This is a genomic window from Pseudovibrio sp. Ad46 (assembly GCF_001623065.1).
Lineage (GTDB): Bacteria > Pseudomonadota > Alphaproteobacteria > Rhizobiales > Stappiaceae > Pseudovibrio.
Window position 1 is genome coordinate 288357 of record NZ_LMCG01000040.1, and the last position, 115343, is coordinate 403699.

General features: G+C 52.2%; 111 protein-coding genes (2 of these 111 cut by a window edge). 60 read left to right on the forward strand and 51 right to left on the reverse strand.

Features of this window, described 5'->3' with window-relative positions; genetic code table 11:
* On the forward strand, positions 1–996 hold the 3' portion of the coding sequence (locus tag PsAD46_RS08280) for an electron transfer flavoprotein-ubiquinone oxidoreductase (protein WP_063306575.1). Its footprint begins 684 nt before the window's first position; only the last 996 of its 1680 coding nucleotides appear in the window; its start codon lies off the left edge, out of view; its stop codon occupies positions 994–996.
* 77 nt (positions 997–1073) lie between these two features.
* Here PsAD46_RS08280 and nadC read toward each other — a convergent pair whose 3' ends face one another.
* The 4 genes from nadC to PsAD46_RS08300 all read right to left on the reverse strand — a co-directional run bounded on the left by nadC (position 1074) and on the right by PsAD46_RS08300 (position 5806).
* A complete protein-coding gene (nadC, locus tag PsAD46_RS08285) occupies positions 1074–1940 on the reverse strand; it encodes a carboxylating nicotinate-nucleotide diphosphorylase (RefSeq protein WP_063306576.1) in 867 nt (288 codons plus the stop codon).
* The gene (locus PsAD46_RS08290; RefSeq protein WP_063306577.1) at positions 1937–3571 is read right to left on the reverse strand and encodes an L-aspartate oxidase; all 1635 of its coding nucleotides are present in this window, start codon (positions 3569–3571) and stop codon (positions 1937–1939) included. The genes nadC and PsAD46_RS08290 overlap by 4 nt, the downstream gene beginning before the upstream one ends.
* Positions 3572–3678: 107 nt before the next feature.
* Complete coding sequence (gene nadA / locus PsAD46_RS08295) at positions 3679–4800, reverse strand: quinolinate synthase NadA (protein WP_063293772.1); 1122 nt, start codon at positions 4798–4800, stop codon at positions 3679–3681.
* Between the two features lie 313 nt (positions 4801–5113).
* Entirely contained in the window at positions 5114–5806 is a 693-nt protein-coding gene (locus PsAD46_RS08300) for a hypothetical protein (protein WP_063306578.1), read from the reverse strand.
* Positions 5807–6124: 318 nt separating this feature from the next.
* Between PsAD46_RS08300 and PsAD46_RS08305 the strand changes: the two genes are divergently transcribed.
* Both PsAD46_RS08305 and PsAD46_RS08310 read left to right on the forward strand, forming a co-directional pair.
* Complete coding sequence (locus tag PsAD46_RS08305; protein ID WP_063306579.1) at positions 6125–7387, forward strand: MFS transporter; 1263 nt, start codon at positions 6125–6127, stop codon at positions 7385–7387.
* A 107-nt stretch (positions 7388–7494) separates the two neighbouring features.
* On the forward strand, positions 7495–8514 hold the full coding sequence (locus tag PsAD46_RS08310; RefSeq protein WP_063306580.1) for an MDR family oxidoreductase: 1020 nt from the start codon (positions 7495–7497) through the stop codon (positions 8512–8514).
* A 114-nt stretch (positions 8515–8628) separates the two neighbouring features.
* Here PsAD46_RS08310 and PsAD46_RS08315 read toward each other — a convergent pair whose 3' ends face one another.
* From PsAD46_RS08315 to PsAD46_RS08335, 5 genes are all read right to left on the reverse strand, one after another.
* Positions 8629–9786: a cell wall hydrolase gene (locus PsAD46_RS08315; RefSeq protein WP_063298850.1), complete on the reverse strand. Its 1158-nt coding sequence runs from the start codon at positions 9784–9786 to the stop codon at positions 8629–8631.
* 508 nt (positions 9787–10294) lie between these two features.
* On the reverse strand, positions 10295–11320 hold the full coding sequence (locus PsAD46_RS08320; protein ID WP_193775917.1) for an NAD regulator: 1026 nt from the start codon (positions 11318–11320) through the stop codon (positions 10295–10297).
* Between the two features lie 20 nt (positions 11321–11340).
* A complete protein-coding gene (locus PsAD46_RS08325) occupies positions 11341–11865 on the reverse strand; it encodes a hypothetical protein (RefSeq protein ID WP_063306581.1) in 525 nt (174 codons plus the stop codon).
* On the reverse strand, positions 11865–12506 hold the full coding sequence (locus PsAD46_RS08330) for an HD family hydrolase (RefSeq protein ID WP_063293778.1): 642 nt from the start codon (positions 12504–12506) through the stop codon (positions 11865–11867). Before PsAD46_RS08330 ends, PsAD46_RS08325 begins: the two co-directional genes overlap by 1 nt.
* A 150-nt stretch (positions 12507–12656) precedes the next feature.
* The gene (locus tag PsAD46_RS08335) at positions 12657–13499 is read right to left on the reverse strand and encodes a folate-binding protein YgfZ (protein ID WP_063306582.1); all 843 of its coding nucleotides are present in this window, start codon (positions 13497–13499) and stop codon (positions 12657–12659) included.
* A 322-nt stretch (positions 13500–13821) separates the two neighbouring features.
* Here PsAD46_RS08335 and PsAD46_RS08340 point away from each other — a divergent pair, with 322 nt between their 5' ends.
* Together PsAD46_RS08340 and PsAD46_RS08345 are read left to right on the forward strand one after the other, a co-directional pair.
* A complete protein-coding gene (locus PsAD46_RS08340; protein WP_063287260.1) occupies positions 13822–15084 on the forward strand; it encodes a DUF3419 family protein in 1263 nt (420 codons plus the stop codon).
* A 28-nt stretch (positions 15085–15112) separates the two neighbouring features.
* The gene (locus tag PsAD46_RS08345) at positions 15113–15853 is read left to right on the forward strand and encodes a class I SAM-dependent methyltransferase (protein ID WP_057464874.1); all 741 of its coding nucleotides are present in this window, start codon (positions 15113–15115) and stop codon (positions 15851–15853) included.
* Between the two features lie 64 nt (positions 15854–15917).
* Here the strand turns inward: PsAD46_RS08345 and PsAD46_RS08350 are convergent, their stop codons facing one another.
* Positions 15918–16583, reverse strand: coding sequence for a hypothetical protein (locus tag PsAD46_RS08350; RefSeq protein ID WP_208981731.1), 666 nt, complete (start codon positions 16581–16583; stop codon positions 15918–15920).
* 170 nt (positions 16584–16753) lie between these two features.
* Between PsAD46_RS08350 and PsAD46_RS08355 the strand changes: the two genes are divergently transcribed.
* Entirely contained in the window at positions 16754–17386 is a 633-nt protein-coding gene (locus PsAD46_RS08355) for a LysE family transporter (protein WP_208981732.1), read from the forward strand.
* 106 nt (positions 17387–17492) lie between these two features.
* Here PsAD46_RS08355 and PsAD46_RS08360 read toward each other — a convergent pair whose 3' ends face one another.
* From PsAD46_RS08360 to PsAD46_RS08375, 4 genes are all read right to left on the reverse strand, one after another.
* Entirely contained in the window at positions 17493–17768 is a 276-nt protein-coding gene (locus PsAD46_RS08360) for a hypothetical protein (protein WP_014284380.1), read from the reverse strand.
* 263 nt (positions 17769–18031) lie between these two features.
* Positions 18032–18511: a TIGR02301 family protein gene (locus PsAD46_RS08365; protein ID WP_063293782.1), complete on the reverse strand. Its 480-nt coding sequence runs from the start codon at positions 18509–18511 to the stop codon at positions 18032–18034.
* Between the two features lie 232 nt (positions 18512–18743).
* Positions 18744–19157, reverse strand: coding sequence for an NUDIX domain-containing protein (locus tag PsAD46_RS08370; RefSeq protein ID WP_063293783.1), 414 nt, complete (start codon positions 19155–19157; stop codon positions 18744–18746).
* Positions 19154–19663, reverse strand: a complete 510-nt coding sequence (locus PsAD46_RS08375) for a hypothetical protein (protein ID WP_057464878.1) — start codon at positions 19661–19663, stop codon at positions 19154–19156. The genes PsAD46_RS08370 and PsAD46_RS08375 overlap by 4 nt, the downstream gene beginning before the upstream one ends.
* Positions 19664–19749: 86 nt before the next feature.
* On the opposite strand from PsAD46_RS08375, the gene PsAD46_RS08380 reads away from it, so the two are divergent.
* Both PsAD46_RS08380 and fabG read left to right on the forward strand, forming a co-directional pair.
* Entirely contained in the window at positions 19750–20517 is a 768-nt protein-coding gene (locus tag PsAD46_RS08380) for an SOS response-associated peptidase (RefSeq protein WP_063293784.1), read from the forward strand.
* A gap of 52 nt (positions 20518–20569) precedes the next feature.
* Positions 20570–21343 (forward strand): 3-oxoacyl-ACP reductase FabG, encoded by a 774-nt coding sequence (gene fabG, locus PsAD46_RS08385; RefSeq protein ID WP_063293785.1) that lies wholly within the window; start codon positions 20570–20572, stop codon positions 21341–21343.
* A 3-nt stretch (positions 21344–21346) separates the two neighbouring features.
* Here fabG and PsAD46_RS08390 read toward each other — a convergent pair whose 3' ends face one another.
* Entirely contained in the window at positions 21347–22759 is a 1413-nt protein-coding gene (locus tag PsAD46_RS08390; RefSeq protein ID WP_063293786.1) for an FAD-binding oxidoreductase, read from the reverse strand.
* A gap of 174 nt (positions 22760–22933) precedes the next feature.
* On the opposite strand from PsAD46_RS08390, the gene fabI reads away from it, so the two are divergent.
* The 8 genes from fabI (at position 22934) to PsAD46_RS08435 (ending at position 32653) form a co-directional block, all read left to right on the forward strand.
* On the forward strand, positions 22934–23746 hold the full coding sequence (gene fabI, locus PsAD46_RS08395; protein WP_063293787.1) for an enoyl-ACP reductase FabI: 813 nt from the start codon (positions 22934–22936) through the stop codon (positions 23744–23746).
* Between the two features lie 197 nt (positions 23747–23943).
* Positions 23944–24570, forward strand: a complete 627-nt coding sequence (locus tag PsAD46_RS08400) for a histidine phosphatase family protein (RefSeq protein ID WP_063293788.1) — start codon at positions 23944–23946, stop codon at positions 24568–24570.
* 350 nt (positions 24571–24920) lie between these two features.
* Positions 24921–26240, forward strand: a complete 1320-nt coding sequence (locus tag PsAD46_RS08405) for a hypothetical protein (protein ID WP_063306583.1) — start codon at positions 24921–24923, stop codon at positions 26238–26240.
* Positions 26241–26595: 355 nt separating this feature from the next.
* Entirely contained in the window at positions 26596–27687 is a 1092-nt protein-coding gene (gene aroC / locus PsAD46_RS08410; protein WP_057464885.1) for a chorismate synthase, read from the forward strand.
* Positions 27688–28212: 525 nt separating this feature from the next.
* Positions 28213–28902, forward strand: a complete 690-nt coding sequence (locus tag PsAD46_RS08420; RefSeq protein ID WP_063306652.1) for an HAD family phosphatase — start codon at positions 28213–28215, stop codon at positions 28900–28902.
* A 950-nt stretch (positions 28903–29852) separates the two neighbouring features.
* Positions 29853–31172, forward strand: a complete 1320-nt coding sequence (gene ribB / locus PsAD46_RS08425; RefSeq protein ID WP_063299126.1) for a 3,4-dihydroxy-2-butanone-4-phosphate synthase — start codon at positions 29853–29855, stop codon at positions 31170–31172.
* Positions 31173–31211: 39 nt separating this feature from the next.
* Entirely contained in the window at positions 31212–31760 is a 549-nt protein-coding gene (locus tag PsAD46_RS08430) for a hypothetical protein (protein WP_208980484.1), read from the forward strand.
* Between the two features lie 155 nt (positions 31761–31915).
* Positions 31916–32653: a class I SAM-dependent methyltransferase gene (locus tag PsAD46_RS08435; protein ID WP_063287270.1), complete on the forward strand. Its 738-nt coding sequence runs from the start codon at positions 31916–31918 to the stop codon at positions 32651–32653.
* A 12-nt stretch (positions 32654–32665) separates the two neighbouring features.
* Here the strand turns inward: PsAD46_RS08435 and PsAD46_RS08440 are convergent, their stop codons facing one another.
* The 3 genes from PsAD46_RS08440 to PsAD46_RS08450 all read right to left on the reverse strand — a co-directional run bounded on the left by PsAD46_RS08440 (position 32666) and on the right by PsAD46_RS08450 (position 34751).
* Complete coding sequence (locus tag PsAD46_RS08440) at positions 32666–32956, reverse strand: DUF1330 domain-containing protein (protein ID WP_063293792.1); 291 nt, start codon at positions 32954–32956, stop codon at positions 32666–32668.
* 53 nt (positions 32957–33009) lie between these two features.
* Positions 33010–33333 carry a hypothetical protein gene (locus PsAD46_RS08445; RefSeq protein ID WP_063287442.1) on the reverse strand — a complete coding sequence of 108 codons (324 nt, stop codon included), beginning with the start codon at positions 33331–33333 and terminating at the stop codon, positions 33010–33012.
* A gap of 152 nt (positions 33334–33485) precedes the next feature.
* A complete protein-coding gene (locus PsAD46_RS08450; RefSeq protein WP_063306585.1) occupies positions 33486–34751 on the reverse strand; it encodes a class I SAM-dependent RNA methyltransferase in 1266 nt (421 codons plus the stop codon).
* A gap of 356 nt (positions 34752–35107) precedes the next feature.
* Between PsAD46_RS08450 and PsAD46_RS08455 the strand changes: the two genes are divergently transcribed.
* Positions 35108–37174: a methyl-accepting chemotaxis protein gene (locus tag PsAD46_RS08455; protein WP_063306586.1), complete on the forward strand. Its 2067-nt coding sequence runs from the start codon at positions 35108–35110 to the stop codon at positions 37172–37174.
* Between the two features lie 69 nt (positions 37175–37243).
* On the opposite strand, the gene PsAD46_RS08460 is transcribed toward PsAD46_RS08455, so the two are convergent.
* From PsAD46_RS08460 to PsAD46_RS08500, 10 genes are all read right to left on the reverse strand, one after another.
* The gene (locus PsAD46_RS08460) at positions 37244–37978 is read right to left on the reverse strand and encodes a TlyA family RNA methyltransferase (protein WP_063293795.1); all 735 of its coding nucleotides are present in this window, start codon (positions 37976–37978) and stop codon (positions 37244–37246) included.
* Positions 37979–38011: 33 nt separating this feature from the next.
* Positions 38012–38158 carry a hypothetical protein gene (locus PsAD46_RS28100; RefSeq protein ID WP_164845264.1) on the reverse strand — a complete coding sequence of 49 codons (147 nt, stop codon included), beginning with the start codon at positions 38156–38158 and terminating at the stop codon, positions 38012–38014.
* Between the two features lie 47 nt (positions 38159–38205).
* Entirely contained in the window at positions 38206–38811 is a 606-nt protein-coding gene (locus PsAD46_RS08465; protein WP_063293796.1) for an SCO family protein, read from the reverse strand.
* A 29-nt stretch (positions 38812–38840) separates the two neighbouring features.
* Positions 38841–39314, reverse strand: a complete 474-nt coding sequence (locus PsAD46_RS08470) for a copper chaperone PCu(A)C (RefSeq protein ID WP_208981733.1) — start codon at positions 39312–39314, stop codon at positions 38841–38843.
* 85 nt (positions 39315–39399) lie between these two features.
* Positions 39400–39813: a hypothetical protein gene (locus tag PsAD46_RS08475; protein ID WP_063293798.1), complete on the reverse strand. Its 414-nt coding sequence runs from the start codon at positions 39811–39813 to the stop codon at positions 39400–39402.
* Between the two features lie 38 nt (positions 39814–39851).
* Positions 39852–41237: an MFS transporter gene (locus tag PsAD46_RS08480; protein WP_057465021.1), complete on the reverse strand. Its 1386-nt coding sequence runs from the start codon at positions 41235–41237 to the stop codon at positions 39852–39854.
* 128 nt (positions 41238–41365) lie between these two features.
* Positions 41366–43267: a 1-deoxy-D-xylulose-5-phosphate synthase gene (gene dxs / locus PsAD46_RS08485; RefSeq protein WP_063302376.1), complete on the reverse strand. Its 1902-nt coding sequence runs from the start codon at positions 43265–43267 to the stop codon at positions 41366–41368.
* Positions 43268–44046: 779 nt separating this feature from the next.
* Entirely contained in the window at positions 44047–44298 is a 252-nt protein-coding gene (locus PsAD46_RS08490) for an exodeoxyribonuclease VII small subunit (RefSeq protein WP_063299135.1), read from the reverse strand.
* 40 nt (positions 44299–44338) lie between these two features.
* Positions 44339–45259, reverse strand: a complete 921-nt coding sequence (locus tag PsAD46_RS08495) for a histone deacetylase family protein (protein WP_057465023.1) — start codon at positions 45257–45259, stop codon at positions 44339–44341.
* A gap of 643 nt (positions 45260–45902) precedes the next feature.
* Positions 45903–46892, reverse strand: a complete 990-nt coding sequence (locus PsAD46_RS08500) for an L-threonylcarbamoyladenylate synthase (protein ID WP_063306588.1) — start codon at positions 46890–46892, stop codon at positions 45903–45905.
* 321 nt (positions 46893–47213) lie between these two features.
* On the opposite strand from PsAD46_RS08500, the gene PsAD46_RS08505 reads away from it, so the two are divergent.
* From PsAD46_RS08505 to PsAD46_RS08515, 3 genes are all read left to right on the forward strand, one after another.
* Positions 47214–48992, forward strand: a complete 1779-nt coding sequence (locus PsAD46_RS08505; RefSeq protein WP_063306589.1) for an acyl-CoA dehydrogenase — start codon at positions 47214–47216, stop codon at positions 48990–48992.
* Positions 48993–49063: 71 nt separating this feature from the next.
* Positions 49064–49801, forward strand: coding sequence for a crotonase/enoyl-CoA hydratase family protein (locus PsAD46_RS08510; protein ID WP_063306590.1), 738 nt, complete (start codon positions 49064–49066; stop codon positions 49799–49801).
* 55 nt (positions 49802–49856) lie between these two features.
* Positions 49857–50723, forward strand: a complete 867-nt coding sequence (locus tag PsAD46_RS08515; protein ID WP_057464897.1) for an NAD(P)-dependent oxidoreductase — start codon at positions 49857–49859, stop codon at positions 50721–50723.
* Positions 50724–50811: 88 nt separating this feature from the next.
* On the opposite strand, the gene PsAD46_RS08520 is transcribed toward PsAD46_RS08515, so the two are convergent.
* Together PsAD46_RS08520 and PsAD46_RS08525 are read right to left on the reverse strand one after the other, a co-directional pair.
* Positions 50812–51801, reverse strand: coding sequence for a J domain-containing protein (locus PsAD46_RS08520; RefSeq protein WP_063302392.1), 990 nt, complete (start codon positions 51799–51801; stop codon positions 50812–50814).
* A gap of 170 nt (positions 51802–51971) precedes the next feature.
* Positions 51972–52370 (reverse strand): RT0821/Lpp0805 family surface protein, encoded by a 399-nt coding sequence (locus tag PsAD46_RS08525; protein ID WP_208981734.1) that lies wholly within the window; start codon positions 52368–52370, stop codon positions 51972–51974.
* 198 nt (positions 52371–52568) lie between these two features.
* Here PsAD46_RS08525 and pdxH point away from each other — a divergent pair, with 198 nt between their 5' ends.
* Complete coding sequence (gene pdxH, locus PsAD46_RS08530) at positions 52569–53186, forward strand: pyridoxamine 5'-phosphate oxidase (RefSeq protein WP_193776926.1); 618 nt, start codon at positions 52569–52571, stop codon at positions 53184–53186.
* Positions 53187–53333: 147 nt separating this feature from the next.
* Here pdxH and PsAD46_RS28725 read toward each other — a convergent pair whose 3' ends face one another.
* On the reverse strand, positions 53334–53462 hold the full coding sequence (locus PsAD46_RS28725; protein ID WP_275078543.1) for a hypothetical protein: 129 nt from the start codon (positions 53460–53462) through the stop codon (positions 53334–53336).
* Positions 53463–53553: 91 nt separating this feature from the next.
* Positions 53554–53724 (reverse strand): hypothetical protein, encoded by a 171-nt coding sequence (locus tag PsAD46_RS28105; RefSeq protein WP_167550269.1) that lies wholly within the window; start codon positions 53722–53724, stop codon positions 53554–53556.
* 568 nt (positions 53725–54292) lie between these two features.
* Between PsAD46_RS28105 and PsAD46_RS08535 the strand changes: the two genes are divergently transcribed.
* Positions 54293–55018 (forward strand): HAD family hydrolase, encoded by a 726-nt coding sequence (locus PsAD46_RS08535; protein WP_208981735.1) that lies wholly within the window; start codon positions 54293–54295, stop codon positions 55016–55018.
* A gap of 192 nt (positions 55019–55210) precedes the next feature.
* On the forward strand, positions 55211–56146 hold the full coding sequence (locus PsAD46_RS08540) for a DUF1499 domain-containing protein (protein WP_063293802.1): 936 nt from the start codon (positions 55211–55213) through the stop codon (positions 56144–56146).
* 305 nt (positions 56147–56451) lie between these two features.
* On the opposite strand, the gene PsAD46_RS08545 is transcribed toward PsAD46_RS08540, so the two are convergent.
* The gene (locus PsAD46_RS08545; RefSeq protein ID WP_063293803.1) at positions 56452–57645 is read right to left on the reverse strand and encodes a MalY/PatB family protein; all 1194 of its coding nucleotides are present in this window, start codon (positions 57643–57645) and stop codon (positions 56452–56454) included.
* A gap of 62 nt (positions 57646–57707) precedes the next feature.
* On the reverse strand, positions 57708–58625 hold the full coding sequence (locus PsAD46_RS08550; RefSeq protein WP_063293804.1) for an MBL fold metallo-hydrolase: 918 nt from the start codon (positions 58623–58625) through the stop codon (positions 57708–57710).
* Positions 58626–58965: 340 nt separating this feature from the next.
* Between PsAD46_RS08550 and PsAD46_RS08555 the strand changes: the two genes are divergently transcribed.
* The 10 genes from PsAD46_RS08555 to PsAD46_RS08605 all read left to right on the forward strand — a co-directional run bounded on the left by PsAD46_RS08555 (position 58966) and on the right by PsAD46_RS08605 (position 69038).
* Positions 58966–59934: a zinc ABC transporter substrate-binding protein gene (locus tag PsAD46_RS08555; RefSeq protein ID WP_057464903.1), complete on the forward strand. Its 969-nt coding sequence runs from the start codon at positions 58966–58968 to the stop codon at positions 59932–59934.
* A 1-nt stretch (position 59935) separates the two neighbouring features.
* Entirely contained in the window at positions 59936–60760 is an 825-nt protein-coding gene (locus PsAD46_RS08560) for a metal ABC transporter ATP-binding protein (protein WP_063293805.1), read from the forward strand.
* 9 nt (positions 60761–60769) lie between these two features.
* Entirely contained in the window at positions 60770–62005 is a 1236-nt protein-coding gene (locus tag PsAD46_RS08565) for a metal ABC transporter permease (RefSeq protein ID WP_063293806.1), read from the forward strand.
* Positions 62005–62946 (forward strand): metal ABC transporter permease, encoded by a 942-nt coding sequence (locus tag PsAD46_RS08570; protein WP_063306591.1) that lies wholly within the window; start codon positions 62005–62007, stop codon positions 62944–62946. The genes PsAD46_RS08565 and PsAD46_RS08570 overlap by 1 nt, the downstream gene beginning before the upstream one ends.
* 302 nt (positions 62947–63248) lie before the next feature.
* A complete protein-coding gene (locus PsAD46_RS08575; protein WP_063287289.1) occupies positions 63249–64376 on the forward strand; it encodes an extracellular solute-binding protein in 1128 nt (375 codons plus the stop codon).
* 177 nt (positions 64377–64553) lie between these two features.
* Entirely contained in the window at positions 64554–65639 is a 1086-nt protein-coding gene (locus PsAD46_RS08585; protein WP_057464909.1) for an ABC transporter ATP-binding protein, read from the forward strand.
* Positions 65632–66918 carry an ABC transporter permease subunit gene (locus PsAD46_RS28540; RefSeq protein WP_063306592.1) on the forward strand — a complete coding sequence of 429 codons (1287 nt, stop codon included), beginning with the start codon at positions 65632–65634 and terminating at the stop codon, positions 66916–66918. Before PsAD46_RS08585 ends, PsAD46_RS28540 begins: the two co-directional genes overlap by 8 nt.
* Entirely contained in the window at positions 66915–67754 is an 840-nt protein-coding gene (locus tag PsAD46_RS08595; RefSeq protein WP_063306593.1) for an ABC transporter permease, read from the forward strand. The genes PsAD46_RS28540 and PsAD46_RS08595 overlap by 4 nt, the downstream gene beginning before the upstream one ends.
* Positions 67755–67772: 18 nt before the next feature.
* Entirely contained in the window at positions 67773–68261 is a 489-nt protein-coding gene (locus tag PsAD46_RS08600) for an SRPBCC family protein (protein ID WP_063306594.1), read from the forward strand.
* A 60-nt stretch (positions 68262–68321) separates the two neighbouring features.
* Entirely contained in the window at positions 68322–69038 is a 717-nt protein-coding gene (locus PsAD46_RS08605) for a hypothetical protein (RefSeq protein WP_063306595.1), read from the forward strand.
* 20 nt (positions 69039–69058) lie between these two features.
* Here the strand turns inward: PsAD46_RS08605 and PsAD46_RS08610 are convergent, their stop codons facing one another.
* Complete coding sequence (locus PsAD46_RS08610) at positions 69059–69640, reverse strand: tetratricopeptide repeat protein (RefSeq protein ID WP_063306596.1); 582 nt, start codon at positions 69638–69640, stop codon at positions 69059–69061.
* 588 nt (positions 69641–70228) lie between these two features.
* Between PsAD46_RS08610 and PsAD46_RS08615 the strand changes: the two genes are divergently transcribed.
* The 8 genes from PsAD46_RS08615 (at position 70229) to PsAD46_RS08650 (ending at position 79004) form a co-directional block, all read left to right on the forward strand.
* On the forward strand, positions 70229–71596 hold the full coding sequence (locus tag PsAD46_RS08615; RefSeq protein WP_063306597.1) for an ATP-binding protein: 1368 nt from the start codon (positions 70229–70231) through the stop codon (positions 71594–71596).
* A gap of 165 nt (positions 71597–71761) precedes the next feature.
* Entirely contained in the window at positions 71762–72781 is a 1020-nt protein-coding gene (locus tag PsAD46_RS08620; protein ID WP_063295610.1) for a PstS family phosphate ABC transporter substrate-binding protein, read from the forward strand.
* Positions 72782–72870: 89 nt separating this feature from the next.
* Positions 72871–74259, forward strand: coding sequence for a phosphate ABC transporter permease subunit PstC (pstC, locus tag PsAD46_RS08625; RefSeq protein WP_063306598.1), 1389 nt, complete (start codon positions 72871–72873; stop codon positions 74257–74259).
* Entirely contained in the window at positions 74252–76099 is a 1848-nt protein-coding gene (gene pstA / locus PsAD46_RS08630) for a phosphate ABC transporter permease PstA (RefSeq protein ID WP_063306599.1), read from the forward strand. The genes pstC and pstA overlap by 8 nt, the downstream gene beginning before the upstream one ends.
* Positions 76100–76151: 52 nt before the next feature.
* Positions 76152–76955 carry a phosphate ABC transporter ATP-binding protein PstB gene (gene pstB, locus PsAD46_RS08635; RefSeq protein WP_057465026.1) on the forward strand — a complete coding sequence of 268 codons (804 nt, stop codon included), beginning with the start codon at positions 76152–76154 and terminating at the stop codon, positions 76953–76955.
* Between the two features lie 33 nt (positions 76956–76988).
* Positions 76989–77693 (forward strand): phosphate signaling complex protein PhoU, encoded by a 705-nt coding sequence (gene phoU / locus PsAD46_RS08640; protein WP_057464916.1) that lies wholly within the window; start codon positions 76989–76991, stop codon positions 77691–77693.
* 73 nt (positions 77694–77766) lie between these two features.
* The gene (phoB, locus tag PsAD46_RS08645; protein ID WP_063287300.1) at positions 77767–78462 is read left to right on the forward strand and encodes a phosphate regulon transcriptional regulator PhoB; all 696 of its coding nucleotides are present in this window, start codon (positions 77767–77769) and stop codon (positions 78460–78462) included.
* A gap of 77 nt (positions 78463–78539) precedes the next feature.
* Positions 78540–79004 (forward strand): GNAT family N-acetyltransferase, encoded by a 465-nt coding sequence (locus PsAD46_RS08650; RefSeq protein WP_063306600.1) that lies wholly within the window; start codon positions 78540–78542, stop codon positions 79002–79004.
* A gap of 99 nt (positions 79005–79103) precedes the next feature.
* Here the strand turns inward: PsAD46_RS08650 and PsAD46_RS08655 are convergent, their stop codons facing one another.
* Positions 79104–79664, reverse strand: coding sequence for a GcrA family cell cycle regulator (locus PsAD46_RS08655; RefSeq protein WP_057464919.1), 561 nt, complete (start codon positions 79662–79664; stop codon positions 79104–79106).
* An 803-nt stretch (positions 79665–80467) separates the two neighbouring features.
* On the opposite strand from PsAD46_RS08655, the gene PsAD46_RS08660 reads away from it, so the two are divergent.
* The 3 genes from PsAD46_RS08660 (at position 80468) to PsAD46_RS08670 (ending at position 83658) form a co-directional block, all read left to right on the forward strand.
* Positions 80468–81670, forward strand: coding sequence for an aspartate aminotransferase family protein (locus PsAD46_RS08660; RefSeq protein WP_063293817.1), 1203 nt, complete (start codon positions 80468–80470; stop codon positions 81668–81670).
* Positions 81667–82605, forward strand: a complete 939-nt coding sequence (argF, locus tag PsAD46_RS08665) for an ornithine carbamoyltransferase (RefSeq protein ID WP_057464921.1) — start codon at positions 81667–81669, stop codon at positions 82603–82605. The genes PsAD46_RS08660 and argF overlap by 4 nt, the downstream gene beginning before the upstream one ends.
* 66 nt (positions 82606–82671) lie before the next feature.
* The gene (locus tag PsAD46_RS08670) at positions 82672–83658 is read left to right on the forward strand and encodes an Hsp33 family molecular chaperone (protein WP_063293818.1); all 987 of its coding nucleotides are present in this window, start codon (positions 82672–82674) and stop codon (positions 83656–83658) included.
* Positions 83659–83867: 209 nt separating this feature from the next.
* Here the strand turns inward: PsAD46_RS08670 and PsAD46_RS08675 are convergent, their stop codons facing one another.
* Together PsAD46_RS08675 and PsAD46_RS08680 are read right to left on the reverse strand one after the other, a co-directional pair.
* Positions 83868–85217 carry an anti-phage deoxyguanosine triphosphatase gene (locus PsAD46_RS08675; protein ID WP_063306653.1) on the reverse strand — a complete coding sequence of 450 codons (1350 nt, stop codon included), beginning with the start codon at positions 85215–85217 and terminating at the stop codon, positions 83868–83870.
* A gap of 67 nt (positions 85218–85284) precedes the next feature.
* Positions 85285–85935, reverse strand: a complete 651-nt coding sequence (locus PsAD46_RS08680; protein WP_063306601.1) for an alpha/beta family hydrolase — start codon at positions 85933–85935, stop codon at positions 85285–85287.
* A gap of 132 nt (positions 85936–86067) precedes the next feature.
* Between PsAD46_RS08680 and PsAD46_RS08685 the strand changes: the two genes are divergently transcribed.
* A complete protein-coding gene (locus PsAD46_RS08685; protein WP_063306602.1) occupies positions 86068–86913 on the forward strand; it encodes a sterol desaturase family protein in 846 nt (281 codons plus the stop codon).
* On the opposite strand, the gene PsAD46_RS08690 is transcribed toward PsAD46_RS08685, so the two are convergent.
* Complete coding sequence (locus tag PsAD46_RS08690) at positions 86914–87786, reverse strand: transporter substrate-binding domain-containing protein (protein WP_063306603.1); 873 nt, start codon at positions 87784–87786, stop codon at positions 86914–86916.
* A gap of 361 nt (positions 87787–88147) precedes the next feature.
* On the opposite strand from PsAD46_RS08690, the gene PsAD46_RS08695 reads away from it, so the two are divergent.
* Complete coding sequence (locus tag PsAD46_RS08695; RefSeq protein ID WP_208981737.1) at positions 88148–90073, forward strand: glycosyltransferase; 1926 nt, start codon at positions 88148–88150, stop codon at positions 90071–90073.
* Between the two features lie 22 nt (positions 90074–90095).
* On the opposite strand, the gene PsAD46_RS08700 is transcribed toward PsAD46_RS08695, so the two are convergent.
* A complete protein-coding gene (locus PsAD46_RS08700; protein ID WP_063293823.1) occupies positions 90096–90539 on the reverse strand; it encodes a DUF1810 domain-containing protein in 444 nt (147 codons plus the stop codon).
* Between the two features lie 267 nt (positions 90540–90806).
* Between PsAD46_RS08700 and PsAD46_RS08705 the strand changes: the two genes are divergently transcribed.
* The 4 genes from PsAD46_RS08705 to apaG all read left to right on the forward strand — a co-directional run bounded on the left by PsAD46_RS08705 (position 90807) and on the right by apaG (position 94266).
* Positions 90807–91625, forward strand: a complete 819-nt coding sequence (locus PsAD46_RS08705) for an ion transporter (protein WP_063293855.1) — start codon at positions 90807–90809, stop codon at positions 91623–91625.
* Positions 91626–92184: 559 nt separating this feature from the next.
* Entirely contained in the window at positions 92185–92985 is an 801-nt protein-coding gene (locus tag PsAD46_RS08710; RefSeq protein ID WP_063287308.1) for an ion transporter, read from the forward strand.
* A 153-nt stretch (positions 92986–93138) separates the two neighbouring features.
* Positions 93139–93765 (forward strand): CDP-alcohol phosphatidyltransferase family protein, encoded by a 627-nt coding sequence (locus PsAD46_RS08715; RefSeq protein WP_057464930.1) that lies wholly within the window; start codon positions 93139–93141, stop codon positions 93763–93765.
* 108 nt (positions 93766–93873) lie between these two features.
* Entirely contained in the window at positions 93874–94266 is a 393-nt protein-coding gene (apaG, locus tag PsAD46_RS08720) for a Co2+/Mg2+ efflux protein ApaG (protein ID WP_057465027.1), read from the forward strand.
* A gap of 78 nt (positions 94267–94344) precedes the next feature.
* On the opposite strand, the gene PsAD46_RS08725 is transcribed toward apaG, so the two are convergent.
* Positions 94345–94758, reverse strand: a complete 414-nt coding sequence (locus PsAD46_RS08725) for a tellurite resistance TerB family protein (protein ID WP_057465028.1) — start codon at positions 94756–94758, stop codon at positions 94345–94347.
* A gap of 266 nt (positions 94759–95024) precedes the next feature.
* Between PsAD46_RS08725 and PsAD46_RS08730 the strand changes: the two genes are divergently transcribed.
* Positions 95025–96686, forward strand: coding sequence for a lysine--tRNA ligase (locus tag PsAD46_RS08730; protein ID WP_063293824.1), 1662 nt, complete (start codon positions 95025–95027; stop codon positions 96684–96686).
* Between the two features lie 34 nt (positions 96687–96720).
* Positions 96721–97497: an SGNH/GDSL hydrolase family protein gene (locus PsAD46_RS08735; RefSeq protein WP_063293825.1), complete on the forward strand. Its 777-nt coding sequence runs from the start codon at positions 96721–96723 to the stop codon at positions 97495–97497.
* Here the strand turns inward: PsAD46_RS08735 and PsAD46_RS08740 are convergent.
* The 3 genes from PsAD46_RS08740 to PsAD46_RS08750 are packed head-to-tail and all read right to left on the reverse strand — an operon-like array spanning position 97435 to position 100197.
* Positions 97435–98604, reverse strand: coding sequence for a calcium:proton antiporter (locus PsAD46_RS08740; RefSeq protein WP_063293826.1), 1170 nt, complete (start codon positions 98602–98604; stop codon positions 97435–97437). The two genes, PsAD46_RS08735 and PsAD46_RS08740, sit on opposite strands and share 63 nt — an antisense overlap.
* Positions 98605–98640: 36 nt before the next feature.
* On the reverse strand, positions 98641–99537 hold the full coding sequence (locus PsAD46_RS08745; protein ID WP_063306604.1) for a thermonuclease family protein: 897 nt from the start codon (positions 99535–99537) through the stop codon (positions 98641–98643).
* Positions 99538–99552: 15 nt separating this feature from the next.
* Positions 99553–100197 carry a helix-turn-helix transcriptional regulator gene (locus PsAD46_RS08750; RefSeq protein WP_063306605.1) on the reverse strand — a complete coding sequence of 215 codons (645 nt, stop codon included), beginning with the start codon at positions 100195–100197 and terminating at the stop codon, positions 99553–99555.
* A 212-nt stretch (positions 100198–100409) separates the two neighbouring features.
* On the opposite strand from PsAD46_RS08750, the gene PsAD46_RS08755 reads away from it, so the two are divergent.
* The 4 genes from PsAD46_RS08755 (at position 100410) to PsAD46_RS08770 (ending at position 103837) form a co-directional block, all read left to right on the forward strand.
* The gene (locus PsAD46_RS08755; RefSeq protein ID WP_063306606.1) at positions 100410–100751 is read left to right on the forward strand and encodes a DUF952 domain-containing protein; all 342 of its coding nucleotides are present in this window, start codon (positions 100410–100412) and stop codon (positions 100749–100751) included.
* Positions 100752–101858, forward strand: coding sequence for a quinone-dependent dihydroorotate dehydrogenase (locus PsAD46_RS08760; protein ID WP_063306607.1), 1107 nt, complete (start codon positions 100752–100754; stop codon positions 101856–101858).
* Between the two features lie 214 nt (positions 101859–102072).
* Positions 102073–102672, forward strand: a complete 600-nt coding sequence (gene wrbA, locus PsAD46_RS08765) for an NAD(P)H:quinone oxidoreductase (protein WP_063306608.1) — start codon at positions 102073–102075, stop codon at positions 102670–102672.
* A 127-nt stretch (positions 102673–102799) separates the two neighbouring features.
* Positions 102800–103837 carry an NAD(P)-dependent alcohol dehydrogenase gene (locus PsAD46_RS08770; protein ID WP_063306609.1) on the forward strand — a complete coding sequence of 346 codons (1038 nt, stop codon included), beginning with the start codon at positions 102800–102802 and terminating at the stop codon, positions 103835–103837.
* Positions 103838–103910: 73 nt separating this feature from the next.
* Here the strand turns inward: PsAD46_RS08770 and PsAD46_RS08775 are convergent, their stop codons facing one another.
* Positions 103911–105242, reverse strand: a complete 1332-nt coding sequence (locus PsAD46_RS08775) for an MATE family efflux transporter (protein ID WP_063306610.1) — start codon at positions 105240–105242, stop codon at positions 103911–103913.
* Positions 105243–105524: 282 nt separating this feature from the next.
* On the opposite strand from PsAD46_RS08775, the gene PsAD46_RS08780 reads away from it, so the two are divergent.
* Both PsAD46_RS08780 and PsAD46_RS08785 read left to right on the forward strand, forming a co-directional pair.
* Positions 105525–106364, forward strand: a complete 840-nt coding sequence (locus PsAD46_RS08780; RefSeq protein WP_063302390.1) for a histone deacetylase — start codon at positions 105525–105527, stop codon at positions 106362–106364.
* Between the two features lie 157 nt (positions 106365–106521).
* Positions 106522–107085, forward strand: a complete 564-nt coding sequence (locus PsAD46_RS08785) for a TetR/AcrR family transcriptional regulator (protein ID WP_057464941.1) — start codon at positions 106522–106524, stop codon at positions 107083–107085.
* A 26-nt stretch (positions 107086–107111) separates the two neighbouring features.
* Here the strand turns inward: PsAD46_RS08785 and PsAD46_RS08790 are convergent, their stop codons facing one another.
* Positions 107112–107384, reverse strand: coding sequence for a DUF6460 domain-containing protein (locus PsAD46_RS08790; protein WP_057464942.1), 273 nt, complete (start codon positions 107382–107384; stop codon positions 107112–107114).
* A 210-nt stretch (positions 107385–107594) separates the two neighbouring features.
* On the opposite strand from PsAD46_RS08790, the gene PsAD46_RS08795 reads away from it, so the two are divergent.
* Positions 107595–108944 (forward strand): GNAT family N-acetyltransferase, encoded by a 1350-nt coding sequence (locus PsAD46_RS08795; RefSeq protein ID WP_063306654.1) that lies wholly within the window; start codon positions 107595–107597, stop codon positions 108942–108944.
* Positions 108945–108953: 9 nt separating this feature from the next.
* On the opposite strand, the gene PsAD46_RS08800 is transcribed toward PsAD46_RS08795, so the two are convergent.
* Entirely contained in the window at positions 108954–109760 is an 807-nt protein-coding gene (locus PsAD46_RS08800) for a hypothetical protein (RefSeq protein WP_063306611.1), read from the reverse strand.
* 117 nt (positions 109761–109877) lie between these two features.
* Here PsAD46_RS08800 and PsAD46_RS28345 point away from each other — a divergent pair, with 117 nt between their 5' ends.
* Positions 109878–110846 (forward strand): GNAT family N-acetyltransferase, encoded by a 969-nt coding sequence (locus tag PsAD46_RS28345; RefSeq protein ID WP_208981738.1) that lies wholly within the window; start codon positions 109878–109880, stop codon positions 110844–110846.
* An 80-nt stretch (positions 110847–110926) separates the two neighbouring features.
* On the opposite strand, the gene PsAD46_RS08815 is transcribed toward PsAD46_RS28345, so the two are convergent.
* The 4 genes from PsAD46_RS08815 to PsAD46_RS08830 form a co-directional block, all read right to left on the reverse strand.
* On the reverse strand, positions 110927–113140 hold the full coding sequence (locus tag PsAD46_RS08815) for a 3-hydroxyacyl-CoA dehydrogenase NAD-binding domain-containing protein (protein ID WP_063306612.1): 2214 nt from the start codon (positions 113138–113140) through the stop codon (positions 110927–110929).
* A gap of 14 nt (positions 113141–113154) precedes the next feature.
* Positions 113155–114363, reverse strand: a complete 1209-nt coding sequence (locus PsAD46_RS08820) for an acetyl-CoA C-acetyltransferase (protein WP_063292170.1) — start codon at positions 114361–114363, stop codon at positions 113155–113157.
* A 21-nt stretch (positions 114364–114384) separates the two neighbouring features.
* Entirely contained in the window at positions 114385–115023 is a 639-nt protein-coding gene (locus tag PsAD46_RS08825; RefSeq protein ID WP_063306613.1) for a glutathione S-transferase, read from the reverse strand.
* A gap of 100 nt (positions 115024–115123) precedes the next feature.
* Positions 115124–115343, reverse strand: the 3' end of a protein-coding gene (locus PsAD46_RS08830; RefSeq protein WP_063306614.1) for an acyl-CoA dehydrogenase C-terminal domain-containing protein. It continues 1577 nt past the right edge of the window; the window shows 220 of its 1797 coding nt (coding positions 1578–1797); its start codon lies off the right edge, out of view; the stop codon is at positions 115124–115126.

Below are 115343 nucleotides of genomic sequence, written 5' to 3' on the forward strand. Positions count from 1 at the left end.
GTAGATCCATCCAAACATAAACCGGGTCTGGTTCAACACTCCATGGGTTGGCCGCTGGACGGTAAAACCCAGGGCGGGTCTTTCCTCTACCATCTGGAAGACAATCAGGTTGCGGTTGGGTTTGTAGTAAACCTCAACTACCAGAACCCGTATATCTCTCCATTCGATGAATTCCAGCGTTTCAAAACCCATGCGGGTGTAAAGGACGTGTTTGAAGGCGGTAAGCGCATTTCGTACGGTGCACGTGCTATCTCCGAAGGGGGATATCAGTCCGTACCGAAGCTCTCTTTCCCAGGTGGTCTTCTCATCGGGTGTTCCGCTGGCTTCGTCAACGTTCCACGCATCAAAGGCTCTCACAACGCTGTCCTCTCCGGCATTCTGGCTGCGGATATGGTCGTTGACTCGCTGGGCCGTGGTGAAGCACACGAAGAGCTGGATCAGTTCGATGGTGCATGGCGCAATTCTGAAATCGGTAAAGATCTCTGGAAGGTACGCAATGTAAAGCCGTTGCAGACCAAGTTTGGCAGCTTGCTGGGCATGGTCTTCGGTGGTCTCGACATGTGGACCAACGAGCTGATGGGCTTCTCCTTCTTCGGCACCATGAAGCACGGCAAAACCGATGCTGCGAGCCTGAAGCCGGCGAAGGACTGCAAGAAGATCAATTACCCGAAACCAGACGGGAAGATCTCCTTCGACAAGCTGTCCTCTGTCTTCCTCTCAAACACCAACCACGAGGAAGACCAGCCGATCCATCTGAAGCTGCGCGACGAGACTTTGCAGAAGCTTTCCGAGCACGATGTCTACGCTGGTCCGTCGAACCGTTATTGTCCCGCTGGTGTGTATGAGTGGGTGGAAGAAAACGGCGAACCACCACGCTTCCAGATCAACGCTCAAAACTGCGTTCACTGTAAGACCTGTGACATCAAAGACCCGAACGGCAACATAACCTGGACCGTTCCGGAAGGCACAGGCGGACCGAACTATCCAAACATGTAAGATGTTGGATAAGATCAGAACAAGAAAAAGGCCCGGTCATCAGATCGGGCCTTTTTCATTTCAATTTTCCAAACGCTCTAGTCGATCTCAATATCGAGCCCAAGATCCAGAATAGGAGCGGAGTGCGTGATCCAGCCGGAGGAGATGATATCAACGCCAGCTTCCGCAATCGCCTGAATGGTCGAAAGCGTAATCGTGCCAGAGGCTTCCAGTACGGCTTGATCCTTGTTGATCTCAACCGCCTGCCTCAAAAGATCAGGCCCCATATTGTCCAGCATTACCACATCAGGCTTGGCTGTGAGTGCTTCCTTCAGTTGGTCGAGTGTATCCACTTCAACCTCAATGCGCACAAGGTGGCCGGCAAAGGCGCGGGCACTCTCAATGGCGGGGACAACTCCACCGGCAACGGCGATGTGGTTGTCCTTAATCAGGATTGCATCATCCAGACCAAACCGGTGGTTCATACCGCCGCCACAGCGCACCGCATACTTCTCGAAACTACGCAGTCCCGGAGTGGTTTTTCGGGTGCAAACCACTTTTGCGTTGGTATGTGAAATTTTGCGTTGAAATGCGTTCGTAGCGCTCGCAATGCCCGAAAGATGGCTCAAAAAGTTCAGGGCCACACGCTCCGCCTCCAGCAGTGCACGAGCGGGACCGTGAATGCGGGCGATAATGGTACCCGGCTCCAACTTATCCCCGTCCTGCGCCAGCACGGTAACATCGAGAGTAGGATCAACCTGACGAAATGCGGATAGAGCCAGATCAATGCCAGCCAGCACGCCATCCTTACGAGCCGCAATGACACCCGTTGCAACAGCATCAGCCGGAATAGTCGCTTGCGAGGTGATGTCACCCGCGCGGCCAAAGTCCTCAAGCAAAGCAGCTTTGACGGCATCATCGACCATGATCAACGAAAGCTCGGGCAATGAAGACGGACGGCTCATAGCATATCTTCCTCTTCAACAGCCTGCTTGCCAACATCGCTGGCAGCAGCCTCGCTCGCCAGCTTCTCAATTTGTGCAAGCTTCACAAAGGAGCGCTTGGCAGCCTCCGCCTTCTGCGGGAAGTCAGAACGGAAATGACCGCCTCGGCTTTCTTCGCGAAGCAGAGCAGACCCTGTAATCAGCTTGGCTGCAATCACCATGTTGAGAATGGAGTCGCGGCGGCACAGCGTCTCAGCGTTCTGCAACCGTGCAAGCGTCCTTGTCAGCCCTTCTGCATCACGAACCACACCAACATGGCGGGACATGGCAGAACGAACCATGGAAACGACTGCGCGTTCCTGCGGATTGCGTGTGGAGGCCTGATCATCAACATCATCGATTTCAGCCCAATGATGCACCCGGTGATGCGGCATGAGGGCCTGAATGTCTTCTGCAATGCGACCTGCAAACACAACAGCTTCAAGCAAAGAGTTGGATGCCAGACGGTTGGCACCATGGGCGCCCGTCGCCGCAACTTCACCAGCTGCCCAAAGGTTGTCGACAGAGGTACGACCAGAGGCATCGGTCAGCACACCACCCATGTGGTAATGTGCTGCCGGAGCAACAGGGATCAAACCATTGATCGGATCAATACCAGCCTTCTCGCAGGCTGCATAAACGCGGGTAAAGTGCTCAGGGAAGCTTGCACCAATGGCCTCTCGGCAATCAAGGAAAGCACCACGGCCAGCCGCAAGTTCTGTATGGATCGCGCGCGCAACAATATCACGAGGGGCCAGCTCAAGATCAGGATGGATGCCATCCATAAAGCGATGACCGTCATTATTGATGAGGATCGCACCATCACCGCGGATTGCTTCACTTGCAAGCGGGGCAGGGTCCTGCTCAACATTGAGAGCTGTTGGGTGGAACTGAACAAACTCGGCATCAGAAACCAGCGCACCTGCACGGGCAGCCATCGCAAGGCCATGTCCGTTTGCTTCACCTGGATTGGTGGTTGTTGAGTAAAGATGCCCAACACCACCGGAGGCCAACACAACAGCTTTTGCAGGAATGGTAATGCGCTGCGTCCCACCACGGCGACGCGCAGTAATGCCGGTGACATACCGGCCTTCTGCGATCAGTTGACAACCAATGTATCCTTCGATGATGCGGATAGACGGTGTCTTGTAGGCCGCATCAACAAGCGCCTGCATAATGGCTTCACCAGCCATGTCACCACGCACACGCACAACACGGTGGCTGGAGTGGGCAGCCTCGCGGGAAAGAGCCAGCTTGCCAGCAAGGTCTTTGTCAAAGGGCACGCCATAACCCAGTAGATCGTGAATGCGGTCAGACGCTTCACGGGTCATGCCTTCAACAATGGCTTCTTCGCAAATGCCGTCACCTGCTGTCAGCGTATCCTTCGTATGGGCAGAGTGGTGATCACCCTCGGCCACAGCAGCAGCAATGCCACCTTGTGCCCATGCAGAAGAGGTGCCACCGCCAATGGGCGCGTTGGTCACAATGGTCACTGGCCGCGGCGCAAGCTTGAGCGCGCAAAACAGGCCAGCAAGGCCACCACCTAAGATAACAACATCATCCACGCCGTTCAGAGCAACAGCAGGGGCGAGAGAAGAACCGAACTGAGACATTTCAGAGATTATTCCAGACTATGGGGACCTGATCTAAAAGGCCCGCTGCCGTTAAAGGCAGCAGGGTGCACTGAAGACTTTTCAATATGCCAGCTACACGAAAGCCTCTAGTTCTTCAAGTTGATCATGCGTTCTACGGAGGCACGAGCGCGATCCGCCACACTTTCATCAACAATCACTTCACCAGACATATCGAGCAAACAGTCTAGAATTTTGGTGAGGGTGATGCGCTTCATGTGTGGGCACAGGTTGCAGGGGCGAATGTAGTTGACGCCAGGTGTAGAGGAGGCAACATTGTCTGCCATGGAGCACTCGGTGATCATCATCACCTTCTCAGGGCTGTTGTCCTTCACCCAGTCAATCATATGAGATGTTGAACCAGCAAAGTCAGCTTCTGCAACAACTTCCGGCGGGCACTCAGGGTGCGCAATGATCTTCACATCAGGGTCAATGGCACGGTAGTCGCGCAGCTCTTCCGCCGTAAAGCGCTCATGCACTTCGCATGAGCCGGCATAGGTCAACACATCAACATCAGTCTGGTTGTTCACGTTGGCTGCAAGGTACTGATCAGGGATCAGCAGCACCTTGTCAGTGCCCATGGCTTCAACAACCTGAACCGCGTTGGAAGAGGTGCAGCAAATATCGCACTCAGCCTTCACATCAGCGGAGGTGTTTACATATGTGATGATCGGAACGCCCGGATTGGCTTCACGCAGCTTTCGTACATCTGCACCTGTGATGGATTCTGCAAGGGAGCAACCTGCATCCATATCCGGGATCAAAACGGTCTTTTCCGGAGACAGGATCTTGGAAGTCTCAGCCATGAAGTGCACACCGCACTGAACGATAACCTGAGATTCAGTCTTCGCAGCTTCTTTCGCCAGCTGCAGGCTGTCGCCAACAATATCAGCCACACCGTGGAAGATATCCGGGGTCATATAATTGTGCGCCAGAATAACGGCGTCGCGCTCTTTCTTCACCTTGTTGATCGCAAAAATCAACGGAGCAAGAGCAGCCCATTCAATCGCAGGAATGAAGTCCTTTACCTTCTCATAGGCCTCTGCTGTCGCTTCTGCGACCTCGGGCGTGTAGGCAAGGTCTGGACGCTCCAAAGGGGCATACTGTTTTTGTGCTGGTGCGCCAGCTTGAACAGCAGCACCCTCAATGCCGGCAGTAATGTCATTGACAGCAAGGCTGTCTGCTTCAGCGAATGTAGTCGTGGCGGACATGCGCTATCCCTTATTCTGCCGGCCTGAAACCGGATTATACTCAATGTGAGTATAAGGGGTCTATAAAAAAACACGGCCATAATGCCGATGCCAACCCTTATGCTCATTTTGAGTTTTTATAGACCTCTTCCCTCGCGTCGACAACCTATTCTTTTGCCGGATGCATATGATTGCTGCGTTTAAGCTCGATTTAGCCTTACTGAGTAATCACTTAATTTCCTAAATTTGCAGGGTACAAATGAGAAAAGCCCGACATTTCCGCTTAATCAGAGGAAACGTCGGGCTCACATTACTTGAGAGCAGAAAAGGGCTCTTACTTGGCTGGGACGTAGCTGGATGGGTTACCATTAGCGCCCTGATTGACCATGTAGTACTGGTTCTCACCGCTGTCGAACACGAGGAAACCATCCTGATCAGCAGGCTTGGTCTGTGTGCCCCATGGAGATTGAATGATCACTTCAGCAGCTGGGGCATAACCGATGGCAGACATGCGCACCATCTCAACCGGAACGGTCTTCAGCGCGCCAGTCAGGCCAGCGTCTTTTGCGTTAAACAGCGCAAGAACTTCCGGAGCCATATCCAAACGCTTTACAAGGCGGGTGTTTTTGGCAGCGACTTCTTCCAGACCAACCATCTCGTATTTGGAGGTGAACGTCTCTTTGCCAATCACGTAAAAATCAGGGCCGGTCTTGCTCATCTGCAACGCAACCACAGAACCAATGTTCTTGGCGATGTAAGCATCATCGTAGCTGGTGGAATCTACAGAACCCAACGGGTCACGGATCGCTTCTGGCAGGTCTGCCAGTGTGTCGCCAGTAATCTTCCAGCCGAGGATTGGGCGGTCCTTGATGTAAAGCTCTTTGGCAGGTGCATGCTTTTCAACGCGTGCAGTCAGCTCAGCTTGGCTCTGCACATCGTCCTGCGCAGAAGCTGCCAAAGGTGCGCTTACAGCAAAGGCAAGCAGGCCTGCAGCGAGTGTTTTTCCGAAAGAAAATGAGTAGGTCATGGTCGGCCCCTAAATGTTGACGGGGGAATTAGGTCAGGACCCAAATCAAAGTCAAGCGACTCCGCCAGTTTCGCTAGCATTTTGAAATATATTAGTATTCTCACATATGCCTGCATTTGATCAGTGAAAGTTTTCCAGCAAAATGCCTTAGGGATAAAGACTCATTCCAATTGCTGATGGATGACCTAAGTAATTTCAATTATTGCAGAACGGAAAATTAGATTAAACCTGATTATTCCCCGCTGCTCAGCGAAAAACGGACACCATTGGTCCAGCGTCTGGCCGAAATTCTCTGCCGGATGCAGGAAAGGAAATTGCATGTCTCAAGCGACCCAGGTCGAGAACCAATCCTCTGTCCGGCGCGGCCCCAACGTCCCGCTTATAATCATCAGCGGATGTATCATCGGCATTCTCTCGTTTGGACCACGGGCAACCCTTGGATTGTTCCTGACACCCATGTCCTCAGAGTTTGGCTGGGGCAGGGATGTGTTTGCCTTTGCGTTGGCACTTCAAAACCTCGTTTGGGGTGCTGCGCAACCTTTCGCTGGGATGATGGCAGATAAATTCGGCACAGGAAGAACTCTGGTACTCGGTGCGATCATCTATGCCATTGGCCTCTATCTTATGAGCCTGTCAGACACACCACTCTTATTGCAGGTCTCCGCAGGTGTTTTGATCGGTCTGGGTGTCGCCTTCACATCCTTCTCGCTTGTTCTGGCTGCCTTCGCGCGGTCTGTTCAGCCCCAATACCACGGCATCGCCTTTGGCATGGGCACTGCTGCCAGCTCCTTCGGCCAGTTTCTCTTTGCACCGCTGGGCCTGGGCCTGATCGAAAACTATGGCTGGTCCAGTGCGCTGATCTATATGGCAGCTGTCGTCGCCATCGTACCCCTGTTCGCTTATATCCTGCGCGGTCGTTCCGCAGCTCCAGCTGCCGGCAACCCTGCCAACCCGCAGGACAGCATGACCCTTTCTCAAACATTGGGTCTGGCTTTCAAAACTAGAGACTACATCCTGCTGGTCTTCGGCTTCTTCGTCTGTGGTTTCCACGTGGCGTTCATCACCGTGCACATGCCGACCTTCATCGTGGATCAGGGTTTTGACGTTTCCGTCGGTGCATGGGCGCTGGCTTTGATCGGCCTGTTCAACATTGTTGGCTCCATGTCCTCCGGTGTGTTGGGGTCACGCGTTCCGAAACAATACTTGCTGTCATTTATCTATATTGCCCGTGCCATCGCCATTACGCTCTACATAACACTGCCAATCTCGGAGATGTCGACACTGATCTTCGCAGCCACCATGGGCATTCTGTGGCTCTCCACCGTGCCGCCAACTTCAGGGCTCGTCGCTGTCATGTTCGGCCCACGTTACATGGGAACGCTGTTCGGCATCGTGTTCTTCTCTCACCAGATCGGGTCCTTCCTTGGAGTATATCTGGGCGGTGTGCTCTATGAGCGCAGCGGCAACTACGATGCCATCTGGTGGCTCGGAATCGCACTCGGCATTTTTGCGGCCATCGTACACTGGCCAATCCGCGAACAGTCCGCCACCGCAGGGCGTCTGGTCGCCAAGCCTGCGTAAGACGCCTATTGGGTGAACTAGCTAGGTTTGTCAGTGTGTTACACCGGAATATTGCCTAGCGTTATTTTCTTGCCTTATGGCCCTCCTTCTGCCAGCTTTCATGCAACATGAATTGGCGAGAAGGATTGGCCATGAGCGAGTTTGATGCCCTCTGGATTGAAGCAGATGAAAGCGGCCGCAAGCCACTGCCTGCCAAGTGGAACAAAGTCAGTGTTGATCAGCTCTCTGCAGGAGACGTGACAGTCAAAGTCACGCACACCACCATCAACTACAAGGATGGGATGGCCCTTGCAGGCGCACCGGGCATCACCCGCAAGTTCCCGATGGTGCCGGGCATCGACGTCGTTGGCGAAGTGCTCACCAGCGAAAGCGACCGCTTCAAACCGGGCGATCAGGTCCTCCTCAACGGCTATGGTGTTGGTGAAGTCCACACCGGTGCCTACGCGCAAGTCGCCCGCTTGAAGTCCGAGTGCCTTCTGCATCGCCCAGAAGAAATCTCTGCCGCCCGCGCAGCTGCCATTGGCACCGCAGGTTACACCGCCATGCTCTGCGTTATGGCGCTGGAGAAATACGGCCTGACACCTGACCACGGACCAATCGCAGTCTCCGGCGCATCCGGTGGTGTTGGGTCCGTTGCCATCAGCCTGCTGTCCAAACTCGGCTTCGAGACCATCGCCTTCACAGGGCGCACCGAGGAAGCTGACTTCCTCAAGAGCCTCGGCGCAACAGAAGTGCTTGATCGGGCCGAGCTGGTCGAGAAAGGCAAACCATTCGGCAAGGAACGCTGGGCTGGTGCGGTTGATGTCGCGGGTAGCCATACACTTGCAAACCTGCTGGCACAGACCAACTACGGCGCCGCCGTCGCAGCGTGTGGTCTGGCGCAGGGCATGGACCTGCCAGCATCTGTCATGCCGTTCATTTTGCGCGGTGTAGCGTTGCTCGGTGTGGATTCCGTTATGGCGCCTATGGCCCTGCGCGAGCAGGCTTACCGCCGACTGGTGCAGGATCTCGATCTTGCCAAGCTGGACACTCTGTCTGAGACAATCAAACTGACAGATGTGGAAGAACGCGCTGCGAAGCTGCTGAAGGGCCAAGTACGCGGTCGTACCATCGTGGAAGTCGAGTAACGCTACAACAAGCAGGTTTAGACAAAAAGAAACCCCGCATCAGCCAATCGCTGGTGCGGGGTTAAAATTGGAGCGGTCAGGCCACCAAATTCTTCTCACATATGAGGCCGTGGATTAGCTCCAGCCACCTCGGTAAGTCTTGTAGAAGATGTGCTTACCAATGCGCTTTTTACGCTGCATGGTCGGTGCCCAGTTCGGGCGAACATAAGTTGCATGGTAATGAGTGGAGGCATCAACAGCCGGAATGCTCACTTCACCCTTTACAATCTGCTGCGCGATCTTCTTCGCTTTGGCCCAGGGACCAGCTTCAGTCACGCGCTCTGGAATGCCATCACAAGCAAACGAGAACTGGCAGGCGTTCTTCATGCCCTTGTTCTGATAAACCACACCGCACACTGTGTTCGGATAAGCTGGGTTCTTCAGACGGTTGAGAACAACCTGCGCAACAGCAATCTGCCCGTCACGCGGTTCACTGCGTGCTTCAAAATAGATCGCCTCAGCCAGACAGCGCATTTCCTTCTTGGATTTTCTCACAGAGCTCGGCAACTGGCGCATGTACCACCAGTGCGGATTGGTCTCTGAAGTAGAGGCCAGCTCTTTGTCTGAAAGTCTTGGCTTGCCGGAAGGCGTAATCGAAACTTTAGGCTTGCTCAGCAGCGCATCAAACGGTGCTTTGTTGGTTTGCGGTGTGGCTGGAGCATAAGCAGTTGCCAAAGCAATCTCGTTTTGCTTGGCAATAGAAAGGGTCGCTGGCTTAACTGTCTTCTGGGCAATTTGCTTGCGGGCAGCAAGTGCTGCACGGCGTGCCGCCTTGCCGAGTGGAGACGTGTCGGCCTGCCCATTGTTGTCGGCAAGACCGGCCAGTGCATCCCCACCATAATGGCCGTTGAACGCCATTTGCGGCAGCTGGGAAACAAATCGGTCGGAACTCTTCGGTTTGCCTGCATTTTGAATGAAAGCCACAACACGGCTCGGCAGTGTAGTGACGAGCATGTCACTCTTACCGGTGCGGTTCACCGCATGGCGCTGTGGAGTTTTTTTCTCAGGAGCGACGAAGTACTTTGCAAATTTCTGGCTATCCCGTGCGGAGACAGATTGCATCCATCGCGGCGTTTCCTCGTCGAGGTTTCCGGTCAGTGCCGGAATATCCTGCAACGCAACTGGAGATGCAGCAAAGGTTCCAACTGCAAGCCCTGCAGCTAGAATAGGGTACTTAAAGTACATGAGGACAGCACGGCGTCCTGCATTCTTCTTCATCCCATGGCCCGACATACGCAATCTACTCCAAATCAACGCCCAAAAACTCAGCGTCTCTCACTCCCTGAAAAGGGAACCCCAAACTCTGAGATCGACAGGATGAAGAAGCCCGATAAAACACTCCCGCCCGTCACTTTTCCGGATGAGTGCATTTTTCGCTTTTAACCTTGATATAAAGTTAAGCCCGCCAAAACCCCAGTTATTCTGCCACAGTTCACGCCGCTGACAGCCAGCATATGGTTAATATGCAGGGACGGTACTCACCAAAAAACTAGGGCTATTTCATGTCTGGGTGGATTTTTCAGTTGGCCAAAAATCATAGGAAACAAAAGGCTTCATGCAGGAAATGACACCTGTGATATCTTGGTGTGGCTGTAGGATATCAACACAATCAAAATCTTAACAAGATTAACCATAAGGCTCCCTGCTAAATCCACAACTCCGTTTTTCCTATGAATTTTTGCCGAGAAAAAACTCAAAAAAATTGTAGATAACCTTACGTCACTTAAGGCGAAAATGTGAATCAGAGCAAGCTAACGCGCAATCCCGGGGCCGGGCGCTCTTTCAAAATGTCTCTTCTGAACCGGTAAAGAGCTGCAGGACGCCCGCCCGTCGCGGTTGAAGTTCTGCCCGTCTGCTCAACCAGCTGCCCCGTTTCCACCAGACGGCGGAAGTTCTGTTTGTGAATATGCCGGCCAGAAATCGCCTCAACCGTCTGCTGCAGATCGGTAAGGGTAAACTCAGGTGGCATCAATTCGAAGACAACAGGCCGATACTTCAGTTTTGCCCGCAACCGGGAAAGTGCCGTTGCCAGAATACGGCGGTGATCATGGGCAAGGCCCTCGCCAAGGTCTGGCAAGGTGCTGCGTTCCAGCGCAGTTGGCTGCTTATCGCGCAAGGCCTCACGCATAAGACCGGAGCCATAAAGCAACTCGTAACGGTCCAGAACGCGTTCCTCATCCCATTTCAAAGAGCCCACACCAAAGGCGAGCTGGTAACGATCTTTCCGGCTCAGCTCATGGTAGGCCTTGGCATCATCATCCGGGGCCTTGCTGAAGGTCTCCATGCTGGGATGAATGATCTCTTCCAGCATCTTCGGCTGACCGCCACGCCAGTCTTCCCAGGGAAAAAAGTCATACCAGGGACGCCAGCGAGCACCTTGTCTGGCAAGCAGCCGTTCAGATTCTGGTGTCTGGCGTGTCAATGCCAGATAGCCGACAGAAACCATATGCGGCTCACCAATCCGCGCCAGAGAATATCTGTCGCGGTCACCAAAGGTGTAAAGCTGTTCCACATGGCCAATATGAAGGGCAGTCTGTTCTTCAACAAACGCACGCAAACCCAGCTCAAAGGTGCGGTGTACGCGTGGGTCAAACGGGCCGGAGGGCAGGCCAGACAACTCGTCAGGCACTTTTTGCGGCACAGTCAAAACAAAGGGCACTTTGTCTTTTACGGAAACAATGACAGCACTCAGACCAATGCCAAGCTGGACAGGCTCCATGTCAGCACCACGTTGGGCTGCATTTCCTGTTTCCACTGCATTGCTCATCAATGTTTGCTCCGTATCCGTCATGCCAGTTCAACAAGTGCGGCAGGATCAAGCGAGAACAGGTTGCCCTCAAAAGTCTCTGCACCACGACCAAGCTCGATGATTGATTGTATCATGCGCCCATTTCGCTGCAAAAGAGTGTCTGCCAAAGAGATAAGCAGCGGATTGGGTGTGGCGACAGGAGAAACCTTGCGCAAATGTTGGGCCAGCGCACGTTCATCTGTATCCGGCATAATCGCACAGGCAATGATGTAGGCAGCAGCTGTAGACCGGCTGACACCAGCCCAGCAATGCACCAGTAAAGAGCCGTTGCGTGCAGCATCACGGGAAAAATCCAGCAGTTGCTCCACATGCGTCGCATCGGGGGCAAGCAGACCTTCACGTGCTTCAGTAATGTCGTTGAACTCCAGCACCAGATGGTGAGCAGGCTTTGTCTCAGAAGGCAAGATCACCTCTGTTCCCGGAGAAACGAGAGAGAGCACATGGCTCGGCCTTGCTGAGGTCAACGTGTCTTCCAGCTTGGAAAGTGGACAGACATGCAGCATCAGCGGCCTCCAACTTTCTTGCGAGCGTCATCAAGCTCAGCAAACCGGGCCAGAAAGACCTCTTGCGCATCCTTGGTTGGCAGCGGCTCAATGCTTGCTGCCAAGGTGTCCAGTTGCTCCGCAGTAACCTTTGCAGGCTTTCCGAAAATCTTGTCAGCTTCTTCCTTGCTAAAGCCCGCCAGATGGATTGCTTCCAGATAGGCGCTGATAATGTCAGCCTTCTTGGCAAGCTTGGCAATGCTGACTGGCAAGTCGGGGGGCAGGTTGAACGCCCTGTGAATGGCATGGTGCAGCCGCTCTTCAACAGCCTTGTAGGTGCCACCCATCACGTTCTTGAAAGGGGAGATCATATCCCCGATCACATACTCAGGCGCGTCATGCAGCAAGACTGCCATACGCCATTGAATATCAAGATCAGGCTTGAGCATCAGCGCAATCTCTTCCACCACCACACAGTGCTGGGCAACAGAGAACGCATGATCGCCAATTGTCTGCCCATTCCACCGTGCAACACGCGCAAGGCCGTGCGCTATATCAGAGAGTTCCACATCCAACGGAGACGGATCAAGAAGATTAAGTCTTCTGCCAGAAAGCATCCGCTGCCAGGCACGGGGGGAAGATGAGGAAAGCTCTGCACACATTAGTCAATCAAGCCAGTCGTCAAGGTTAAGGTGATGTCTACAGTGTATCTCCGAAAAGTGGAAACTGGTTTTCGGATAAAGATACGCAAAACAAAGACTAAAGCAGTTCATGTGTTCCAGCTTAAATGCGAATTGCTTTAGCTGTATCTCTTAATCAGATGAAGGCCAGTTGAAACTTGCCCATCCTTGAATGGAAGGGGTGAGGGCAACACCATCACATGTCAGCGGCACACCTGCATCCATCGCAGTTTTCACACGGTCCAGTCTCAGCAGGGCGAGCCCATCGGTATTCTGCGAAGACCCCAATGTTCCAACGCTCTTTTCTCCAGCCAGAACAGCGCTACCAGCGGCGGGCAGCGCACTTTCAGCGGAAACTTTGATGATGCGCTTGCGGGCGGTTCCACGGTGCTTCATGCGGGAAACAACTTCCTGCCCAATAAAGCAGCCTTTGGAGAAAGCCACTCCATTGAGACTGTCCATGTCCGTATCATGCGGAAACACGTCTGCCAGCTGAAAGTCCAGCCCACTCTGCGGAATGCCAAGTTGGATGCGGTGCGCATGATAGTCAGCTTCTGAGGCTGCCTCTGCAACTTCGCCGGAGGAAACATAACGAACACCCATGTCAGCATGGCGAGGATCGTGCGGTTTATCCGCTGGCAAATCATCTCCCCATTCTGCGATCACATGCATGGTCTCATCAGCAGGTTCCACAGTCACCTTGGCGCGAAGCTTGTAAAAACCAAGACGCTTGGCAAACGCATCAAGTTCATCAGCGCTCACATCAATCAGGAAGCCACCCGTACTCTCATCTGCAAACACAATGAAGTCCCAGAGGATCTTTCCCTGAGGCGTAAGAAGAGCACCAAATGCGCTGGATGTTGCATTGATCTCGCTGATGTCACAGCTCACGAGATTTTGCAGAAACTCCTTGGCATCTTCGCCAAAAACCTTCACGAGCCGACGCGAAGTGAGAATGGTACGTTGTGATGCCATGGGTCCGTCCTTCCAATGAATAAAACAACAAGAGTGTTTCATAACCCATCAGCTATGCGCACACCACGGAAAAAGAATAGTTTCTGTGGGTGACGAGGGAACTCCGCTCCTGCGCCCTGACACCTGCATGTGGGAGGAAAAATGCAAAATATGAGGCAGGTAAATAGAAATATAAGCGCACTGAGTTGTTTACCAGAACATTCCAGTATTGCCGCGTTTTCAAGATCTTTCTGCAATTACAATCAATGTTTCGACGTCGCAAAACTGTCGTGTGCGTGAACTAACTCTTTCTCTCGATTGATTTCAGTTCTTGATTCTGGAGATGCACGTGACATCAACTATCAGGCAGTCAAAGAAACGTTTGGATCGTGCAGTACATCGTTCAAAACTGATCTCCATGGAAGGCGTGCTGGAACGTCTGTTCACCTTCGCATTTAAGGGGCTGGTTTATCCGCAGATCTGGGAGGATCCGGAGGTGGATATGCAGGCACTGCAACTCAAACCTCATTCGAAAATGGTGACAATCGCTTCTGGTGGCTGCAATGTCATGTCTTACCTCACAGCAGACCCGCAGGAGATTACGGCAGTCGACCTCAACCGCGCGCATGTGGCTTTGAACCGCCTGAAATTGACCGCGCTGGAAGAGTTCCCCGATTACGAGACGTTCTATCGGTTCTTCGGTGAGGCTGATGAAAAAGCCAATATTGCCGCCTATGAGAAGTATCTGAAGCCCGCCATCGATCCGGAAACCATGGCCTACTGGGAAGGGCGGGACATGACGGCGTGGGGCCGCAAGCGCATCACCCTGTTCTCACGAGACCTCTACCACCACGGAATGCTCGGCTACTTTATCGGTCTTGGTCACTTCCTTGCAAAAATCTACGGCGTTGACCTGCGCAAAATGGCAGACGCACGTGACCTGAACGAACAGCGATCATATTTCGACAAGGTTTTGGCGCCGCTCTTTGATAAACGCCTGATCCGCTGGGCGACCTCTAAAAAGATGTCGCTCTACGGCCTCGGCATCCCTCCTGCGCAATATGAGTGTCTTGCCGCAGAAGGCGGTGGCAATATGGCGGGCGTTCTCAAACAACGCTTGGAAAAGCTGGCCTGCGACTTTCCAATGGAAGATAACTACTTCGCCTGGCAAGCCTTCACCCGCGGATACGCGCCATCACAGATGCACAGTGGAACCGGTCTTTCCGGCCCTTTGCCGCCCTATCTGAAGCCGCAACACTTCCCGGAAATTCGGAAAAGAGCCTCTCATGTGCGCGTTGTTAATCGGTCTTTCACAGAGCATCTGGATAATCAGGATGCAAACAGCCTTGATGCCTACGTCCTGCTGGATGCGCAGGACTGGATGACAGACAGGCAGCTGAACGATCTATGGGCAGGAATATCCCGAACGGCACGACAAGGAGCGCGCGTCATCTTCAGAACGGCTGGCGAGCCAAGCATTCTGCCGGGGCGGGTCAATAACGAAATACTGGGGCAGTGGACCTATGAGGCGGCTGAAAGTGCACGCCTCAACAAGCTGGACCGCTCCTCTATCTACGGTGGTTTCCACCTCTACATCTATAACTGAACAAGAATAAGCATGTGAGGGAAGTGAAATGGCGAATGTAAAGTCCTCAGCCTCACTGATGGATAAAATCTATAAGAACCAACGGCATTTTTATGATCTGACCAGAAAGCATTACCTTCTTGGCCGGGATCATTTGATCAAGCATTTGGCAGCACCGCGTGGCAGCACAGTGCTGGAGCTCGGCTGCGGCACTGGTCGCAATCTTATTGAGGCAGCAAGGGCTTACCCAACCTGCCAGTTCTTTGGCGTCGATATCTCAGCAGAAATGCTGAAGACAGCAGAAGCCAACATCCACAAAGCGGACCTGTCTCACCGGATCCACCTGGCTCAGGGCGATGCAACGAGCTTTGATCCGTTCGAGAAATTCGGCATCGACACCTTCGACCGTGTCTTCCTGTCCTACTGCGTCTCAATGATCCCGCCATGGGAAGACGCTCTGCGCAACGGCACAAAGCTTCTGGCAAAAGGCGGTCAGTTGTCTGTTGTTGATTTTGGTCAGCAAGAAAAACTTCCCGGCCTGTTCAAGCTGATGCTCAAAAAGTGGCTCGGCAGATTCCACGTCTTACCGCGTGAGAACTTTCACGAAGTCATGAAAGGGCTGGCTGACGACAACAGAGCCAAACTGCGGTTCTTGCCTCTGTACCGTGGTTATGCCTATTACGCGGAACTCGACAGCAGCTTTTACACTCGCTTCATGGAAAAGCCTGAGCAGATGGACCTGCTGAAAGCGGAAAACGAAAGCCACCGCGAAATCCGCAAGGCGGGGTAACTGAGCAAAGAAAAGCCCACCAGAGCATCTGATGGGCTTTCATCAATCGTTCATTGAAGACAACTTAGTCTCCGGCAATAAAGCTCCGCACATCCCCATCCTTGGAAATGCCAAGGCGATAGAAGGTCCATGCGCCATAATCCAGCATCTCAAAGTAATCGGCTGCAGTGACGATCTGGTACATCTCAACCTTCTGCGAAGGCGTCAGGTCATGCAAAGGGTAGCGGGCAAAATAAGGCCAGATGTAAGTCTCTTCTTCCGTTCCCTCATTGAGCCGCAAATATCCGGCTGTCACAATATCCAGTAGGATCGCAAGGATCTCGTGGCCTTCACCATCACCAGAGCTGTCTTTCAAAAAGCTGACCGGATCGCGCACAGGTGTGAACGAAAGTTCCGGCGGTTGCTCCTGCTTGGCAAACAAAGGCGCCAACGCAGCAACATTGCCACTGCGAGCAATTTTGATCAGCGTCGCACGGGTTGCTCTGACAGCCTCCGGCAATTCTGTATCGTCATAAAAGACGTCCAGCTTTGGCAACGGAGGTTCCTCTGCAAACTCACTGTCCAGTGCATCTTCACTGCTGGTATCTCTGTTGAAACCTTCATCAAGCAGAGGAAATTGTTCAGCCTTGGGGCGTTGGATGCGAATCGTTTCGGTCTTGATTGCCTGTGTTGCAGCCATAGCCGGAGCTGTAGTGCAAAGTAACCCTATGATGAGTAGGCGAAAATACATGAAGTGCTCCGAAACGGATATGAGGCGCGTGCTTTGCACTTAGTTTAAGGGCTTGTTGGGAATCAAGGAAGAAACGGACCCTAACCTATGCACAAGCTAGAGAGCCTTTAGAAAATTTATAGGAAGATCTGACAGGTCTTCTGCGTAGTTGGGAAGTATGGATTAAAGCGTTGAATATTGAACTCTTCATTACAGGCATGATTATCGGGCTCGTAACGTCTGCTCCGATTGGTCCTGTAAACGTGTTGGCGATTAGGAGGGCAGTGCATTACGGCTTCCTTCCGGGCCTCATCGCAGGCTTCGGGGCAGTTCTGGCCGATGGTGTATTTGCAACCGCTGCTGCCTTTGGTGTGACGGCAATTTCGGAGTTCGTTGAACGCCACGAGTTCTATATCCAGACGATAGGCGGGTTTCTTCTGATCATCTTCGGCATCGTCGTGTTCCGGTCTCACCCACATTTAAAGGGTGGCAGCGATGGTGGTCCAACAATTTGGCGCGGGATGATTGTCTCCTTCGCCATGACCGTGACCAACCCAGGCGCAATTCTTGGCTTTATCGCTATTTTCGGCTCACTGGGAGAGCATGCGCCCGAGAAGGGGGACTATGTCGGCGCTCTGGCACTCGTGCTGGGCGTGTTGAGTGGCGCACTTTTATGGTGGGCTTGCCTGTCAGCGCTTGTGTCCAAGCTGCGAAATCGCATGAATGACAACTGGCTTTCTAACATTAACCACGGGGCAGGCATCATCCTACTGCTCTTTGCAGCGCTCATCCTTGCCAAGGTTGCAAGTGATTTGATTTTCTAGAGCGCGGTGCGTGAATGCAAATAAACGCTACGTGCTCTAACACACCGGACCGGAATCAAAAAAGCCCCGATCAATCGGGGCTCTTTGAAAAACAGCAGTGCTGAAATTAGTGCAGACGACGTTCCAAAGAGTAGTCACCGCGCTCAACGCGCTGTGGCAATTCCTGCGCAAATTTGGAAACAGCTTCTTCTCCATAAAGAGAAACCAGATCCATCATTGCTGAGAACAGCGCTGCATGCGCAAGAGCTGTACTGTCGATGCCGTGGGAAAGACCATCCTCCCAAGCTTCCTGAATGAAGCTTAGAGCCAGTCGGCGGATGTCTGCATCAGATGCATCGATCTCTTCTGTGAATTCGCCGGCGATAGCGTCGTCCTTGATCATGCTGGCTCTCATGTCCCTCTATGTGCTGCTTCTTGTTATTTGCCGTTACATGTAACGGGCAAACGAAAACAAATGAAGCGTCGCATGCCTTATCTGTTAAACGGAAGTTAACACGCAAAACGGCAGGAACAACCGACTCACTGATGTTTTGGTAAACTCGTCCAGAGCTTCTGTAAGTTATGGTTAATATTTGTGGCGAAGCCGAGTTATCCAAAAAACACGCAATAATTGTCTGTGGAAAACGGTTGCAACCGGCTTTTCTATCAATCGCGGCTGTACTTGCCCGTTACTTCTTGGGTGATAATTACACCTTCATCGGCGAATCTGCGAGAGGCTTCAATAGCCGCTGGAGTGCAGGTTTGATAGACCGATGCGAACCCCCGATAGCTCTGATTAAACCGCTCAACAAGACGCCGGCGTCTCAGCTCATTCTGCACTTCTGCACCCAGCAAGGAGTACATGCGCTGACGCCATTCGTCTGCTTCATCATGACCGCAAAGCGGGCGTAAATAATGGAGGGCACCAAGTATTTCTGAGAGGCGAATAAGCTGTTGCTCGTAGGGAGGTTCTTTCAACTCTGGCTGTACAGGTTGACCCGGAGATTGCGGGGAGCTCTGAGCAAATGCAGCAGGGGCCGCCGCAACACTCAAAAGCATCAGACCAAGGCAAATCCCCCGGCCTGTCGGCCAGGCAGGTTTCGCGAAGTTACGTGTCCAAGCTTTAAGTCTTGCAATGTCAGTCAAGCTACATCCCACAGCATGCTGGTTGCTTCAGATTCTGTAAGGATGGCCGTCTCCCGGCACTCTGTCCACTATGGAACCTTGGGGATTTCCGGTTTTCCCTTGTTGCACAGCAGGCTGCAGGACTGATGCTTGTGCGTATTCTAAAAAAGTAGTTCCGGTTTTCGGATAAGAACACGCGTAAAAATTAAGAAGTCAGAGCTTGAGGCGTCAATGTAAATGCACAGGTTTTGCTCTAACTACATCTTAGAAGATTTAGAATGTGCTGTTGCATGCCGGGCGCGAGAGGCAGGTTCATAGCCTCCTCCCAAGTGTACCAGCCCAGTTCAGCAGCATCAGAGCGTGCTTGTTCCTCACCCTTGACCTGCGTACAGCGAAAGACATGGATGCGATATTGCACCTTGCAGTCTTCCGCAGAAGGGTAGGACACCGTCCATTCCTTCAGGTCTGAGGCGCACAAAGATGTTTCTTCTTTAAACTCTCTTTGTGCGGCATCCTTAAGGTTTTCACTGGGAAGAACCTTACCGCCAGGAAAACTCCAGAGGCCTTTGGAGGGCGACTGGGCTCGTTTTACGAGCAGAACTTTTTCGTTCTGCACACAGGCAACACTGGTTGCCTCAATGTATTCCGGAATAACTTTTTTGCTCATGAGAACAGGGCGTCAACGTCCGCTTGCGTGCTTTCCTCAGTGCTGATTGTCTCATCCGGCAGATGTCCATGGATGATCGACCCGGCTTGCGAAAGTAGGGGCCTGATGACGGTAACGGCTTTATCCTGAACGATTTGCAGCAGTTCACCTGTTACTTCAGCGGAGCCTAGCATTTTTTGTAAGGAGATAACTTCCTGATCAACTTCGCCAATACACTTCTCCAGAGCATTCCGCAGCGGCAAATCAACAGCTCCGTATGCACGGATAGCCAATTCTTTTGCTGAGAATTTAGAGGCACTGAAATGTGTGATATAGTCAGCTGGTTCCCAGGCCAGAACATCTTCTGCACAATCGGGAATATCAGGAAGCATTTCAAGAAGCATAACAACCTCATTGAAATGATTAAGATAGTCAGTTGCAAGGCCCGTGGATGGATTGATGTTTGCATGCGTCAAAAGCTCAGGAGAAAGTTCTCCTACGCCGATTTTATCGCAGTACATATCCATTGCAGCCTCCCAGCTTCCTATCTGTCGCGCGGAACCTATCTCTCGATTGGTTGCAATTTTACTAAAATGCGAACAGAGTAATCTGCATGTGTGGTAGATATAGCCTGTCAGCGTCTCCGGAAGAAGTCAAAGCGTTGTTTGATTATATCGAACAGCCAAATTTTCCACCGAGATACAACATAGCACCGACTCAGCCAATTGCACTCGTAAAACACGAAAATGGTGGGCGCCACTTTGGGTTAGCACGATGGGGCCTGGTCCCGTCATGGGTCAAAGACCCAGCAAGTTTCACGCTTTTGCTCAATGCCAGAGCCGAAACTTTGGAGGAGAAACCCTCGTTTCGTGCAGCGGTGCGTCACCGTAGATGCTTGATACCTGCAAACGGTTTTTACGAGTGGCAACGCAAAGGTGCGGCAAAGCAGCCCTATTGGATTGCCCCAGCGGATGGACGCCTTCTGGCCTTCGCTGGCCTGTGGGAAACTTATTCCCATCCTGATGGCGGAGACATTGATACCGCTGCTGTAATCACCGTCGAGTCGAATATGACGGTGAAACCGGTTCACCACCGGATGCCCGCAATCATCGCGCCGGAGCATTTTGACGACTGGTTGAGCAACGGCACAATCATGGCTCGAGACGCTATAAAGCTCTTACAACCTGCAGATGAGGGACTGTTAATCACCACGCCTGTTTCAACGCGGGTGAACAGCGTCGCCAATGATGACCCGTCCTTGTGGGAACGGGAGGTCATTCCAGTTCCTCCTGAGCCAGTTAAAACACCTGCCAAGCCAAAACCTCAAAAGAAGGTTGCAGGCGGCTCTTCAAGAAACAACGGGCAGTTAGACTTGTTTTAGCCTCTGAGCAACATACTGGACACCAACATGATGAGACGATGAGGGATCAAGCATGCTGGCGTCGCTTAAAGGTAAATCTGTCATTGTGACGGGTGGTTCTCGAGGGATCGGCTTGGGCATCTCACTGGCTTTTGCTCGCGCCGGAGCCTTTGTCACCATTGCAGCGCGCGGAGAAGAAGCTGGCGCCAACGCTGTGGAGGAAATCGCACTGGCTGGCGGAGCAGGGCAATTCCTTCAGTGTGATGTCACCCAGTGGCAAGCGGTAAAGGCCATGGTCGATGAGACCACAGAAGAAAACGGGCTGGACATTATATGCGCCAACGCAGGCATCTTCCCCAAGCAGACGATTGAGGAGATGGAGCCCGAGCAGTGGGATCATGTGCTTGATACAAACTTGCGCTCCTCCTTCTACTGCGTAAAGGCAGCGCTCCCGCATATGAAACAAGCAGGGCACGGGCGGATTATCCTTACCTCGTCAATAACGGGCCCAATTACAGGGGATGCAGGCTGGTCTCATTATGCAGCCTCCAAAGCGGGGCAACTGGGCCTCATGCGAACAGCTGCCTTGGAGTTGGCCCCGCACAAGATCACAGTGAACTCGGTTCTGCCCGGCAATATCAGGACAGAAGCGCTGGATGATCTCGGTGATGAGTATCTGAAGAAGATGGGGCAGACTATTCCACTTGGCCGATTGGGGGCGCCACAAGACGTGGCAAGTGCTGTGCTCTTCCTCGCCAGCGAGGAGGCAGGCTACATCACCGGACAGCAGATTGTCGTTGATGGAGGACAGGTGCTCCCGGAAGGACTGGAAGCACCTGAACAATAATGTCTAGAGAACACGGCCCGGATTGAACATGTTCGTCGGGTCGAGAGCCTTTTTAACAGAGCGCATCATGTTCATCTCTGTGGCGCTCTTTACCTCCGCCAGCAAATCACGCTTCAAAATGCCGATGCCATGCTCTGCAGAGATTGAGCCGTTGTAACTGGCAACAATCCCATGCACGACACGGTTCACATCATCCCATTTCGCAAGATACTCGGCTTTATCGGCATCCTTCGGCTGGGTGATGTTAAAATGGATATTGCCGTCGCCCATATGGCCAAACGGAACCGGACGACATCCCGGCACAGCCTCTTTAACAGCGGCGATCGCTTCTTCCAGAAACTCGGGAACCTTTGCAACAGGCACAGAGACATCGTGCTTGATGGATCCGCCCTCAAATTTCTGTGCCTCAGAAAGTCCATGCCGCAACCGCCAGAAGTCAGCAGCCTGCGCTTTGCTCTGCGCCAGCAATCCGTCACGCAGCAGATCAGCCTCAAAAGCCTCAGTAAAGATGGTCTCTGTCAGGCTGACAATGTCGATGTCTTTTGTACCCGCCGAGATCTCGATGAGCACATACCATGGATGCTGCTCTTCGAACGGATAGCGCGACTGTTCCATATGCTCACAAACGAACTGCATGCCGGTCTGTGGCATCAACTCAAATCCGGTAAGCATGTTCCCGGCGTGACTTTTTGCCAATGAAAACAGTGAAAGTGCCTTAGCAGGCGAATCTAGCGCGACCAGAGCCACCTCTACCGACGCCGGAGCTGGGTATAATTTGAGGCTGGCACCCGTAATGATCCCCAAAGTGCCCTCTGAGCCGATAAATAATTGTTTCAAATCGTAACCGGTATTGTCTTTGCGCAGGGTCCGAAGCCCTTCCCAGACCTCACCATTTGCGAGCACAACTTCAAGCCCGAGAACAAGATCTCGCGTGTTCCCATAGGACAGGACGGCAGTGCCTCCGGCATTGGTTGCAATGTTGCCACCAATCTCACAGGAACCTTGCGAAGCGAGCGTCAAAGGGAACAATCGATCATGCTTTTCAGCCGTATCATGAACAGCCTGCAACGTGACGCCCGCATCTGCTACCATCGTATAACCTTCAGGGTCGATGTGGCGAATTTTATTTAATCTAGAAAGGGATAGCACGATTTCGCTACCATCTGGATTAGGGATTTGCCCCCCAACCAAACCCGTGTTGCCACCCTGTGGAACCACAGTGAGACCGTGCTGAGCCGCAAGCTTCACGCACTCTGCAACCTCTGATGTGGAACCGGGCCGCAGCACCATGGGAGTGGCGCCTCGAAATTTGTCCCTCCACTCAACAAGAAATGGGGCCTTGTCCTGGCCGCTGACAAGCACATTTGCGTCCCCAATGATCTTTTGAAACGCGTTCACCAAATTTGGAATAGTCATGTTTCCGTCGCAGTGTTGGAAGTTGATCTGGCTCTAACTATCAGATAATGGGAGCGCAAGAACACGTCCATGTCTGATTGGACTTTTTTCGACGGCTTGAAGCCAAATGAACAGTGTGCCATAGCATTTTGGGGCTGTTCACTAGATTAAGTGATATTCACTCAGGAGAAAAACATGGCAGAAGCGCAAGGATTGATGGCCGGCAAACGTGGTCTCATCATGGGACTGGCCAACAATCGGTCCATCGCTTGGGGTATTGCAACAGCACTACACGATGCCGGAGCTGAAATCGCACTCACCTATCAGGGTGAAGCGCTGAAGAAGCGTGTTGAACCATTAGCAGAAAAGCTCGATGCACTTGTTGTAGGTGATTGTGACGTTACGAACGAAGCAAGCATTGATGCAGCATTTGAAGTTCTGGAGCAAAAATGGGGCAAGATCGACTTCGTCATTCATGCGATCGCTTTCTCTGACAAAGAAGAACTGACTGGCCGTTATCTGGATACCAGCGCAGACAACTTTGCAAAGACGATGCAGATTTCCTGCTACTCGCTGGCATCCGTTGCCCGCCGTGCAGAAAAGCTGATGACCGAAGGTGGTTCCATTGTAACTCTCACCTACTACGGTGCAGAGAAGGTCATGCCAAACTACAACGTCATGGGCGTTGCAAAGGCTGCATTGGAAGCAAGCGTCAAGTACCTCGCAGTTGATCTTGGTCCTAAGAAAATCCGCGTGAACGCGATTTCTGCAGGTCCGATCAAAACATTGGCAGCAGCTGGTATCGGCGATTTCCGTTACATCCTCAAATGGAACGAGTACAACGCACCACTGCGTGAAACCGTAACCATCAATGATGTTGGAAACTCCGCTCTCTACCTCACATCCAACCTGTCCCGTTCTGTCACCGGTGAAACTCACCACGTTGACAGCGGCTACCATGTGGTTGGCATGAAGGCAGTAGACGCGCCGGATATCTCCGTCGTCTAAATTGCTTCAGCAATCAGGTTTGAGAAAAGGCGCTTCTTGGGCGCCTTTTTTGCGCTTGAAAGGCTGGTAAAGGTACATATGACTTAAATCAAGAATGTGTGCATAACTGTTGTTTTCTAACGAGGAATGACACATGTACCTCGTAAGAAGCCGCTACAAAACGGTTGCCGACTAATCTTACGAAGAAGGCTCATGGAATGACTGGCTCGTTGATGCCCCTTGCGAAAACCACACCAACTCCGCTTCTGTATGTCCGTCATGGACAAACAGACTGGAACCTGGAAGGGCGTATGCAGGGCGGTCAGGATATTCCGCTCAACGACACCGGTCGCAAGCAGGCCCGGCGCAACGGTATGGTGATGAAGGATTTCCTTCCAGACCTTGGCAAGACCGCAGATGATTTCATCTTTGTCAGCTCACCCATGATCCGCGCGCGGGAAACCATGGAAATTCTGCGCAAGGAAATGGGGCTCGACCCATACGACTACAAAGTGGATGAGCGTCTTCGTGAAATCACATTTGGCAACGTAGAGGGAATGACCGTTCCTGAAATGATGGTCGAGCGTCCTGAAGTGGTTCGCATGCGGCGCGAAGATAAATGGGGCTATGTGCATCCCGAAGGGGAGAGCTACAAAATGGTCTCTGATCGCATCTTCGAATGGATGTCAGAGCAAAAGGATCCCATGATCATCGTCGCACATGGCGTGGTGATGCGTGTGTTGCGCGGCCTGCTCTGCGGGTATGCACCAGCTGAAATCCCGGATCTGGAGACGCCACAAGACCAGTTCCTTCTCTGGCGGGACGGTTCTGAGGCGTGGATCTAAAGCTCAATGTCTAAAAGAACTCGCAGACACGCAGGTCCATTCTGATTAATGGGCGCATCAATGCGTGCTCTCACGTCCAGCGCTGTACCAAGCCTTTAAGATTGGGGGCTTACAACGCATTTCCTGGTCGTTAAATTGATCAGGTTTTTGCGTCAGCGATAAACTGTGACACATAAAGTGAATACTACAGCAAAGGCAGTCCACGACATTTTGGAGCGCTTTGCTACAATCTGCATAAAGACAAGCTAAACAGGCTACCTAAATCAGTTGTAACTCGTTATTTTTAGGCAACAAGAGCAGAACGCTCACCTATGAAATCTCGACACTCTTAAACTTTTTGGAAGATCTTGATGAAGACGTCTCGACCACTCAAGGCAATCAGCAGCAATACCGTTTTTGGAGAGGGCGATGTCTTCGTACTCTTCGGCGAACTTTTTGGTCGCGGATATGCGACTGGCTTGATCGATCAGGCAAAGGCAGCCGGGATGACTGTGATCGGCATTACTGTCGGTCGTCCGGATGAAAACAACAAGCCACGCGCACTCACACCAGAAGAGCTCACTGAAGCAGAAGCCAATCTGGGCGGCAAAATCATCAACGTACCTCTGCGTGCGGGTTTTGAACTGGACGCACCGGAAGGCACAGCGACGCCGACTGATCTGGTCAACGAAATGACCATTAAAGATTGGCAGGACCACAAACTCGACTGGGACCATGTTGAGATCTGCCGCGGTCTTGGGTCCAACCGTTTCAAAGGCGCTCTTTCTCAGGTCATGGACCAGCTGGATACCATGATTCCAGCGGGCAAGAATGTCTTCTTCGCCCACACAATGGCAGGCGGTATTCCGCGTGCAAAAGTGTTTATGGCAATCGCGAACCGCATCTATAAAGGCCGCGGTGCACGCTACATGCCGTCTCAGTCTCTTATCGAGAGTGATCTGGGCAAACTGATCCTGCAAAACTTCGAGGAAGTCACCGCAAACAGCTTTGGTTACCTGCTGGAAGCCAGTAAGACGCTCCGCGACCGCGTGGAAGCAGCTGGCGGCGAAGTGCGTTACACCGCATATGGCTATCACGGCACCCGCATTCTGATCGAGGACGAGTATCGCTGGCAGACTTACACAAACTACACGCAGGGCTACGCGAAAATGGCTCTGGAGAAGTTTGCTGAAAGCGCATGGAAAGACGGCGTGAAGGCAACAGTGTTCAACTGCCCTGAAATCCGCACCAACTCTTCAGACGTGTTTGCCGGCATCGAGCTGTCTCTCCTGCCACTGCTGCAAGCTTTCAAGAAAGAAGGCGGCGGCGCATGGGTGGATGCACTCTGGCAGAAATGCGAGGGCATGCTCAAGCCAGAAGCGTCTCTGGAAGAGGTTCTGCAAAAGGTATCCGATTATCAGACCAGTGAGGCAATGCAGCCATTCTACAACTTCGAAGCTTGGCCAATGCCAAACTCAGCGGAGCAGGTAGACAAGACTGTTGGCACCTCGCAGGAAATCGTAGACCTGCATAAAGAGCGCAATGTTCTGGTCAGCGACGAGCTCAGCCAGCATGTTGTTGCAGCAACTGGCATGCTTATGTTTGGCGAAGCCAGCCAGCCAGAAGGCCCGGCTCTGTGGCTTGACCATGATCTGGTTGCAAAAAGACTTATTCAGGAACACGGCGCCTAAGGTTTATCCAGGGCCAACGTTCTGAATGAAAAGTTTGAATGAATGAGAAAAGCCCGGAGACGTGACCACCACGTTGCTCGGGCTTTTTGTATGAATTTGAGCTTACGTATTAAAATGGCGGTGCCTGAATGCGCTTTTCACGCCTTGAGATCCCCCATTTACAGTCCTGAATCTGGGAACAAGCCTAAATCCAGTTTGTTCATTCGGGAAAATTACGCAAGTGCTGCAAGGCTCTCAATTGACCTCTCGCGTGAACCCACCTAAAACCACTAGAATTCTCAGAGCGCGTTCCGTTTGATTGAAGAGAGTCAGCCGGGCAGGGCGTGCTCATGCTCTAAAAGTGAACTGCTAGAACATGTCCCACAACACCTTTGGTCATCTGTTTCGCGTAACAACATGGGGCGAAAGCCACGGACCAGCGCTTGGCTGCGTTGTCGATGGTTGTCCGCCTCTGCTTCCAATCACAGCAGAAGAGATTCAGGTGTATCTGGACCAGCGTAAGCCGGGGCAAAACAAGTTTACGACCCAGCGCCGCGAACCGGATCAGGTCAAAATTCTCTCTGGCGTGATGGTGGATGAAGACGGTGTACAACGTACGACCGGCACGCCCATCTCTCTGATGATCGAGAACACTGACCAGCGCTCCAAGGATTACTCCGAAATCAAAGAACGCTACCGTCCGGGCCATGCAGATTACGCCTACGATGCCAAGTATGGCATTCGTGATTATCGCGGTGGTGGGCGCTCATCAGCACGCGAGACAGCATCCCGTGTAGCTGCTGGTGGTTTGGCGCGCAAAGTCATCCCAAACATCCTGATCCGTGGCGCTCTGGTCCAGATGGGCCCGCATAAGATCAATCGCGACAACTGGGATTGGAACGAGGTGGGCAACAACCCATTCTTCTGCCCGGATGCAGAGGCTGCAAAGTTCTTTGAAGAATACCTCGATGGCATCCGCAAGGAAGGCTCTTCAATTGGGGCCGTGATTGAAGTGGTAGCTGAGCACGTCCCGGTGGGTCTCGGTGCTCCGCTTTATGGCAAGCTTGATCAAGACCTCGCATCAGCCATGATGTCCATCAACGCCGTGAAAGGTGTTGAGATCGGCAACGGTTTTGAAGCTGCTTGTTTGACTGGTGAAGAAAACGCTGATGAGATGCGTATGGGCGAAGATGGCAAGCCTGACTTCCTGTCCAATCAGGCAGGCGGCGTGCTGGGCGGCATCTCTTCCGGTGCGCCGGTAGTCGTGCGCTTTGCGGTAAAGCCAACCTCTTCCATCCTGACACCACGCAAATCCATCACCCGCAGTGGGGAAGAGGTGGATGTGATGACCAAAGGTCGTCACGACCCTTGCGTTGGCATCCGCGCAGTTCCTGTTGGAGAAGCCATGATGGCATGTGTCCTGGCAGACCATGTCCTGCGTGACAGAGGTCAGTGCGGCGAACGATAAAAGGCTGCTCAACCTCTGATTTCATTCTTATTGAAAAGGCGCTGGCAAAACCGGCGCCTTTTTTGTTGTTTGGAAGGGAAGCTTTGGGATGAAAATAAAGTATCACCCCAAAAAAAAGGGGGGGAGGCTTTTGCTGGTAAGCGCGCAGACTAACACGAGCAAGGCCATGGTTGCCGGACTAAGTGTCCAAAACGCACCAGCGCTCAGAGTGACTCATCCAACAGTTGAGATACGCTGCCCTCAGATTTTCCTGTTTGAAGACCTTCTTTATGCCGCCTAAACACATCGCTTTGACGAGCATCGAATACTTACTCATTGATTGTAGTAGTTACGCTGGCCGTAGTTTACTTCGCCAAAGCGTGCCTTCGTGACGTTCAAGCTCTGGAAGGCATGGAGAGCGGCGGAAACAAAATGGCCTGAGACATTTGATGGCGGCTTCCCCTGGCAATTGCACGGGGGTAGATTACTGCTCCACTGTGAAATGAAGTTCTAACCGAAAATGCCTAGATGACGAAGGAGCCGTGGATGTTTCCTATTCCGTTGGACGCTGTAATATTTGATATGGATGGGTTGTTGCTAGACACAGAAAGGCTTTATCGGACAGCTATCTTCGGTGCATGCGAGGACCTTGGTCATAACATGCATGATATTCTTCATCTCAGCTTGATCGGCACTCCCAAAGAAGTAGGGGACGCGAAGCTGAAGGCACACTTCGGTGATGAATTTGCGATCGATACATACCATGAAAAATGTCGAGATCGGTTTCGCGCCTTGTGCGCGACGAATATTCCATTGCGTCAGGGGGCGGGCGAAATACTTGATTGGTTGAAGGAGTTTAACATTCCGAGGGCCGTAGCCACCTCCACCCCTCGGGCACTGGCTCTGGATCATCTGGATAAAGCGGGCATCCTTGATCGAATTGATGCTGTCGTAACCCGAACGGATGTCGAATTCGGCAAGCCGCATCCTGAGACTTTCTTAAAGGCTGCTGCCGCAGTGGGCGGCCGTCCTTCACAATGCCTTGCTTTAGAGGATTCCTATACCGGTATCCGTGCGGCTACCGCCGCAGGCATGGTCACGGTCATGGTGCCAGACCTATTGAAGCCAACGGAGGAAACCCGATGTCTGGGCGTTTCTGTCGTTCAGGACCTTGATTGCTTGCTTTCGCAATTGCGGTCCAGCGTCGACCAGTCTGAGCGGCATTGCCATCTATGAACCCGCCCCGGATTTGCGGCATGAAAATAAAGTATCACCCCAAAAAAAGGGGGCCTTGCTGGTAATCGCGCAGACTAACACGAGCAAGGTCATGTTTGCCGGAGGAAGTGTCCAAAACGCACCAGTTCTCAGTGTGATTCTTTATTTTCATCCAACAGGAGCACGCTTCTATTCAATGAGGCGTTTCTTTATATTAGCCTGCCTTCTAGCTTTGGATGCATTCCAAAAAACTTATCCCCCCGGCTTCAATCCGTGCCCATACTAAGCGCATGCCTACGTAACGGGCTGCTGGCGGAGCGACCGTCAGTTTGTCGTAGGCTGGGCGGGGCTATTGGAAGACGTAACGCACCTTTCAGTGGTCCGGTGAACCGAACTTCAAACGTGACCGCATGGTTTGAGGGGAAGGGCCCAGGACTATAGGGTATCACGCGGTGACAGGTGCAGATGTACCGGCAGTAAGACCTGCTTTTGCAGATGTGTTTGTCAAAGACGGAGGAACTGTTCGGGCATGGAAACGTGTCTGGATAAGCCACTTTCTTTTCAGGAAACTGACTATCGTGCCTTATAGGCAAAAGAGGCGACGCTGTTCATTATAAAAAGCCCGGGCAAGGCGTGTAGCCAATGCCGAAGACTCATTACTAATTAAAAAGCGCAGGTATTGCCTGCCGCCTTGCTCATCCCGATTATCGGGAACTCTGGTTCAACACTGCATGGAAGGCCATGTGGTGCTTTAAGTGCTTCTTTGATCAGTTTGCGAACTCGGGGCAGGCCCAATGCATGCAATCGAGCGTGTTCGCACAAAGCCGCAAACCGTTTATTCACCTCAAGATCACCCACAGATACGACCTAGGTAGAAAGCGATAAGCTTTTTTCGATTTGCCCCTTGATTTCCGAGTTCAAAAGCGCGATTTCAGTATCACTGAAAATTGCAAGGCCAAGGGGCTAGGATTATGCGCTTGACTGAATGGTTAGAAGACGCTGGTGAAAGCAGGAGTGCCTTTGCACGCCGCGCTGGTTTGTCTCCTGCATCTGTAACGGCTCTGTGCAACGACCCAAGCGCATGGATTTCTCGGGATATGGCCCAAAAAATCGCTGAAGCGACGGGCCATCAGGTGACCCCCAACGATTTTCTCGGACTAAAAGAAAACAAGGAGTACGTCGTGTCTCAAACAAGAGTAGCCGAAGCCCTGCGCGCTTTCGAAAACGGCGAGATGGTTGTTGTAACCGACGATGATGATCGCGAAAACGAAGGTGATCTCATTGTAGCAGCCAACATGATCACCCCTGAGCAGATGGCATTCATCATCCGTCACACCTCCGGGATCGTGTGTGCTCCAATGACGCTGAAAGAAGCAAAGCGCCTGCACCTTGAGCCGATGGTCGCCAACAATGACGCTCCACTGGCAACTGCGTTCACCGTCTCCGTTGACTATGCGCCAGGCCTGACAACAGGCATTTCAGCTGAGCAGCGCTGTGCAACAGTTCGTGGCCTTGCCAATCCAAATGCTGGTGCAGCTGATTTCGTCCGTCCGGGCCATATCTTCCCGCTGGTCGCAAAAGAGGGCGGCGTCCTCATGCGCTCTGGCCACACAGAAGCAGCAGTTGATCTGTGTAAGCTGACTGGCCTGCCGGAAGTCGGCGTCATCAGTGAGTTGGTCAACGATGATGGCACTGTAAAGCGCGGTGAGCAGGTTGAAGACTTCGCCCGTGAGCATAACCTGAAAATGGTTTCTGTCGCGGATCTCATCGCATGGCGTCAGCGCCATGAAAACCTTGTGAGCCGTATCGACGAGTTCGATGTAGAGACCACTGCAGGCAAAGCACGTGCCATCGTGTATTCTACTCCGTTCGACAATGTTGGCCACTTGGCGCTGGTTTACGGCGATGTGCGTGATGGTCAGGATATTCCGGTCAGACTCCATCTGGAAAACGTTCTGGATGATGTGTTTGGGCAAACCAAACCTCTGGAAGCAATCATGGAAGACTTTGCGGAACGAGGCCGAGGCATTATTGTTTACCTGCGTGAAGGTGCGGTAGGCGTCGCAAGTAAGTCCAACCGTCATCGTGATAATCTGGAAGCTGCTGAGCATGAGCAGCACGATTCCGCTCAAGGCCGGTCTGAGGACTGGCGCGAAGTTGGTCTCGGTGCGCAGATCCTGAAAGATCTGGGAGCCAATTCCATCCGGGTTATTGCATCGCGTGAGCGCCACTATGTTGGCCTTGAAGGCTTCGGCTTGAAAGTTGAAGCAACAGAAACTCCGGCGGACTAATAAACAGGCCCCCGGCGCAATATGGAAAGTGGCGGGGGCATGTCTCAGTTTGATCTTGATCCATGGCAGGAAGAGCAAAGCTCGGCTGAACCATTCACACTGGGCTATCGAAAAGGGACGGGCGAGCCCGTTGTCTACGGCAGCCTGCTGCTCGGGGCAGCTCTTCTTGGTACGGGCATTGTAAGCGGTTCACTGATCCCTGCATTGGCATCACTACCCGTTTTTCTCAGCGTTCACTGGCACTACCCTTTCGTCGATAAACGCCCTCAAATCGCAGCCAATGAGACCGGGCTCTATCTGGAAAGGCTTGGCGTTCTGCGCTGGTCAGCAATTGCTGAGCTTTCCCTTTACAAAACAGCTGTCCGCACCATGGAATTCAACCAGCTGCACATCAAACTCAAAGGCCCGATTGATGACTGCCTCGTAAAGCGAGAGCCCCAGTCTATGCCGCGACGGGCTATGAGAAAGAACTGGCGCTTGAAGCAAGCCAAGTCGAACGCACCAGTACTTGAAGTGGATTTACATCTCCTTGCGTGTGACCCTGAGATCCTCTTGCAAAGAACTAGACAGTTCTGGCGGGGGCAATGATGTTTCTCTGCAACACTGATCTATAAACAATCATTGGGCAGATTAAATACCTCAGAATTCTTTGTTTAGCCGCAAATCCGCTTATCCTGTTACAAGACGTTAACACTCTTAACCTAACTTTTATTAGGAAGGACAGCACCCGGAAGGCAATTATCATGCAGCTGAACCGCACGGAGACAAAGGGAAACACATGCAGCTTTACCAGTCTGGATAAGGATTGGGGGGCAGATGATGACTATCTTTTCAACTTCGCTTGCACGCCGGGTGGAAGCGTTTTACAAATTGCATGCGGCACAGGTGCGCTGTCCAACGCACTTTCCAGACAAGGTGTAAACACTGTTGGTGTTGACCGAAATCCGAAGAAAATTGCGCAAGCTGTTAAACGGTCAGAGACGGTAACGTGGTTGGAGGCAGATGCCCGTACGGTGCATCTCAATCAGAAATTCGACCGCATCATCATCACTGGCAATGCTTTCCAGGCCTTCGCAACCAACACGGACCAGATCCTCGTCCTGCAAACCATCGCTGCTCACCTCAAACCAAATGGCAAATTCGCATTCGGCATGGAAAATCCGAAGGCACGGCCATGGGAAAAGTGGGGCCAAAAAGGCAAACCGCTTTTGGTGCGCTCGGTTGAAGGGCAAAGAGTGTCCTTGTGGCAGGACACAGCAGGGCCAGACAAAAACGGTCTCGTGTCCATGCAGACCCACTACGACAGCGACGGGCAGCATTACTCCAGAAACAACATGCGCCGTTTCGTGCATCGCGATCATATCCGCGACCTGTTGGAAGCCGTCGGCCTGCGAGCAACAGCCTCCTATGGAGATTGGTCAGCACTCAACCTGAATGATGCCGCACCTTTCATTATCGTCAGTGGTGGCCTGAGCACCTAACGCTCCCAGAACTTACACCCCATCGATAATTGTCAGGCTACACTTAGCAGCACCATGACGGATTTTGGCGACAGGTGCATATTCAGGACAGTTCAAAAACGCCTGTGCCTTTTCCATGCTTGGAAATTCCACGATGACGAGACGGTGTGGTGTCCATAAGTCACTCTCAACTACATCCATATCACCGCCACGCGCTCTGTAAACACCGCCATAGCTCTCTGCAATAGGACGAGCCTGAGCCTTGTAATCTTCATAGGCGACAGGATCTTCAATTTTTGTATCAACAATGACGTAAGCCGGCATATACTTCTCCTGTAATTGGAGAAGATCCTATCTGATTTGCTTGCTCTGGGAAATTATGCTGCGGACTTAGTATTGTTATCTTTAGGCGAGGGCTGACCTTTACCCTGACGCTTCCTGAAATAGCGTGGACGCGTTCGTCTGATGATCTTCTTAAACCGCCCGCTGGAACGCACCTCAATCCAATGCAGAGCCTGATTGAGCCAAACAAAGTTTTTCCGATGCCGCCGCACGAACTTGGCAAACCTGCGGCTTGTAGCGATCAGCAGAACCGTCCCCAGCGCCAGCAGCGGTACGCCGGTAGGGATAGGCGTCCAGACCGTCAGCAGGCCCAGCACAATGCAAATGATAGCTGCAAAAACCGAAAGGCCCTTGATCAATAGCTCGGCCACCTGTTCGTGTTAACAACAAGTGAGAGTATATTCAGTACTCGTGAAACTTACGTAACACGCTCTTCCAAACTTAGGGCAAATATTGAAAATTCAGGGAAGACGGCAAATTACTCGCAACTTGCCGTCTGCATAATTACCCCTTATGCGCCGCGCTCCAGCAGGGCAACCACTTCAACGTGAGGGGAGTAGAGGAACTGATCAATCGGTACAACGCGCTTGATCTGATAGCCACCGTCCAACAACTCTCGAATGTCACGAGCAAAACTGGCAGGGCTACACGAAACAGCAACGATCTTTTTGACTGGAGACTTCGCAAGTTCCTGTGCCTGGGCAAGCGCACCGGCACGCGGTGGATCGAACACCACGCCATCAAACCCCTTGCCGAAGTTATCGAGCTCTTTAGCAACAATTGGTCGGCGGAACAGATCCCGGCGTTCAGTCGTAACCTTCTTAAGGCCCTTGGCACGGCGCAGTCCAAGATCAAGCGCTTTCAGCGATGTTGCTTCGCCTTCCACCGCATGCACATTGGCAAACTGCCCGATCTTGAAAGTCAGAGTACCCGCACCGCAGAACAAGTCAGCCACGCGTTTGCAACCACTCAGACCCTCTGAAAGAAGATCACCCATGGTTTTTTCAGCGCTCAAGGCTGCCTGAATAAACCCGCCGGACGGAATTGGAACAGCCACACCACTCATATCCAGCAGAGGAGGGCGGATTTCGATAATTGTTTCACCATCGACAGTCAGGCGCGCAAAGTTATTTTCAACAGCAGCCTGTGAGAGTTCCAGGTAATGCTTGTCTTTGTTTTTACCCAACCCACCAATAGCAACATCAAGGCCGCTCTGTGTTGTCGTCACGGTGAACTTCAGTTCGCCCTTACGCGGCAGAATTTCGCCGGCAAGCTTGCGAAGTCCTGGTACAGCCTTCATGAGTTCAGGCGCAATCACTGGGCATTCTTCAATGTCGACAAGGCGGTTGGACTTGGCTGTGTGATAGCCAAACAGCACTTTATGGCTTGCCTTCACAGCTGCAAACACTGCACGGCGACGACTGCCCTTGCCGCAAACCACGACATCTTCCACTGGCGTTTCGATGCCACGGGAGGCCAGAGCATCAACCACTTGTTGGCGCTTGAAGTCCTTGTAGGAAGCCTCATCCATATGCTGCAAAGAGCAGCCACCACATGTGCTGAAATGCTTGCACACGGACGCGATGCGATGCGGGCTCGGCTCGATGATCTCGTTAAGTTCCGCACGAGCGCCTTGCACCTGGGCGCTGACAAGCTCGCCCTCAAGTGTATAGGGAACAAAGATCTGTCCGGCATCGGTCTCAGCAACACCGTCACCCTTATGGGCAAGGCGTGCAATACGGAGGGTTTCTACAGTGGCTTCAGGCTTCTTAGACATGGCACTGCGTTTACAGCGCCGCTCCGATACATGCAATGCTTGATGTCGCGAAGTTTGGCATTCCGTTGGAGCGTGATTGAGCAGCGATGTTTAGTCTTCGATTTGATCTAGGGGAAGCCATCGTTTGTGACGCAAAGGTAATGTGGAAAATTACTGTATAGGTGTGCTGTGCGACACTTTATACTGAGTTTTTGAATAGATTTTGCCGATCTATTTAAAATGTTCTCTGAAATAAACTTTTTGTTTGTCTATTTGATCGATTTCCCAACGGAATATGCGGGTTGCATGCGTATGGTGATACATTCTATGGCTGCAACTTTCCCAAAAAAATCGGCGATGTTCTGTAGGAGTTTTCAATGCCGTCTTTAAAATTAAAAGGGAAATTGACATTTTGGGTTGTCGTGATTGCACTGGTGTCGATGGTTGCCTCATCGGGGTCTGTCTTGTTCATTGGGGCAGGGGTTATCGAAGAACAAGCAATCAGGCTCTCAAACGAAATTGCCAAGGAAAGTGCAGCCGTCGTTAAAGCTGAACTGGATCAATCTTTTGCCGTTGCGCGCAATACAGCCAATGCATTGGACGCACTCAGAAAAAGTGGGGACGCCAATCGTGCAGCTTCAGCGGAGATCCTCAAAGGTGTCCTTCAGAGCAACGAGCAGCTGATTGGCAGCTGGGCCGCTTGGGAGCCTGATGCGTTTGATGGCAAGGATCAGGACTGGGCCAACAAGCCGTTTCATGACCAGACCGGACGATTTATCCCATATTGGTTCCGCTCAGGTGGACAGATAGGCCGGGAAGCACTCGTCGATTATGAAAAAGATGGTGCAGGTGACTACTACTTGCTTGCTCAAAGAAGTGGCGATGAGATCATCCTCGAGCCGTACATCTATTCTGTTGGCGGCGTCGATACTCTAATCACGTCTCTTGTTGTGCCGGTGGATGGCTTTGGCGCCAGAGACGGTGTTGCGGGCGTAGACATTGCTCTTTCTGACATTCAGGAGCGATTGAATGGGATGCATCCTTATGAGGAAGGCTACCTCACGCTGATCAGCTCTTCCGGAACAATTGTTTCCAATCCAGACAGTCTGCTTGTGTCCAAAGCTGCTGGTACAGCTGGTTTTTCAAAAGCAATTCTTGAGCCGTTAACCTCTGGAAAAACGCGCATTCTACCCAACACGCAAGTCGGCGATGTTGAAATGCTGCAAGTGGGTGTTCCAATCAGCATCGCAAAAACCGAAGAGCCATGGCTGCTGGTCATCACCATCCCACGCAGTAAAATCCTTGAGGCATCCAATCAGATGTTCTCACTTGTCTCTGTCTTGGGCGTTGTACTCGCGCTCCTTGCAGCTCTGGGCGCATGGATATTTGCCAGTTCGTTGAGCAAGCCAATTTCTTCTCTGACCCGGGTAATGGGGGAATTGGCATCAGGAAATCTGCAGGTTGATATCTCGGAGCGTCGACAGAAGGATGAGATCTCTGACATGATCACAGCGGTGCGTGTGTTCAAAGACAACGCCATCAAAGTCAAGGAGATGGAGGCAGACAAAAGAGAGCAGGAAAACAAGCGCATAGCCGCTGAGAAGGCAACGCGGACCAAGATTGTCTCTGATTTTGAAAAGAGCGTAGGCAGTGTTGTTCAAACTGTTTCATCTGCAGCCACAGGCATGAAGTCACATGCAGAGGTGCTGGAACCAGCTGCCTCAAGAGCACAATCGCGTGCCCAAGCAGGGGCAAATGCGGCTGAGGCAACCTCTGTTAACGTACAAACCGTGAGTTCTGCTGCGGAAGAGCTGACAGCATCCATACGCGAAATTGGAATGCAGGTTGATCTGGCCTCAAGAACGGTTGCTGTGGCAGTCTCTAAGTCCGAGCAAACCAACATCACCGTGCGTGGTCTTTCCGAGGCCGTGCTGAAAATTGGCGAAGTGATTGACATCATCAATGCGATTGCGGATCAGACTAACCTTCTCGCCTTGAATGCAACCATCGAAGCGGCCCGAGCAGGGGAATCTGGCAAAGGCTTTGCCGTTGTTGCCAATGAAGTGAAAGATCTGGCCAATCAAACAGGGCGGGCAACCCAAAGCATCGCCGAACAGATCAGCGGCGTTCAGGAAGCAACGCAAGGCGCTGTTGATGAGATCGCAGGGATCTCCAAAACCATCAGCGAGCTTGATGAAGTGGCATCCAATATTGCTGCTGCAGTTGAAGAACAAGGCGTGGCAACCAGTGAAATTGCCCGCAGCGCTGAACTTGCATCCAATGGGACCAAGGAAGTCTTTGCCAGCGTGAATGACATTGGCAAAGCGGCTGAAGACACCAGCAACTCGGCTTTGAGTGTGAAAAAGGCGTCTGTGGATCTCACGGATCTAGCAGATGAGCTCAAAGACCGCGTGGAAGGCTTCGTGTCTCAGCTGCGTGCATAAAATTTAAAAGCACACAGGAACATCTTCTCCCGAGCACCTCTGTGCCTCGGGAGAAGGGCTTCAAGAAAACTATAATGGCTTCTTTTGGCAAGCCATCAGGTACTCGGCATTTCCATCACCACCCTTGATCGGGGAGGAAGTGATGCCAAGCACGGACCAGCCCGGCTGTGCATTCATCCACTCTTGCAGCTCAACAGAGATCTGTTCCGCAATCTCTGGTGCAACAAGACCACCTTTCCCAATCCGCTCACGGCCAGCTTCAAACTGTGGCTTGACGAGGAAGACCCCTAAGGCCCCATCTGCAGCAAGTTCAAGAGCTGGTGGGAGGGCAAGTTTCAGGGAGATAAAGCTGACGTCGGAAACCAAAAATGCCGGATGCTGGCCTTCAAGATGCGCGAGAGTCAGCTCACGAGCATTAAGGCCGTCTTTACGGACAACGCGTGGGTTGTTGGAGATCTTATCTGCCAGCTGATCATGCCCAACATCAATAGCATGAACTATCTGAGCATCATGCTCCAGCAGAACCTGCGTGAAGCCTCCAGTCGAGGCGCCAATATCGAGACAAACCTTACCAGCAGGGTCGAACTCAAAATGCTCCAGGCCTTTGATGAGCTTCAATGCGGCGCGGGATACATAGTCAGAGGCCGGATCATCGATAGAGACGTCGGGCTTGCCTGAGATCTTCTGCGAAGGCTTCTTTGCAGGCGTACCATCTATCACAACCGTGTTGCGCAAAATTGCATCACGAGCACGGGCTCGCGTTTCAAAATAGCCATGTTCGACGAGGAATTGATCAAGCCGCATATGTCACCTGACTGGGATGATTAAAAGCTTAGCCTAAAGGCCGAAGCAACCAGCCAGTGCATTTAACAGTTTGTCTGAGAAAAGCAAATTGCCATAACGCATCCAAAGGAATGCGGTGGCTGCGATCAGCAGAAGTCCAACGGCAGCTGTGCCGGCATAGAGAGCTGCATGATCTTTCATATCTTCATCCAAAAAAGGGTGCCTGAATTCCCAGACACCCTAAACTTTTATGAGCTACCAAGCAACTTTCTGATTTTTGGAAGCGCTGTTTCTTCAGGTTCCTGATAGCTGATGGTTCCCACGAAATCCAAGTCACCATTCAGCATATAAACCGCTGCGGTGTGGTCCATGGTGTAATCACCGTCTTCCAATGGTACTTTTCTCGCATAAACGCGGTAGTCTTTAACGACCTTTTTAACCTGGTCGACGGAGCCAGTCAGTGGAACGACGTGAGACCCAAACGCAGCAACATAATCTGCAATAACGTCTGGTGTATCGCGTTCAGGATCAACGCTGACGAAAACGAAGTTCAGGTCATCTGCCTTCGGACCCAGATTATCAATCCATCCCTGCATATCAGAGAGGGTTGTTGGGCACACATCAGGACAGTATGTGAAGCCGAAGAACATCAGAGTTGGTTTGCCATCAAGGTTCTTGTCTGTAAAGACTTGTCCCTTGCCATCAACCAGCTCAAACGGGCCACCGATCTGCACAGTAGCAGCCTGCGGGACATCCTCTTTCACAAACTTCATTACTGTTACAGCAGAAACTGCGGCAACGAGCAATGCGACTGCAGCCCACGCTCCATATCGAATTGTTTTCGCAACGTTCATCTTAATCCACCCGTGCACAGTTCAATTGGTTAGTGGTGCATTTTGCCGGATTTTGCACCCATTTTCATAACTGGGAATGTTACTTCAACTGGACCGGCTTTTTCGAATTCCAGAGTAACTTTGAGCTCTTCACCCATTTTGAATGCTTGGTTCAGGCCCATGAACATGACGTGGTAGCTGCCAGGCTTCAACTCAAGTGTTTCGCCGGCAGGAATAACTACGCCATCGTCCAGCTTACGCATTTTCATGATGCCATCATTCACAGCCATTTCGTGAATTTCAGTGCGCTTGGCATAGCCGGAAACTGCACCTGTCAGGCGCGCATCTTCGCTGCCATTGTTGGTGATAGAAACGAAAGCCCCGCCACCTTTTGCTTTTGGTGGAGTAGCGCGTGTCCAGGCATCTTTAATGGTCAGATCACCGTGTCGAATGCTGTCCGCAAGAGCAGCAGAACCGGTGAATGCAACAAGAGCTGCTGCAACAAGAAGAGCACGTGTTTTCATAATAGTCATCCAAGGAATAGCTCCCTACCTGTAAACTCAGGCAGAAGAGATCAGTCAAATCAGGTTTTGTTGATCAAGGGAAAACCTAGGCGACTGGAGGAGCCCGGATGAGGAAATTATGACCACGGAGGCTTCTGTCAATTACGAGAGCACTATCAAGGGAGAGAGAACCAGCAACCACGAAGGTAGGACTCTGCCAGTTCTCGGGCTCTATCGAAAAATAAGTCGCCTGTTTGGACGTATGCGGGCACATGAACGTGCAATCGCAGCCTATTCCCAGCGGATTTTCGGTATGCGTGGAGCCTTCAATCTTTGCAATTTGTGAGCCTCCCGAAGGGGCGCACAATTGCATGAGCGCAGCAACCGAAGGATCAGCAGCTGCGCCGGAAAAACTCAGGACAAGCAACAGCACTCGGGCCAGCATCGCAACGCCAGCAAGCAAAACGAGCGGATGCCGCTCGCTTCTGAGTACATGTAATGTATTACTCGGCTTGACCATGGGTCTTTCTTAGTTGCTTCCGCTGAGTGTGTCTACACTCAGCCAGAAGGGAATCTGGAATTATCCTGAGTCTCATCAGTTGTAGGCGGATTCTCATCCTCATCATTGCGATTTGGCAAATCACCCACTTCTTCTGATGCCATGCCCTCATCCTGCTCGTAGGCAGGGAACTCTTCAGGCGGAATAACGTAAGGATCTTCGATATCTAGCGGATCAGGCGTAAGCACAGCACCCATGTTGGATGTTGCACCGTATTCGAAGTCTGTCTTCTCCAGATCCTCGTCCGCAGGGCGAATAACCAGGCGGCTGACAACGAAGAGCGCAAGAGCGACTTCAACAAGTGCCACCCATATGAATAGGCCTTCAGGGCCGATGCTGAACATCAGGCCTGCTGCAACGGTCGGTCCAATCATCGACCCGATTCCGTTTGACATCAGAACACCAGAAGATGTCTCGACGTAGTCTTCTGCTTCCACATAGTCGAAGGCGTGGGCAGCAACAATCGCGTATGTCGGCTGACTGGCCATGCCAAGGATCAAGAATACGGTGAATGTGGTCCAGAAGTTTCCGCTCTCAAGCGTAAAGAGCACCAGAGCTGCCGCCGCCGCGGCAAAGCCCAGGAGCAAAATAATGATACGACGGTCTACACGGTCTGACAGACGACCAATCGGCCACTGCGTAATCGCACCACCCAAAACGATGGCTGCTGCAAAATACGCCGCCTCGTTGGTGCTGTAGCCGATCTGCTTGGCATAAAGCGGAGCTAGTGCCCACATGGAGCTGTTGGCAAGACCAATCAGCAGACAACCAATCAGGGCCACAGCGGAGGTCTGATAAAGGTTGATCGGGCGGAAGCGCACCAGCGTAATAGGAGCTGGCTGTACTGCTTTGGTGAGCACAACGGGAACCACAGCAACGCTGACAAAAATGGATGCAATTGCAAATGGCACAAAGGTACTAACGTCAAAGCCAACAATCATCAGCTGGCCACCCATGGTCGCACCCAGGTAGCAGATGATGTAAAGCGACATGACTGTGCCACGGTTCTCATTAGTTGCCCGGTCATTCAACCAGCTTTCGACAACCAAAACGATGCCGGCAAAACACACACCAGTAATGATGCGGAAAAGCGCCCACGCCAAAGGATCCACCAGGATAGGGTGGAGCAGTGCGGCGCCAGACATCAAAGACACCAGTGCAGCAAATGCACGGATATGACCGGCCCGTAGAATGAGAAACGGACCAAACAAACACCCAATCACAAAGCCAATGTAAAAACTGGACGAGATCAGACCAATTTGGAGGTCTCCAAATCCGGCCAAATCAGCTTTGAGGGGGATAAGCGTCGAAGAAAGTCCATGCCCTGCAAGAATCAGGGCGGTGGACAGCATCAAGGACGCAAAGGTTGCAAGCAGCAGTATCATGCGCGCACCAGCCAACGATGTAAAACTGAGTTCACACTACATATCATATGCAAAAAGAAAATAAGGAGAGCAGCGAAAGCTGCCCCTCATTTAATTTTTTGATGAGTTATGAACATAAATACAATGTTCTACACCAGCCTTAACGGCAAATCCTCTGCTTTACCAAGGGTTTCAAAGACACGGCGCACAATCCCTGATGCATCTAGTCCGGCATCTTTGTACATTGTCTCTGGCTTCGCATGGTCCTGGAAAACGTCCGGCAGGATCATGCTGCGAACTTTAAGGGATCCATCAAGCAAGCCGTTGTCAGAGAGGAACTGAAGCACCTGGCTTCCGAAGCCGCCAATGGAACCTTCTTCGATGGTGATCAGCACATCGTGCTCTTTAGCAAGGCGCCCGATCATCTCTGTATCAAGCGGTTTGGCAAAGCGTGCGTCGGCAACTGTTGTTGAAAGACCGGCCGCATCAAGCGTATCAGCAGCCCTCAAGGCTTCCTGCAAGCGGCCACCCAGTGAAACCAGAGCAACGCGGGAGCCTTCTTTAACGATGCGGCCTTTGCCGATCTCCAAAGGCATGCCGACTTCCGGTAGGTCAATGCCAATGCCTTCACCGCGCGGGTAACGGAAGGCAATAGGGCCTTCATCATAAGCTGCAGCGGTGGAAACCATATGAACCAGCTCTGCTTCATCACCCGGTGACATAACAACCATGCCCGGCAAGCAAGAGAGGAACGCAGTATCAAACGAGCCGGCGTGGGTCGCACCATCCGCGCCAACGAGACCAGCGCGATCAATCGGGAAGCGTACAGGCAGTTTCTGGATCGCAACATCGTGGACAAGCTGATCGTAGCCACGCTGAAGGAAGGTCGAGTAAATTGCACAGAACGGCTTGAAGCCTTCAGAGGCAAGACCAGCAGCGAATGTCACAGCATGCTGTTCAGCAATACCCACATCGAACATGCGGGTTGGGTGAACTTTCTCAAACACATCCAGACCAGTTCCGTCCGGCATCGCGGCTGTGATGCCAACGATCTTCTCGTCTTTGTTTGCTTCTTCAATCAACGCATTGGCAAAAACGCGAGTGTAGGCAGGTGCATTCGGTTTCGGCTTGGACTGTTCACCTGTCACAACATCAAACTTGGCAACAGCGTGATACTTGTTGCTGGCGTTCTCAGCAGGCAGATAGCCTTTACCCTTTTGGGTCACCACATGAACGAGGATTGGACCTTCTTTAGCGTCCCGAACGTTTTTCAGGACAGGCAAAAGATGATCCAGATTGTGCCCATCAACGGGGCCAACATAGTAGAAGCCAAGCTCTTCAAACAATGTGCCGCCGGTAAAGAAGCTGCGGGCAAACTCTTCTGCCTGCGCTGCTTTTTCCTGCAGAGGTTTTGGCAATGCGCTCGCGACCTGCTTAGCTGCTTCGCGGAAGCCCTTATAAGTCTTGCCGGAAACAAGACGCGCGAGGCTCGCGGAAAGGGCACCAACAGGTGGAGCGATCGACATGTCATTGTCGTTCAAAATAACGATCAGGCGCGAGTTCAGCGCACCCGCATTGTTCATGGCTTCATAAGCCATGCCAGCGGACATCGCGCCATCACCAATCACAGCGATCACGTTGTTGTCGCCACCGGCAAGGTCGCGGGCCACAGCCATGCCAAGGCCAGCTGAAATAGAAGTGGAAGAGTGTCCGGCGCCAAATGGGTCGTAATCACTCTCGGAGCGCTTGGTGAAGCCGCTCAAGCCGCCATCCTGACGCAGTGTGCGAATACGCTCTTTGCGGTCAGTCAGAATTTTGTGCGGGTAACACTGGTGTCCTACATCCCAGATCAACCGATCTTTGGGCGTGTCGAAGACGTGGTGGAGCGCAACGGTGAGTTCAACAACACCTAATCCAGCTCCTAAATGCCCTCCTGTAACAGAAACAGCATCAACCATCTCCTCTCGAAGCTCTTCAGCAACTTGTTGAAGGCGGTCCTCGGGGACCTTCTTGAGATCAGATGGGTTTTGAATTTGATCTAGCAGGGACATCAGGGTCTTCTTAAGTCTTTTGACTATTTGGCAGCTTAACACAGAACGACCCGACCATGGCATATGTTCTAAATTATGGCCGAAACGACTGTCTTCCGTAATTGACCACGATTATAGCAAGCCTGCCCTCTGTGCAATTGCCTGTCATGAATAATTGATCGTTTATGCTAGGTCCTTTTGTAGGGATGCCTCTTCAAAACCTGTGTCAATAGGGGATGAGAACGTATTTTTTTTCATTTGCTAGTATTAATTGCGCTTTTGTCACCCCATGGGGTGATGCAATCTGCGACGAAACGTCCTATGTCGAATGTGTGGTCGATGGGGCCACGTGCACAGTGATCGACTTGGGGCTACGGTTTTCGTAGCCCCCTTTTTTTTGCCTATACCAATATCCGGCGATAAATGAAGAATACTTGTCGATTTAAACTAGACCGTCCGGTCGGTTATACGATCTATCCAGTGCTTTGTATTCTCTGTCTTGAAATAATATTCTGTGAAATATCTCCGGTTAAGTATTGTTCCAATTAAAACTTATCGGCTCAATAGAATAACGGTTGTGTTATGTGCTCAATAGTTTTTGTCCAATTTTATTTAGTAGGCTAAATAATAAATTATCACGAAATTTTTATCATTTAAGTAAAACGACGTTCCTGATGAATCCGGTGCAAACAAAAACCCCGCTCAAGGCGGGGGCTGTTGAAAAAATGAACGCGTGTACTGGAGAGAGAATTCTAGTTATTGTGTTTAGAACTAGAATTTCAATTCCATATTAGCTGAATTTATTGGTCATCCAGCGCTTCTGTACCAACTGCGTTTCCAGATGTGTTCATCTGGATTTTCTCTACCTTCTCTTCAGCAGCTTTGAGCAAGCCATCGCACTTTTCACGCAAGGCTTCACCCCGAGCGTAAAGCTCGATGCTCTTTTCCAGAGGCACGTTGCCTTGCTCCAGATTGCGAACAATGGTTTCCAGCTCAGCTAATGCTTGCTCAAAGGAAAGGTTTTCAATGGAACCGGCTGCTTCTTCTGTCACCAAACTGTCCTCGCTCAGTCGGGAGTAGGTGCACTCCCAATTAGTAATCCATCAATGTCATTACATGAGCGGCGGCAGATCGCGCAAGACCTTCCAGATCATACCCACCTTCTAAAAGCGAAACGACACGTCCCTGACAACAATCATCTGCAATTTCGATGAGTTTGCGGGTCGCCCACGCAAAGTCCAGCTCTGTGAGGCGCAGGCCACCAAGTGGATCACGCTCATGAGCATCAAAACCTGCGGAGATAATGATCAGATCTGGTGAGAATTCACGGATGCGCGGCAAAATCGCGTAATCAAGGGCTTCACGGAACTGGGTTCCATCATCGCCTGCCGTGAGTGGGGCGTTGACAATGTTGTTGTGCTCACCCGTTTCATTCACGGCACCGGTGCCCGGAAACAACGGCATTTGGTGAGTGGAGGTGTACATCACGGTTGGATCGTTCCAGAAGATTTCCTGAGTGCCATTTCCGTGGTGAACGTCAAAATCCATGATCGCCACACGCTCAAGCCCATAAACGTCCTGTGCATAGCGGGCTGCAATTGCCGCATTGTTAAACAGGCAAAAACCAGAGGTAAGAGCTGACTCCGCATGGTGTCCTGGAGGCCGGCATGCCGCAAAAGCGTTGGAAACGCGTTTACTCATCACCTCATCCACACAGCGTGTAGAGCCACCCACAGCTCGCATCGCCGCCTCCCAGCTGCCCGGAGACAGATTGGTGTCTGGCGCAAAGTCGATGAGCCCCTCTTCAGGGTTCATATTGTGGATGGAGTTGATGTAGTCAGAGCTGTGAACCCGGGCAATATCCTGAAAGGTTCCGAATGGCGCAATATCGCGATCCAGCATGAAGAACCTTTCGTTCTCCAGCATACGATCAATAGCCCGCAAACGGTCGGGACGTTCTGGATGACCAAGCGGAGTAAGATGATTTAAAAAAGCCTGATGGTGCAGCAGCAAAGTACTCAAGATATTGAACCCGTTAAAAATGAAGTCAGGTACACAGCCAATTTTAGAGCTCGTTCCAGTAGCGAAGTTGGAGCGTGAAGTGAGCACACTTACTCTAGTGTGATGGCACCTAAATCCAATCCTGTGAAAAATTGGGCGAATTACATATACAAGTCCACATTGCCGAGCAGTCTGTCAATTGTACACCCCTCCAGTTTATCTCGGTAATTGGGATGAGGTGCCGATAAATCTCAGTGGTTATGCCTGCGTGGAATGCCCAGCTGTCCCGTGAGTAAGACAAGAAAAATCCGGAGTGCGTGTATAACACGCAACCCCGGATTAAAGGTGCGAGCAATCTGTGTTGCTCGTGGGGGAGGTCCGCTGCATCTCTAAGAAATACATGACTGTAATATTGGGCCAATTCTTTAAATTTGCACGCTGATTATTCCCCCACTCCTTGAATTCATACTGAGCGGAAAGAGAAAAGGTTAACACCTATTCTTTAGGTGTTGCATAAATACAAGGAATTCTACAATAAGCCCAAAGTATTCAGGGGTAGTTATCCTGTGCTCTCAACGGGTTGCGCCAGAGAGATCTTGGGAAAATACAAAGAAGAAGGCAAAGCGCTGTCTGTTTTCAGTGTTCTGAACAGCGTTTAATCGCGGGGAGCAGCAGCGCGGGCAAGGCGATCATTAATAGCTTCCCCCAGTCCATGATGAGGGATTGGCATGACCGCAATTTTTCCGTTTTCTCCAAGGTCGGCCTGACGCAATGCAGTAAACAAGCGTGCAGCAGCCTCGGTCAGATCTTCTGAGTCGCTGAGAGAAACCAGCTTGGCAGCTTTATCGGAGCCTTTGGGCAGATTAGCGCCAAAGGTAATCAACGCTTCCCCTTCCGCCACATCCTCTGCATTCAGGCGAATGTGGGAGTTGGGAGCGTAGTGGGATGTCAGCATCCCGGGCGCCATTGGGGCGCTGTCGTCTGTTCCTGCACGCACCAATGTTTCACCAAGCACAGCTTCAATGTCTTCACGGGCCAGACCACCCGGTCGCAGAAGTGTTGGGCGGTCCCCCACAAGCGAGACGATTGTTGATTCAACACCTACAGAGGTCGCCCCGGAATCGATGAGGTAACACAAGTGATCTTTAAGATCGTTGATAACATCTTCTGCGGTCGTGCCGCTGATCCGCCCGGAAAGGTTGGCCGAAGGTGCCGCCAATGGGCGCCCGGTATGCTTGCACAATGCCCGCATCACCTCGGAGCGAGGCACTCGGAGTGCGATTGTCTCAAGGCCTGCTACAGCAAGATCAGAGACCGGGCTGGTCGGCCGCTTCGGCAACACAAGAGTCAACGGCCCCGGCCAGAAGGCTTCGGCCAGTTTGAGAGCACGGTCATCAAAAAAAGCGTGGGTTTGTGCTGCTTCCAGACTGTCTATATGAGAAATTAAGGGGTTGAAACTTGGACGCCCTTTCGCCTCATATATACTCGCACAGGCTTTGCCATTGGTTGCATCTGCAGCCAATCCATATACCGTCTCAGTAGGTATCGCGACGAGTTTTCCATCGCTCAGCGCATCGCAAATATCCTGGAAAATTTGCGTATCTTCCAACTGGGCGTCAGATGGGTGTAAGCGCCAGAGTTTCATACCTTTTCTTTCTTACTAAGACGAATGTAGGGGGCTATCTGCCTCTAAGGGACGCTTGACGTATAGGTTAATCACACTACTGTCACAAACAGGAAAAATTCTGTAGCGGCCTTTTGATGGGCAAAAGCCAATTCGTCAAGTCGCTATAGCGTATTCCCGAGACGTGAGCGTCGGTTTTCGGATGAGAGTATGCGCAAATATACGCGTATTTCCGAGGAGTGGCCGCCAGCTGTCGGCGCGGACTACGCATAAATACATCTCTAAGACGGTTTGCTGGCCCTATATGGAAGGCAGGCGGTCTTAGAAGGGGAGGAAAACAAAATGTATCGTGCACCACTGAGTGAAATTGTATTCACGCTGAAAGAAGTAGCCGGTTTAAGACAGCTTCAGGCGCAGCCGGGACAGGAAGAGCTTTCAGATGATTTGATCGAAGCTATTCTGGGCGAGGCCGCAAAGTTTGCTGAGGAAGAGATCGCGCCTCTCAATAGGGTTGGAGATGAAAATCCGGCACAATTGATCGATGGAAGCGTCAAAACCTCACCGGGCTGGAAAGAGGCATACACCAGTTGGCGTCAGGGCGGCTGGAGCGCGCTGACAGGTGATCCGGAGTACGGAGGGCAGGGCCTTCCAAACATGCTCCACGTTGCCGTGTTCGAAATGTGGAATGCGGGCAGCATGGCTTTTACCTTGTGCCCAACACTCACCACAGGTGCTGTAGAGGCCATCGAGAAGCATGGTTCCCCGGAACTTAAGGCAAAGTACCTCGAAAAGCTCACCAGTGGCGAGTGGACAGGCACAATGAACCTGACTGAGCCACAGGCAGGCTCAGACCTGAACGCCCTGCGTGCCAAAGCAGAGCCTGTGGGAGACGGGTCCTACAAAATCTCTGGCCAGAAGATCTTCATCACCTATGGTGACCATGACATGACAGACAACGTGGTCCATCTGGTACTGGCTCGCTTGCCGGACGCGCCTGCTGGAACACGTGGCATCTCACTGTTTGCAGTGCCAAAGTATTTCGTCAATGACGATGGCAGCCTTGGCGAGAAGAATGACGTGACCGTAGCTGGTGTGGAGCACAAGCTCGGTATCCACGGCTCTCCAACCTGCACTATGTCTTTTGGCGATAAGGGCGGTGCAATCGGTTGGCTCATCGGCGAAGAAAATAGAGGCCTCGCCTGCATGTTCACCATGATGAACAACGCCCGCCTTGCCGTGGGTGTGCAGGGTCTCGGCATCGCAGAGCGAGCTTTCCAGGAGTCTCTGGCGTTCTCACTGGATCGCAAGCAGGGCCGCGGTATCGGATCTAAGACCGATGGTATGGACCCGATCGCAGTTCATCCGGATATTAAACGCACCCTTCTCTCCATGAAGTCTCAGACGCAGGTTGCCCGTGCAATCTGTTATGGCTGCGCACATGCACTGGATATGGCGAAAGTCGCGCCGGATGCAGATCAGAAGAAGTTCTGGGCAGAGCGTGCTGGCTTGCTCACACCAATCGCAAAAGCCCTCTCCACCGACTTTGGTGTCGATGTAGCCTCTCTTGGTATCCAGATCCACGGCGGCATGGGCTTCATTGAAGAAACCGGCGCAGCCCAGCATCTGCGTGATGCGCGCATCGCTCCGATCTATGAAGGCACCAACGGCATTCAGTCCATCGATCTGGTGATGCGCAAGCTGCCAATGTCTGGTGGTGATCAGGTGCGCAGCCTCATCTCTGAGATCAAAGAGATCGCTGCGAGTGTGAACGCAGACAACACCGGTGAACTTGGTGATCTTGGTGCCAAGCTGGATGCAGCTGCTGCTGATCTGGAAACCGCCACTGAATGGATGTTGAGCGCACAGGCTGACGGGAAAATCCCGGAAGCGCTTGCAGGTGCGACACCATATCTGCGTTTGGCGGGCATCACTCTGGGCGCTGGCTTACTGGCAAAAGGTGCTCTGGCATCCAGGGATGCACCAGAGACGCTGAAGAAGCCACGCTACCTGATGGCGCGCAGCTTTGCAGAAACTGTTCTGGGTGAGAGCGCGCCGCTGAAAGACGACGTAACACGTGCAGCTGAAGCAATCCTTGCATTCGACGCTGCTGAACTTGCCTGATCCAAGAGGCAGTCAACCGTATTTAAAAGGTGAGGCTGAACAGGCCTCACCAATCAGTTTGGGAGGGACACATGATCAGTATTGAACGGGACGGCGCAGTCCAGATCATCCGCATGGACCGCGTAGAAAAGAAAAACGCACTGACACAGGCCATGTACATGGATATGGCAGATGCGTTGAAGACAGAAGACGAAAGCATCCGCTGCCATGTCATGCTTGGCCGCCCAGGCGTATTTACCGCAGGCAACGACATTGCAGATTTCCTCAAGGCAGCAATGTCAGGCGAAGGCCTGGAAGCTGGCGGTGTTGGCAAGTTCCTCGGCGCACTTCATGAGCCATCCAGACCTGTAATCGCAGGCATTGATGGTCCTGCTATCGGCGTGGGCACCACCATGCTGTTCCACTTCGATATGGTGTTTGCGACAGAAAACGCGCTCTTCAAAACGCCGTTCACCGACCTTGGTATCATTCCTGAAGCGGGCTCAACGCTGATCGGCCCAGAGATAATGGGCTACCACAAGGCGTTCGAACTGCTGGCACTGGGTGAGAGCTTCACGGCCGAGATGGCAAAGGAAGCAGGCTTCGTAAATCACGTGGTCTCTCCTGATGAGCTGGAAGACCGTGTGCTTGCGATCGCGCAGAAGGTTGCATCCAAGCCTCAAAACGCCCTGCGCATTTCCAGAGAACTGCTGCGTGGCAAGCGTGAGCCGCTTGAAAAGCGCATTTTTGAAGAAATCGGCCTCTTTGCTGAACTGCTCAAGTCTGATGAGGCCCGCGAAGCCTTCATGAAGTTCATGAGCAAAGCTTAACTCGTTCAGATGCGGTGTTCAGCACCGCATCTCAATTCAGGAATTTGGGGGAAACATGGGAAGTCTGAAGGGTAAAACACTGTTCATTACCGGTGCATCTCGTGGAATTGGCCTCGCGATTGGCAAGCGAGCAGCACAAGATGGCGCGAACATTGTGATCGCTGCAAAAACGGCAGAACCGCATCCTAAGCTGGAAGGAACGATCTACACAGCAGCCAAAGAGATTGAGGATGCTGGAGGTCAGGCGCTCCCGCTCGTGGTTGATGTGCGAAGCGAAGAGAGCGTTGAGAATGCAATGAAGGCGGCTGCTGAAAAGTTCGGTGGCATCGATATTGTGGTCAACAATGCCAGTGCGATCAACCTGACACCGGTTCAGAAAATCGACATGAAGCGCTTTGACCTCATGCACCAGATCAACACGCGTGGCACCTTACTCTGCTCTAAGCTGGCAATCCCGTATCTGAAAGAAGCAGAAAACCCGCATATCATGATGCTTTCTCCGCCGCTGGATATGCAGGAGAAGTGGTTTAAAAACCATACACCGTACTCCATTGCCAAGTACGGCATGAGCCTTGTTGTACTGGGACTTGCCGGAGAACTGCGCTCTAAGAAGATTGCTGTAAACGCTCTTTGGCCGCGCACAACCATTGCCACGGCTGCTGTTCAGAATCTGCTTGGCGGCGATATGATGGTTCAGGCAAGCCGGACACCCGACATTCTGGCAGATGCAGCGCATCTGATCTTCACAAAACCGGCAGCAGACACCACCGGCAACTTCTTCATTGATGATACATTGCTGGCGGAAAACGGTATGACCGATTTTGACAAGTACCGCGTGAATCCGAAAGTGAATCTGCAACCAGATTTCTTTGTTCCAGATGACAGCGTAGCGCCAGTCAGTCTGGCTGCAATCGAAGCTTAGCTCTGATTGTTGTGGCACTCTGCTTCTGAGAAATTCAAAGCGTAGCAAAATAAAAGGCGGGGTAACCCGCCTTTATCATTGGTAATCATCAGTCGAACTCTGGGCCGCGTGCCGAATACGGCTTAACTTCTTTCCAGACGCGCATCAGATTTTCAAGTTCTTCATCTGTCTGTTCTGGCAAGACAATCTCAAGCCCAACAAGAAGATCGCCATGGCCACCTTCTTTCTTCGGCAGACCCTTGCCTTTCAGGCGCATGGTCTTTCCGCTGCTGGTGTTGGCAGGAATTGTCAGGTTAACCGCACCGCTGAGAGTTGGAATGCGTACTTTGCCACCAAGAACGGCTTCATAAAGGGTGAGGGGGACATCAACACGAACATCCTCTCCATCCACTTTGAAGAGCTTGTGTGTGGAAATGCGAACTTCTACCAGTGCATCACCAGCCTGACCACTCTTGGCAGAGGCAAAGCCTTGCCCTTTCAGGCGGATCTTGTCGCCGCTCTGCGTACCTGCCGGAATTTTTACATTCACAGTCTTGCCGCTTGGCAGTTTCACCTGAACCTTGCCATGGTGGGCAAGGTCTTCAAGTGTCACCCGTGCAATCAGGTTGGCATCAGCTCCCTTGGTAGGGCCAGCATGGAAATGAGATTCTCCACCGCCTGCGCTGCGGCGTTTGCCGCCGCCAAAGCCACCAAGAATATCATTGAGGATATCGTCAAAACCGCCAGCATCCTGAGGGCCGCCGGCACCGCCGTGGCCTTCGCCAAAGCCCTGCTCAAACCGGAAACCACCACGACGCCCTGAATTACGGAAACCTTCGAAGCCACCGCCGCCACCCGGGCCGCCATAAAACTTGGGTTTGCCATCCGCGTCTATCTCACCGCGATCAAACTGTCCGCGCTTATCTTTGTCGCCCAAAATTTCATAGGCTTGGTTCGCTTCAGAGAAGCGCTCCTTAGCCTTTGGATTGTCTGCATTCTGGTCTGGGTGGAACTGTTTGGCCAGTTTGCGAAACGCTTTCTTGATCTCTGCCTCACTGGCATTTTTGCTAACACCAAGAACAGAATAGGGATCTCTCATCGTCATCCATCAAATTGAAATAAGGGCAGTTTATAACTCACCCATTACATAACCTTGAGTTCGATGGGGCGCAAGCAGCCGTAGCCGAACTTAGCTAATCAGACGTGAGTATTTCAGTGGTTTTAATCTAGTAGGCCACGTCGCATTTGCGAAACTGAAGCGAGGAAGAGTTATTCAGTGACAGTTGCATCGGTTTGGAACGGAGCAAGCTGGACAATCTTCATTTTACGATTGGTATCCGGGCAGCTGCGCCCCTGATAGGCTCTGACGCCGCCAACAGTGTTTGCGCTGGTCACAAAATCAGTACAACCCGCAATGCTTTCTGTTTTATCAACAGACATGAGAGAGGTGATTGTGCCGCTATTGCCGCTGACAGGATTGGTCCAGGCCATAGGTGCAAACCGGTGCTTGGTTTGCCCGCTCTCGTTCAGAGCTTCCTCAATGGTATTCGTAATAACCGTACGGTCGGTGCGATGAATCTCGCTATCCGCGACCTTTTGCTTGGTATCAACTGCCTCTGTCAGGTTCAGAGGTTCTTGATACTCACTGTTGTTCACAGATATGGACATTTGAGTGCAGGCAGGAAGTGTCAGCAAGAGCGAAGCCGAGACAAAACACGACTGGCGTAAACGGGTTTTCTTGCTATACAAAACTGCCATATTACTACTAGAGCCTCAGGTTGAATCCGTTGTTTTAACGAATTCCGGTTCATCCACAGTGTGAGGATCCTAAAGGGACTATTAACTATGAATGGTGACATCCAAAATCTGGAAGAAAAGTTTACAAATAGTTACTCTGAAAGCGTAGAGGTTCCTTTTCAACTATTTGGTGAATGGCTTGCGCTTGCAGAGAAGAGCGAGCCCAATGATCCTAATGCCATGTCAGTTGCGACTGTAGACGAGAATGGCATGCCCAATGTACGGATGTTACTCCTTAAAGGTTACAGTCCACAGGGTTTTGTGTTTTATACAAACTTTGAAAGCACAAAAGGCCGCGAAATTCTTGCTCACCCTAAGGTTGCTTTGTGTTTTCACTGGAAAAGCTTGCGCAGGCAAGTTCGGGTACGTGGCAATGTTATCCACGTAACTGAAGACCAGGCTGACGAATACTACAACTCACGGCCACGAAAAAGCCGCATTGGTGCGTGGGCGTCCAAACAATCCCGCCCATTGGAAAGCCGCTTCGCGCTTGAAAAAGAAGTTGCCAAATACGCTGCTAAATATGCTGTTGGTGATATTCCGCGTCCTGGGTATTGGAGCGGTTGCATTTTGCAACCATTGGAAATCGAATTCTGGCACGATCGTGCCTTCCGCCTGCATGACAGGTTTGTCTTCAAAAGAGACAATGCAGAAGACCAGTGGGATAAGGTACGTCTGTATCCATAATGCATTTCAGATGAAGGCAGAGCGCATCACAAACATGGTGCGCTTGGTCATTTATCAGCGCTAGAACATGAGCCGCTATTGAAAGCAAAATTAGATATGGGGCAGGGCTGCGGGATCGTCACGCAGAAGACATAACGGTTGATGCTTTTACAGGCTCGGCAAGAAATAAGGCGGCTCGCAATCCTGCGGGTCGCCTTCTTTGTTCAGATAACCAGACGCCCGTTCAGCCATCAAGTCTCTGTAAAGCCATGCCCTAATAAGGCGTGGCTTACGCATTGAAGCAGTCATCAATGTGATTGGAATACATAATCAAGCAATTCAGTTCTTGAAAAACAAGCTGGAATCTCTGATTTGTAGCCCTGACGCATCAGTCCGTCGGAAGAGGATATTCTTCCTGAACCTTAGGCTGATATGCCTCTTTCTGCTTGCCGTTACAGCAGTTCGCAGCATTGACAGCCTGAATGCCCACTGGACGATAAAGTTTGTCCAGATCAGGTTTAGCGTTTTTCTTTTGTTGCTCAGTCGTTCCGAAGGCCATTTTAGTCCGTCCCCTTGGGACAAGTTGTGTTGCAGAAATCGCGATGCTTATCCGGAATGAGTAGCCGGATAACCCGATATAAGCGTCAGCTCATATGCAGGAGTGATACTCAAATCGGGCATGAATATGTTAGCGCCAAAAAAACTAAAAAAGCCAATCTAATTTCGAGGGGGGAATTTCCCAATAAACTCAGCAATTTGAATGCATGAAACATGACGTTAACTAATTGCCCAGCAGGCTTTCCGGAAATTATTATTATTATACAAAAGGATAGGATCTCAGGTTGTGAGCTAGTTAAAATTATCGCGACTAAACCATTAATGTATCAGGCTATTTTGAGTGACATTTGGCCGCGATTTCCCAGACTGCGAAACTGACAAAAAACTGTGTATTTAGTGTGCCAGGAAGCTTGTGGCCGATTGATTAGCATCGCTCATAGTGATTGGTGCTCGTAATACTCTGTATAAGTGCGTAGATTGAGCCGCTTGCATAAGAACTATTCTGCTCGGGTAATCGCCCGAAGACGGTCTCCCATATAAGCCGTCAAATGCGCTGAAGGAAAATGACAATGAACGTGCGCGCCGTACTGTTTGATCGCGATGGAACTCTCATTGATTTCAATAGGACATGGGGCACGGTGCTCCAACATGTTCTGATGGATCTGGCAGATGGAAATTTGAAACTGGCTACCGAGCTTGGCCATCTCGTGAAGTTTGATTACGCCAGCTGTGCCTGCCAACCGGGTAGCCCAATTCTGACTAATCCACCAAGCGGTTACAGCGAGCCGTGGGCCAATCATCTTGGTGTTGAGTTCAACCGCGCGTTCCTGGACCGTATTGAAGACCTTATTCTGGACCATGCTGCAGACTGTGTTGCAGCATTTGATGATACAGCATCATCAATCAAGGCTTTGGCTGCGGCTGGTTTGCCGATCGGTCTGGCGACAAATGGCACAGAAGCAAGCGCCGTTGCGCAGCTGAAGCGCCTTGGCATTTTCGACTACTTCACCTTCGTTGTGGGCTACGACAGCGGACATGGTGAAAAACCAGAACCGGGCCAGCTTTTTGGATTTGCAGAGCACACAGGTATCGAGCCTCGGCACATCGCCATGGTGGGTGACAGCCTTCACGACATGCATGCAGCCCAAAACGCAGGCATGGTGCGGGTCGCCGTAACAACCGGCGCTTTGACCGCTGAAGAGCTGAAGGACCACTGTGATCACCTGCTCGACAGCCTGACCGATCTTATCGATCTGGTTGGTCTGAAGACAGCAGCTGAGGGCGCTGCTGCTTAATATTGCCTCCCGAATGCGGCGGTTCATCCGCCGCAACTCCCTCTCTCAAAATCTGCGCGAAAATAATAGCAGTATTCAACCCTCGGTAATTCTGAACTGCTAGTATCTGGTATCGTAAAGTAAAGAGCTGTAACCTTCATGCCGAATGGTTACGTTGAACTCTGAGCTGCAGATTGAAGAGAGTGGGATAGAATGACCCTGCAATTGCCCTCAAGACATTCCCGCACTGCCTTGCGCAGTCGTCGTATCGGCGCAATTGCGATTCCGTTTCTTATTCTCTCCGTTGCTGGCCATTACTTCGAGTTGTTCAACACAGAGGTGCTGCTCGTTCTCTTCGTGATCGGCTTTTTCATGGGGGCTGCTGCCATTGTGCTGGCCGCCATGGCCGTGGTTGATCTGTGGAACAACGGCGGCAAAGGGTTTGGCAACAGCTTTCTGGGCACGTTTTATGGTGCCATCGTCCTCGCCCCGCTTTTCATCGCCACACTGGGACTCTACCTGTTCCCGCCACTCAATGATGTCTCAACAGATATGGATGAGCCGCCTGCGCTGATTGCCGGAGATCGTATTGATGATGAAATCGAGCAGGACAAGCAGCTCATGCAAAAGGCCAGCTATCCAGACATCGTCCCGCGCCGGTTCCGCCTGCCTCCTCCTGAGCTGCACAACGCTGTTTCCAGCGTCGCCTCCAGTATGGGGTGGAAAGTGATTTATGAGTTGCCCGCGGGTTTCCCGGATGAGCCCACCTACCTGCTCATGGAAGCGCGCATGCCATACTTCTCTTTGAAGGATGATGTCGCCATTCGCATACAGCCCGATAGAGTAGGTACACTTTTGGATATCCGCTCTGCCTCCCGCTTTGGCAGTCATGATTTTGGCACCAATGCCCGCCGTATAAGAGGGTTTCTGGCAAGTCTGGATAAAGTGCTCTTGCAAAACTATGGCATCACAGCCCGGGTTGAAGAGCCTGAGCTGGTCCTGCAGGACGAGGCCGAAGAGCCGCCTCGGATAAAAATCTCAGAGAGGGTGCCACTGCTGGAAGCTCCGCTAGAACTGCCACCTTCAATTGCATCCATGTTGAAAGAGCGTGGGACCGCGCCAATCCCCTCACAAAAGCCTGCACAGTAAACGGCCTGCACCTGTCAAAGGAGCTGCTGCCAGTTTGGTAAGTATGATCCGGAGATAAAAGCAGGCCCAGAAACGACATAACCAGCGCCGGGGAAGCACTGGTTATGAAAGCTTGCGTGAACAACGAGTACCGCTTTAAGGCTATCGCGAAACTCTGAGAGTTCTGAAGCCGGGGAAGCCGTTGAACTCTATAAATTCAATATGACTCATTTAATAGCATATGTGTGTGATAATTGTCACGACCTCACAAAAAAATACGCCCAGAAATGGGCGTATCTTTGATAACTCAAAATATAGCTTTGAAATCAAGCGTTTGTTTGGATGCGAAGATCTGCAAAAACATCTTCCAAACGTTTGATAGCCTCTTCAACAGTCGATTTTGGACAGGCCAGATTGAACCGCAGGAACGTTTCTCCGCCTTTTCCAAACGTGCTGCCGATGTTGACGGCGACCTTCGCCTGCTTCTGGATTCGAGCGACGATCTCATCAAACGGCAGGTCAACATTTTTAAAATCGACCCACTGCAAATAGGTGCTCGCCATGCGCATCACTTTAGCACCAGGGATAGCAGCTTCCAGCCCCTCAATCAGCAGCTCCTGATTGGCTGCAATGTAATCGCAAGCCTCAGTGAGCCACTCATCGCCATGGTTGTACGCCTCAGTTGTGGCCTGTGAACCGAGCGGGGTGGCGTGAACTCCACAAGCTGTAAAGACCTTGCGGATTTTATCACGCAGCTCTTTGTTGCTGATGATGCACGCAGCTGTCGCAAAACCGGCCAGATTGAAGGTCTTGGAGGCAGATGTAAATGTAATCGTCCGCTCAGTAATCGCCTCAGACAAGGTCGAGGTGACCACATGCTTGGAGCCATCCAGAATGAGATCATGGTGGATCTCATCAGAGATGATCAGGATGTTATGCTCAAGGCAGAACTCACAAATGCGGGTCAGTTCCTCTGCAGTCCAAACACGACCACCCGGGTTGTGAGGGCTGCAGAGCAACAGGATCTTGGTGCGTTCATCAATCTGATCGGCCAGATTGTCGAAGTCCATGTAATAAGCGCCATCACGCTCAATCAGCTGGCTTTCTACAAGGCGGCGGTTGTTGTCGCGCACGGCACGGCCAAACGCGTGGTAAACTGGTGAGAACACCAGGACGCCATCACCTTCCTCAGAAAATGCCTGAATAGCCATGGAGTAACCAGCAACAACACCGGGCACTGTTGTGATCCAGTCTGGAGAGACATCGAACTGGTGACGACGCTTCATCCAGGAAATGACAGCCTCTTTGTAAGGCGCATCATTACCGTAATAGCCGTTAATTCCGTGCTCCGCAGCACGGGCAACCATGTCGTTCACGGCTTGCGGAGGGCGGAAATCCATATCTGCAACCCACATCGGCAAACCGTCATCAGGACTGATGCCATAGCGACTTTCCATCTCATCCCATTTAAGAGAATGAGTGTTTCTGCGATCGATCTTCTGGTCAAAAATACTGGTCATTACGTCTCTAAGTGTTGGAGAGATCGGTTTCTCTGGGGTGTCCTGACAGTGTGTAAGCTGAGCTATGTCAGCTCACGCAACGTGAATTTTGCGGAGAGTGTAACCTTCGCATCGCACATGACAACCCCTTGAGCGATGAGATCATCCAGTTGTGCAAGAACATTGAGCGCCGCTGCCCCATGCAGCTTTGGGTCCACGTCCGTGTAAATGGCTTTCACCATGCTCATGACCTCATCATCCCCCGCACGCAAACGCTCAAGAATAGCATCGGAGCGCATCTGGCGATGCTGCTTCAGCTGGGGGAGAAAGACCTTCGGGTTGTTTACCTCGCCGCCATGGGACGGGAAATAACGGGTTTCACTGCGCGCCATGAGCTTGTCCAGTGACTTCATATAGGCGTTCATGGACCCGTCTGGTGGTGCCACAATGGTTGTAGACCAGGCCATTACGTGATCCCCGGGCAGCATCACACCTTGCTCAGGAAGGGCGAAAGACAGGTGATTCTCTGTGTGCCCTGGCGTTGCAACCACTTCAATTGTCACACCATCAACAGAGATTTTGGCGCCATCTTCCAGCTCTTCGTCGGGTGCAAAGTCCTTCTGAGAGCTCGCATCCATGGGCGTTTCTGCCATATCAGCAAATGAAACAGCTCGTTTGTGAGGCCCGCACCCCATCACAGGAGCACCCGTCTTTTCCTTCAAAGGGCAGGCAAGTGGGGAATGATCCACATGGGTATGGCTGACGAGAATGGCCTTCACGGGTCGGCCATCAATGGCCTTCATCAAAGCGTCCAGATGCTCCAGATCCATCGGGCCCGGATCGATGACAACAACCTCGTTTTTACCAACAAGGAAAGTGTTAGTTCCTGCAAACGTTAGGGCACTCGGGTTATTGCAGGTTACGCGCGACAGCTCATCGGTGATCGCAAAAAGCTCACCGTGTCGTGCATCAAATTCGCGATTGAAGTCCATCTTGCTCATGTCAGGTCTCTCCCATTGCTCTTATAAATAAGCCTTTGGCAAATAAGAGGCAATGGCAACTAGGCCTGATTGATGGTCGACTTTCTGCTCACGTCCCATAGTTCATCACAGAAGGGGCAAGATACCAATTTTCAGAAACTTACATTTTTATATTGCAATTAAGAATGAGTTGCAACTAGACTGCAGGAAGAAACAGGATGCCCGCAGAAATTCTGATGGTATCTTTATTTAAAGAGCTCAGGGCGAAGATATTGGCCAGGAACAAAGTGGCTGGGTCGGAGAACTGCGAAAGATGAAGAGCCGGAAAGTTTGCTCTAGTCGTTTTAGAAAGTTGGATTTTATGCGCTACTTCAAAGCTGCTGTGTTTGCAGTGACAGTGATGGTTCTCGCAGGCTTTTCCAGCCTGTCAGCGGCACTTGCAAAGGCTCCGATCAATGCGGTTGCCACAGTGGGCATGGTTGCTGACGCTGTGCGTGCCGTTGGCGGTGACAACGTCACTGTGGAAGCGCTGATGGGAACAGGTATTGATCCACACTCCTACCGCCAGACCCGCTCTGACGTGGTGAAGATGGGCCGCGCAGATGCGATTTTCGCAAACGGTTTGTTTCTGGAAGCGCAGATGGAAGATCTGCTGCTGAAGCTTCAAAAACGTAAGCCTGTCTTTTTCATCGGTGAAACCATCGACTCTGCCAAGCTGGAAGGTTCAACCGCATACGCTGGTCGCTATGACCCTCACGTCTGGATGAGCCCGACCCTTTGGCAAGGCGCGATCAATGGTGTGACCGAAGCCTTCGTCTCCATGGACCCTGAAAATGAGCAGGACTATCGCGACAACGCAGCAGCCTATCTGGCGCAGGTGCAAGAGCTCGCAAATTATGGCGATAAGATCCTCCAGACAGTACCTCAGGAGCGCCGTGTTCTTGTAACCGCGCATGATGCGTTCACCTACCTTGGCCGCGACTTCAATCTGGAAGTGGTTGGCATTCAGGGCATCTCCACCAACTCAGAAGCTGGTTTGCAGCGGATTGAGACATTGGTTGACCTTCTCGTCGACCGCAAAGTCACAGCAGTGTTTGTTGAATCGTCAGTATCAGAGCGAAACATACGTGCGCTGGTCGAAGGTGCCGCAGCCAAAGGCCACAAGGTCGAGGTTGGCGGCGAGCTCTTCTCAGATGCGATGGGCCAGTCCAATACCTATGAAGGAACGTATATCGGTATGATCGACCACAACATGACCTCGATTACACGCGCTCTGGGTGGAGAAGCACCTGCTCAGGGTATGCAGGGTAAACTTGGAGCAGGTCACTAAGATGCATGATAGAAGTTCCTCCGGTCTGCACTTGTTGCATGACACCGACAGCTCAAAAACTGTGAGCCCGCAGGACCTGCCGTTCACCGTGCAGGGCATGACGGTCGCTTACCACCACAAACCTGTGCTTTGGGGCGTGTCGTACTCAGCTCCAAAGGGATGCCTGACAGCCATCATCGGCCCGAATGGTGCTGGTAAGTCCACATTCCTGAAAGCCGCTCTTGGCCTGATCCCGAAACTCTCCGGCGACACCAAAGTGTTTGGTGCGCCAATCGAAAAGTCACTGAAGCGCATCGCCTACGTTCCGCAGCGTTCTGCCGTAGATTGGGATTTTCCGGCAACCGCCATCGATGTTGTGTTGATGGGCCTTTACGGCCAAATCGGTTGGTTCCGCTGGCCATCCCGTAAACACCGCCAAAAGGCGATGGACTGCCTGAAGTCTGTTGGCATGCAGGATTTTGCAAACAGACAGATCGGTCAGCTCTCCGGTGGCCAGCAACAGCGTGTGTTCCTTGCAAGAGCTTTGGCGCAGGATTCTGAAGTCTATCTCATGGACGAACCGTTCGCCGGTGTGGATGCTGCGACAGAAAAAGCAATCGTGGCCGTGCTCCGCCAACTGGTAGCAGATGGCAAGACCGTTCTTGTGGTGCACCACGATCTTGAAACCGTGCGTGATTACTACTCCCACATCCTGCTGCTCAATGGGCAGCACGTGGCAGACGGCCCGGTGGAAACAACCTTCACCGCCGAGAACCTGCAAAAAGCGTATGGCGGACGCCTTGCCAGCACCCAGCTGGATGGTCTCTCTGAAGCCTCAAACGCGTAAGGCAACGTCATGGAACAGTTCTTTGCCGCCCTTACTTTGTCTGCAGGCTACAACACAGCGCTGGTTTGCATTGGCGCAGCCCTTCTGGGGGCGGCCAGTGGTGCCATCGGTGTCTTTGTTTTGCTCAGAAAGCGGACACTGATCTCGGACGCCGTCAGTCACGCAACACTTCCCGGCGTCGCGCTCGCCTTCATCATCGCACAGGTTTACTTTGACTCTGGTCGCTCCCTGCCAGTGCTCCTGTTTGGCGCGGCCTTGTCTGCTGGTATCGGCGTTCTCGCCGTGGATTGGATCAAAACCCACACCCGCCTCACAGAAGATGCAGCCATCGGCACCGTACTCTCCACCTTCTTCGCCGTGGGTATGGTACTGCTGACGATCATCCAGTCCATGTCCATTGCAGGGCAGGCGGGTCTGGAAGGCTTCCTGCTTGGTGCAACCTCCGGCATGCTCAAGTCTGAGGCGCTGACCATCTCAGTGGCAGCAGCACTCGTTGGCCTTGCCGTTGTGCTGCGCATGAAAGAATTCTCACTGCTTTGCTTTGATGAAAGCTTTGCAGCAGCCTGTGGCTACAACGTGCGTTGGCTGGACCGCACACTGCTTCTGCTTTTGCTGGGCATTGTGGTGATCGGCCTTAAAACAGTCGGCCTCGTTCTCATTATTGCTTTGGCAATCATCCCACCTGTGGCTGCCCGTTTCTGGACAGACCGCGTGCCGGTGTTGGTTGCCATTGCCGCAGGTATTGGCGCCTCGGGAAGCTACATTGGAGCTGCTCTCTCAGCCAGTGCACCAAACATGCCAACAGGCGGTTTGATCGTGCTGGTGCTCTTCAGTTTCTTTGTAGTTTCCCTGCTTATCTCGCCTGTCAGAGGCATTCTGGCAGCTGCGCTCAAGCACTATCGTTTCCAACGCATCGTGCACTTGCGTCAGGGTTTGCTTGCCATCGCACACGATGAACCAGTGCTGGAACCTCTCACCCGTTCCATCCTCCGCCGTGGCGGTTTCATGGGAGGCGACGGCCAGCCAACGGTCAAAGGCCAGTCTGAAGCTCGCCTCATTGAGCGGGACCAGAAGCTCTGGAACCTCTACCGCGAAATGCACCCAGAAGAATCCCATGCACTGGCAGACTGGTCTCTGAAGCCAATCGGAGAAGTTTTGCCCGCTGATACAGTCAGAGTGTTGGAACAGGAACTAAGCCCGCATGTTGTGCGTGGTGGTGAAACAAGCAAAGGAGGAGCAGTCTGATGGATATTTTCCTGCAATTTGACCTCCCAAGCATCCTGCTCGGGTCTCTGGCAGCGCTCGCCTGCGGTCTTCTCGGCAACTTTCTTGTTCTGCGCAAGCAAGCACTCATGGGCGATGCAATCTCCCACGTGGTTCTGCCAGGTATCGTGATCGGCTTCCTGTTCACCCATGAGACCAGCTCCTGGGCCATGATGCTCGGAGCAGGGGGAGCGGCAATCTTTGCAGTCCTCCTGATTGAGCTTATCCGGCGTATCGGCAATGTGGAACCAGGGGCAGCCATGGGTGTGGTGTTCACCACCATGTTCGCAGCAGGCGTTGTGATTCTGGAGCAAACCGGAACCGCTGGCGTTCATCTGGATGTGGAGCACGCGCTCTACGGTAATCTGGAAAGTGCAATCTGGCTGGATGCCTATTCCCTCTCAGACCTGTGGAACTGGCAGGTGCTCATGACCTTGCCGGAAAGCATCAAGCAGCTGTTTGTTGTTAACATGCTGGTGATTATGTTTATCGTGCTGTTCTTCAAAGAGTTGAAGATCTCCAGCTTTGATCCGTTGCTCTCTGCAAGCCTTGGTTTCTCGCCTAAATGGCTTGGCCTTTCACTCATTGTCATGGTGGCAATCGCTGCTGTTGCTGCATTTACAGCTGTAGGGTCAATCCTTGTGATTGCGATGTTTATCTGCCCGGCAGCAACGGCTCGCATGCTGACAGATAACCTGAAAGTCCAGCTCTTCATCTCTGGCATCGCATCTCTGTCCGCTGGCCTGTTTGGTTACTTGCTGGCAGCGTTCGGTCCGGGCCTGCTTGGCTATGAATTCTCTGTGTCCGCAGCCGGTATGATTGCGGTTGTCGCTGGTCTGCAGCAGGTGCTTGCCATGTTGTTTGCTCCGCAGTATGGCGTCGTTATGCGGCGTCGCCGGCAAAGAGCACACGCAAGCGTCTGATAGAGCCTGTAGCCTTCGACAATTGAAAGGGAGTACCTGAAAAGGTGCTCCCTTTTTAGTTTGCCAAATAAATAACAGATTGAAATTACCTAGAGTTTTCAGGTCAACCTATAGAAATATAAATACAATATTGCCTAGCCCGCTAATAATGAGCTACGCTCCATAAGTTAATATACGTAAATTGTCATGGGTCTGTCATAGGTTGCAGTTAGCTGCCTAGGTGATGGAACCGGAGGGGCGCCGAATCTAAGTATCGCGCCTCGGTTGCTATTAAGAATTCTTTGTCTCTTGAGGGTCCGTAAATGTCTATCTCTCGTCGTTCGGTTATAAAAGGCACTGCCGCAGCCTCCGCTGCTGCGATTGCCGCTCCTGCAATTTTGAAGGCCTCTGATGCGCTGGCATCTTCTGGTCAGGTGAATGTGTTCGCATGGGGCGATTACGTTCAGGACAACATGATCAAGAAGTTTGAAGGTGACACAGGCATCAAGATCAACCTGTCCACCTTTGGTTCCAACGATGAAGCTGAGCAGAAGCTGAAAGCAGCTGGTGGCAAGGGCTTTGACGTGATCTTCCCGTCCATCACCAACGGTGCCAACTACTACCCGGATGACCTGCTGGCGCCTCTCGATGAGAGCAAGCTCAAGGTTGATGCTGTTGTGCCTTCCATGCTGCGCGACAGCGTGAAGCTGGGCGGCACCTACCGTGGCAAGCGTATGCTGCTGCCATTCGACTGGGGCACAGAGGCAATCACCTTCGACAGCTCCGTGTTCCCGTTGTCAAACGACGAAGTTTCCTTCGGCTCCCTCTGGGCACCAGAAGCAAAAGGCAAGGCTGCCTTCCGTCAGAAGTCCGCTCTGATCGGCACTGGCCTTTACCTCGATGCAATCGGCAAAGTGAAGTCTGACCGTATGCTCGATGTTTACAAGACCGAGGAAGACGCCCGCCGCGTTTGGGATGAAGTGGCCAAGTTCATCATTGAGCGCAAAGAAAATATTGCTGCGTTCTGGAACAACGCGACCGAAGCAACAAACGCCTTCAAACAGGCTGGCGCGTCTATCGGTCAGACATGGGATACAACCGGTCTGTTGCTCAGCCGTGAAGATGCAAAATGGAAGTACCGCATGCCAAAAGAAGGCGGCATGACCTGGATGGATTCCATGGGCATTCCAAGCGGTGCGGCCAACACAGAACAAGCCTACGCCTTTATCAACGCCATGCTTGACCCGCAAATGGCAGGCATGTTCAGCTCAAACACCGGCTACAACTCCGCTGTTGTTGGTGCTGCAAACCATGCAGGTGAAACCTACAAGAAGCAGTTCCTGGAAATCTACAACAACGACACGCTGGCGAACCTGTGGTGGTACCCGGCAGATACGCCGTGGTTCGCTCCGTTGCGTCAGGAATACGTTGACAAGATCACCAACGCTTAAGGGCGTTGAAAGCAAAGCGCGGCATCAGCCGCGCTTTGCACATCCGCTCCTAAGAAATGCAGCAGCAAGACTGTGCATCTTGCGAGCACGGACTGTGCACTGGTCAAAATGTCAGGCACGCAGAAAACCTCTGAATTTCCAATCTTTAAGAGATTGAAGCGAAGCAATAGGCACTTCATGCACGGCAATGATGTAATTCTTGAAAACCTCTCCATGAAATTTGGCGATTTCGTCGCCGTCCAGCCCACTGACCTTAAGATCAACGCTGGTGAGTTTTTCTCCATCCTCGGCCCGTCTGGTTGTGGCAAAACAACCATTTTGCGCATGATCTCCGGCTTTCTCACCCCATCACAGGGCCGTGTCGTGATCGGCGAAAAAGACATGTCCGGCATCCGTGCAAATGCCAGACCAACAGCTCTGATCTTTCAGAATCTTGCGCTGTTTCCGCTCATGAGCGTGCGAGACAACATTGCCTTTGGTCTGGAAGCACGCGGCATCGCAAAGAAGACCCGGCTGGAAAAGGCGCAGGAGCTTTTGTCTCTGGTCGCGCTGGATGGTCAGGGCGACAAACTGCCAACAGCATTATCAGGCGGACAGCGCCAGCGCGTTGCCATTGCCCGTGCCCTTGCAGTTGAGCCCTCTGTGCTCCTGCTCGATGAGCCGCTCTCCGCACTTGATCTCAAACTTCGCCAGCACATGCGCGCAGAGTTGAAAGACCTGCAGCGTAAAACGGGTGTAACCTTCATCTACATCACACACGATCAGGGTGAAGCACTGACCATGTCAGACCGTGTTGCGGTCATGAACAAAGGCGTGGTGGAACAGGTTGCCACCTCTGACGAGATTTACGCGCACCCCAAAACGCCCTTTGTGGCAAGCTTTGTGGGTGAGCAGAACATCTTCAAAGGCAAAGTCATTGGCAAAGAAGGTGACTTCGCAATTCTGGAAACATCGCAAGGCAAGCTCTTTGGCCAGAACGCACACGGATTGAACGAGGGAGAGGAGGCCATCCTTTTCGTACGTCCTGAGCGAATGACTCTGGAAGAAAAGCAGGGCCAGCAAAACGGCCTCTCCGCAATTCTGGAACGTCGCGACATGGAAGGCCCTTTTGTGAACCTCCATATGCGGGCAGGGGACCAGCCTGTTGCAATCCATGTGACCAATGTTGAGCAGACCCACCAGCCTCTGGGCGCTGACCAGAAACTCTGGTTTGCTGCGCAAGATGCCGTTGTGATGCGTCCGGGAGAGCTGGCCAGTGAATAGTCTGATCAAGAGTTACGGCAAAGGCCTGACTTCACTCTTTATAGGCCTGGCTGCGATCTGGATTGTGGTGCTGATTGTGCTGCCGCAAATGTCCATGATTGACCGCGCCTTCACCTATGAAGACAGGGGCGGAGCGGCAGCAACACTGGCACTGGAAATTGACCGTGCCTATGAAGATGTGTTCCAGATCAACACCAGACTGGTAGAGCTTCAGGCCGAAAAAGAAGACCTGATCGCTGGCACGTCCACTGCTCCCCAGCAAGACAGTGCCTCTGCACTCAATCCGTTTGGCACACCACCACCCTCTGATGATACCACCGGCCTCAATCCATTTGGAACGCCGTCAGTGCCGGAAGCAAACGATACATCCGGGCTGAACCCGTTTGGCGCACCATCAGCAGGCAACACAAGCGCGGTAAGCCGCAGCCTTGCCGAAATTGAGGCCGAAGAAGCGCCACTCCTAGCGCAAAAGGGTGAACTAGAAACCCAGATTGCTGCGCTGGAAATAACTGAGAAATCCACCACAGACGCTGTTGGCTTGGACACCTCTTACTCGCTCAAGAACTTCACCATGATGAGTTCTGTGCATTTCCAAATCTTCCTTGCCACCATCATCTACGCGCTCTGCGTCACCATTCTGGCGTTTGCACTGTGCTATCCGGTGGCCTACGCCGTTGCGATGACCACGAACCGCAACAAGCTCGCAATCCTGATGCTTGGCCTGCTGATCCCCTACGCAATCAACGAGCTGCTGCGCATCTTCTCGTGGATTATGATCCTGGAGAAGCAAGGCGTGCTCAACGGTCTGCTGGACCTGCTGGGCATCATCAACATGGAAGCTGGTGAAGGCTTCCGCTTTGTCGCCTCCAATGGTGCCGTGTTCACCGTAATGGTCTACGCCTACGTGCTCTTCATGGTTTTCCCAATTTACAACACGGTTGATACGCTCGACAAAAACCAGATCGAAGCGGCAAAGGATCTGGGCGCGTCCACATGGCGTATTCACTGGCGCGTGGTTCTTCCGCATGCCAAACCCGGTATTGCCGTTGGCGCGATCATGACCTTCATGCTCTCTGCGGGCTCTATCGCCGTTCCAAGTGCTGTGGGCCGTGGCCTGCACCCTGACTGGTTCTCTCAGGTGATTTATCGCCGTTTCTTTGAGGCAGACAGCTGGAACCAGGGCGCCGCCTATTCGCTGGCATTGCTGGTGGCCTGTATCGTCTTCATTCTGTTCAACATGTGGGTCTTCCGCGTCGGCATTCGGGACATCGCGAAATGACAACAACAACACTTGAAAGCGGCGCCATGAAAGAACAGGTGAAATCTCCTATTGATTGGGCCGCTGCCATTCTCAATGGCTATCTGGTGATCTTCTTCGCCTACATGTTCCTGCCCATGATCTTCATGGTGATTGCAGCCTTCAACGCATCGCCGACTCCATCTGTCATCGACTGGCAAGGCTTCACGCTGGACTGGTTTCGTGCACTGCCAGAGGATCAGCGTTTCATAGACGGGTTATGGCATTCGCTGATTATCGCGCTGGGCGTCATCGTCATCTCAATCCCACTTGGATTGGCTGGGGCTTTGTTGCTCACACGCCTGCAATCCCAAGCCACCACGTTCCTCTACACCGTGTTGGTGTCGCCCATGCTCACTCCGGGCATCGTGCTGGGGGCAACCACGCTCATCTTCTGGCGGGATGCCTTCGGGGTGGAAGGTGGCCTGCTGACCGCAACTATTGCGCAGTCCAGCTTCATCGCCTCCTATTGCATGCTCATGTTCATGGCACGCCTGCAACGGCAGGATATCGTGCAGGAAGAAGCGGCGTTGGATCTGGGAGCTTCCTCGTTCTTTGTGTTCCGCAAGATCACACTGCCATTCCTCATGCCGACCATTCTCACAGCTGCTGCAATCTCGTTCCTGCAGTCTATTGAGAACTACAACACCACCTTCTTTGCCATTGGCCCAAGCTGGACACTGGTTACGGAGATTGGGGCGCGCATGCGGTTTGGCATATCCCCTGTCATCAATGTCATCGGTGTTCTCTTTGTAGCAATTACGATAATTGCTGCTACAGTCTACGTGATGGCTCGCCGTAGGAAGGGACGCGGTTGAGTGTAATTGGGGGATGCGATGACATCAGGCGAAACGGGCGTCTTGGAGCAATTTTCACTATGCAAGGCAGAGGTGCTTCTGCCTGCATCAACTCAAAGCGCCTATGCGTGCTTTCTGGAGAAAATCGACGCCTGGTGGCCCGCAGAGTACAGGTTCGCACCTGAGGGTGTACTCGGCATCGAGCCACTGGTGAGCGGTTCGTGCTTTGAAGATGTGGAAGACGGCAGACGCCTGCATTGGGGCACCATTCAGGAGCTGGAGGAGGGCAGCAAGATTGTCCTTGCCTGGCAGATCTCTCCAAAGCGCCTGCTGATTGAAGACCCGCAAAAAGCTGGCATCGTCACAATTCAGTTTTCAGATGTTGAGGGTGGAACGCAGCTCAAACTGGTGCATAGTCATTTCGAGCGCTACGGAGACGGCTGGCGGGAATACCTGCGTGCCATGAACTCCAGCGCTGGATGGGCCTACTGCCTGAACAAGCTGAAAACTGCCATCGTGAAACTCTAAGGCGTATCATCGAGAAGTGGACGCTGGATTTCAGATTAAGAGACGCATTTAGGAGCCTTCATGAAGCTCAAATTTCGTTGCCTGCCAGAACTTCACGGACATATTCCTGAGCCGGTAGAAGCAAAGGCATCACTGCCTGACTGGTTGAAAGACATCCCTTCAACGGCTGAAAGTGAGTTGCTGGGCAACGAACAGGTGCGCACGCTCAAACACTGCCCACCAATCATCGATGGTTTTTCAACGGGCATCCTCTTCAAGCTGCCCTGTGATGTGACGATGAAAGGCGGCGAGTTCTCATGGCACTGGCCAAAGCCAGTCTCGCCTAAGGCACAACAAACCCGATCACCCATCGGCCTGCATGTGCCAGAGCAGGCAACCGGTGCTCCGCTGGGCACGAATCCGGGTGATTTTATCATCAAGCTTAACAACTTCTGGAGCATTGAGGCCCCTGAAGGCATCTCACTGCTCTTCACCCATCCGCTTAATCGCGAAGAGTTGCCGTTCAGAACACTGGCAGGTGTGGTGGATTGTGACCGCTTCAAAGGCGGCTTCGTTCATTTTCCAGTGCTTTGGAAAGACCCGAAGTTCGAAGGCACGCTAAAAGCAGGCACCCCGATCGCGCAAGCTTTCCCATTCAAGCGAGAGGCGTTGGAGCTGGATTGCGCTCCGATGGATGAAGCCGAATTCGAAACCCATCTGGACACACAAGGCAAATTACAGGCAGAACTGGGCCACTACCGCAAATCTGTCCGTGCCAAACGGACTGTCGAGGCTTAAGAGGCCAGTCAACGACCGTCTTATGGAAGCATGGCTTTCGAGTTCAATGGCACGCGCCCGAAGGATCCTTGGCTCATAATTTTCAGCAATTCAGGACGCACAGGCGGATTGTTGGTAAACAACCGGCGCAACATGTTGATGCCTTCATCATTGCCCTGCATTTGCATGGCTTCTGCTGCACCAAGAATATTCTCAGCATCATTCTCCAGCTCGGCCCGCTTTTGGAAGGCTTGCAGGGCGAGATCCGGAACCTCCATGTGCAAGGCGATGCGAGCAAGGTTCAGCAAACCATCGCTGTCATCAGGGTAGGCGGCGGTGAATTCGGCAAAGTCATTGAGCGCTGAGGCAAAATCCTCCATGTCCAGACAAGCCGCAGCCCGTTCAAACATCGCGCCTTTGTGTTGTGGGTTGAGGTCCAGTGTCTTCTCGAAATTCTCAAGAGCCTGCACATTGTTGCCCGCACGGCGGCGCACAAGGCCAAGGTTGTACCAAAGGCTCGGGTTGGTCTCATCCTCCTCCAGCATGAGAAGAATGTACTTTTCCGCTACCGCCCAATCCTCCTGTGCAATCGCAGCTTCCAGCTTTTCGAGAATCTCTTCCATCGTTCGCCCTTCGTTACACCCCACAAAAGCGGTCCAATCATAGAAGCCGAACACCGCTCGCAAGACCTATTTAAAGACGCAGGCCATTTAAATACAATTACCAAAGGTAAGAGGGGGAGGACACTGCACTTCAATTGAGCACTACAGCGTATCTCCGAAAAGTGGAAACCGGTTTTCGGATAAAGATACGCAAAAACAAAGACTAAAGCAGTTCAGGTGTTTTAACTTAAATGCGAACTGCTTTAGACGCCAAACATGATGGTTGCATGACGTCTGCACTGGCGCAAATGAAGGTTTGCCGATTAATTATTATTCCTCAGCTTCTCTTCTGCTTGATTTGTTAAACCTGCTAAATATATAACCGCAGCAACTCGTCGATACGATCTCAGCGGATAAACATTGTTTGCCCTTGGGCGCAGGCCCTCTAAGATCCTTGGTTTCGCTACGTCTTTGACAATCTCCAGTTGGGAAAACTGAAGAAATGAGGTGCCGCCGTCGCGAGAATGTCATGCTGGCCCTGTTAAATTCTCGGCCAGTCTTGAAAGAAAAACAACGTAAACGCACAGCGGCGTTTAGAGAGTGGCACGTATGTCCCTGGATACCGACAAGGAAGAAAAGCAGGCCAATCAGGAGCCGTTGAGATTAGGTCTCAACCGGCGTGCGGTTTATCGCAAACCCGTTGATGTGCGCTGGATCCTTCTGGCATCTGCCGGCATTTTTGCTCTTTTCTCCATTGCCTTCGACGTACCCGTCTGGGCCTCGTTCTTCGCATACGCCCTCATTTTTGTTCTGGTCATCGGCGGCGGTATGAAAAGCCGCACCAAGGTCAAAGCACCAAGCGGTGTCAGCCGCAAGGAAGCCAGCGAGATCGTCGACCGCGGCATGAAGTCCGCCGTCAATGCTCTGCCGGACCCATGCTTTGTCGTCGATTATCGTGGCACCACCCAATACGTGAACCTCGCCGCACAGCGCCGCTTCGGCACCATTGCAGTTGGCGATCCTCTATCCTTCCGTATCCGCGCACCATCGCTGCTGGAAGCGCTGGACCGTGTCTCCAACGGCGGCTCCACAGAGGTCATCGACTGGACCGAGAAAGTACCGATGGAACTCTGGCTGGAAGCGCACATCGCCCCGCTCTGGTCCGTCTCCAGCGGAAACCTCGCCGTCCCACGCGGACGCCCGGGTCTCATTCTCGTTGTCATTCGCGACCTGACCGAAGCCCGTCGTCTTGAACGGATGCGGGCTGACTTTGTCGCCAACGCCTCCCACGAGCTGCGCACCCCGCTGGCATCACTGACAGGCTTCATTGAAACTCTGCAGGGCCCAGCCAAGGGCGACCCGAAGGCACAGGACCAGTTCCTCGGTATTATGCTGGATCAGGCAGAGCGCATGCGCCGCCTCATTGACGATCTTCTGTCTCTGTCCCGCATTGAGATGAAGGTGCACGTTCAGCCGGAAACCCTCGTGGATCTCAGCCTGATCATGCGCCACTCCGTGGAAACATTGCTCCCGGTTGCGAAAGAATCGGGTGTTGAGGTGAATGTGAATGTGCCTGAGGAGCCTGCCGAGATTCGCGGTGAGAAAGACGAACTCGTACAGGTCTTCAGCAATCTCATCGAAAACGCGCTGAAATACGGTTCCAGCGGGGGCCGAGTCGATGTCACATGCCGTCTGGACCCTGATTCTACTGAGACACCACATTGGATTGCAGAGGTCCGCGACTTCGGTCCGGGCATTGATCCTGAGCACCTGCCGCGGTTAACCGAGCGTTTCTATCGGGTTGACGTTGTCACCTCCCGTCAGATGAAGGGAACAGGTCTTGGTCTGGCCATCGTAAAACACATTCTGACAAGGCACAGAGCTCGCCTGGAAATTGAGAGCAAACCAGATGAAGGCGCTTGCTTCCGTGTGTTCATACCCGGCGCTGTTATTTATGACGAAAATGAACTCGATTAAAATAATATAACAAAATCAAACGCTTGTAATGTCATAAAACTGATACGCAACGTTCATATAACCATCACAGCCAAACGCTAGGTTACAGCCAGCTCGCAGCCGGGGCGCTGTGAGGTGAACGTAGTTAAACAGTTTTTTAAAACCAAGACTCCCAGGAGACTTCAGGTGAAAATCAAGGCATTCGCAAGCGTTGCAGCGCTCGCTCTCGCAGGTACCATTGCTGCTGGTTCCGCACAGGCTCGTGACCAGATCCAGATCGTTGGTTCTTCCACTGTTTTCCCATTTGCGACAGCAGTTGCTGAGCAGTTTGGTCAGAAGACAAACTTCAAAACACCAGTTGTTGAATCCACTGGTTCAGGCGGCGGCATCAAGCTCTTCTGTGAAGGCGTTGGCGAAAACACTCCTGACATCACCAATGCTTCCCGCCGCATGAAAGGCAAGGAGCTGGTTAAGTGTAATGAGGCTGGCGTAACTCCAGTAGAAGTTACCGTTGGTTTCGACGGCATCGTTCTTGCGAACTCCAAGGCTGGCACTCAGCTGGACCTGACACTGGCTCAGATCTTCCTCGCTCTTGCGAAAGAAGTTCCGGTCGACGGCAAACTGGTTGCAAACCCATACCAGACTTGGTCCGACATCGATCCTTCCCTTCCTAACTCGAAGATCGAAGTGCTTGGCCCTCCACCAACATCCGGTACCCGTGATGCATTTGCCGAGTTGGCAATGCAGGGCGGCTGTAAAATGGTGCCAGGTGCTGCTGACCTCGGTCTGAAGAAAAAAGCGTGTCACGAAGTCCGTGAAGATGGCGCGTATATCGAAGCTGGTGAGAACGACAACCTGATCGTTCAGAAGCTTGATGCGAACCCGAATGCACTCGGCATCTTCGGTTTCTCCTTCCTTGATCAGAACGCTGACAAGATCCAGGGCGCAAACATCGCAGGCGTTGCACCAACATTTGATGCAATTGCTGCAGGCGACTACCCAGTGTCCCGCTCTTTGTACTTCTACATCAAGAAAGAGCACGTTGGCGTAATCCCAGGTATCGCTGAATACCTCGGTGAGTTCACCAATGAAGACACTTGGGGTGACGAAGGTTACCTGGCTGACAAAGGTCTGATCCCGATGCCAGCAGCTGACCGTGCAGCAGTTTCCAAATCTGCATCAGCGCTGACACCACTTGCATTCTAATTGCAAACGCTAAGAGGGCGGTCAGCATGTCCAGCTGACCGCTTTCCTGCATCCTCCAAAAATTAAAGCCAGATAAGGCGAAACAACAAATGTTCTGGACTTACGCTGCCCTTCTTCTACTGGTCTTCGTAACCGCGAATGTCTACGGGCGTTTCCGGGCGATGCAGGTTGCTGGTCATCAGCTCTCTGCACTGCATTCCCGTCCAAGCTACCATGGTGGATACCTGGCCATTCTGGCCGCTCTTCCAGCATTTGTCCTTTTGATTGCATGGGCAGTCGTTGAGCCGCGCTTGCTTGATACAATGGTGATCAGCGCAAAGGCCGAGATTGTCGAAGGGCTGTCCAAAGCAGAACTTCAGGCATTTCTGCGGGACGCACGCGCCATCGCATTTGGCGGCATCGTGGCCTTCTCTGATGCCGGCAAAGAGCAGGCGGCAGAAGTGTTCAGCTCGCTCGCACAAACATCATTCATTCTTAAAACAACGCTGATCATCGCCCTGGTTGCTGGTGGTCTGTGGTACGGCAATCGCACCATCACACCGACAATGCGAGCCCGTCATTTTGTAGAGCGCACCGTCATGGGATTGCTGATCCTGTGCTCCGCTGTCGCGATCTTCACCACCATCGGCATCATTCTCTCGCTTATCTTCGAAAGCTTGATGTTCTTCCGCCAGATCCCAATTCTGGATTTCGTCTTCGGCACTCACTGGAGCCCGCAAAGCGCCTTTGAAGGGGCAGGGGCCGAGCACGGCGAAGCCAATACTGAAATCTTCGGTGCAATCCCGCTTCTGGTTGGCACCATGCTGATCACAGCAATTGCTATTTTCGTAGCCGCGCCCGTTGGTCTGCTCTCAGCAATTTACCTCTCCGATTATGCAAGCACGCCAGTGCGTGCCATTGCAAAGCCGGTTCTTGAAATTCTGGCTGGCATTCCAACCGTGGTCTACGGCTTCTTCGCGGCGCTGACTGTGGCACCCTTTATCCGTGGCTGGGGCGAAAGCATCGGCCTGTCAGTCAGTTCAGAATCTGCGCTGGCAGCTGGCCTTGTCATGGGCATTATGATCATTCCGTTCGTCTCCTCCCTTTCTGACGATGTGATCAACGCGGTGCCGCAGTCACTGCGCGATGGCTCTGCCGGTCTTGGTGCCACCAAGTCGGAAACAATCCGCCGGGTTGTTCTGCCAGCCGCTCTTCCGGGCATCGTGTCCGCTCTGATCCTCGCCATCTCCCGCGCCATTGGTGAAACCATGATCGTGGTGATGGCTGCAGGGCTTGCCGCAAACATAACGGCAAACCCGCTGGAGGCTGTAACAACCGTGACCGTGCAAATCGTCACCTTGCTGGTCGGTGACCAGGAATTCGACAGCGCGAAAACACTCGCTGCATTTGCACTTGGTCTTCTCCTCTTCTGCATCACACTTGCTCTGAACATCTTCGCTCTGCGCGTCGTGAAGAAATATAGGGAACAGTATGATTGATATCGCTCAGGACATTGCCGGTTCTGCCATTGGCGGGCGTGTCAAAGGCATTCCTTCCGGCGTCCATACGACAGACGAAGCTCGCAAGCGCCTGAAAAAGCGCTACAGCATGGAAGCGCGCTTCAAGGCTTACGGCATGGGTGCCATCGCACTGGCCGCAACATTTCTGGTTCTGTTGCTCTTCACAATTGTCGGCTCAGGCTTGCCTGCCTTCACTTACAACTACGTAAGTGTACCGCTCAATCTGAGCGCAGAAAAGGTCGATCCTGCCAATCCGGCGGGCGCAAGCTACAACAAGATCATTCGCGACGGACTGAAGGCTGAATTGCCATTCGCTTCTGACCGGAAAAACCGCCGTGTGCTCTATTCTCTGGTGTCCTCCGGTGCCAATGTCACGCTGCAAAAGCAAGCAATAGCCGATCCATCCATGCTGGGTGAGACTGGCCCGGTTGCGATCCCGCTCTCTGATTTTGCCGATCTTTATGTCAAGGGCCTGATCACAAAGAAAACCGAGATCGCCACCTCAAGCGCAGCAACAGTTTCCGGCACGGACGGTCAGGTGACCATCAGTGCGCAGAAGCCTGAGTTTGAGCAGATCCTTGCGGCGTTGAAGACCTATTATGATCGTGAAATCGAACTGCTGACAGGCAAGATCGAAGCGCGTGGCCGATCAGAAATCAGCGTGAAAACCAAGATCGCAGGCTTGGAGACCCGCTTGGCCAATGAGAAAGATCCTCTTGTTGCACAGCGCCTGACCTCTGAGGTCGAAGGTAACAAAGCTGCTCTGGTCAAGATCATGAGCGCTCTGGAGAAACAAAAAGCTGAGCTGGTTACTCTGCATGGCCATCTTGCCAACATTGGCACGGGCGGCACACTCAACGCCAACATGCCAAGCTTCTTCGTAGAGGTGAACGGCGGAACCATTAAAGCAGAAAAGGTAACACCGACCAGCGTCACCGGAACAGCCTTTATTCCGCTGTCTACGGATGCTGCCGTGCCTGCTGGCCAGTGGGGCATTGAAGAGCTGGAAACGCCAGAATCTTTCCGCAAATTCTCAGATAAAGAGATCGCCTACACCGACTATCTGGTCTCCAAAGGCACAGTTGCAAACGAGTGGAACTCTATCTTCTTCAAGTCCGGCGCAAGCCGTGAACCGGAGATGGCAGGCATTTGGGGCGCAGCCGTTGGTTCCTTCTGGACCATGCTCGTCACACTGTCCCTCTCGTTCCCAATTGGTGTGTCCGCTGCAATCTATCTGGAAGAGTTCGCACCAAAGAACCGCTGGACACATCTGATTGAGGTGAACATCAACAACTTGGCTGCCGTGCCGTCCATTGTGTTTGGTTTGCTTGGTCTGGCGGTGTTCCTCAACGTCTTCGGTCTGCCGAGATCGGCGCCGGTCGTCGGCGGTATGGTGCTGGCGCTCATGACCCTGCCAACCATCATCATCGCCTCCCGTGCAGCGCTTCAGGCCGTGCCACCAAGCATCCGCGAAGCCGCACTCGGCGTCGGGGCGTCCCGCTTGCAGGCTGTGTTCCATCATGTGCTGCCACTGGCAATGCCGGGCATCCTGACCGGAACCATCATCGGCATGGCGCAGGCCCTGGGTGAGACCGCACCACTTCTCATGATCGGTATGGTGGCCTTCATTGTAGACATCCCGGCAAGTCCGGTTGATCCCTCTACTGTGCTGCCCGTGCAGATCTTCATGTGGGCAGACTTCCCGGAGCCTGCCTTCCAGCAGAAAACCTCTGCCGCGATCATGGTGCTGCTCGGCTTCCTGATCTCGATGAATGCAATCGCAATCGTCCTTCGTAAACGTTTTGAGCGCCGCTGGTGATTTGAAAGGCAAGATCATGGCATTGGAAATGACCACAGACACCGAGAGTGCAATGGATACAACAATGAGCGCCCCTCCAGCCGTTTCAGCTGAAGGCGAAACACTCAAGATGCGTGGCCGCGATGTAAAAGTGTTTTACGGCGACAAGCAGGCCCTTCATGGTGTTGATCTGGATGTCCGCAAAAATCAGGTGACCGCGCTGATCGGCCCGTCCGGTTGCGGCAAGTCCACCTTCCTGCGCTGCCTGAACCGCATGAACGACACCATCGATATCTGTCGCGTGCAAGGAGACATTCTCCTGGACAATGACGATGTCTACGACCCGCGCATTGATGTGGTGGAACTGCGGGCCCGTGTTGGCATGGTGTTCCAGAAGCCCAACCCGTTCCCGAAATCAATCTTCGAGAACGTGGCCTACGGCCCACGCATCCACGGTCTGGCACAAGGCAAGTCAGATCTGGAAGATATCGTCGCAAGTTCCCTGCAGCGTGCAGGTTTGTTTGAAGAAGTGAAAGACCGTCTGGACGAGCCAGGCACAGGCCTTTCCGGTGGTCAGCAGCAGCGCTTGTGCATCGCGCGCGCAATCGCTGTGTCTCCGGAAGTGATCCTGATGGATGAGCCATGTTCTGCGCTCGACCCGATTGCCACCGCGAAAGTGGAAGAGCTGATGGACGAACTGCGCCAGAACTACACCATCGTCATCGTAACCCATTCCATGCAGCAGGCCGCACGTGTATCCCAGCGCACCGCGTTCTTCCATCTGGGTAATCTGGTGGAAGAGGGGCTGACCAACGACATCTTCACCAACCCAAAAGACCAGCGCACGCAGGATTACATCACAGGCCGTTTTGGTTAAAAATAAAAGAGCGATACTCTAAGGAGATATCCGATGAAAGATCATATTGTCTCTTCCTTCAATGAAGAGCTGAAAGAACTGGCTGGACGTGTCGTTGAAATGGGCGGACTGGCAGAAACCCTTGTTCACGACGCTGTCACCGCACTGCTGAGACAGGACCGCGAACTGGCAACCCGCACCATCGCCGCCGATCAGCGACTGGACAACATGCAGGCCGAGCTGGAAGAGCTGTGCATCTCCGTGATCGCACGCCGCCAGCCAATGGCAAGCGATTTGCGCGACATCATCGCCGCCATGCGCATCTCCAACGACCTGGAGCGCGTTGGCGACATGGCCAAGAACATCGGCAAGCGAACACTGGCGATTGAATCTGAGTTCAACAACAAGCAGCTCGCTGTGGGTGTTGAGCACATGTCTGATCTGGCACTTGAACAGCTCAAAGCCGTTCTGGACGCCTACACCTCTGGTGACCTTGAAGTTGTCCAGCGCGTACATGTTCGCGATGACGAAGTGGATGCGCTTTACACCAGCCTGTTCCGTCAGCTGCTCACCTACATGATGGAAGACCCGCGCTCCATCACCATGTGCGCACACCTGTTGTTCTGCGCAAAGAATATTGAGCGCATCGGTGATCATGCAACCAATATCGCAGAAAACATCTACTACATGATCTCCGGAAGCCACCTTCCAACAGATCGTCCAAAGACGGACGAACTGGCGCAGAGTACAACCGTGTAGACCGAATTCACTTATAACGAGCAGAACACACGCAATTGCTTTATAAGAGAAGGTGCAAAGAGAGCACTTTAATATGCCTAAGATACTGATTGTAGAAGACGAAGAACCGTTAAGCCTGCTGCTGCGCTATAACCTTGAAGCAGAGGGCTACACTGTTGACGTGTGCGCAAGAGGAGATGAGGCGGAAGTCCTGCTGCAGGAAAGCCAGCCGGACCTCCTGCTGCTGGACTGGATGCTTCCGGGCCTCTCTGGCATCGAGCTCTGCCGTCGTTTGCGGGCACGCTCAGAAACCGAGCGCATGCCGATTATCATGCTCACAGCGCGCGGCGAAGAATCCGAGCGCATCCGCGGTCTGGCAACCGGGGCCGACGATTACGTCGTCAAACCGTTCTCCGTTCCGGAACTTATGGCCCGTGTTCGTGCGATCTTCCGCCGTGCATTGCCAGAAGTTGTTTCCACAATGCTTAAGTCTGGCGACATCGAGCTCGACCGCGAAACCCACCGCGTGCGCAGAACAGGCCGCGAAATACACCTCGGCCCCACAGAATACCGCCTGCTGGAGTTCCTCATGAGCGCACCGGGCCGCGTTTACTCCCGTGAACAGCTGTTGGACGGTGTCTGGGGCCATGATGTTTACGTAGATGAGCGCACCGTGGACGTCCACGTAGGCCGCCTGCGCAAAGCCATCAACAAAGGACGCATGAAAGACCCGATCCGCACCGTTCGCGGTGCCGGATACGCTTTCAACGACCAGTTCGCTGTTGGGTAATTGATCTCTGCTATATGCGCATTGTGAAACTGCATCTCCCTTCCAGAGGTGCAGACCAAAAACAATGCGGATAACAAATGATAATCAAGACGGTTGATCGAGCGACCGCTCATATCTACGACAATCTCTGTCAGGCCTATGAGGCAGAGTTCTCACCTCTCACACACAAACATCCAAATGCGGATGGAGTGTTTGCCAAAGACACGCTCCTTGAAGGCAACATCACCGGCTATCTGGCTTTAAATGATGATATCCCCGCCGGGTTAGCTGCAATCAAGCGGCAAGATCATCACGACTTTGAAGTCTGCGAGTTTTACGTGGTGCCAGTGTTCCGCAGACATAAACTGGGACAGCGTTTTGCCGCTGCGTTGTTTGATCAAATGCCCGGTCACTGGCAGATCAAGCAGATTGAAGGCGCTGATCAGGCCATTGCCTTTTGGCGTTCCGTTATCAACACCTACACCTCAGGTCAGTTTTTGGAAGAAAACTATACGGACCCATATTGGGGTGCCGTCACCCGCCAAACCTTTAAAACACACTAGTTCTCAGGCCAGAGCGACAAGCGCCAGATCAGAACGGCAGCCAAACAGCAAAAAGCCGGGCTTTAGACCCGGCTCAATACGTTGCTTTTTCAGCTCAGATTAGCTTGCGCGGCGGTTGCGGCGGTCGCTGACGGGCTGATAGGCAATGCTGCGGTGATGCGCACAATAAGGTGTGCCTGCATCTGACTGGCGCCCACAGAAATAGAAGTCGTCAGAACTCGGATCACCAATCGGCCACTTACAGGTGCGCTCATTCAAAGTCAGGATGGAGGCGCGCTCTGAAACCGGAATAAAGAGATCGGAGGTTGGGACTGGAGAAATTTCTGGTTGTATAGCTTCAATCGGTTCAACTTTAAGGGCGTTGGCACCGGCTATCGTTGGTTGAATTTGTCGAGGACTTGGAGAAGGCGCAACAGCTGCAATCGCTTCAGCCACTGTTGGTTTGGTTGAGGTGACGACCCTTGCCGCTGGGGCAGGTGCCTTTCTCGTTTTGGTTGCACCACCTCCCGATTTGGCGCGACCTGAAAGACCAAGGCGATGAACCTTACCAATCACCGCATTACGGGTCACATTGCCAAGTTCCCCCGCGATTTGACTGGCGCTTAACCCGTCTGCCCAAAGTTTGGTTAGTAACTCTACACGTTCTGCTGTCCAGCTCATTAAAGGGCCCCGTCTTCCTTCAGTGGCGCGCAAAACAGCATTCGCTCAGTTCGGACGCATCCGAAAGTGCCGCTTACCTGAGCGTGTGTGCTTGCAGCGTTCAGTAACTACGAGATGGTGTATAACTCTTGTCACACAGTACTATATGGGCGTTGATGCGAGCAATAACCTCAAAGAATTGAGGTGGGGAAGACTCTGGTTTTCCCCAGAATTGCCGTACTACTACTTACCTATAACAGCCTTCTTGTGGTGGGAGAAGATTATCAATCTAAAGAATAGGAGCTGTTTGTTAAACCAAGTTCCACCGCATTCTTTCCAACACAAAGTAAGAGCTGATAGCGTTACCCCGTTGATATTTAATACATATATTTACCACTGAAAAACAACTAGTAAAAAACACTAGTAAACTACAAATTGCATAACACAAGAACTAAGCGCACTCCTCTCTCATATGCCGTAGTACACGCTAGAGGTGTATTGAATAAACCTTAAGAACCGTGGAAAAAAACTGGTCATAGAGCATGGGATTTAATCTCTACTCTATCCTCTAAAAATGCCACAATGCATGCTTCTTCCGGTAGTAGCCTGTTTAAGCTGCACCAGAGGGAGAGACACAAGGCTGGCAGCCAATTCCTGAACGGGAGTAAGGTATTGCTGGCAATACGTGTTATTGACTGCCCTGAGGGAACCCGGTTTATATGTCGCTTCTCTTAGTTTCAAAACGCCACACGGCGTTTTTTTGTTTTTGTAGCAACCAGGACTTTTGAGCATATCGAGAAAGCTCAATCCATGAGGAGTAAGAAATGACGACTTCGTCGCTAATGCAGACTTATGCACGCTCAGACCTCGCGTTCGAGCGTGGGGAAGGTGTCTGGCTGATTGCGGCTGATGGTCGACGATACATGGATTGTGCCTCGGGTATTGCCGTCTCCGGCTTGGGTCATGCACACCCAAAGCTCGTTGAGGCGCTGAAGTCTCAGGCTGAAAAGCTGTGGCACGTCACCAATCTCTATACAATTCCAGAGGGTGAGAAGCTTGCAAAGCTGCTGACAGACAACACCTTTGCTGATGTTGTGTTCTTCACCAACTCCGGGACGGAAGCAACCGAAGGGGCCATGAAGGCCGCACGGCGCTATCACTTTGCCAAGGGCAACCCGGAAAAGAACCGCATCATCACCTTTGAAAATGCGTTCCACGGCAGAACCATGGCAGCGCTCGCCGCTGGTGGCCAGCAAAAGTACCTCGAAGGCTTCGGCCCTGCGCCAGAAGGGTTCGATCAGGTGCCCGCTGGTGATCTGGACGCGGTTAAAAAGATGGTTGGACCGGAAACTGCTGCCATCATGCTGGAGCCGGTTCAGGGTGAAGGTGGTATCCGCACCATGGACCCGGCCTTCCTGAAAGGTCTGCGCCAGATCTGTGATGAGAATGACTTGTTGCTGATCTACGATGAGATCCAGACAGGCGTTGGCAGAACCGGCAAACTCTTTGCCCATGAGTGGGCAGGCGTTGCACCGGATCTGATGGCGATTGCAAAAGGCATCGGTGGCGGCTTCCCAATGGGGGCGTTCCTCGCAACCAATGAAGCGGCCAGCGGCATGGTTCCGGGCGTTCACGGCACCACATTCGGCGGCAACCCGCTGGCGATGGCTGTTGGGAATGCTGTCCTGGAAACGGTTCTGGAACCGGGTTTTCTGGAAGCTGTGCAGGAAAAAGGCTTGCAGCTGAAGCAGAAGCTGGCCTGCGCTGTTGATCAGCACAGTGATGTGTTTGAGCTGGTGCGTGGTGAAGGCCTGATGCTTGGCTTGAAGTGCAAAGTGCCGAACACGCAAGTTCTGGCACACATGCGCAACAACGGCCTGCTGCCAGTTGGTGCCGGAGACAACGTGCTCCGTATTATGCCGCCAATGATCATTACCGCTGAAGAAATTGACATGCTCGTCCAAAAAATCGAAGCCGCTGCTGCGGATGTGGAAACCGAGCTGAAAACTGCCGAGACTGCCAAATGACCACTATGACAAAACCACAGCACTTTCTCGATATCAGTGATTTTTCCGGTGATGACCTTCGCCAGATTATGCAAGTCTCTAATCAGATCAAAGCCACCCGCAATGGTGTTCATCGCGGGCAGGGGCCGTTGGCAGGCAAAGTGCTCGCCATGGTCTTTGAGCAGCCTTCCACCAGAACCCGCATCTCCTTTGATGTTGGCATGCGGGAACTTGGCGGCGAAACCCTGATGCTGACAGGCGCAGAGATGCAGCTTGGCCGCGGCGAGTCTATTCCAGATACCGCTCGCGTATTGTCCCGCTTCGTGGACATGATCATGATCCGTATGCTGGACCATGATGCTGTGAGAGAACTGGCAGAGTACGCTACCGTGCCGGTCATCAACGGCCTGACTAAGGTTTCGCATCCTTGTCAGATCATGGCCGACATCATGACATTCGAAGAACACCGCGGAAGCATTAAGGGTAAAACCGTTTCCTGGGTGGGCGATAGCAACAACGTTCTTTACTCTTGGATCGAAGCGGCAGCAAAGTTTGACTTCAAAATTAACGTCGCCGCACCAAATGAACTGACAGTACCTCTTGAATGGATCGAAAAGGCCTATACATCCGGTGCTGAACTCGTCGTGACAGATGACCCGTTTGCTGCTGTGAAAAACAGTGATTGTGTTATCACCGATTGCTGGGTGTCCATGGGAGATGACGAAGCACAAACGCGTCATAACCTGCTGGCTCCTTATCAGGTCAATGAACGCCTGATGAGCGAAGCCAACGATTCATCTTTGTTTATGCACTGCCTGCCTGCGCATCGTGGGGAAGAAGTGACAAATGAGGTAATCGACGGCCCGCATTCTGTGGTATTCGACGAGGCAGAAAACCGACTCCACGCCCAAAAAGGCATTATGGCGTGGTGCATGGGTGCTTTGCCTGAAGGATAAAGCATATCGCTGAAAAGTGGTTTTCCGGTTTTCAGACAAAGATATGTGCAAGGATAAAAGAATAAGATGACAAATACACCTGCTCAACCGACCGCCGCTGGCGTTGACGCTGTTGTTCCTTTTGCTGTTGAAGCATTGGACGTTCGCGGTCGGGTTATCAATATGGGGCCGGTGCTGAACTCTATGCTGGCGCGGCACAAGTACCCTGCGCCAGTCAACAAGCTGCTGTCAGAGGCAATTGTCCTGACAGCCATGCTTGGCAGTACCCTCAAATTCGAAGGTCGCCTGACCTTGCAAGCCCAGACCGACGGTGCAGTCTCCACGCTCGTTGTTGATTTCAACGCGCCTGACGGGCTTCGTGCTATGGCGCAGTTCAGCGAAGACAAAGTCGCCGAAGTTGCAGCCAAAGATGGTTTCAAACCGGACCACCTGCTCGGCAAAGGCCATCTGGCCTTCACCATTGATCAGGGAGCGCACACCAGTCGCTACCAGGGTATCGTGGTCCTGAACGGAACCACCTTGGAAGAAGCTGCGCATGAGTACTTCCAGAAGTCAGAACAGATCCCGACTTTCGTCCGTCTCGGCGTGGCTGAAGTGCTGACCAAAGCCGAAGAGGGTGGCGCTGATCACTCCTGGGCTGCTGGCGGCATCATGGTTCAGTTCCTGCCTCAGTCTCTGGATCGTCTCAAACAGGCCGACATCCATCCGGGCGATGCACCGGAAGGACATGAAGCTCATGAGATTGACGAAGATGACGCATGGGTCGAAGCGCGCTCGCTGGTCGAGACCGTAAAAGATGACGAGCTCATCGATCCAAGCCTGACTGTCGAAGGTCTTCTGTACCGCTTGTTCCACGAACGTGGTGCATCCGTCTTCTCCCCGCAGGAGATGGCAGACAAATGCACCTGTTCTGAAGAAAAGATCACTGCCATGATGCAGAACTTTTCTGAGACAGACAAAACCGAGATGAAAGCGGAAGGAACCGTCCACATCAAGTGCGACTTCTGCTCCAAGGATTATGAGCTGGACGCGAATAAGGTGTTCGAAGACTAAGGCGCGTTCCGCTTGGTTGGATTCAATCAAGCGACTAGAATTCGCTTAGGTAAAAAGTTGTGGCAGGCAGTGTGAATGAACATGACTGCTGCCTGACACAACAGCTCAGGAAAAGCGTAAAAAACGCAAACCAACGCACAAAAAAACGCTGCCAGAAAATCACTGGCAGCGTTTTTTTTTAACTCATTGATATTGAATGAGAACCTTAACTAAACGCGGTCGAAGATCGAGCCCATACGTGGGCTGAACAACCGGTCGTAGGTTTTTAGGAGCATCATGTCGGTCATGCTGGCAACGTAATCACAGACGATCCGTGAACCAGCTTCAGCCTCAACGAAGTCAGCATAAACATCTTCCGGTAAGAACGCCTTGGGCTCACTCATAAGCGTCTCAAAGACAGCCACCACCATAGTCTGCCCTTTGAACTCAAGATGCTGAACGTTTGGTGCCTGAATAACCCGTTCAAACACAAAGTCTTTCAGCGCATCCAGCACCTGGGCATGCCCCTCTGGCAGAACAGCCTTGTACTTCAAAAGTGGTTCGCTGAAAGCCTCCTGCGCCTTGATCTGAACAGCCACAATGAAGAAGTGAACCAGTTTTCCGATGAACTGCTTTCGCCGATTAGCATTGCCGAACAGCCCGCCAATCATTTGCTCGTAGGCATTGCCAGAATATTTCTCCGGATTGCTCTCGATCAGATCATCCAAAAATGCCGCGCAAACGTCTGCAGAGATATCCTCCCGGAACTGCTCTTCCCGAACCAGCCCCAAAGCAATCGCATCTTCAAAGTCATGGACCCCATAGGCAATGTCATCAGCTAGATCCATGATGGAACAATCCCATGATTTAAAACGAGATTTCCCGTGCTTACCATCCTTGCGCGTAAAGCTGCAAAACAGTGAGCGATCCCGCTCAGAGAGTGGTGCCAGCGCCCAGTCGACAATCTCTTGTTCCCCATCCATAAAACACTTGGGCGGAGCAGAGCGCTTCCGGTCAATCAGGCTCACAGTCGAGGTATTGGGGTTAAGCCGCGGGGATAACTCAGGATTGTGGACCTTTGAGAACGCCACCGGATACTTCATCATGCCAAGCAATGCCCGCCGCGTCAGATCAGCCCCATGCTTCTCCGACATCTTCTCCAGCTTTGAAACAATGCGCAGGGTCTGGCCATTGCCTTCATAGCCACCAGCATCGCGCATGCAGTAATTCAGCGCCACCTCACCCCCATGCCCGAATGGCGGGTGGCCAATATCATGGCAATAACTAATTGTTTTTACGAGGCTTTCCTCAGGGATGTAATCGTAAGCCGGATGATCCTTGAAGAACGCCCGGAACTGACGTGTGATGCCCGAAGCGATCTGTGCCACTTCCAGCGTATGTGTCAGGCGCGTGCGATAAAAGTCGCTATCACCCAGATTGAGGATCTGGGTTTTCCCCTGCAGGCGGCGAAAGGCATGAGAATGAACGATGCGGGCATAATCCACGTCATAGGGTGTCCGCGCATCATCCGACTTGGGAACCCAACCGCTTTGACGCGCCGTCCAAACAGCATCACTCACTTCAACCACTCCGCAATAAATCGAGCAAAAAAAAGCCCCGCACAACAAGGTGCAGGGCAAAATACTATCAGGAAATCAGCGACTTAAAGAACTCTGCGCTCTCTCCGGCAGATTGTTCAATATTGCCTTTCCAGGTCGCGGGAGAAGCACCGCGCGGGGCAAGGTCGTGGTTTCCATCCTCCAACCAGAAAAGCCGAACAAACTCAGGTAAATCAACAGCTTCCACCTCAGCCTGATGCCCCATCTGATCCCGGTCACCCTGCGCTATCAAGATAGGGCGAGTGGATTTCTGCAACGGCTCAAGCCGCCAGTCCGCCAGCTCTTTCTTCGCTTCTGTATGGAACGGATACCCAAGGCACACAACGCCCGCAATACGCTTCGGCAGGCTCTCTCCACCGGCCAGCATAGCTGCAACGCGCCCACCCATGGACTTACCCCCAATCAGGACAGGGCCTTGAGTTTGTTCAAGAATATCCTGCATAGCGCTCTGAAATTCGCCTATGAGTTTGTCCGCCCTCGGAGGAGGAGCCTTCTTGCCTGTCTCCCGGCGCCTCGCCATGTAAGCAAATTCAAACCGCGCAACAGCAATGCCATTCGCAGCCGCAGCTTCCGCAAACCGGTTCATAAAATTGGCATCCATCGGCGCACCCGCACCATGAGCCAACACAAGAGTGCCATGGCACTCACCTTCAGGACGTGTCCATAAAATCTCAGTCATGAAGCTATTTTAGCGCCTCTTTCACGACAAAAGTGACAGGAAATTTACTTGTCCCCGTCTTCAATAAGCGCCATATTCAAATTAACTAATATAAATGCGTGGAAGATGCGCGCTAATTGAACGGAACTCATCATGGAAGAAGGCGTCATTCGCCTGGGAATATTTGCGGGCGCATTCTTAGTGTTCGCATTCTTGGAAATCTTCATTCCAAGGCGTTCAGAGAGCCAGGAGCGGCCACGACGATGGTCAACCAACCTTCTCCTGTCGATAATCAACACTCTGATGCTACGGTTCGCTTTACCTTTTGCTGCAGTATCAACGGCTTACTGGGCGCAGGTGGAAGGGTTTGGTCTTGCACACTGGCTGGCAATCGACCCAGTTATAGCGGGCGTAATCGCGTTTTTTGCGCTCGATTTTGCGGTCTGGGCCATGCATGTAGCCAGCCATAAAGTCCCGTTCCTATGGCATTTGCATAAGGTTCATCACACCGATCCACGCTTTGATGTCACAACGGCTCTTCGCTTCCATCCGCTGGAAATTGCAGTCTCCATGCTTTGGAAAGTGATCGTCGTTGCACTCCTCGGCGCACCTGTTCTCTCTGTGGTGATTTTTGAAGTTGTCCTCAACGCAGCCGCCATGTTCAACCATGCCAACATCAAGCTCTCTGACAAAGCAGACCGCATCTTGCGTTGGATGATCGTGACACCAGACATGCACCGCATCCACCACTCCACCCGTCCAATTGAAACTGATAGTAACTACGGCTTCAACTTCCCTTGGTGGGATCGTTTGTTCTCTACTTATGTGAATGACCCCAAAGGCGGTCAGGAAAACATCACCTTCGGTCTGAGTGAATTTCAGGGCAAAGAGCCACGACAGTTGGGCTGGTCATTGCTATTACCCTTCAAGGCCTTAGCGCATGTACAAGGTTGGCTTTCCAGTCGTGTCAATAAAGATGGTACGCCGAAACAAGGATGATCAGAAGAAACCGCGCGGGAAATATCTGAGATAGAGTTCCCCGAGACGACCGTTGGATTGAAGGCGGGTAAGACCAAGATTGATCGCATTCAACATCTTGGTATTGCCTGCCTTTGTTGCAATCGCCAATCCGCCACTGAAATAGCTCGGATCCAGCCACGGTCCCCCTGCAAACTTGCAGCATCCGTCGGCAGTGCGCGTATCCAACCAGAATGACAGCCTCATCCCATCGCCAAACAGAGCGTCCACATTTGACCGGGACAAAGCATTGCGGGCAAGCTCTTCATTTTCAAATGGAACTGCAACTGCGTCTGTAAAGAACCGCTCCAAAAATGCCTCATGGCGCGATCCTTCCACAACTGCAATGCGCTTTCCACCCAGTGTTTCTGGCAGAGGTTGCAGTGTGCTGTTCCTGCCCACGACAAAGCGCCCCGGAAATCGCATGTAGATCTGAGAAAACGACAGTTTCTCAAGTGTTTCCGGTGTCATGCTCACTCCGGCAATGACAGCGTCTGCTTCTCCATTAAACACAGTATTGGCCAAGTGGTTAAACGGAATGATCTTGAGACTGCAGGCAGCCTTGAGGCTCTGACAGATCTCGCGGGCAAGATCCACATTGTAACCCATCAAACGCTCTTCACTGTCTCGAAAAATGAAGGGTGGGAAGTTGTCTGCAGCAATGAAACGGATCCGCTCCGGCGCCTTACCGGTTGTTGCTAGACCAGACTGCCCCCCAGAAAACAAAGGGATAACTACCGAAGAGGAGCCTGATCGGGACCTTACTCCAATTTCAGAGCCACTGTTTCCCCCTCCCAACAATGGAGAGCTCTGGGAAACCTCCCAGGTATCTGAGCCATTTGCATTCTGTGCCATAGCATTTGACGCCGCGAAAATGAGCGGCTGGGCACTACATAAAATCAGCAATATGAAGAATACGGGGAAACGCAAAAGCTATCCAATCCAGTTTGCAACAGAGCGTAAGCCTAACGGGAAATTCTCAAGGAGATACTAAGTGAATGCCTGCGTAAGGGGAAGACCTGTAACCGAAGATGAGCCTCCTAGATTAACAAGGGCTAGGGTATCAAAGGGGGGGCAAGAATATCGCGAGACATCAGCAGCTAACGGGCTGCCATTTTCTGTGCGTCAGGCGAACACTTTACGCTCTTTAGCTCTATCGATTGGTCGCATTGAGAGCGCACGTTCCGTTGAAGCGGGACAAGCTCTGCGAAGCCGTATGACAGCGATTAGCCCTCTGGAGCAGTCTGCCGATGATCCTTCTCCTGATGAAAGGGCTGGGCCTCTTATCAAAAGTGTTTCCAAATCTTCACTCAAAGAACGATATGTTCCGGAATTTGTACGCCTGAAGAACGCGCTGGAACGCGAAGTGCTGTTGCAATGCAATTGCTCCGATGCCTTGATTGACTTCGCAAAGTCGAGGATCTCGGTGGAAGACAAGTGCATCAGCAATTACCTGATTGAACAAGGATTTCTGGATGCCTCAGTGTTCTACTGGGGAATTTCCGGCAAAATGAACATTCGCTATGCGTCTGATGGTAGCCTGTCAGCAATCGCTCCAATCGATGAAAAGCTAAAGCCATTTGAAACTGAAGGAATTTTGTTCGTTCCAGCACTGGATCTTAATCAAAAGGTCGTCTTCGCAGCGGCCCCACTTGGCCACCAGCTTGAGGCTTTTGAGCGGGCTCTTGGTTATTTCGATGAAGCCACGAGCAAGATTGTGGTCGTGACACCGCAATACCAAAAGGCATTGACGGTAACGACTGCCAGCTCCAACGCCTTAGCACAAGACGATGTTTCGATGTCGGCAGTGTATCGCTTTTTGCCTTCGCAACGAAGGCTGCTGACAGTCACCCCAATCATCTTCCTCGGAGCAGCTGGCTTCGCGTTTGATGCATTTTTATGGGGCCTTTTTATCCTGCTGACCTTGTCACTCGGTGTCACAGGGTTGCTTCGCCTTGCGTCATTTTTCACTTATTCTGACCGGCAGGAGTTTACGGTCCCAAAGCTGGATAAATGGCCGCATTACACCGTCCTTGTCCCTCTTTACAAGGAGGCAGCAATTTGTCGCCAACTGGTCGATGGGTTGGATGCGTTGGATTACCCGAAAGATGCGCTCGATGTGATCTTTCTGGTTGAGCAAAACGATGAGCTGACACAGAAAAATCTCCGCAAGCTGCTAAAGAAATCAATGCGGATGATCATCCTGCCTCCCGGAAAACCTCAAACCAAACCCCGTGCACTGTCCGTTGGTCTTGCCGCGACAAAAGGTGAATTTGTAACGGTATTTGACGCTGAGGACAGGCCAGAGCCACAGCAACTAAAAAAAGCCATCTGCCAGTTTGCGCTTGAGGGCCATGATGTCGCTTGCTTACAGGCAGCTTTGTCCATCGATCATGCCGAAGAAAGCTGGTTGGTCCGCCAGTTTGCCTTCGAATACGCTGCACTCTTCGATGTCTTCCTGCCATTCTTGTCTCGCAAAAACCTTTTGCTGCCTCTGGGAGGGACCTCCAACCACTTCCGTGTCAGTGCATTGCGGAAGGTTGGCGGCTGGGATCCATTTAATGTGACTGAGGATGCTGATCTGGCAGTCAGGTTTGCGCGGCAGGGATTTAAGACACGCACACTAAACAGCTCCACCTTTGAGGAAGCACCGCTTACGCTCACAGCATGGCTCCATCAACGCACACGCTGGCATAAAGGTTGGATACAAACGCTGGCTGTGCATCTGCGCAATCCAATGTTGACCTACAAGCAACTCGGCGTGACAAACTTTGCTTTACTGCTCCTGACGTTCTTTGGCGGTATGCTGTGCCTTTGGGCAGCTCCCTTGACTGCGCTCATGTTTGGAAAGCTTAGTTTGAACTTTTACAACACCGGACTGCAGGCATTTGATGCCTTCAGCATCTATGCCATGTTTTGTTTTCTCTTTGGTCTCGGTGGCACTGTTGTCACGGTCCTGCAAGGTAGTGCAAAGCGTGGCTTTCGGGCACGCACCTGGGAGATTGCAAGCATTCCATTCTATTGGGTTCTTGGCTGCATTGCCTCTTACAAAGCGCTCATTGAGTTTGCCATAAAACCGCATTACTGGCGAAAAACGGAGCATGGCATTGTGCGTCATCGGGGAGAAAGAAAGAGCGCTTAATAGTGATAGGAGCGCAGAGAAACTAAGCGTTCCAAGGCAACCTGAGAGCGTCTATCGTGAGATTGCACGGCTGCCCGTTATAAAATTGATCGAGTACCTGATGAAACACTGTTGGATCATCAGCTGCATATGCAAAAAGAGTTGTACAACTGCGCACCTTCAAGCTGTCTATTTCGCCAAGGATTTGCTTGGAAGTGAGATCGGTATGCTTGAGAAGTAACCCGCAGCAGCCACGTAATCGTGCGGCCAGCAGAGGATAAGCAAGGTATCGCTGAGCTTCTTCAAGATTTGCAATGCCAAAGAAATGCGCGGTTGAAGAACGACCCAGTTCACGTAACTGAGGAAAGATAAACCAGATCCAATGTGAGGTCTTCCGGCCTTGCGAGAGCTCCTGCACCACCTCTGAGAAAACCGGGTCCTGCGCAATTACAAACCGGGTTATGTCATCCTTGGTCGTTTTTATCATTTGATACTCGCTCTCAGGTCACCATCATTGCAGTTATCTTCCGCCAATCGGCGTTCCATATTGTTTCTCAAACTCGGAGATCAGAAACAGAAAAGTTCTGGTGGAATTTTAGAGTTGCCTAAGAGTGAAGTATATTTTTAGATCCAAGCATAATGAACTGTTCTCTTTCCTGATGTTTTTCTGAGTTCGTTATTGAAGAAACATAAAAACAACTGGTTTCAGAGTTTTAATCACCATTCGCTAACGTAATGTCTGGACATGTGGACGATGCGAAAAAAACTTCGTGCGATCATTGAAAGTAAGGCTTGGGAATACACGATCATATCTATCATCGCCCTGAATGCGATAACTTTAGGGGTTGAAACCAGCCAGACTGTTCAACAACATTACGGCCCAATACTCCGCACATTGGACGATATCGTAGTTGGCATATACGTGATTGAGATTTCTCTTCGCGTGTTTGCATATGGCTTCCGCTTTTTCCGAGGAGCCTGGAATCTCTTCGACTTCTTTATCGTAAGCATTGCGCTTATTCCGGCCACGGGTCCGGCAGCGATACTGCGGTCACTGAGAATCCTTCGTGTTCTGCGGCTCATCTCGGTCGTCCCATCGCTGAGGCGCGTGATCGGAGGGCTGGTCTTGGCATTGCCAGGGATGGGCTCAATCATGTTGCTTCTCTCTCTGGTCTACTATGTGTTCTCTGTCATGGCGACGCAGCTCTACGGCGAGACCTTCCCGGAATGGTTTGGAACGATCGGCGCTTCCGCTTATTCTCTGTTCCAGATTATGACGCTGGAGGGGTGGAGTGATGCAATCGTCCGCCCAGTCATGGATGTCTATCCGAATGCCTGGTTGTTCTTCATTCCGTTCATTCTGACCACTGCATTAACAGTCCTGAACTTGTTCATCGGCGTCATTGTTGCAGCAATGGAGGAAGAGCATGAGAGGGATGTGGAAGAGCATCACCATTATGTGCGAATGGAAGCAAATGCGATTATGAAAGAGCTCAGGACTTTGCGGCAAGATGTTGCGAAGCTGAGACGCAATCGTAAGGCCCCTCATAAGAAAACAGCAGAGTTGACCTAGTGCGGACTCCCAGATCGTAGACGACGGTCTTTGTGCAACATGGAGGCACCTCAGCGCACCAACACCAGCACTTGGTGCGCAGTCCTTCAGAAGGCGTCTCTGCCGCTTCTCAAGATAGCCTAGGTTGTATCTGCCAGTAGGCATACAGAGTTTTATGAGTTGCAGAGAGTGCTCTAAACAAGATCATCCATGTACCAAAGCGGCATGAGGAGAGGGAGAAGCTGCAATTGCAATGGTCAAGCCAGGGTCATTTGACGGGTGTCAACCTCAGCCTTTTAACTCTTCAGATCGTACATTCAGGAGGTTTTGGCTCTGGTGTTGAGCAATACCCGCAATTTCTACAAAATTTATGCAATTTTTTGTTAGTTCTTGTGGAAATGATCAAGCCCATGAAAACTATAAGTTAATTTTGGTAGTGTTGTTTTGACTTTACTACCTGAAGTTCTTGGCGATTTCTTCATCTATACCAGTCAATATTTTGCTGCCCCCTTTCAACTTGAAACCATCAGATAATTACTTAGGGTGGGCCCAAATTCGAAATGTGAGGTCAAGTGTCGAAATGCGGGCGAAGTTGCGATCCATCATTGAAAGCCGCCAATGGGAATTCACAATCATAAGTATAATCGCGTTGAACGCTGTTGTCCTTGGCTTGGATACAAGCCAGATGCTTATTGCCAAGTACGGCCCCATACTGCGCTTTCTTGATGAATTGATCCTTGTAATTTTTGTTGTTGAACTGACACTGCGTATCATCGCGTTTGGTCCGGGTTTCTTTAAGGGGCCATGGAACCTCTTCGACTTCTTCATCATCACGATTGCAGTCATCCCGGCAACTGGCCCGGCGACCATTCTGCGTTCGCTCAGGATCCTGAGGATTTTGAGGCTCATTTCGGTTGTCCCGTCTCTGCGAAGTGTCATTGGTGGGCTGATCCTCGCACTTCCGGGCATGGGCTCAATCGTCCTGCTCATGGCTCTCGTCTTTTATGTCTTCTCCGTAATGGCCACGCGCTTGTACGGCTTGGTGTTTCCCGAATGGTTTGGCTCAATCGGAGCATCGGCCTACTCGCTGTTCCAGATCATGACACTGGAAAGCTGGAGTATGGGGATCGTTCGGCCAGTTATGGAGGTCTTTCCCAATGCATGGCTGTTCTTCATTCCCTTCATATTATGCACCGCCTTCACCGTTTTGAACCTGTTTATCGGTATAATCGTTGCAGCAATGCAGCAGGAGCACGATAAGGATATTGAGCAAGATCGTATCAACGTGCATGAAGAGACCAAGGTTGTCTTGAGTGAACTAAAAGACCTGAAACTTGATCTGATGGTTGAGCTGGAAAAATTGCGGAAAAACCGCGAGTAAGATTATCCGTCGGCAGAACTACTTACGCTGAAGATCATGATCAAGTTCTGATGAAGTAATCTTGATCACCGCGCGTGTGGATTGCGAGCGGGCTGTTATAGGCACCTTGGAAAAAAAGCCCTAAGACGAAAAGCATATCTGATAGGATACGATATGTTTGATGCAAAACTCCGCGGCTATATAGACCCACCTCTCAATAGAATGGGAAAAGCGCTGGCAGATCTGGGGATTACTGCAAATGCAGTGACCTTGGTCGGGCTTGGGTTTGGCCTTGCTGCGGGGGCGGCGGTGGCCGCTGGGCAATTTAATACAGCTCTACTGTTTATCTTGCTCAATCGCTTTGCAGACGGGTTGGATGGTGCCATCGCCAGAGCGGCGGGGTCCACACATCTCGGCGGGTTTTACGACATCACATTCGACTTCATCTTCTACGGTGCAATCCCACTGGCCTTTGCCTTTGTCGCGCCTGAGCAGAACGCTTTGGCTGCGGCAGCCTTACTTTTCAGCTTTTACATTAACGGTTCCACATTCCTTGCATTTGCAACGCTGGCACAGAAGTTGGGCATGCAAACCTCATTGCGAGGCAAGAAGTCCTTCTATTATCTGGGAGGGCTCGCTGAAGGCTTTGAAACCATTGGTGTCTTCGTCGCATTTTGCTTGTTCCCCACTTACTTCTCATGGGTTGCGTGGACTTTTGCTGCGATCTGCACACTTTCGGCCATTTCTCGCGTTTTTATGGTTCGACATATGGTTTTGAACCACCCAGATCCTTCGGTGTGAGATCGCTGCTCTTGCGAAGATCGGGGTGAAAAGGCTAGACTTATTAAAAATAGGATGCGTACTGCTGTTGTATTTGCAGTGGAATTTTCCTTAGAAATGGGTTGTGCTATGTATCGTGCCGTTACCCGAAATATACAGATCACTGTCGAACCGTATTATCTTGCTGAGGAGTCCACTCCCGAAGATGAGCAGTTCTTCTGGGCCTATACGGTCTCAATTGAGAACCTGAGTTCTGATACTATCCAACTGCGGTCTCGCCACTGGCATATCATCGATGCCAACGGCAACACGCAGGAAGTCAACGGGGCAGGTGTGGTTGGTGAAGAGCCAGTCATCGAACCCGGTGGGTCGTTTCAGTACACCTCAGGCTGTCCACTCAATACCCCTTCAGGCATCATGACGGGCAACTACCGTATGCAAACTGAAAAGGGGGAGTCCTTTGCGGTGAAAATTCCAGCTTTCTCGCTGGATCTGCCGGATATGGTCAAGACCGTGCATTAACAGCTGCAAACAATATCTTGCAGCGCAAAAAGCAGGATTGCGGGCAGTCGTGCTGCCCGCCAATCAGATTGAACTGAGTTATTGTGTGCGGAAGCGAGCCTGAGCGCCGCGCTCAATCGCTGCGATCGTCAGCTTGTCCAGCTTCAGGTGGTCACGTAGCAACTGCAACATACGCACTTCTTCAGGGCTTACCCGCAAGTCTGCCGCGGCAATCTCCACGCCAAGAGCATAAGCGGTGTCATGCAATTTGGTTGGCAAAGATTCTGCCACAAGCGCCAGCGTTGCGTTCATGCCGTTTTCGCCAGAAAGACGCTCAGCGCACTGCTGGGTAATCTTGATCAGGTTATTGTCGTCAAAATCTTTGAAGACAGGGAGAATGCCCACAATATCGCCAAGCTGGCGAAGCTCTGCATCGCTCATCGCGCTGTCTGCGGCGGAAACCATCACCATCACATGAATGAGAGCTTCTTCTACGCTCAGTAATCTTTCTATTGTACCCATATCTCCCCAAAGCGAAAAGCTTTGCCTCTTGGTTTGCTTTAGTTTTTCGCTCTGCCAAATTGTCTGGCGGCGGCTAATGACTGCAAAGGTAAGGGGGCTTCCGGCCTCATACAAGGGGGTAGAGCCGAAAACCCGAGAACTGTCATTGACGCGGGCGCTAGTTTTACATAAGTTCGCGCAGCTTTCCGGCATTAAATCCTGCTGAAGAAAGCGAAACTCAGTTACAATTTAATCTCCAAATACGGATCTCAAAATCCATGTCTATGAACAGTTTGCCTCAACTCGATCTCAGCCCAGAACTTATCGAGGCGGCACAGGTATCTAAAGCCTGGCCGTTTGAAGAAGCACGCAAACTGGTCAAACGGTTGGAGAAGAAACCCAAGACCGGGCCGGTCTTGTTCGAGACCGGCTATGGTCCATCTGGTCTGCCGCACATGGGCACCTTTGGCGAAGTTGCACGCACCACCATGGTGCGCACCGCTTTTCGTGTGCTCACAGAAGACAAGATCCCGACCAAGCTGATCTGCTTTTCAGATGATATGGACGGCTTCCGCAAAGTGCCAACCAACGTGCCTAATCAGGAGATGATGGCGTCATTTCTTGGCAAGCCACTGACCAGCGTGCCAGATCCATTCTCCAACGAATACCCAAGCTTTGCAGCGGCCAACAACGCAAAACTCATGGCGTTTCTGGATAAGTTCGGCTTCGAGTATGACTTTGTGTCGTCCACCGACTACTACAAGTCTGGTGTGTTCGATAAAGCGCTCCTGCGCATGCTGGAAGTCTACGACAAGATCATGGCGATCATTCTTCCAACATTGGGCGAAGAGCGTCAGGCCACGTACTCTCCATTTCTTCCGCTCTGCCCGCGCACAGGTATTGTGCTGCAGGTGCCAATGGTGGATCGCAATGTCGAAAAAGGCACTGTGACTTACATTGACCCTGAGACTGAAGAGCGTGTTGAAGTTCTGGTGACAGGCGGCAACGTCAAATGTCAGTGGAAAGCTGACTGGGCGCTGCGTTGGTACGCTCTGGGTATCGACTATGAAATGGCTGGTAAGGATCTGATCGACAGCGTGAATCTGTCTGGCAAGATCTGTAAAGCTCTGGGCGGTCCTGCTCCGGAAGGCTTCAACTACGAGCTCTTCCTGGACGACAAAGGCCAGAAAATCTCCAAGTCCAAAGGCAACGGCCTGACCATGGAAGAGTGGCTCCAGTACGCCAATCAGGAAAGCCTGTCCTTGTTCAACTTCCAGAAGCCGAAAACTGCGAAGAAGCTGTATTTTGACGTCATCCCGAAAGCGGTTGATGAGTACTGCACCTTCCTGTCCAAGTTCGACAACATGGATGCAGCGCAGAAGCTGATGAACCCGGTCTGGCATATCCACTACGGTACACCGCCAAAAGAAGAGATGCCGATCTCCTTCGCAATGCTGCTCAACCTGGTGTCTGCATCTAACGCAGAGAACAAGGACGTGCTGTGGGCGTTCATCTCCCGCTACGCACCGGGTTCTTCTGCCGCAACGCATAAGATGCTGGATGAGTTGGTTGGCTACGCCATCCGCTACTACGACGACTTCGTGAAGCCAACGAAGAAGTTCAAAGCAGCTGATGAAGTTGAGACAGAAATGCTCACCAAGCTGGATGAAGTGCTTGCTGGCCTGCCAGCAGAGACTGACGGCGGCGATATCCAAAACGCAATTTACGACATTGGTCGTAATATTGAGCGTTACCAGAACACCGCAAAGCCGGGTCCAGATGGACGCCCTGGTGTCGCGCAGACCTTTTTCTCTGCGATTTATCAAGTACTTCTGGGGCAGGAGAAAGGCCCACGCTTTGGTTCCTTTATCGCCCTCTACGGTATTCCGGAAACTCGTAGTTTGATTGCAAAAGCACTTGCAGGAGAGCTTGCAGCGTGATGAATTAGCCCCCTCAAACGAGGGGGCTTTTTTAATGTCTTTTCCTAGCTGGCTAACTTGGGCGCTTTTACCCGTCTACATTTTCGAAGGCTTACGTGCCCGTGCTAATTCCCTAAGGCTGTCACCAGCACCAGGACCGCAATTTGGTGCGGTTCCCGGTCAGGGCCAGGCGATCAATCTGCTTGTTGTTGGCGATTCCTCCGTTGCCGGAGTGGGGCTGGACCACACGACAAATGGCTTGACCTGCAAGATGGCTCACAAAATGGCAGAGGTATCCGGACGGCCTGTTAAATGGCGGGCTGCTGGCAACAACTCTGCAACTTCCAGCCAAATCCGTGATGTGGTCGTCCCAAATCTGCCGCACGCCGATTACACACACATTTACATCAGTATCGGTTTTAATGACCTGAAGAACTTCCGTTCTGGCCAAGCCTGGAAGAAAGGGTTCGGCGAGCTGATTTATGCATTGCGTAGCAAGTACCCTCATGCCCGGATTTACTGGTCCAACCTCATGTCACCAATGAACGTGCCCGCGCTCTCGTGGGGACTCGGCGCTGTACTGGAGCCTCGCCGGCAGATGATCAATCGTGTCGGCACGCAGCTGTGCCATGAGCGCGGTGCCATTGCTATCTCTGTCACTCCGGGGATCACGGCTGAGGGCTTCTGCGAGGACGGAATCCACGCAGCACCGATTGGTAATCAGCACTGGGTGGATCATGTGATCAACGAGTTGGTCGAGCGTGATCTGCTAGGGCTGGAAGATCAGAATGAAGTAGAAGATAAACAACACCAGATGGACGGCGCCCTGTAGGGCGTTCGTTCGGCTGCCGGTAAACGTGATCATACTCAAAATGAGTGTCAGGAGGAGCAGGATCATGTCCGTATCCTTCACACCCAGCACAATGTGAATGTCAAAGATCCCGGCTGCGATTAGAACAGCCGGGACTGTCAAACCGATCGTCGCCAGAGCTGATCCAAGACAGATGTTCACGGAGCGTTGTAACCTGTTTGAGAGCGCCGCACGGAAGCTGCCCAAGCCTTCAGGAGTAAGAACCAGAAGCGCAACGAGAACACCACCAAACGCAGCAGGCATATGAAAGCTGGCAATGCCAAAGTCCACCAGCACCGCGAATTTTTTGGAAAGCAGAACAATCGGCAGCATGGTCAGGATCAGGAAGATCGCGTGATAGCTGGTTGAATAGATCTCCAGATCATGATGATCATCATCATCGTGGGCATGCTTATCGTCTTCCACTTCATCCTTCGCCATCAGGAAGGACAGAGCCACACCAGAGTGTGGTTTAGGCTGAATGAAGAAAGACTTATGCCGGATGCTCTGAGTGGCAAGGAAGATCGCATAGAGCAGACTGATCATCACCGCAAATGAGATCTGCTGTCCCGTCGAAAGGGAAGGGTCAGCCGTTGAGGTCGTATAGCGGGGAAGGATCAGAGAAAAAGTCGCGAGTGGAATAAGGACTGAAAGGAAAGAGCGGGCGCCCTGTGTGTTGAAAGGCTGTTCCCCGTACTTGAGCCCTCCCAGAAGCAGACTGATGCCCACCATGCCATTCAGCACGATATTGAGCACCGCCAGCATCGTATCCCGGGCCAGAGGCTCATTCGTCCCACCTGTCAGCATAATGGAAACGATCAGAGAGACCTCAATACCGATCACCGAGAGCGTCAGGATCAGCGTTCCGTAGGGCTCACCAAGAATGACTGCCAGACAGTCTGCATGACGCACCACGCCAAAGGCGCACCACAGCATGACACCGAAAAGCCAGATGAAACAAAACATCTGCACAAAGAGACCGGAAGTGGGCAATAAGAGATCCGCCCCAGCCAGAAAGAAGAAGACTGTGGTTGCTGCACCTGCAAGAAAGCAGGCCTCTCGTTTAAGTGTATTCCAAAACCCTGACATTATGTTTTTATTCTCCAAGGCCCTGTAAAAAAATAATTATTCGGTGGCAGACGTCTCCGCAGTCGCGCTGTTGCGTGGACGCCAAATTATTGCAGGCTCTCCTTCCATCACCAGTGGTGTGGTTGAGGTGCTGTCATCATCCAGCTCCTCCCAGGAGTTTACCAATGTTGCGGTTTCATCCTCGCTCAGCTGAACCAGCTTGGAACGCCAGATGCCTTGCTCAGACCGCCGAGCCCGTGCCGCGATCTCTTTCAGTGAATCTGGCGCATCCCGTTCAGCCTTGGCCCAGCCATTTTCAATCAGCCAAGTGGCAAGATCATGTTTGCCCACACTGCAGGAAGCAGCATATTCATCTGTTTGCACTGATTTCATATCTGAGCAGGTGACACGCTTCTGGCGGATAAAAGCACGCAAAGCCGTCCGTGCTCTGATACCGCACGGCCATCTTTCACCATCTTCACTGGGACATGTTGTGCTGAGCGGTACAGGCTGAATGTGATGAAGGGATATTCTCTTCTTTTTATCACTTAGAGTTGCACCGTCAACGGCAACAGGGCGATACAGCACGAGTTCCTTCGGAGGAGGCTGCTTGGATTTGCGAGGTACTTTAACATGTGCAACGCGTTGGAGCTGCGTCGTTACAGGAGGAGGGGGCGTGCGACTGCCGCCAACATTGCGAAGTGTTTGAGGATGCTTGGGCGGCGTCTTGGGAATTTTTGCCTCAGCTGCAACACGGGCAGCTTCAAGCGCTGCCAGTTCCCGCTGCTTCTCTTCTGCTGTCGGCTTATGCTCAACAGGAAACGAGGAAGGGCGGTACAATGTACGCGCATTCCCACGCAGGGCTGTCGCTGCATTGTACTCTGTCAGCGCATAAAACCCGGCGCCAAGAAGCAAAGCTCCAAAAAGAATACTTGTGGTCTTGGTAATCCGCATAAGCGCCCTGTTTGCTTATTGGCTCACCCATGAAACTCTTGCTGTCCAAACCAGATCTGCAACCTGAACCACCCTTGGCTTATCGTCAGGAGTGTCCCGTCGAAATTCAATGCGCTCGTTTGTTTGCCGTTGCAAAGCACCGCAATGAAGATCTCCGGACGTGGTTGCTATCAAAACATGATCATGCCGCCGCAAAGAAGCCTCGGGAGAGACGATGAGAATTTGTCCTTCCCTGTAGTATGGTTCAAAACTATTACTCGAAACTTCAAGCGCGAAGAATTTCTCACTCTGAGAACTGGGAAAAATGAAGCTATCGCAGAATTTATCCAACTGAAAATCGGAAATCTGCTGCGGATCAACCTCCCTCAACTCATCACTCGTGCACAGAAAAGCTGGAAAAGACCTGAAATGTGTAGTTGAGATCTCTGCTTTATCTTGTAGCAAAGCGGCAAAGTCCGGAAAAGACATCTGGGTGACTTCCAGCACCTTGGCAAGCGACTCTGTGGAAGGCCAACGCGGACGACCATCCGCAGCGAACCGCTTGGAAGGATTGAAAGAGGTTGGATCAAGCCCAGCTCTGCGCGCCAATCCTGACGGCGTTAATTGATGCTGCTCAGCCAGCTTATCAAGTGCAGCCCAAAGGTGTTCGTGATCCAGCATATATCCTCCTGCGGCAGCACCGGCGTCACCTGAAACGAACGCAGATATGACTTAAAACGCCAACTGCGCCCGCATCTCAAAGAAATCTTGTATGTGGTGAATAAAATCCTATTGCAAGCTCTAGACGAAAGAGAGGGGTTGCCAGCCACTGATTTGTGGATGTAAGAGCATGACTTCAGTTGAGTAGACGTCTCTCCTGAAAGGCAAGTCCCATGTCCCTCATATTCAAGATCGCCCCCAAGGCGCTTTGGCAAGAAGCTGAAGCAGCCGGTTTCTTTGCGGGTGCACCGATCGATCTGGCCGATGGTTATATCCACTTTTCCAGCGCCGAGACCGTGAAAGAAACAGCAGCGCTGTACTTTGCGGGACAAACTGACTTGCTGCTGATTGCCGTTGAAAGCGAAGATTTCCCTGAAGAGCAGATGAAGTGGGAAGCCTCCCGGGGGGAAACGCTCTTCCCGCATCTCTATGGCAAGTTTCCCGCCTCCAAAGCTATATGGGTCAAACCTTTGCCATTGGATGCAAATGGCAATCACGAGTTTCCGGAGCTGTAAATGTCGATTGAAAACCTCATAAACAAAGTCGGTATCCGGGCACTGCATTGTCTGGACCCGGAGACCTCCCACAACGCAACCATCAAGATGCTGGCCTCAGGTCTGGCGCCGACATTCGGCCAGATCGAGGACAAGGCTCTTGAATACAAGTGGGGTGATCTGATTTTCAAGAACCCGGTGGGCATGGCAGCAGGCTTCGACAAAAATGCCGAAGCCATCGCGCCGCTGATGAAACTTGGCTTTGGTCACGTTGAAGTGGGAACGGTCACCCCTCTGCCACAGGAAGGTAATCCAAAGCCTAGGAATTTCCGCCTGAGTGCAGACCGCGCCGTTATCAATCGTTATGGCTTCAACAATGACGGCCACGATGTCGTCTACGAGCGCATCCGCAAAGCAGGCCGCACACCAGGAGTACTTGGCATCAACGTTGGTGCCAACAAGCTCTCAGAGGATCGTGTTGCGGACTATGTTCTGGGTGTAAAGCGCTTTGCAGAACTGGCGGATTACCTGACGGCCAATATTTCCTCTCCTAACACACCCGGCCTGCGAGACTTGCAGGAGAAGGATGCACTGGGGCATCTGCTCACCGCCATTATGGAAGCGCGCAACGAGCAAGAAGACCGCCTGGGCCGTAAGGTGCCCGTCATGCTTAAAATCGCCCCAGACGTGACCGACGAGGCGCTCAAGGAAATCGCAGAAGTCGTCCTGACCAGCAAAGTCGATAGCATGATTGTCTCCAACACCACCATTGCCCGACCCTCCACGCTGAAAGACCAGCAGCAGGCCAAAGAAGCAGGCGGCCTGTCAGGTGCGCCATTGTTTGAACGAGCTACCATTGTGCTAGCGAAAACCCGGCGAGCAGTTGGACCCGATCTGCCGCTCTTTGGCGTTGGTGGTGTAGACACACCAGAAAAAGCCGCAGCGAAGATCTTTGCAGGCGCAAACCAGATACAGCTCTATTCCGGCATGGTTTATGAAGGACAAACGCTGGTGAAGAAGATCAACCACCATCTGTCCCGCCTCGTTGCTGCCCGCAAGGTTGCCAACTTGCAGGAACTTGTCGGCATCGACAATGACATCTGGGCTGATAAATCGCTGGAGAACTGAGGCCCACACCTATCGATAAATGAGGCCGGGCTTCGCAGGAAGTCTGGCCTTTTTCTTTGTGAGAACACCAGTCAAAGATATCCGCCATCCACTGAGTGGCACGAAAATCTCTACAACTGTCAATATACAATGAACAGACATTCTATTTAATGTGATATTGTTCATTTATGTCGGTGCTTTACCTTCACTGTAAGAGCAACATGAAGGAAGACCCATGACCAAAGTTCTCGTTTTATATTATTCAAGCTACGGCCACATCGAAACCATGGCAGAGGCCATCCGTGAGGGGGCTGAAGACGTCGCCGGAACGACTGTGGTTGTAAAGCGCGTGCCGGAACTTGTGCCGGAAGAAGTTGCTGTAAACGGTCACTTCAAGCTGGATCAACAGGCGCCGATTGCGCAGCCGGGTGAGCTGGCGGATTATGACGCCATCATCTTTGGTACCCCAACGCGCTTTGGTAATATGGCATCGCAGATGCGTAACTTTCTGGATCAAACCGGTGGGTTGTGGGCTGGCGGCAAGCTGATTGGTAAAGTCGGCTCGGTGTTCACATCCACCGGAACAGGCGGTGGTAACGAGACAACCATCACCAGCTTCTGGTCGACACTGGCGCACCACGGCATGATGATTGTTGGCCTGCCGTACTCAAGTCCGGAACTCTTCAATATCACTGAAGTGCGCGGCGGTTCCCCATATGGCGCCAGCACCATTGCAGGCCCGGATGGTTCTCGCCAGCCAAGTGAGGATGAGTTGAAACTGGCCCGTGACCAGGGGCGCCACGTCGCAACAATTGCAAGCAAACTGACCAGCTAAAAGCAGGTGCCACGCCTGATCACATCAAGCAGCACGTAGCCTGCGTTGTGTGATCAGGCGCATCAACTCAACAAAACCTTCAAGGCTACCAAGGCCTGCCTCATATATTTCATTAAGAGATCATTCAATGACCGTTCCTAATCACGCGCGAAATCATCATCAGGGCATCGTTTTAAACGGAAATACAGTCAGCTCCCATAAGTTCCCTGCAGAACCGCTTGGACCATTCGAAGTGAAGATTGCTCTGCAGTCTGCAAGCCTGAATGCACGAGATCAGATGATCCGAAAAGGCCAGTACGGTGAAATGCCAGCGGATCTTGTGCCTTTGTCCGATGGAGCAGGGGAAGTTATTGCTATAGGTGAGCAAGTCATAAAATGGTCTGTTGGAGACCGAGTCATGCCAACCTTCTTTCAGGATTGGCTTGAAGGCCCATTCCAGCCAAGCGCATTATCTTCCGCAATCAGCTCAGCTGATCAGCCGGGCGTTTTAAGAGAGCAAGCGAAGTTTCATCAGGATACTCTTGTGGGTGTGCCAGATCATATGAGCTTTCAGGAAGCAGCGACACTCCCTTGTGCTGGCGTCACAGCATGGCATGCCCTTTTTGAGCAACACCGGGCTTTGCGACCAGAGGACACTGTCCTGATACAAGGCACGGGTGGTGTTGCCATCTTCGCTCTGCAACTCGCCAAAGCGTTTGGAGCCTGCGTTGTCCTCATCAGCTCTTCAGATGAAAAGCTAGAGAAAGCAAAGGAGATGGGAGCAGACATAACGATCAACTATAAAACCACACCGGATTGGGATGTCGAGCTAAGAAAACTGACAGATGGGCACGGCGCTGATGTGGTTCTGGACCTTGGCGGGAAGGAAACACTGGAGCGATCCATACGTGCCGTAGCCGCTCATGGCCTGATTACACAAGTGGGTGTTCTGACTGGTTGGGCACACGCCCCTGAGAATATCAGCCAGCTTGTCCTGAATAACTCGTCGCTGTCAGGTGTTCTGGTCGGCTCCCGCGCTTATTTTGAGAACCTGTGTGCGTTTGTCTCCAAGCACCAGATCAAACCGCTCATAGACAAATCTTTCTCCATGTCCCAGATCGACGAAGCCTATGCCTACATGGATCAGGCACAGCACATGGGCAAAGTCACCATCGACATTGCTTAGCACGTGACTTGCGTCTTGCCCGGGTATGCATATCGGGCAAGACAAGCTGCTTTCAGCTGAGGAAGTCCTGAAATTATGCCTTTTGGAGAGCTCCAAAATACTGGCGTTCGCGAACCACACACAGATAACTAAGGGTCAAACCACGCGCCCCGAAGAACACCAGCAATGAGAACCACAGACCGTGGTTTCCGTAGAGCGGATAAAGCAGGTAATAGCTGGCAAGAAACAGGATGGTGGAGACCACAACAGAGTTCCGCATATCCTGAGACCATGTTGCGCCAATAAATACACCATCCATCTGGAAGGCCAGTGTGCCAATGATCGGCGTCAGTACAGCCCAGATCATATAGGTACGTGCTGTTTCTCGCACCTCTGTATGTGTTGTCAGCAGGTCAATAACCGGTCCGCCAGCCACCCACAACACGACTGCCGCACCAAAGGAAAGCCCAAAGCCCCAGCCGATGGAGAGCCGCAGGGCTTTGCGGAAGGCAGTCCGCTGTTTGGCCCCGATTGCTTGCCCTATTACCTGTTCTGCAGCTGATGCCGTACCATCCAGAAAGAATGCTGCGATCAGAATGAACTTCTCAAGCACAGCATTGGCGGCAAGCACCACTTCTCCCTGAGCAGCACTGCGAGAGGTAAAGAAGCCGAAGGCAAACAGCATCACCATGGACCGGATCATGATGTCCCGGTTCAACGCCAGCATCGGCTTCAGTTTCTCCCAAATGATGATCTGAGAAAACGAAGGTAAACGCGCGCCGCGGAGTTCGCGCTTGATCAGAAAAAGACCAAGGCCAAATGTCAGCATCTCGGCAATAAAGGTTGCCACAGCAACACCGGGAATGCCCCAATCAAACCCGAGCACAAACACAACAGAAAGCACCATATTGATGACATTCAGGAAGGTCTGAATAAGCAGTCCGATACCGGCTTTGCTGAGGCCCAGATACCAGCCAAGAATAGAATAGTTGGCAAGCACAAACGGTGCTGAAAACGCACGGATCGCAAAGTATGTCGCCGCAGCTTCCTGCACCGCATCCGTCCCGCCAATAATGGGCAAGCCAAACGTCAGAAGCGGCCACTGTAAAAAGATGACGACAATGCCACCAATAATACCCAGCAAAAGGGCACGGGCGAGCACGGCACGCAGTTCATTGCCATTGTTGGCACCAAGAGCCTGTGCAGCAAGGCCTGTCGTTCCTGCGCGTAAGAAATAGAAGAAAGCGCCGATCACATCAAAAAGGATCGTGCCAACAGCCAACCCACCCAAAAGGGCCGCATCATGCAGCTGTCCAATCACAGCAGTATCAACTAACCCCAGCAATGGAGTAGAGATATACGCCAGTGTCATAGGAACGGCGAGCGCAAGGAAAGAGCGGTTCGTCACCTTGAAACTTGTAGACACGCGGGAAACCTTCAAACGAACGAGTGCAGCACCAGCAAGCAGCTCAAAATGGATTGGATAATCAAAGTATCATTGGCATATTGGTTTGTTCTGCGTTTGTCCATACCATATTGCGCAGACCTGCTATAGATAAGAGTGTATCTCCCAAGCATGGGAACCAGTTTTCGGATCAGGAAACGACAAAGCAAAAGTGATTTCAGAGAAGGTACTGCCCCTGTGAAGCTCCCAATCGTGCACCATCCTGCATACACGGCAGACATTCCGGAAAACCACCGGTTTCCAATGCGCAAATATGCGGAAGTAGCTCAGTGGTTGAAGCAAACCGATCCAGACGGTGCACTCTATGATTTCCACGAGCCGGAGCCAATCTCCAGACAAGACCTGCTGCGGGTACATGCAAAAGACTATGTAGATCAGGTTCTCAGCTGCAATGTTCCCCACGCCATCGTGCGCGAGATCGGCTTTCCTATGACCCAAAGCGTTTCCTTCCGTGCGCAATGCGCAACAGGTGGGTCTCTGCTCACGGCAATGCTGGCGCTGGAGTATGGCGTCGCCTGCAACACCGCCGGTGGGTCGCACCATGCCCGCATTGCACAAGGAGCAGGATTTTGCGTGTTCAACGATGTCGCCGTCGCGGTGAGGGCGGTACAGGCCATGCGCATGGTACGCCGCGTGCTCATTGTTGATCTGGATGTCCATCAGGGAGACGGGACTGCCGATATCTTCGCTCATGACACCAGCGTCTTCACACTCTCCCTCCATTCAGAAAAGAACTACCCCGTCCGCAAGAAGGCCTCCACATTGGATGTACCCCTGACCGATGGCATGGAGGATGACGAATATCTTGAGATCTTGGAGGACACGCTCAAACATGTTCTCAACACCTTCAAAGCCGATCTGGTGTTCTTCAATGCAGGTGTCGACCCTCATCATGATGACCGTTTAGGGCGTCTTGCACTGTCTGATGAGGGGCTGCGAAAACGAGAGGAACTGGTCTTTAAACTGGTAAGGAATGAGGGGCTTCCACTTGCAGGTGTGCTGGGAGGTGGTTATTCGTATAATCTTCGACTATTGGTTAACCGGCATTCAAATCTGTACCGTGTGGCAGCGAAGTACTTATGATTCAAAAACAAGTCCTATTTATATAAAATTTTAGTTAAATGTAATATTCCATCATTAAGAACTGAATAGGTAAATGTGTCTTGCCATTTTATGAAAAATGCGCAGTATCCCCTCCGTAAAGTGCAAATAAAATGCCTCGGAAGGCTAGGAGACACATATGGGTGTTGTAGTCACCAATAGAAGCGTTGTACTGGATACTGCGGATTACATGATCCGGGAAAGCGGGCTGTTGGGCTTGGATGTCGACCAGCTTGCCAGCAGTACTGGAACAAGCGAGCAGGATATCTCGAAAATGTTCTCTTCCAAAAAGGGGGTAGAGCATGCCGTGCTGCAAAGGTATATCGACCGCTTCCTGCAGATCCTGGGTGACCCTGCCACGCAAACTCTTCACTTTCGCAGAGCGCTGGATACCTACATTGCCGCCTTTCAGGCAGGCATGGCAGACGGTGGTGAGCTGTTCCTCTCAGCAGTGCTGGGCGACAAGGATGAAGAACTGCCGGATGAGCTTCAGGAACTTGCTGCGACTTTCGCGCGCCGCAACCGTGTCTGGTTGGCGGACCTGTTGGAATACAGTGGCAGCTGGTCCTCTGAAGAAGCGCTGGTGAAATCCGATTTCGTGCTTGCAGCACTGGAAGTTGCCGTTTTGATTGGCAACACGAGCGAAGATCCGGAGATCTTCGACAACCTGTCAACCAACATACACAACATCTGTATGCAGTAGTGGTTTCTCTGCCGGAGCAGGCGCGGTTAACGCCCGCGCCAGTTCATAAGGCGAGTAATGAACCACAGTGGCACCACGACGATGGCTCCAAGGAAGAAGTAGGAGCCAAAGCGTTCAATCGCTGAGAAGCCCATATTCCAGATCCTGACAAAGAAATCCTGCACGGAATAAATCAGGCTCAGCGGTGAAAAGTCCAGCGCAGACAAAACAATCCCGACAATCAAAGATAGAAAAATCAGCCGAATGAGAACGCGCCCCGGCGAGTCTCCAAGAAAACGGTTGAACTTATCGTTTGACATCAAAATCTCCGCTACACCAAAGCGTATCCCCGAATGCCGGAAACCGCTTTTCGGATAAGGAAACGCACTGTAATAAAAGGTCAAAGCAGTTTGACTGCCCTAAGTTTAGTGCATACTGCTTAACATTGATTTCTATATAGGAAGCCTGAGGGATATTGCATAGATGCAAATCCAAATTGTACGCTCAGGTTATTGCTGAAAGTTATTGGTGTGCCGTTTATTGTCTACGCTGCGGAACCGGAAGACGCAGACCTCCTCGCAAACATCCGCGTCCAGTCCATGCGCGAAAGCCTTGAAGCGCTGGGCCGTTTTGATCCCGAACGAGCGCGCGAACGTTTCTTGAACAGCTTTGTCTGTGAAGACACCTTCAAACTCGTCTCAGGACAACAGATTTTGGGGTTCTATGTACTGCGGGACCGCCAGGATTACATCTGGCTCGACCACCTCTACATCCACCCAAGCGCTCAGGGAGGTGGCATAGGAGCCGCCGTGATCTCCCGGATCAAAGCGCATGCGTTCTCAAAAGGAAAGCCAATCCGCCTGGGTGCATTGAAACAAAGCAAAGCCAACGCCTTCTATCTGCGCTACGGTTTCCAGCACACCCACAGTGCAGAGTTCGACAACTACTACGAACTCCCGCTGGAAAGCATGCCGCAGAGTGCACCAACTTTCATTCTGAAACGCGCTGAACCCAAAGATATCGAACAGCTCGCAGACCTGCGCCATGAAGCGATGAAAGACGAATGGGCAGCCAACAATCTCACGGACTATGCCCTTGCGCGCAGGCATTTCTTTGAAGACTTCAAGTCCGAGGCAACGCTAAAGATTGTGCAGAACGAAGAGTTGCTCGGCTTTACAGCGGTGCATGAATATCAGGACTACATCCATCTTGATATGATCTACCTGCACCCAACAACCCAAGGGCAGGGTATCGGTGGGCAGATTGTTACAAACATCAAAGAACAAGCTACGCAGCTGAACAAGCCAATCCAGCTTGGAGCGCTGCGTATCAGCAACTCCAACAAGTTCTATCTGGCGCAAGGCTTCAACTTCACGCACAACGTGGACTTTAACAACTACTACGAGTTCACCCCAGAACCAGCCTTCCAACTCCAATCCGCATCTCAGGAAGACTTCGAAGAACTCCAGCACATTCGCTACACCGCAATGAAGGAAAGCGCGGAAGCCAATGGGCTGTTTCATCACGACGAAGCCAGAGAGATATTCCTAAGCGAATACGCACCTGAGAAGACTCGGAAGATCCAGAAGAGCGGCAAGACAGTCGGCTTTTTCGTGGTCCTGAACCACCCCGATCATCTGTATCTGGACATGTTCTACCTGCTGCCTGAAGCGCAAGGTCTCGGCATAGGCTCAAAGGTCCTGCAACAGATCAAGGATCAAGCGGATGAGCAAAACAAACCCATCCGCCTCGACGCTCTCCGCATCAGCCGCGCTAACGATTTCTACCAGGGCTACGGCTTTCGCGTGACCCATTCAGAAGGCTCCAACAACTACTATGAGTATGCGCCAAAGTGTTCTCTCACAGTAAGTGAGGCATGAACCTAGTCTTTACGCCCCAAGGACTTCCAGAGGCTGCTTGGCGACGGTGATGAACTCCCAGGCATTATTGGGATCAGCGCCTGCTTGCCGGAGCAGTCCGTCAATTTTATCTCTGAACTCATACCGCTGGGTGTCTGAAAGTGTCCCGCTCTCTTCCAACGCATCCTGTAACTGAGACTTAACCTCCAGAAACTGGAGTTCAATTTCATAATCGCCGGATTCCACATTGAACCAGCCTTTAGCTGCCTGATAGTAGGTCTCTGGATTTTCTTTTGTCAGTTGAAAAAGCTCTTCCGGGCCAGCCTCCTGGAGATTGCTGCTATCGCCCGGTCCAAACCACAGGCTCAGCACCTTGCCGTCTTCCGCTCCCAGTGCCACATGCGTGTCCGCAAAAAAGAACACCACATCACCTGCTTCAAAGGAGGTTGCTGGCTCGCTGTTGTCGTATCCGACAACCTCATCCAGAATTTCATTGTAGCCAATGTCGTAGTTGAGATTGTCTTCCAGTTCGCGAATAACCCGGTTGCTCTCCGGTGTGTCCGCATAAGCCTTAAGCCCCATCAGCAGAACAGCTTCCTTGCAGTTCATGCAGCTGTGCGCAGTGGGCTGTAGCAAAGCAGCTTGGTTGGTCAGGTGATCGCGAAAGTGGGAGTTGTCTTCAAGCGGCGTCGCCCCTGATTGCCAGTTGAGGCTTCCTTTCCAGGACTGCCCAACCTCGACAGCTTTATTAGCGCTTTGCACGTTTTGTGCACCAGCTGCCGATTGCAACGGATGTGTGGACTGAACATTAGTGAGGCTCTGGGTATTGATAGGCATCGCGAGATCTTTGCTACATTATTATCATCAACCTCTGGTATAGGATTTGACAGGCTTCGCGAGTGTCCTTCAGCACATCGCAAGGGGCAGGTGTAATGTCATCACCGGATGGGGCGTATGATGAAACAGGACGAGATTGGCAAACATGGTGAGGACCAGCAGGCTCTTTTAGAGCGCCCCTCATGGCGCTTAGAACCTGCAAACTCCTCTGACTTCGACCTGCTCGCAGATATCCGTCAGCAAGCTATGAAGTCCAATATGGAAGCCAACGGTCTGTTCGACCATGCACTTTACCAGCAGTATTTCAAAGACAGCTTCGATCCGGCCTCAACCTGGAAGATCATTGAAGAAAGCGAAGTCCTCGGCTTCTACGTCCTCTGGAACAAACAGGATCACCTCTACCTCGAACGCCTCTACTTCCACCCAAAAGCACAAGGCCGTGGCATTGGTGCAGACATCCTCACGTTTCTGAAACAACAAGCCACCGCCCAAACCAAACCCATCCGCCTCGAAGTCCTCCCCCAAAGCCGCGCCAACGCATTCTACCTCCGCCATGGGTTTGAGCTGGTTGAGGAGAGGGAAGAGGAGAAGCTGTATGAATGGGGGCCTTTGCAGTGCTCATGTGTGGTTGAGAGTTTTACTCTGGAAGCTGCGGCCGAGTCAGATTTCGGTCTACTTGCGGACATTCGGCAGGAGGCCATGAAAGATGAATGGGCTGCGAATGGAATGTTTGACCATGCGTTTTATCGGGAGAAGTTTCAGAGCACGTTTGATCCAACATCCACACGAAAGATCATCATGGAAGGTGAGACCCTAGGCTTCTACGTTTTGTGGGATCGTGAAGACCACTTGTATCTGGAGCGCCTTTATCTTCGGCCAGAAGCTCAAGGTCGTGGAGTTGGAAGTGAGGTTCTGTTGCAAATGAAATGCCTTGCAAGAGAGCAGGGCAAGCCGATCATCCTCGAAACTTTTCCAGAAAGTCGAGTAAACGCTTTCTATACTCGAAATGGCTTCCAGTTGATCGAGGCTAATAGCCGTGAAAAGAAATACGAGTTCAAGCCTGTTAGTCTAGATGTTTCTGCATAAAAAACGCCGATGAGATTTCTCCCACCGGCGTTTCAATCTCAAACCAGACGGCTGAGCAGTAAAGCCCAGCCAAATCTGTCTTACTCTGCAGCTTCTGCGACAGCCTCGGCAGGGGAGAACTTACCGTAGTAGGTCTCGCCAGCGTCTGCCATTGCGCGCAGCTGTTTGTTTGGTGCGAAGCGGTCGCCCCATTTTGCAGCCAGCTTGTCACAGCGCTCTACAAACTCTTTGGTGCCAATGCCGTCGATGTAGGACAGCGTGCCACCGGAGAATGGTGCAAAGCCGAAGCCGAGGATAGAGCCAACGTCTGCTTCACGAACGTCTGTTAGGCAGTTCTCTTCAAACACGCGTGCGGTTTCAAGAGCCTGAATGCCCAGAAGACGGTCCTTCAGTTCTTCAACGTCGAACTCATCGGCAGACTTGGATGGACCTGTGATGTCAGTAATGCCAGGCCACAGAGCCTTGTCCTTGCCTTTATAGTCGTAAAAGCCCTTGGTGTTCTTACGGCCAAAACGCTCATTCTTAACAACCATTGCATCCAAAATGGTGTCAAAACCGCTGGTAGGATAAGCATCGCCAAGGTCTTTCTTGGTCGCTTCCTTAATCTTCCAGGCAAGGTCCAGAGCAACTTCATCACCCAGAGACAGCGGACCAACAGGCATGCCTGCCATCTTGCCAGCGTTCTCGATCATCGCTGCCGGAACACCATCGGAAAGCATCATGATGCCTTCACGAACGTAAGTGCCAACCACGCGGGAGGTGTAAAAACCTCGGCTGTCATTCACAACAATCGGGGTCTTCTTGATAGCCTTCACATAGTCCAGAGCAACAGCTGTTGCCTTGTCCTCGGTCTTCTCACCCAAAATGATCTCAACAAGCATCATCTTGTCCACTGGGGAGAAGAAGTGAATGCCGATGAAGTCAGCTGGACGCGATGACGCTTCTGCCAGTGAGGTGATCGGAAGAGTAGACGTGTTGGACGCGTAAACTGCGGAAGCTGGCATTGCTGCTTCTGCTTTTTCGGTCACAACGCGTTTCACTTCACGGTCTTCGAACACAGCTTCGATTACCAGATCCACATCGCTCAGGGCGTTGTAGTCAGTGGTCGCAGTGATCAGGCTCAGCAGCTTCTCTTTTTTCTCAGGAGTAGACTTGCTGCGCTTGATAGCTTTGTCCAAAAGGCCTTCAGAGTAAGCTTTGCCTTTGTCAGCAGCTTCCTGAGACTGGTCGATCAGAACAACCTCAAGGCCAGCTTTTGCTGTCACGTAAGCAATGCCTGCACCCATCATGCCAGCACCAAGAACACCAACTTTCTTCAGTTGTGTCTCAGGCACACCAGCTGGGCGGCGAGCCCCTTTGTTCAACTCCTGCATGGAACCAAACAGGGAGCGAACCATGGCGGCAGCTTCCTTGCTCTGCAGAACATGGGCAAAGTAGCGGCTCTCAATGGTCAGGCCAGTGTCCATTGGCACCATCAGGCCTTCAACAACAGAGTGCAGCATGTAGCGTGCGCCCGGGTAGTTGTCGTAGGTGTTCTGACGGTAAATCGCGTTCGCAGCAGGCCAGAACTGCATACCGGATGGGGAGTAAACCTTACCGGTTGGGATTTTGAAGCCCTTCTTGTCCCAAGGCGCAACTGGGTCAACACCTTCGCTCAGCATCTTCTTGGCAGCAGAAACCAGCTCAGCTTCAGGCGCAACAGCGTCAATCAGCTTCAGGCGCATGGCTTTCTTCGCATCAAGGTTCTGGCCCATCAGCAGGAACTGCAGACCACCCTGAAGGTCACCAACCAGGCGCATAACACGCTGAGTACCACCAGCACCTGGGAACAGGCCAACCTTCACTTCAGGAAGAGCCATCTTCAGGCTTTCCTCAGCGCCGATACGCTTGTGACAGGCCAGAGCCAGCTCAGTGCCACCACCCATGGAAACGCCGTTGATCGCAGCCACATATGGCTTGCCGGAGGTTTCCATTTTACGGAACACGAGAGAAAGCTTGCGAGTGCCTTCAAACAGTTCTTTCGCAGCGCCTTCCGGGTCAACGCTCTGACGCTTTTTAAAGCCGGCAAGAGCCTTGCCAATCATGGAAAGGTCAGCACCAGCGGAAAACGCTTTCTTGCCAGACGCAACCACAACACCTTTGATGGCGTCATCAGCGGTGATGTCGTCGATGATTTTGTCCAGCTCGTTAATGACGGACTCGTCAAACACGTTCATCGGCTTTTCAGGCGAGTCCCATTTCAGAACTGCAAAGCCGTCCGCATCGGTTTCAAGGGTAAAGTGTGTGTAAGTCATGTTCGTCTCTCCCCTTAAACGCGCTCAATGATGGTTGCTGTGCCCATGCCAGCACCAATACACAGCGTAACAAGAGCAGTGTTTTTGTCCTGGCGTTCCAGCTCATCAAGAACTGTACCAAGGATCATTGCGCCGGTTGCACCAAGTGGGTGACCCATTGCAATTGCACCACCGTTTACGTTCATGTTGGCGTGGTCAATCTCAAACGCCTGCATGTAGCGCAGAACAACAGCAGCAAAGGCTTCGTTCAGCTCAAACAGGTCGATATCGCCAATTTCCATGCCAGCGTTTTTCAAAAGCTTCTCGGTCACATCAACCGGGCCTGTCAGCATCAAAGCCGGATCAGAACCGATGTTTGCAAACGCTTTGATGCGTGCGCGTGCTTTCAGGCCATAAGCCTCGCCAGCTTCTTTCGTACCCATCAACACAGCCGCAGCACCATCCACGATACCGGAGGAGTTACCAGCATGGTGCATGTGGTTGATCTTTTCGATCTCAGGATGTGCCTGAATACCAACAGCGTTAAAGCCACCCATACTGCCCATCATCTCAAAGGATGGGTTCAAACCTGCAAGGGACTGCATGTTTGTTTCAGGGCGCATGTGCTCATCACGGTCCAAAATGGTCAGGCCATTGATGTCGCGCACAGGAACAACTGAGTTCTTGAAGCGGCCTTCATCCCATGCCTGTTTCGCACGGCGCTGGCTTTCTACAGAATATGCATCCACGTCATCACGGGAGAAACCGTATTTGGTGGAGATCAGGTCAGCAGAAACGCCTTGAGGCATGAAGTAGGCAGGAATAGCCACCTGCGGGTCAGCAGGCCAAGGGCCACCAGAAGCACCAAGACCAACACGGCTCATCGCTTCAACACCACCGGAAATAACCAGTTGGTTTTGACCGGCCATGATCTGGGAGGCACCCATATTCACCGCATCCAGACCAGACGCACAAAAGCGGTTGATCTGCATACCCGGGACTGAGCGGTCATAATCTGCTGCGAAGACAGCAGCGCGTGCAATGTCAGAGCCTGCGTCACCCACTGGGTCAACACAGCCAAGCACAACGTCATCTACAAGCTTGGTATCAAGCTCATTACGGTCTCTGATGGCTTCAAGAGCGTTCGCTGCAAGGCGCGCTGTCGAAACTTCATGCAAGGAGCCGTCTTTCTTGCCGCGCCCGCGTGGGGTGCGCACATGATCGAATATAAGGGCGTCTGCCATATTGTCCTCCGCAAAAATTGGTCAGGCTGGTGTAGGCAAGGGGTGGCCGGGCATCAGGTCATAAGGGGCTACCCAATGGGGCAGGGCCTTAATCCGCTCAAGCCATGCATTCACATTTGAATAAGGGCCGAAGTCCACACCAATCTCTTCTGGCCAAAACAAGTATCCGCACACCGAAAGGTCTGCGATTGTTGGGCGATTTCCAACAAGGAAGTCATTGTTCGCAAGGCGCTGGTCCAGCACCTTCAACGTGGCGATGGTCCGGCCTTCAAAAAAGCGGGTCACATCGGTCTCACCGGTCTTCACCATGGCTCGCATATAGCGCAGGGTTGCCACATAGCTGGTCAGCTTGTGGTTATCCCAGAAAAGCCAGCGCAGGATTTCCCGGCGTTCTTCCTCGCTCTCCCAGCCAAATGTGCCAAGCTGCTGGGAAAGGTATTCCAGTATCACGGCAGACTGGGTCAGCCGTGTTTCCCCGTGGATCAGCACGGGAATCTCCCCCATCTCGTTCTGCTCACTGCGGAACTCAGGATCGCGGGTCGCACCATTGAAAAAATCCACCCACGTCGGGGTCCATGATGCCTGGGAAAGCTCCAGCATCAGCGCAACCTTGTAGGCATTGCCGCTTTGCGCAAAACACTGAAGTTCATATTCCGCCATATCGCACTCCTAAAATCTGTCAGTTTAATATATCAGATTGAGAATAGGGCAGGACAAGAGCCCGGGATAGGTCCCGGGCCCTTGAGTTGCGATAAAGTGATTAGAACGCTTCTGCATCCAGACTCATCATTGTGTCCGCACCGGTGGAGATGCGGGCCAGATGAGCAGAAGATTCCGGCATGATACGCTCCATGAAGAAGGTACCAAGGGTCAGTTTGGTGTTCAGCCAGTCTTCCTTGCCGTTTGCACCTTCAGCAATTTTACCTTTTGCTGCAATCGCAATCTTGGTCCACATGTAACCAAGGGCAACAAGGCCAAAC

Coding starts and splice junctions, on each gene's coding strand:
- nadC (WP_063306576.1), bottom strand. CDS start 1,940: ATGAGCCGTCCGTCTTCATTGCCCGAGCTTTCGTTGATCATGGTCGAT.
- PsAD46_RS08290 (WP_063306577.1), bottom strand. CDS start 3,571: ATGTCTCAGTTCGGTTCTTCTCTCGCCCCTGCTGTTGCTCTGAACGGC.
- nadA (WP_063293772.1), bottom strand. CDS start 4,800: ATGTCCGCCACGACTACATTCGCTGAAGCAGACAGCCTTGCTGTCAAT.
- PsAD46_RS08300 (WP_063306578.1), bottom strand. CDS start 5,806: ATGACCTACTCATTTTCTTTCGGAAAAACACTCGCTGCAGGCCTGCTT.
- PsAD46_RS08305 (WP_063306579.1), top strand. CDS start 6,125: ATGTCTCAAGCGACCCAGGTCGAGAACCAATCCTCTGTCCGGCGCGGC.
- PsAD46_RS08310 (WP_063306580.1), top strand. CDS start 7,495: ATGAATTGGCGAGAAGGATTGGCCATGAGCGAGTTTGATGCCCTCTGG.
- PsAD46_RS08315 (WP_063298850.1), bottom strand. CDS start 9,786: ATGTCGGGCCATGGGATGAAGAAGAATGCAGGACGCCGTGCTGTCCTC.
- PsAD46_RS08320 (WP_193775917.1), bottom strand. CDS start 11,320: ATGAGCAATGCAGTGGAAACAGGAAATGCAGCCCAACGTGGTGCTGAC.
- PsAD46_RS08325 (WP_063306581.1), bottom strand. CDS start 11,865: ATGCTGCATGTCTGTCCACTTTCCAAGCTGGAAGACACGTTGACCTCA.
- PsAD46_RS08330 (WP_063293778.1), bottom strand. CDS start 12,506: ATGTGTGCAGAGCTTTCCTCATCTTCCCCCCGTGCCTGGCAGCGGATG.
- PsAD46_RS08335 (WP_063306582.1), bottom strand. CDS start 13,499: ATGGCATCACAACGTACCATTCTCACTTCGCGTCGGCTCGTGAAGGTT.
- PsAD46_RS08340 (WP_063287260.1), top strand. CDS start 13,822: ATGCACGTGACATCAACTATCAGGCAGTCAAAGAAACGTTTGGATCGT.
- PsAD46_RS08345 (WP_057464874.1), top strand. CDS start 15,113: ATGGCGAATGTAAAGTCCTCAGCCTCACTGATGGATAAAATCTATAAG.
- PsAD46_RS08350 (WP_208981731.1), bottom strand. CDS start 16,583: ATGTATTTTCGCCTACTCATCATAGGGTTACTTTGCACTACAGCTCCG.
- PsAD46_RS08360 (WP_014284380.1), bottom strand. CDS start 17,768: ATGATCAAGGACGACGCTATCGCCGGCGAATTCACAGAAGAGATCGAT.
- PsAD46_RS08370 (WP_063293783.1), bottom strand. CDS start 19,157: ATGAGCAAAAAAGTTATTCCGGAATACATTGAGGCAACCAGTGTTGCC.
- PsAD46_RS08375 (WP_057464878.1), bottom strand. CDS start 19,663: ATGGATATGTACTGCGATAAAATCGGCGTAGGAGAACTTTCTCCTGAG.
- PsAD46_RS08380 (WP_063293784.1), top strand. CDS start 19,750: ATGTGTGGTAGATATAGCCTGTCAGCGTCTCCGGAAGAAGTCAAAGCG.
- fabG (WP_063293785.1), top strand. CDS start 20,570: ATGCTGGCGTCGCTTAAAGGTAAATCTGTCATTGTGACGGGTGGTTCT.
- PsAD46_RS08390 (WP_063293786.1), bottom strand. CDS start 22,759: ATGACTATTCCAAATTTGGTGAACGCGTTTCAAAAGATCATTGGGGAC.
- fabI (WP_063293787.1), top strand. CDS start 22,934: ATGGCAGAAGCGCAAGGATTGATGGCCGGCAAACGTGGTCTCATCATG.
- PsAD46_RS08400 (WP_063293788.1), top strand. CDS start 23,944: ATGACTGGCTCGTTGATGCCCCTTGCGAAAACCACACCAACTCCGCTT.
- PsAD46_RS08405 (WP_063306583.1), top strand. CDS start 24,921: ATGAAGACGTCTCGACCACTCAAGGCAATCAGCAGCAATACCGTTTTT.
- aroC (WP_057464885.1), top strand. CDS start 26,596: ATGTCCCACAACACCTTTGGTCATCTGTTTCGCGTAACAACATGGGGC.
- PsAD46_RS08420 (WP_063306652.1), top strand. CDS start 28,213: ATGTTTCCTATTCCGTTGGACGCTGTAATATTTGATATGGATGGGTTG.
- ribB (WP_063299126.1), top strand. CDS start 29,853: ATGCGCTTGACTGAATGGTTAGAAGACGCTGGTGAAAGCAGGAGTGCC.
- PsAD46_RS08430 (WP_208980484.1), top strand. CDS start 31,212: ATGTCTCAGTTTGATCTTGATCCATGGCAGGAAGAGCAAAGCTCGGCT.
- PsAD46_RS08435 (WP_063287270.1), top strand. CDS start 31,916: ATGCAGCTGAACCGCACGGAGACAAAGGGAAACACATGCAGCTTTACC.
- PsAD46_RS08440 (WP_063293792.1), bottom strand. CDS start 32,956: ATGCCGGCTTACGTCATTGTTGATACAAAAATTGAAGATCCTGTCGCC.
- PsAD46_RS08450 (WP_063306585.1), bottom strand. CDS start 34,751: ATGTCTAAGAAGCCTGAAGCCACTGTAGAAACCCTCCGTATTGCACGC.
- PsAD46_RS08455 (WP_063306586.1), top strand. CDS start 35,108: ATGCCGTCTTTAAAATTAAAAGGGAAATTGACATTTTGGGTTGTCGTG.
- PsAD46_RS08460 (WP_063293795.1), bottom strand. CDS start 37,978: ATGCGGCTTGATCAATTCCTCGTCGAACATGGCTATTTTGAAACGCGA.
- PsAD46_RS28100 (WP_164845264.1), bottom strand. CDS start 38,158: ATGAAAGATCATGCAGCTCTCTATGCCGGCACAGCTGCCGTTGGACTT.
- PsAD46_RS08465 (WP_063293796.1), bottom strand. CDS start 38,811: ATGAACGTTGCGAAAACAATTCGATATGGAGCGTGGGCTGCAGTCGCA.
- PsAD46_RS08470 (WP_208981733.1), bottom strand. CDS start 39,314: ATGAAAACACGTGCTCTTCTTGTTGCAGCAGCTCTTGTTGCATTCACC.
- PsAD46_RS08475 (WP_063293798.1), bottom strand. CDS start 39,813: ATGGTCAAGCCGAGTAATACATTACATGTACTCAGAAGCGAGCGGCAT.
- PsAD46_RS08480 (WP_057465021.1), bottom strand. CDS start 41,237: ATGATACTGCTGCTTGCAACCTTTGCGTCCTTGATGCTGTCCACCGCC.
- dxs (WP_063302376.1), bottom strand. CDS start 43,267: ATGTCCCTGCTAGATCAAATTCAAAACCCATCTGATCTCAAGAAGGTC.
- PsAD46_RS08500 (WP_063306588.1), bottom strand. CDS start 46,892: ATGAAACTCTGGCGCTTACACCCATCTGACGCCCAGTTGGAAGATACG.
- PsAD46_RS08505 (WP_063306589.1), top strand. CDS start 47,214: ATGTATCGTGCACCACTGAGTGAAATTGTATTCACGCTGAAAGAAGTA.
- PsAD46_RS08510 (WP_063306590.1), top strand. CDS start 49,064: ATGATCAGTATTGAACGGGACGGCGCAGTCCAGATCATCCGCATGGAC.
- PsAD46_RS08515 (WP_057464897.1), top strand. CDS start 49,857: ATGGGAAGTCTGAAGGGTAAAACACTGTTCATTACCGGTGCATCTCGT.
- PsAD46_RS08520 (WP_063302392.1), bottom strand. CDS start 51,801: ATGAGAGATCCCTATTCTGTTCTTGGTGTTAGCAAAAATGCCAGTGAG.
- PsAD46_RS08525 (WP_208981734.1), bottom strand. CDS start 52,370: ATGTCCATATCTGTGAACAACAGTGAGTATCAAGAACCTCTGAACCTG.
- PsAD46_RS28725 (WP_275078543.1), bottom strand. CDS start 53,462: ATGCGTAAGCCACGCCTTATTAGGGCATGGCTTTACAGAGACTTGATG.
- PsAD46_RS28105 (WP_167550269.1), bottom strand. CDS start 53,724: ATGGCCTTCGGAACGACTGAGCAACAAAAGAAAAACGCTAAACCTGAT.
- PsAD46_RS08535 (WP_208981735.1), top strand. CDS start 54,293: ATGAACGTGCGCGCCGTACTGTTTGATCGCGATGGAACTCTCATTGAT.
- PsAD46_RS08540 (WP_063293802.1), top strand. CDS start 55,211: ATGACCCTGCAATTGCCCTCAAGACATTCCCGCACTGCCTTGCGCAGT.
- PsAD46_RS08545 (WP_063293803.1), bottom strand. CDS start 57,645: ATGACCAGTATTTTTGACCAGAAGATCGATCGCAGAAACACTCATTCT.
- PsAD46_RS08550 (WP_063293804.1), bottom strand. CDS start 58,625: ATGAGCAAGATGGACTTCAATCGCGAATTTGATGCACGACACGGTGAG.
- PsAD46_RS08555 (WP_057464903.1), top strand. CDS start 58,966: ATGCGCTACTTCAAAGCTGCTGTGTTTGCAGTGACAGTGATGGTTCTC.
- PsAD46_RS08560 (WP_063293805.1), top strand. CDS start 59,936: ATGCATGATAGAAGTTCCTCCGGTCTGCACTTGTTGCATGACACCGAC.
- PsAD46_RS08565 (WP_063293806.1), top strand. CDS start 60,770: ATGGAACAGTTCTTTGCCGCCCTTACTTTGTCTGCAGGCTACAACACA.
- PsAD46_RS08570 (WP_063306591.1), top strand. CDS start 62,005: ATGGATATTTTCCTGCAATTTGACCTCCCAAGCATCCTGCTCGGGTCT.
- PsAD46_RS08575 (WP_063287289.1), top strand. CDS start 63,249: ATGTCTATCTCTCGTCGTTCGGTTATAAAAGGCACTGCCGCAGCCTCC.
- PsAD46_RS08585 (WP_057464909.1), top strand. CDS start 64,554: ATGCACGGCAATGATGTAATTCTTGAAAACCTCTCCATGAAATTTGGC.
- PsAD46_RS08595 (WP_063306593.1), top strand. CDS start 66,915: ATGACAACAACAACACTTGAAAGCGGCGCCATGAAAGAACAGGTGAAA.
- PsAD46_RS08600 (WP_063306594.1), top strand. CDS start 67,773: ATGACATCAGGCGAAACGGGCGTCTTGGAGCAATTTTCACTATGCAAG.
- PsAD46_RS08605 (WP_063306595.1), top strand. CDS start 68,322: ATGAAGCTCAAATTTCGTTGCCTGCCAGAACTTCACGGACATATTCCT.
- PsAD46_RS08610 (WP_063306596.1), bottom strand. CDS start 69,640: ATGGAAGAGATTCTCGAAAAGCTGGAAGCTGCGATTGCACAGGAGGAT.
- PsAD46_RS08615 (WP_063306597.1), top strand. CDS start 70,229: ATGTCCCTGGATACCGACAAGGAAGAAAAGCAGGCCAATCAGGAGCCG.
- pstC (WP_063306598.1), top strand. CDS start 72,871: ATGTTCTGGACTTACGCTGCCCTTCTTCTACTGGTCTTCGTAACCGCG.
- pstA (WP_063306599.1), top strand. CDS start 74,252: ATGATTGATATCGCTCAGGACATTGCCGGTTCTGCCATTGGCGGGCGT.
- pstB (WP_057465026.1), top strand. CDS start 76,152: ATGGATACAACAATGAGCGCCCCTCCAGCCGTTTCAGCTGAAGGCGAA.
- phoU (WP_057464916.1), top strand. CDS start 76,989: ATGAAAGATCATATTGTCTCTTCCTTCAATGAAGAGCTGAAAGAACTG.
- phoB (WP_063287300.1), top strand. CDS start 77,767: ATGCCTAAGATACTGATTGTAGAAGACGAAGAACCGTTAAGCCTGCTG.
- PsAD46_RS08650 (WP_063306600.1), top strand. CDS start 78,540: ATGATAATCAAGACGGTTGATCGAGCGACCGCTCATATCTACGACAAT.
- PsAD46_RS08655 (WP_057464919.1), bottom strand. CDS start 79,664: ATGAGCTGGACAGCAGAACGTGTAGAGTTACTAACCAAACTTTGGGCA.
- PsAD46_RS08660 (WP_063293817.1), top strand. CDS start 80,468: ATGACGACTTCGTCGCTAATGCAGACTTATGCACGCTCAGACCTCGCG.
- argF (WP_057464921.1), top strand. CDS start 81,667: ATGACCACTATGACAAAACCACAGCACTTTCTCGATATCAGTGATTTT.
- PsAD46_RS08670 (WP_063293818.1), top strand. CDS start 82,672: ATGACAAATACACCTGCTCAACCGACCGCCGCTGGCGTTGACGCTGTT.
- PsAD46_RS08680 (WP_063306601.1), bottom strand. CDS start 85,935: ATGACTGAGATTTTATGGACACGTCCTGAAGGTGAGTGCCATGGCACT.
- PsAD46_RS08685 (WP_063306602.1), top strand. CDS start 86,068: ATGGAAGAAGGCGTCATTCGCCTGGGAATATTTGCGGGCGCATTCTTA.
- PsAD46_RS08690 (WP_063306603.1), bottom strand. CDS start 87,786: ATGGCACAGAATGCAAATGGCTCAGATACCTGGGAGGTTTCCCAGAGC.
- PsAD46_RS08695 (WP_208981737.1), top strand. CDS start 88,148: ATGACAGCGATTAGCCCTCTGGAGCAGTCTGCCGATGATCCTTCTCCT.
- PsAD46_RS08700 (WP_063293823.1), bottom strand. CDS start 90,539: ATGATAAAAACGACCAAGGATGACATAACCCGGTTTGTAATTGCGCAG.
- PsAD46_RS08705 (WP_063293855.1), top strand. CDS start 90,807: ATGCGAAAAAAACTTCGTGCGATCATTGAAAGTAAGGCTTGGGAATAC.
- PsAD46_RS08710 (WP_063287308.1), top strand. CDS start 92,185: ATGCGGGCGAAGTTGCGATCCATCATTGAAAGCCGCCAATGGGAATTC.
- PsAD46_RS08715 (WP_057464930.1), top strand. CDS start 93,139: ATGTTTGATGCAAAACTCCGCGGCTATATAGACCCACCTCTCAATAGA.
- apaG (WP_057465027.1), top strand. CDS start 93,874: ATGTATCGTGCCGTTACCCGAAATATACAGATCACTGTCGAACCGTAT.
- PsAD46_RS08730 (WP_063293824.1), top strand. CDS start 95,025: ATGTCTATGAACAGTTTGCCTCAACTCGATCTCAGCCCAGAACTTATC.
- PsAD46_RS08735 (WP_063293825.1), top strand. CDS start 96,721: ATGTCTTTTCCTAGCTGGCTAACTTGGGCGCTTTTACCCGTCTACATT.
- PsAD46_RS08740 (WP_063293826.1), bottom strand. CDS start 98,604: ATGTCAGGGTTTTGGAATACACTTAAACGAGAGGCCTGCTTTCTTGCA.
- PsAD46_RS08745 (WP_063306604.1), bottom strand. CDS start 99,537: ATGCGGATTACCAAGACCACAAGTATTCTTTTTGGAGCTTTGCTTCTT.
- PsAD46_RS08750 (WP_063306605.1), bottom strand. CDS start 100,197: ATGCTGGATCACGAACACCTTTGGGCTGCACTTGATAAGCTGGCTGAG.
- PsAD46_RS08755 (WP_063306606.1), top strand. CDS start 100,410: ATGTCCCTCATATTCAAGATCGCCCCCAAGGCGCTTTGGCAAGAAGCT.
- PsAD46_RS08760 (WP_063306607.1), top strand. CDS start 100,752: ATGTCGATTGAAAACCTCATAAACAAAGTCGGTATCCGGGCACTGCAT.
- wrbA (WP_063306608.1), top strand. CDS start 102,073: ATGACCAAAGTTCTCGTTTTATATTATTCAAGCTACGGCCACATCGAA.
- PsAD46_RS08770 (WP_063306609.1), top strand. CDS start 102,800: ATGACCGTTCCTAATCACGCGCGAAATCATCATCAGGGCATCGTTTTA.
- PsAD46_RS08780 (WP_063302390.1), top strand. CDS start 105,525: ATGCGCAAATATGCGGAAGTAGCTCAGTGGTTGAAGCAAACCGATCCA.
- PsAD46_RS08785 (WP_057464941.1), top strand. CDS start 106,522: ATGGGTGTTGTAGTCACCAATAGAAGCGTTGTACTGGATACTGCGGAT.
- PsAD46_RS08790 (WP_057464942.1), bottom strand. CDS start 107,384: ATGTCAAACGATAAGTTCAACCGTTTTCTTGGAGACTCGCCGGGGCGC.
- PsAD46_RS08800 (WP_063306611.1), bottom strand. CDS start 109,760: ATGCCTATCAATACCCAGAGCCTCACTAATGTTCAGTCCACACATCCG.
- PsAD46_RS28345 (WP_208981738.1), top strand. CDS start 109,878: ATGATGAAACAGGACGAGATTGGCAAACATGGTGAGGACCAGCAGGCT.
- PsAD46_RS08815 (WP_063306612.1), bottom strand. CDS start 113,140: ATGACTTACACACACTTTACCCTTGAAACCGATGCGGACGGCTTTGCA.
- PsAD46_RS08820 (WP_063292170.1), bottom strand. CDS start 114,363: ATGGCAGACGCCCTTATATTCGATCATGTGCGCACCCCACGCGGGCGC.
- PsAD46_RS08825 (WP_063306613.1), bottom strand. CDS start 115,023: ATGGCGGAATATGAACTTCAGTGTTTTGCGCAAAGCGGCAATGCCTAC.